The following is a 115,343-nucleotide window of genomic DNA, read 5'->3' as shown; positions in this document are numbered from 1 at the left end:
GTGCGGGCGCCACGATCCGCTTCGGGGCCTGCCTGCCGTTGCGCCATTCACGTCCGGTCCGGATGTTGACGCCCACGGCCTGGCAGGCCGCCTTGTTCGAGTACCCCAGTTCCATGAGTCGGAAGTATTCCGCTCGTTCCCTGTGGAGCTTCCTGTAGCCCCCCATGGGCGAACGCTTCCCGATCTCGAAGTCGCTCATCGCACCCCTCCAGAGGTGGGGTGTTGCAACGACCACTAGAACTCAAGCTCCGTTGCGCGGGGGCTTCTTCGTGCCCGCATGGCGAGACGGTGAGTCTCGGAGCCGATAAGGCGAATCGTCCTCCCGTCAAGAGTCCGTGCGCGGCCGCCTGCGGTCAGGGCCGCGCCTGGCCCCGTGGTCTGCGCGGTAGCACCGCGTCCGGCCATGGCCACACCCGGACGCCCATGGGGCCTTGGCCGCTCCGACCACGGCGCGGCACGCTGTCCTCGCCCTCTTTACCTTTGACGCAAGGATTTTTCGTCATGCTCTGGAAGAAGTCCGCCGCCGCGGGCCTGGCCTCCGCCGCTCTCGTCGCTCTGATCTCGGCCACCCCAACGCCCGCGGCGGCCGACTCGTGCGTATTCGGTTACAGGAAGGCCCTGTCGGACGGCTCCGTCTCGATCGTCTACGCGATATGCAGCAGTGGCTCTTCCCGGAGAGTCAGCGGCACATTGAGGGGTCCCGGTAGTTTTCGCGGAAAATCCAACGCTAAGCCTCCCTGCCTGCTTGGCTGGTCGCTGACGGTCACCCCCTCACCCCCGACCGGAGGCTCACGTTGGCCACCCAGGTGTTCTCCGAGGCCGAACTGGCCCAACTGCGCGCCTTCCCCGACACCATCAGCTCCCAAGAGCTGATCCGCTACTTCACCCTCCACCCCTCCGACATCGAGTTCATCGAACGCCGCCGCGGTGCCGCGAACCGGCTCGGTGTCGCGGTGCAGTTGTGCGCCCTGCCCTGGCTCGGGTACGTGCCCACCGACCTGGCGGCCGTGCCCGCCCCGGCGCTGGCGCGGCTGTCGGACAAGCTGCGCATCCCGATCGGGGAGTTGCGCGCCTACGGCGCCCGCGAGCAGACCCGCAGCGACCACCTGCGCGAGGTCGCCTCCCACCTGAAGTGGCGATCGATGAAGGAGCCCGAGGCCAAGGAGCTGGAGACCTACCTTTTGGCCCGCGCGATGGAGCACGACTCGCCCAGTGCGCTGTTCCGGGCCGCGTGCGCGCACCTGCGCAGCGCGTGCGTGATCCGGCCCGGGCCGGTGTGGCTGCTGGAGCGGGTGGTGGCCGCCCGCGAGGCCGCCAAGGCCGAGACCTACCACCGCATCGAGCCGCTGCTCACCCAGGTGTTGCGCCTGGACCTGGACCACTTGCTGCGGGTGGACCCCGCGTTGGGGTCGACCCGGTTGCACTGGCTCTCCCACGGCGCCACGCAGGCCTCCCCGAACGCGGTCAACGCCGAGGTCGCCAAGCTGGAGTACCTGAGGTCGCTGGACGCCCACGCCCTGGACGTGTCGGTGCTGCCCACCGAGCGGCGCCGCCACCTGGCCACGATCGGGCGCCGCTCCACAGCCCAGGGGCTGGAGCGGCGGGACCCGGAGGTGCGCTACCCGATCCTGCTGACCCTGCTCTCGCAGGGGGCGGTGGAGGTGCTGGACGAGGTGGTGCAGCTCTTCGACCAGGTGGTCTCCTCCACCGAGTCCAGGGCGCGGGTGAAGATGACCGCCCGGCTGGCCGAGCGCGGCCGGGCCGCGGAGGACCGGCTGGTACTGCTGGAGGAGATCCTGCCCGTGTTGGCCGACGACGGGGTGCCCGCCGAGCAGGTCGGGGTGCTGTTGCGCGAGCGCATCGGTATGGAGCGCCTGCGGGCTGCGCACGGGATCAAGCAGGAGCGGTTGCCGCGCGATAACGGCCACCTGGCCGCGCTCAAGGAGTCCTACGCCTACCTGCGCGGGTGCGTGCCGGGCGTGCTCAAGGCGGTGCGCTTCGACGGCAACGAGCAGGCCCGCGACCTCCTCCAGGGTCTGGAGGTGCTGCGCGAGCTCAACGAGACCGGTAAGCGCAAGGTGCCCGAGGACGCGCCGGACTCCTTTGTGCCCACCCGGTGGCGCGGCTACCTGAACCAGGCCGCGCAGGACAAGGACAACGCGGCCTACCGGCGGTACTGGGAGCTGTCGGCCATCGTGGCCTTGCGGGACGGGTTGCGGTCGGGGGACGTGCACGTGCCCGCCTCGCGCCGCTATGCCGACCCGGCCTCCTACCTGATGCCCAAGGCGGCCTGGGTGGACAAGCGCACCGAGTTCTGCGCCGAGACCGGCACCCCGCGGGACGCGGGCGAGGCGCTCGCCCAGGCCGATGACGAGCTGCACACCGCACTGGGAGCCCTGGAGTTGGTGCTGGACCGCGGCGAGGGGCCCGCCCGGTTGGCCGATGACGGGCGCCTGGTCGTGCCCAAGCTGGAGGCCGACGACATCCCCGCCGAGGCCGAGTCGTTGCGCACCGACCTGGCGGGGATGCTGCCGCGCCTGCCGTTGGCCGCGCTGTTGATCGAGGTGGACCGGCGCACCGGGCTGAGCGAGCACCTGGTGCACGCCGGCGGTAAGCAGGCGCGCGGCCCCCAGGTGCGCCGCAACCTGCTCGCCGTCGTGCTCGCGCACGGGCTGAACATGGGGCTGACCGCCATGTCCGAGGCCACCGGCATCTCCTACGACGAACTGGCGTGGACGGCCGAGTGGTACCTGCGGGAAGAGACCCTGCGCGCGGCCATCGCCGCAGTCGTCAACTACCACCACCGGCTGCCGATGACGCGGGTGTGGGGCGCGGGCACCCTGTCCTCCTCCGATGGCCAGCGCTTCCCCATGCAGGGCAAGTCGCTGACCGCCCGCCACCTGTCGCGGTACTTCGTGGACGCGGGCATCTCCCAGTACACGCACGTGTCCGACCAGCACTCGACCTACGGCACCAAGGTCATCGTGCCCACGCACCGCGAGGCCCACTACGTCCTCGACGAGATCCTGGGCAACCAGACCGATCTGCCTATCACCGAGCACGCTACGGACACGCACGGGGTGACGCTGGTCAACTTCGCGCTGTTCGACCTGGTCGGGCTCACCCTGTCGCCGCGCATCCGCGACCTGGGCCGCATCGTGCTGCACCGGCTCGGGCCGCGGGGCGACTACACGCACCGCTACCCCATGGCCGGGCCGTTGCTGACTGGGCACATCAACACCGACCTGATCACCACCCACTGGGACGACATGCTCCGCCTGGCCGCGTCGTTCAAGTACGGGCACTCCACCGCCTCGCTGCTGGTGGGCAAGCTCTCGGCCAGCTCGCGGCAGAACGCCCTGGCCGCCGCTCTCAAGGAGTGGGGGGCGCTGCGCCGCACGATCTATGCCTGCCGGTACCTGACCGACGAGCAGTACCAGCGCCGGATCGCCCGCCAGCTCAACAAGGGCGAGAGCCTGCACGGGCTGCGCCGCGACCTGCACCACGTCGGCGGCGGGGCGATGCGCCGGCGCCACCACGAGCAGCAGAGCGAGCAGGCCTTGTGCCTGACCCTGCTGACCAACGCGATCATCTGCTGGACCACGGAGTACTTCGGCCTGGCGGTGGCCGAGCTGCGCGCGTCGGGCCGCTATGTGGACGACGCGGTGCTGGCGCACATCTCCCCGGCCCGCTCGGAGGGGGTCAACCTCATCGGGGAGATCTCCATCGACGTCGACAAGGAACTATCCAAGCTGGACGCGGCGGGGTACCGGCCGCTGCGCCGCCTTGAGGGAAGGAACGAGGCCCTGTGAGGCTCGCCCGGCTGAGGAACAAGACCACTCTGCACGTCACCGGGGACGGCATCCGCACCGGGTGCGGGGTCCTCATCCCCGACACGGCCACTCTGACCCATCCCACCGACGAGTGGTACCTGCACACCAACTGCTACAACTGTGCCTACCGGCTCTGGCCCGAACACGGCCCGGCCGACTACCTCTGCCCGCACAACGGCAAGGACTTCCCGCCCCGCCGCAAGTGCGCACACGGCTTCGACCCGCAGGGCTGCTCGGTCTGCACACCGCCCAAGCCGACGAACTGGCCGTGCCCCAACGGGTGCATCGACCCGGTCGACCACATCCCCGGCGGCAGAGGCGGCTACGTATGGGCGACCGCGTGCACCGTCTTCCCGCCCTCGCGCCCGCTGACCGACCAGGACGAGTGCGTCGGCGCGTGCGAACCCTACGACCAGGTGATGAAACGCGCCAACCCGAAGTTGCGCCTGGACATGTCCGACAGCACCGAGGCGACCTGCTACCACTGCGGCCGCGACACCCGCTTCCCCCGGGACGGCTGGTGACCTGTGACCGCCCACCGCATCGAAAGGACACCGCGCTCATGACCCGCACCTGGGGCACCCCGCCCGAACCCACCGCCGAGGACCACCCCGAGATGGTCGCCGCGCAGGACGCCCGAACCGGCGTGCGCCGCTGCCGCACCGGGTGCATCGCCATCGAGGATGCCCGCGGCATCAGCTCCGACGTCGACTCGCACTCCTTCATCTGCCACGGGTGCGGCGGCGCGGTGTGCATCGGCTGCCGCACCACCCCCGTGGTCAGCGGGATGCTGTTCTGCACCCCGTGCGGCAACGCCCAGGCCGCCATGAGCGCCCAGGCGTTCCCCGAACTGGTCGACGACGACTACACCGAGCCCTCCGAGGAGCCGATGACCGCCGGGCAGATGCGCGCCCTGCTCGCCGGGGTGGGCGACGACGTGCCGCTGCGCGCCCTGGCCGGTCCGCACCTGAAGCACGGCATGCGCGAGTGGGACATCGTGGCCGCCCGCCACATCCTCCAGGGCAAGGCACCCCGGGGCCCGGTGGTGCACTTCGCCCTCTACCTCGAAGAGGTGGTCGAGGGGGAGTGATCCGGGCCCGGCCCGGTTGCGACTAATGCCTGTTAGTCGCAACAAAACTTGCCCGAGTTGCCACTAACACGCGACAATCCGGGGTAGAGTGCCCTCACGGAGTTGCGACTAACAAGGAGCCCGCGTGAACCCCCGTCCGCTGCCCCACCTGCTCACCGCGGCCGCCCTCGTGCTGGAGGAGGCCGGGCAACTCCCGCCGCTGATCGTGGCCATGACGCCTGGCGCCGGCCTCAGGCCGCCGGTGACCCTCAGCCCGGCCACGAACCTGCCCGCCGAGGAGCAGCACGCCCTGGTGCACGCCATCGCCCGCGCTCACCGATGGTCGGCCCAGCCGCTCTCGCTCGCCGACGGATGGAGCACCAAGGGGGCCGTGGGCGGGATCCGCGTCGAGGTGATGTCCGCCCCCGGGCCCAGCGCCGACGGGAAGGTGCTGCGCCACCCCGACGCCTCCACCGCGGCGCACGCCGCGCTCCTGCGTGGCCTTCTCGACTGGGCGCAGGCGCTCGGCGACGGCGTGCGGGAGCTGGACGTGATGGAGGAGGCCGAGGGCGGCGCCGGCCTGTGGGCGCTGGTGCGGGTGAAGGAGTCCGTCCTGGAGTCGGTGCTGGCCGAGCACGCGGTGATGAGGGTCCCGGCCCCGCACGGGTGGTCCGGCTACCGGGCCGAAGGCGTGCTCCCCACCGGCCACCGGCTGATGATCAGCATCTGAACCGCCACCACACGCCCCGCCCCGGAGAAAGAGAGGCCGACGTGTTCAACGAGACCGTCGCCGTGGACCGCAACCACCTCACCGCCCTGCTGGGCACCCTCGCCCGCACCGCCCCCACCCCGCCGCCCCTGCCGGCCGCCCTTCAAGAGCTGGCCAACGCCCTGCACGGCCAGGACCCCGACGGGACCACCTGGCTGGTGCCGGCCGAGGCGCTGTGGACGGCCCTGCACTACGCCAACGCCCTGGACACCTATGACCTGGACGAGACCGACTCCGCCTCCTACACCCACCCCGCGCTGCGGGCCGAGGAGCACGTGCAGCGCCAGCTCCTGGCCCAGGCGCCGCGCACCGACGCCGCCATGGAGGCCCTGGCCGAGGCCGAGCTTGTCCTGCTCCAGGCCGAGCGTGAGCTGCACGCCTCCTACCTGTACGGCAACGCCCACATCACCGAACGGCGGTGCCTGACCTGCGAGGTCACCTACCCCTGCCCGCCCGCGCGCGCCCTGGGCCTGGGCGAGGCACCGTGACCCTGCCCCGCCTGGCCGACGTTCCGCTGACCGCCGCCACCGGCCTGGCCCGCGACGGCTACGCCGCGTGGATCACCACCACCGGCCTGGCCGACCGCTCCAAGGACACCTACACCGAACGGGTGGAGGACTTCCTGACCTGGCTGGCCGCCTCGGGCGATGACCAGCACACCGCCGCCCTGGTCGAGCCACGGGCCCGGGACTGGGCGGTGCGCGACTACCGCCGCCACCTGCTCACCGAACGCAAGACGGCTGAGTCCACCGCCCGGCTGGCCATGGTCGCGATCGAGTCCTTCTACACCTGGCTCGGTTTGGGCGCCCCCCACGCCCCCAAGGTGGTGGCCACCCGGCGGCGCACCGCCCCCCGCGCCCTGGGCGAAGCCGACCAGCGCAAGCTGCTGCGCTCGGCCGAGGCCCGCGGGGCACGCGACCACGCCCTGGTCGCCCTGGCGGTGCACACCGGGCTGCGTGAGGCCGAACTGGCCTGCCTCGACCTCGAGGACGTGGTCGTCACCGCCCGAACGGGCCGCGTCCGCGTCGTGGGCAAAGGCACCCGACAGCGCACCGTTCCGCTCCCGACGCGCACCCGGCCCCTGATCACCGCTTGGCTCCAGGCCCGCGCGAGGATGCCCGGGACCGAGTCCACCAACGCGTTGTTCGTGGCCCGGGGCGGGCGCCGCATCGCCGCCCGCACCATCGATCACGTCATCCGCACTACCGGCCGCCAGACGGGGCTGGAGATCTCCCCGCACACCCTGCGCCACACCTTCGCCACCAACCTGGTCCGGGGCGGGGAGGACCTGGTGGTCGTCGCCGAACTCCTCGGACACTCCCGGGTGGAGACCGTGCGGGTCTACACCCTGCCCACCGAGGAACAGGTCCAGGCCGCGGTGGACGCCGCCACCGTCGACTACTGACCGGCGGCGGTGTGTCGGCCGGAATCAGTCGTCGTCGGTGTCCTCGTCCTCGCGCCGGTCGGCCGCCGACTGGGCGCGGGAGTCGAACCCGCTCTGCGCGGTGTCGGACTCCGGGTCACGGGCCGCGGCGGACTGGATCCGCGCGGCCGCGTCCTTGTCCATCTCGGTGTTCTTGCCCATGTCCCTCACCTACCCGCTGACCAGGCCACCTCGGCCGCTAAGCGTTGGATTTTCCGCGAAAACTACCGGGACCCCATTGACCGACGGGAGACAGAACGGCTACAACGCCTGTGCGACGGTCAGGATTTCCGGCGACTCGCACACTACGAACCTGCACTACAAGACGGGGACCAGTACGCCGGTCGAGACTGGGTGGTGGCCAGGGACCAAGGTTTACGTGTCGATCAGCAACTGTTAGGAAGCTCAGCTAGGAGCCCTCCGCTGAGGACGACCAGGCGCCGGTGCCCTGCCTGGTCATCAACCACACTTCTTACGTGTTCGCCTGGGGCTACGCCAATGACGTGTACCTGGGCCCGGTGCTCCCGAAGCTACGGCGAGGGGCCAAGTAGCCAAGCAGGGGTCACCGATACACCGGTGTATCGGTGACCGGCGCGGCGTGGCCGCTCTGCCCGGGCAGGTTCATCGTCGCAGGTGGGCGGGACCACCAGAGAGACCGAGCCGACCACAGGGGGAGCCGCGATGCGCGCCGCATGGTACGAACGCCGGGGCCCGGCCCGCGAGGTCCTGACCGTTGGACACCTCCCCGACCCCGAACCCGGCCCCGGGGAGGTGCGGATCCGGCCGCGCCTGTCCGGCGTGAACCCCGGGGACGTGAAGAAGCGCTCCGGCTGGCAGGGATCGCCCATGCCCCACCCCCGGGTGATCCCGCACAGCGACGGCGCCGGCGTCATCGACCAGGTCGGGCCCGGGGAGGGTCGTAGGTGACGCCCAGCCGGGTGCGGATCTGCTTGCGGTGCCACTTGGCGGTGCGCCCCGCCCCGTGATCGGGCTCGACATCGTCGTCCAGGCCCAGGCGGCGGCGCACGTGGTCGACCACCTCCTCGGGCACCTTCCCCGCGGCAGGGAAGCGCGCCATCTTCTGGTGGCACTTGAGCGCGACCAGCACCGCGAGCAGCGCCTGGGGGCTGTTGGTGTGCTCGCGCGCCCACTCGATCTCGTCAGGTTCAGGGGTGAAGGACACGTGCAGCATCCGCGCGGAGGTCAGCTTCGCGAACCGGGGGTAGGCCGTGCGCTCGATGGAGGTCACCGGCAGCCCTCTTCGACCAGGGGGTGGTGAACGCGCACACCGTAGCCGGGCACCGGGCGGGGCCGCAGCGGGTTCACCGAACCGCAACCAGGTCACCGGCTCTGATCAGTGGAGATCCGCGCCGTTGCCCCTTTCCGGCTTACCTCGCCCCCCAGCTTGTCCGGGTTGCGGCCGAAGGCGACGATCTCCTGGCGCCCGACGCCTCGTGTGAGGAGATGTTCGATGGTCAAGCGGCCGAGGTGTCCGGTGGCCCCGGTGACGGCGATGGTCACTTGATCACGACCAGTCCGCCGGTCCAGCCGATCTTCTCGGTCACGGCCAGGGACATTTGCAGGTAGCCGAGGGCTTCGAGCTCGCGGGCGCGCGCCAGCGGGCCGGTGTCCACGGCATGCACACCGCCCGCAACGATCGCCGTGGTCAGGGCCGTTTTGGCGTCGGCGTCGTCACCGGCGACCAGGACGGTGGTGGTCGTTGCGCCGACGGTCTTGGTGGCGAGCGTCGCGGCGAAGTTCGTGTTGAAGGCCTTCACGACCTTTGACTCCGGGAGCTTGGCGGCGAGGTCTGCCGCACCGCTGCCCGCGGCGAACTCGACCGGGGTGAAGGTCGCGAAGTCGACCGTGTTGGTGATGTCGACGACGGTCTTGCCCGCGAGGTGCGTGCGGTGCTTCTCCGCGATCTCGGGCAGTGCCGTGTAGGGGACCGCGAGGACGACGATGTCACCGGCGAACGACGTGGGCTCATCGGAGTGCGCGACGGATTCCACGGTGGCGCCGCCGTCGGCGAAGACGCCGGCGATCGCCGTTCCCATGTTTCCGGTACCGAGGATGCTGATGCTGGTCATGGCGATCCTTAGCTCTAGCTGGTGATCGGGGTGCGGGCGTTGTCAGCGCTTGATCGCGCCGAGGCCGAAGAACACGGCGGCGGCGACGACGACGTGCATGAGGGCGAGTGCGGCGAAGCCGAGCGCGGCGAAGCCGCCGGCCGCCGTCATCGCGATGGTGGCGATGGCGAGGACGGCCCCCGCCCATCGGCCGACGGTGAGCAGCCGCGGCCACCGGCGTGCCAGCAGGGCCGTGACGCCCATGCCGACGAGCATAGGCGCGATGGTCATGAGCAGGACGTTCGCCACTCCGACCGGTGCGGGCATGGTGGAGTTGTCGTAGCTGGCGCCGGCGGCCGCGAACGCGAAGAAGATCGCGAGGTTCACGGCGGTGGCGGCGAGGATCGCGATGGCGATCGGTCGGACGGAGCGGGGCCGTTGCGTGGCGGTCACTTCGGGGGCGGTGGTGTGAGGCATGATCTCTTCCCATGGTCGTTTTGTTTCCGTGGAAAGTAAGTATGCCTGGCGATTTGTTTCCGTGTCAAGTAACATGGAGGCATGAGCCAGAACCGGGACCAGCAGCCGAGATGGCTGGATCAGGAACAGTCGAAGGCGTGGATCGAGCTCGCCGGGATGATGGTCGCGCTCCCGAGCGCCCTGGACGCACAGCTCCAGCGCGATGCCGGCATCAGCCACGTCGAGTACCAGGTTCTGTCCTGGCTCTCGATGTCTCCTGAGCGCACGGCCCGGATGAGCCAGATCGCTGACATGGCCCATGTCAGGCTTTCGCACCTCTCGCGCATCGCGGCTCGGCTCGAAGGCCGCGGATGGATTCGGCGGAGGCCGGACCCCGAGGACGGCCGGGCCACCCTCGCCGTCCTGACCGACGACGGCTGGGACAAGGTCGTCGCCACTGCTCCCGGCCATGTCGAGGAAGTGCGGCGTCTGGTGTTCGACAACTTGTCGGCGGCCCAGGTGCGCCAACTCCAGCAGATCGGCCATCGTGTGATGGAGGCCGTTCAACCGGGCCGCTGTCCTCGGCTCCCTCCGGGCACTGCCGACGGGAACTGAGAACCGGTACCGTCCCGCCGGACGCGACGGCCTTCGGGGATCGATCGGTGCGGGGCTGAGCCGCTGATCCGGACTCTGACCGGGCGGGATCCGGGCCAGTCCGTCGGGGCCGCAGTGGAGCCACTGCAACTGCTGGGATGTGCCGTCCAGGCGGATGTCGGCGGGGCTCCACCACGACCAGGCCACGGCCACGCTCGGCACGCTCACCACGAGCTCGGCGCTCGGGCGCATCACCGAGCCCTCCAGTATCGCGGCCAGGTCCTCGGTGTAGCCGCCGATCGGTGCCTCGAACACCATGAGCCCGCTCGGGGCGGGCAGGCGCGCCGGGTCGAAGGGCTCGGTCGGCGGCGAGGAGGCCGCGGCCAGGTACAGGGCGGCCTCACCCAGGCGGCGCTCTTCCAGGCGCATGAGCAGCGGGGCGGCGATCGCACCCACAGAGTGCGGCTCCTCGGGCAGCACGGGGAACACGGTGGCCCGGCCGCTGTTGATCGCCCCGGCCAGCCCGATCATGGCCTCGGATGCGCGGTGTGCCGGTGGGCCTGCACGCCGGTACACCGGTGTATCGGTGGACCGACCCACCGGCGCGCGCGTGATGCTTCCGTGACCTTCGGGCCGTTCTACCGCTAAATCCTGTCGCGATCCTCCTCGCCCCGGTTCTGTCGCAACCTTCGTTGTAGGCGCCGATAAGGTTCACTTATCGGGGGTCAGGTTTAGGAAACCGAGCCCCTTTCGAGGGTCGCCAGAGGCGCGGGGGAACCTCCGGCCGGACGCCCGCGCTACCTAAACGGCACCCCCCGGGTGCGAGGGGCGGCGGGCCCGGATCCGGCGTTGCCTAAACCGCACGGGCGAGTTCCGCGAATCGCTTACCTAAAAAGCACGTGTGGTTTAGGATGGAGGTGGACGCCCTTCCCGACCCGAGAGGACCCGCCGCCGTGATCGTCCGGACCCGCACCGCCCGCCACCCCCGCCGCTGTGATGGCTGCCCCACCCCCATCCGCGCCGGGGAGCGCTACCAGGTGACCACCATCCCGCCCCGTGGACACGACCTCCTGCGCTTCGACACCTGGGTGCGCCTGTCCTCCCACGAGGGCGACTGCCCCGACCCGGCCACCACCGGGGCGGCCTGATGCCGCGCGGGAAGGGCCTGCCCCTGGACCCGACCCGGCTGCGCGCCGCCCGGACTGCCGCCGGGCTGAGCCAACGCCAGGTGGCCGAGGCCCTGGGCACCACCCGCCAGCAGGTCATCCGCTACGAGGGCGGCCAGGAGCGCCCCGAGGTCAAGCGGTTGGCCGCGCTGGCCCGCGCGATCGGCGTGAGCGTCGGCGACCTGGTGGTCGAGGGCGCCCTGCCCGCCGGGCTGGCCGGTCTGCGGGTCGGGGCCGGGCTCACCCTGGCCGCGGCCGCCACGGCGGTGCGCGCCCAGCTCCCGGCCGGGGCGGGTATCGCGTGCTCACGGCCGGTCCTCGCAGACGCCGAGAGGGGCGTCCTGCCGCCGACGTGGGAGCCGACCCCGGCGGCCGGGGCGGTGCGGGGCGCGCTCGGAGCGGCCTACGACGTCGACGCCGTTGCGGTCGCGACCGCGTGGGAGAGCACGTTCGGCGCGGCGGCCGCCACCGCCGACCAGACGCCGGAACAGTCCGGTTCCATAAACGGCACCTCCGGTGAGGGGTTTTCCGAAACCGCACCCCCCGGCCCGGCTCTGGCCCGCGCCACCGGGAAGTGGAAGCCCTTGTCGGCGTGGCTGTGGGAGCGCCTGGTCCAGGTCGCGGCCGCCGGGTCGGCCGGAGCCGACGACGACTGGGTCGGCGGCGCCCGCTGGCAGGAACACTTGGCCAGGCGGGAACGCCCCCGGGGCACTACGGGCCGCGGCTACGTCGACGACGACACCGCCGGGCGGTACTGGCTCACCGAGGCCGGGCGCGCGCACATCCTGGCCCACCGCGAGGACTACGCCGAGCGCTACCCCACGGTGCGCCAGCCCCGCGCGGTGCGCGAGATGACCGAGACCACCCTGCTGCGGGTCGAGGACCCCGACGCCTACACCGCCCGCACCGTGTGGGGCACCGCCCGGGTGGCCTCCCAGCGCTGGACCATTCGCGCCCGGGTACGGGTGCTGGCCGGGGGGATCATCGACGCCGCCGCCCACGGCAGGGAGGGACACGTCCCCTCGGTGCGCTGGATGCGCGACGACGCCACCGGCGGCGTGCGTCCGCCCCGGGTCGACGAAGTCCTCGAGGTGAAGGAGTGGACCAGCCCGTGGCGGTCCATGCCCGACGCGGCCCCCCTCCTACCCGGCGTCCGCCCCGCGCCCCCGGCCGGGGCCGAGGAGCTGCCCTTCGCCAATGAGGGCCAGGAGGTGGAGCACCTGCTCGACCCGACCGCGGCCCAGGAGCAGGCCGAGGCCGACCAGGCCCGGGGGGTGGCGGTGCTGGTCTCCGGCGACCCCGCCGCGGAGCGCCCGCACCTGGCGGTCCACGTCGACGGAGAGCACGTCGGCCACCTGGAGGACCTGCGCGCGTGGAACGGTGCGCCCGGGTGGGCGTTCTACTCCCGGCTCACCGAGCGGGAACGGCGGTCGATGACCGCGGCCGAGATCGGCGGGCGCCCGCCCGAGGCGACCACCACGGTGACCGACATCGCGGCCGCGGTGCGCGAGCTGCTGCCCCAGGCCCTGGAGCACCCGGTGCACATCACCTCCCTGCACGGGTACCACACCGGCCTGGTGGGCATGTACCCCCAGTCCATGGAACGGTGGGAGCTCTACCGGGGCCGGGCGGCGGGCCGCGAGGACGTCTACGCCCGCGGCCGCTGCTGGGGCTGGCTCCAACCCGCCGCCGGCGGCGGGCGCACCGCGCACACCACGGCCGGGCCGGTCCCCGGCGGGCCCTGGCCCACCCGGGAGGAGGCCGCGCTGGCGCTGTGGGCGCACCTGACCGCGCCGCTGCCCCCACCCCGGCTCGGAGAGCGGGCCCGCACCACGCGGCGGATCCGCCCCCGGCGCGACACCCGACCGCTGTGCCCCTACACCCCCGCAGAGCTGGCCCGGGTGCGCCTGATCCGTGACAGGCCCGAGGACGAGCACAGCCCCTACCGGGCCGAGTCCCCCACCGACCACCGTGTGCTGGGCTACGTGTGGCGCAAGGACGCCCGCCGCTGGTCTTATGCCCCGGCCGACCCCGACACCGGGCGGGCGGCCGAGCACCCATCGGTGCTCACCACCCCCACCCGGGCCAAGGCCCTGGAGGCGCTGTTGGCCCAACCCGGGCCGCTGTGGGGGGACCCGGACAGCGCCATCGTGCACTGAGAGCCGCGTCCGGAAGCGGTCTTCCGAGCCGCCCTGGAAGGAACCGGATCGGGAAGACCGCTTCCGAAGCCACCGCCACCGCGCACCGAACTGAACACCGCTTCCGCACCCAGAACCCGGAGAGGGAACGGGCTTTGCGCAGTTCACAGCAAGGCCGGTATGCGCGTGTACCGGCGTACCGGTACACGCGCATACGCGTATGCCGCCTTCCAGATGTGCCGGTACGCCGGGATACTGGTGCGCCATGAGCAAGAAACAGATCATCACCGTCGCCTCCTGGAAGGGCGGCGTCGGCAAGACCACGCTGGCCTACGAGGTCGCCTACCAACTCGACGCGGTCCTGGTGGACCTGGACTGGGACCGGGGCAGTTCCACCCGCGCCTGGGGGTACCGCACCGAGCGGCGTATGCGCTCGCCGCTGCTGTCGGCCCTGGAGACCGGCAAGACCCCCAAGTGGATCCCGGGCGGGGAGTCCAAGCCCGACCTGCTGCCCGGACACGAGGACTTCGCCCTGGCCCAGCCCGAGGCCGAGACCATGGCGGACCTGCTGGAGAAGTGGGCTGCGGAGTGGGACCGCGACCTGGTCATCGACACCCACCCCGGCGGATCGACCCCCTCCACTCTGGGAGCGATGGCGGCCGCCGACCGCGTCCTGGTCCCGGCCCTGTTCGAGGAAAAGCCCATGGAGGCCCTAGAGGGGATGCTGGAGCAGGTCCCCGACTACCCGCTGCTGATCATCCCCAACCAGATCTCGGGGGTGCCCAAGGCGCGCTACATCCAGTGGCTGGAGCGCATCACCAGCCAGGCCGGGGTCAAGGTGGGCCCGATCGTGCACGAGTACTCCTGGTTGGAGACCCGCACCCTGCGCAGGGCCGTCTCCTCCCAACCGGTCGCCATGCGGGCTGAGCCCTTCGTGGAGGAGATCGGTCGCGTGGCGGAGGCCGCCCTCTGATGGACGGCCTGAACGACTTGCGGACCGAGGCCGCCAAGAAACGGCGCGGTACCAACCGCAGGAGCGAGATCACCCCGCCCCCACGCCACCCGCGCTCTGAAAGCCCTGATCAGCAGGAAGGGGCACACCCGCAGGCCGGTACGTCGGCATCCAGGCATACCGGCGTACCGGTACACCCGGATGCCGGTACGCCGGTACCCGGACAGACCGGCGTGCCCGCATCCGGGCACACGGACACGTCCCCTGCGGCTCCGCAGCAGCCGAAGGCGAAGAAGCCCGCGGCCAAGGCCGAGGAGAAGCGGACGCGGCCGCCCTCGATCGAGGCCTACCTCAACGAGGACCTGGTCGACTGGCTCTGGCAGGTGCGCGCGGCCGGAGTGGTCCAGCGCAAGGACAACGTCACGTCCGCAGTGGTGCGTCTGGCCCTGGAGGAGCTGCGTCAGCGCAGGACCCCCAAGCAGATCATCGACGCCCTGGAGGAGGCCCCCGAGCCCGCGCCGACGAAGGGGCGCCGGGGCCGCCGCCGGTAGACTGGCATACACGTGTACCGGTACGCCAGTACACTCGTATGCGCGTATGCCGGTGTACCCGTGCCTGGTGAACAGCGAAAAGGCTCCCCGACCAGTGTGGTCGGGGAGCCTTCGCAGTGTTCAGACCAGGTCGTCGCCGTGGTCCTGGAGGGTGGGTAGCGGTCCGGCCTGCCAGAGGTCACCGGGGTGGCGGTGCAGCGCCACGTCGGCGCCGCCCGCTCGGCGGTCGCCCCAGGAGGAGCGCCCGCCGGCCTTTTGGCGGCCACCCGACACCAGGCGGCCGGGGCAACCCCCCGTGGTGACCGGAGGAGCGCGGGGGTCGCGGCCAGACCGCCGACGAGACCCCGCTCGTTCCTCGCGGGGGTCCGTCAGGCGGTCGGCCAGCTCCCGGCCGCACGCACCACAGTGGTCTGCCGCACGACCGGCGGGGCGGTGCAGGACGTGCGGCAGGTACCCAGGTATGGTCACTCCGTTCCCATACCGATCGGGCGGTGCTGGAGGAGGTGATCCCCGGGTGGCCAGAGCAACCGTGATTCGCGAAGCCGAGCAGGCCGAGTACCGGCTGCGTCAGGAGTGCTCCGAGGACCACGCCCGCCAGCGCGACGCACAGGTCGCCTACCGGCTCGGTCCGGACGGGCCGCGCCCGATCGAGCGCATCGGCCGCGGGTGGACGTCCTTCGACCGCACGCCCGGGGCGCCCCTGGGGCCGGACGAACTCGATGAGGTCCGGGCCGTCATGGACGGGCGCGACCCGCGCACGGGTGAGCGCCTGGTGGTGCGCAAGACCCGGGTCGCCCCCGCGGGCAAGCTCCCGGCGTTGCCGCTGCTGGAGGAGATGGCACGCCGCAAGCTCGTGCCCGCGCCGGACACGTGGGCGCGCAAGCGGGCGCGCCGCTTGATCAAGATGACCCGCGCCGACACCGCACACACCGCCGCCTACCGCGATCTCGTGCGGGTCGCGTCCTCGGTCGGCCTGCGGCTGAAGGACGTGCCCGGGTACGGCGTGGCCCAGCTGGCCTACGCCAAGCAGCACGCCGACGACCGCGAGGTGATCGGCGCCCGGGGGTGGGACCTGCGACTGGACACCGGCAAGGACGTCGGGGCGCTCTGGGCTCTGGGCACCCCGCAGGTGTCCCGCGAGATCGAGGAGGCCGTTCTGGCGGCGGCCCGGGAGACCGTCGCCGAAGTGGAGAAGTGGGTGGCCCGGGGCCAGCGCGGCCAGCACGGCGACGGCAAGGTCGCCCGCCGGGTCGACACCAGCGGCCTGATCGGCACGCTCACCCTGCACACCACCGCCCGGCCCGTCGACGGCATCGTGGACCCCCACCTGCACGTCCACGTGATGCTCCCCAACCTCGGATTGGGCACCGACGGCCAGTGGGGCGGCGTGGCGGCGGGCGGCCGCGAGCTCTTCGAGGCGGTCCCGGCCGCCGGCGCTTTGATGCGCGCCCGCACCCGGGCGCACCTGACCGCCCGTCTCGGGGTGCGCTGGCGCGAGACCACCCCGGGCCAGTGGGTCATAGTCGGCGTCCCCCAGCAGGTACGCGACCTCTACTCGCGCCGCAGGGACCAGGCCCTCGCGGGCGCGGGCAAGAAGTCCACCGCGGCGCAGCGCCGACTCGCGGCGAAGCGGTCGGCGGCAGCCAAGGCCAGCAAGAAGGCGGGGGACCCCCGGGTCGAGTGGGTGCAGCGCGCCCGGTCGGCCGGTCTCATGCCCGAGGCGATCGTGGCGGCCGCCGTGCGCCGCCCCGAACCGGCGCCGGAACCGGACCCCAGCGCGGCCACCGACCGGGCCATCGCCCGGTTGGCCACCCGCTACCCGACCCGAGCCGTCTCCCACGCGGCGGTCATGTCGGCGGCCGCGGACGCCGCCCCGGCCGGGATGACCGCCACCGAACAGGCCGCCGTAGCCGACGCGGTGGCCAGGCGGATGCGCCCCACCGGCGCGGCCGGGGGCGCCCACCTGAAGCACTCCCAGCACTACCGGGCGCCCGTGGTGGCCATGGCCGACGCCCGCGCCGGGCGCGGCCCCGCCGCCGTGGCCACCGCGCCGAAGGTCGCCGACCTCCAGGCGCGGCGGGAGGCGGCGCTCCGGAGGGCGGCGCAGGCCCGCGCCGAAGCGGAGCAGCTGAAAGACGCGGCCGCCCGGCCGACGACCGCCTGGAGGCGCGGCATGACCCGGGCCAGCGCCCGGACCGAGGTGGCCAGGCTGACCGGCGTGGCCACCGAAGCGGTGACCGAGGCGTCCCGACTCGGTGGCCACGCCCGCCGCCTTCAGGAGCGGGCGGTGGCCATGGACGTGGCCACCGCCACCGCACAGGACAAAGCCCGCCAGGCGGTGAAGGAAGCGCAGGCACTCGCGGCCGCACGCCAGGCGGCCCGCACGTCCATGACCCGGCCCCGGCCCCGGCAGCCGCGCATCCCAGGGGATGTGGTGTCCAGGAGTAGCGCGGCGCCTGAGCGGTTCGAGGGCAGCCGTGAGACTGCGGCCCCCGAACGCGAGTGATTCTCTCTCGACAAATTGTGTCCGCTGCCCTACACTTTTTATGTAGGGCAGCGGACACAAGGGAGGTCGGATGGGAAACCGAACCGTCGAGGCGGCCACCGTCAAGTACCTGCCATCAGACCAGGTGCGCGACACCCTGGGCAGGCAGCTGGCGTGGGTGCGTGACACCAGCGGCATCCTCATCATCACCGACGCAGGCATCCCGGACGGCGCCCTGGTGCCGCCGAACCTCCTCACCGAGGCAGGGTTGGCTCCGGTCCGAGAGCAAGGGGTTCGCGAGGCACGTCCCCGGTGGGGGGCGACCCGCGCTGACGCTACCGACGAGGGCCCCCAAGGCCTGACGCACCACAAGGCGCTCATGGCGGTACTGGTAGACCAGTCCACCCTCGCCGCCCTCACCCGCGGCATGCCGGTGCTGGCGTTCAAGGAACTTGAACTGACTGGCATAGCTCTGGCTGACGGTGAACCTATCGCGCCCGGAGAATACGCGGCACACGACGGAAAGACCCTGCGCATCTACGCCCCCCCACAAGAGGAGACAACCGTGGACAACACCACCCTGAACGACCCGGAAACCCCCGAGGTAGTGATCTTCGAGGCCCTCCGGGAGACCGCCACCCGCGCCGCAGCCGCATATATGCGGGCGGCTGAAACCGCCACCACTCCTGAGGCCAAGGAGGATGCGAAGCAGCAGATGAAGCGAGTCTGGAGGATCAAGAGCAATCACGACCTGGGCCGCAGCGAGATGATCGATTTGATTCAGCAGCTCCAGGGAGAGATCGACCAGCTGCGGGAGACCTGAGCGATGCCAGCCCCCTACGAAGTGAAATTTCCGAGACTCCAGGAGATCTTCGACGAGTACATCAAGGACCTGGTGTTCGGGGACGTCGATCCGGTGCCCCCCGGAGGTAAGCCGGTCGTAGTGCTCCTAGGAGGGCAGACCGGAGCGGGCAAGTCGAGTGCTTTTCGCGGAATCATGGACCGCCATGGTGGGAATCTCGCTGAAATTAAGCCGGATGAATTTCGCCTTTTTCATCCAGATTTAGACGAGATCATGCGGGATGATCCGCATGCGATGCTGGAACATACCGCGCAGGCGATGTACGCATGGTCCGACATGGCCCGCAACTACGCTCATGCCAAAGGCTATGGGCTGGTCATCGAGAACACCTACAGTCGGCCTGAGTACCTGATCAAATACGCGAATGAGTTGTCTAAACCGGTTGATGTCACCAGAGAAGATGGGACCACGGTCCAGGTGCATCGTGGTTTTGAGGTCGAGTCCGTAGTCGTGGCCACCCCCTCTGACCGCAGTTGCTTGGACTTGGTCGGTCGATACCTGAGCCAACCGCCCGAGGAGGCCCGGTGGTCCGATGCCGAGTTCCATGATTTCTCATTCGAGCAATTGCCACATTCGGTAGAGATATTGGAGAGTTGCACTGATGTAGATCGAATCATTGTCACCGACCGGGATGGAGTTATCCACTACAATAACGTGCGAGAACCTGACGGCCAGTGGGAACACAAATCACAGGCAAGCCAGGTATTACGGGAGGTCCGTGGTGACGGTCGTGTACCCTTCAGTCAAGTTGATGCGCAGATGTGGCTGTCTCAGTATTGGCAGCACTCTGAACAGCTCATCAAGCGCGGAGAACTGAACGATGTCACCGCCCCCACTATGTTGGCGTTGCATGAACGTGCCGATCGTGTAGCCCAAGTCGCTTACACGGAAGAACCACACGAATTAACGAAGCACACGCATTGGCAAAAGGTGCAGAGGGCGGTGTTCATGGCGGGGGAACGCGGTGTGCCAAACACCGAGCTACCTGGCACACCTGAGACGTTCCTGAACGCCACTCCCAAGGAGCAGAAGCAATTTATGGAGGCGATGCGGGGCAGCACACGTTCTGAATCGGCCTTCACAGATGCGGTCGAAGCGGTGCAACGCGCGCAACGCGGGTTGGCCTCACCGGGTGCAGATGTGTCCCCGCCATCGCGCACAGACCATGCCTGGCGTGATCAGGGGCGTGAGGACGGTTTGGAACGGTGACGGCGTGACCGGATACGGCCACCGAAGGCGCCTGTGGTTTTGGTTGACTCAGGGACATGAGTGCCGAGTCCGAGGGTCAGCAAGTGCTGGATTTCACTGCGGTCGAGGAGGGAACGGATGAACGAGCTAGGACGCATCGCAATGGACCACTGGAAAGTGGCGCGGCCGATCAGCTTCCAGCGGATCCCCGAGGACGAGAGGGAGACGTTCTTCGCGGATCTGGGGGAGCAGGCCCAGCGGGAGCTGGAGAGCACGTGGATCTCCCTGGCGGGGGACGACCGGCCCGAGGAGACCATGCAGGACAAGGAGGGACGGCTGGCCATGGCCCGGCTGGCAGCGCGGGAGAAGGTCATGGCGGAGATGATCCTGCTGCCGGAGGACCCGACGGCGTTCTCGCAGGAGGAGCCGACGTGGGAGGACGTGGAGGAGACCAACTCCCCGACGGACTCGTTGGCGGAATGGATGGCGCAGGAGGACCCCGACGGGGAGGGGCCGCAGGACCCGCAGGAGTGGATGGAGTGGTACAGCCGCCGCAACGGCTAGCGGCGCCTCGGTTCCGTCCCTCATCCCAGACCGACCTGGCCCAGTCCGGTGAGCGCCGACGGGTGCGCAACAACCTTGCGGCAATCCGCTTGGTGCGCGCCCTGGAAGCCGAGCAGCGCCCGGCCACGACCGAGGAGCAACAGGTGCTGGCCCGCTGGTCGGGGTGGGGGGCCGTGCCGAAGGTGTTCGACGAACGCTCCAACGACCTGGCGCCTGAACGCGCTGAACTGCTGGAGCTGCTCAGCCCCGAGGAGTACGAGGCGGCCAAGGCCAACACGCTGACGGCCTACTACACCGATGCCGATCTGGTACAGGGAATCTGGACCGGAATGCGCGAGCTGGGGTTCGAGGGCGGCAACGTCCTGGAGCCCGGCTGTGGCAGCGGGAACTTCATCGGGTTCGCTCCCCTCGACACGGCGCTGCCCACGCGCATGGTCGGTGTCGAAATCGACCCCACTAGCGCGGCGATCGCCCGCCACCTGTATCCCGACGCCCAGGTGCTGACCGAATCCTTCGCCGAGACCATCGCCCCCGACGGGGCCTTCGACAGCGTCATCGGCAACGTCCCCTTCGACCGGCACACCCTCTACGACCCCCGGTACAACCCCTCCCAGGAGTCCGTCCACAACCACTTCATCCTCAAGAGCTTGCAGATGACCAAGCCTGGCGGGGTCGTGGCGGTCATCACCAGTCGGTGGACACTGGACTCCGACGAGGACCGGGTGCGCAACCGCATCACATCCATGGCCGACCTGGTGGGCGCCGTACGCCTGCCCGTCAACGCTCACGCGGCGGCCGCGGGCACCCGCACCGTGACCGATGTGCTGTTCCTGCGCCGCCGCGAGGAGGACCGGCCGCCCGCCCCGGTGGACTGGAACCGCCTGATCGAGATCGAGGGTCCCGAGGGCGTGGTGAAGGTCAACGCCTACTTCGTGACTCATCCCGAGCATGTGGTCGGCGACCTGGGGGTGCGCATGGGCCGCTCCGGTCCGGAGCCGACCGTCACCGCTCCCGACGGTGCGACCGTCGCCGAACGCTTCGACGAGGCCGTCCAGTCGATCACTCAACGCGCCCGCGAGCACGGTCTGACCGTGCCCGCCCCGGGCACGGAGTGGAAGCCTCTGGAACTGGTCGGCGCCACGGATGCCGGCCGCAACGGGCTGATGGAGGTCGACGACGGCGACCAGCTCACCCGCATCGTGGACGGGGTGCGCATCGAGATCGACCCGCCGGTGAAGAAGCACGCTCAGGAGCTCTTCTCCCTACTGCGGATCCGCGACTCCTACCTGGAACTGGTGGAGGCCGAACGCACCCTTCCGGTGGGCGATGCGCACGTCGAGGACCTGCGGCGGCGTCTGAACGACCGCTACGACGCCTACGTCGACCGATACGGGCCCATCAACCGGTTCACCTACAAGTCCAACGGCCAGCGCAACTATCCGCGGCTGGGCGGGATACGTGAAGACCTGATGGCCAGCCGGGTCCTGGCCCTGGAGAAGTTCGACCCCACCACCCAGCAGGCCCGCAAGGCCGAGATCTTCCACAAGCGCACCATTGCCCCGGCCGAGCCTCCCGACCGCGCCGAGACCGCGGCTGACGCGCTGGCGATCAGTCTGGACACCTACGCCGAGGTGCGTCTGGAGGAGATCCAACGCCTGATGGGGGTGGACACCCCCGAGCAGGCCCGCGCGGCACTAGGCACGCTGGTCTACACCGAGCCGGTCACCGAGGACCTCATCCCCGCGCCGCAGTACCTGTCGGGGGATGTGCGCACCAAGTTGCGGGCCGCGCAGGTGGCCGCGCGCACCGATGAGCGGTTCGCGCCGAACGTGGAGGCCCTGCGTCAAGTCGTGCCGGTGAATCTCACCCCGGCCGAGATCGAGGCCCGTTTGGGGGCGACATGGATCGATGCCTCCTACGTGCAGCAGTTCGCGCGCGAACTACTGGACGAGCCCGAGTTGAAGGTGCAGAACGGCGGCGGTTCGTACTGGACGGTCAGCGGTGGCAACCCCAAGAGTGTGCTGGCCTCCCACACCTGGGGGACGAAGAAGATGCCCGCCCAGGTCATCTTGCAGAACCTGCTCCAAAACAAGGCCGTCAAGGTCACCCGGACCATCACCGACGAGGATGGGCGTGAGCGCATCGTCCTGAATCAGGACGCCACTGAGGAAGCCCAGGGCAAGGCCGAGGAGATGGCCGAGGAGTTCGCGTCCTGGGCATGGCAGGATCCCGATCGCGCCCGGGAGCTGGCACGGGTCTACAACGACCGGTTCAACTGCCTGTCTTTGTGCTCCTACACCGGTGACCACCTCACCTTCCCGGGGCTGGCCCGGGAGTTTCGGCCCTTCCCGCACCAGCGGGCTGCGGTGGCCCGGGTGCTGAGCGAACAGGCCTCCTTGCTGGCGCACGGGGTCGGCGCGGGCAAGACCGCGGAGATGGTCATCTCCATCATGGAGATGCGTCGACTCGGGCAGAGCAGGAAACCGGCGATGGTGGTGCCCAACCACATGCTGGAGCAGGTCTCCCGCGAGTTCGCCGAGCTGTACCCGCAGGCGAAGATCCTGGTCGCGGACAAGGACATGATGAGCCGCGACTACCGGCAGCAGTTCGCCGACATCGCCGCTTCCGGGGACTGGGACGTCGTCGTCTTCGGACACAACCAGTTCAAGCAGTTGCCGCTGCCCAATGAAGAGCGCCGCGCCTACGAGGACAAGCAGATCGCCGAGTTCGAGGACTGGATTGCCTCCGCTGAGACCGATCCGGATGTGAACCCTCGCACGGTCAAGCAGTTGGAGCGCGCCAAGGTCCAGTTGAAGAACCGGTACCGCAAGCTGTGGGCACAGGTGGACACTGGGTCGGCGACGCTGGCCGACTGCGGGATCGACGCCATCGTCTACGACGAGGCCCACGAGGCCAAGAACGCGATGGTGCGGTCCAACATCCAGGACGCCGCTAAATCCAAACCGTCGTGGCAGGCCGAGGACCTGATGATGAAGGCCGACTACATCCGCCGCCAGGGCGGCAAGTTGGTGTTCGCCACCGCCACGCCGATCGCGAACTCGGTCTCCGAGGCCTACGTCGTCATGCGGTTCTTGCGCCCGGATCTGCTGCACCAGGCCGGGATCTACGACTTCGACCAGTGGGCTTCCACCTTCGGCGAGATCATCAGCGAGTTCGAGATGAAGCCCGAGGGCGGCGGCTACCAGCAAAAGGACCGCTTCGCCCGGTTCATGAACGTGCCGGAGCTGCTGCGAGCCTTTCACACCTTCGCCGACGTCAAGCTTTCCAGCGAGTTGGGGCTGGACCTGCCTGAGGTCGTGCGCCCAGTGGAGCAGGACGGCACTACGGTATGGGCCCAGGGTCGCGAGACGGTGGTGGTGCCTCCATCGGAGGAGCTGCTGGAGTACATGCAGACTCTGGGCGAGCGGGCCGACAAGGTCCGCCAGGGCAAGCCCGAAGAACGGTGGTCGGAGGCCAAGCAGGCCCTGCGCCCGGACAACATGCTGTGGATCTCCGCCGACGGCCGGGCCGCCGCCACGGATCTGCGTCTGGTCAAGGAGCCAGCCGCCCAGGACACCAAGATCATGCACGTGGCCGACAAGGTCGCCCAGATCTGGCGCGAGCACAAGGACGACGTCTACTACGACGAGGACACCGGGGAGGCAGAGGCCCACACCGGGTCGCTCCAGATGGTGTTCTGCGACCTGGGCACCCCCAGCGACGACCCGGACAAGTACGACGCCTACGAGGATCTGCGCGAGCAGCTCGTTTCCCAGGGTGTACCGCGCGAGCAGATCCGTTTCGTGCACGAGGCGACCAACGACAAGGCCAAGGCCGAACTGTTCGCTTCCTGTCGAGATGGCCGCACCCAGGTCGTTGTCGGGTCCACGAAGAAGATGGGCACCGGCACCAACATGCAGCGCCGTGCGGTGGCGTTGCACCATGTCGACTGTCCGTGGCGCCCGGTCGACATCGAGCAGCGCGAGGGGCGCCTCGTGCGCCAGCGCAACGCCAACACGCGGGTGCGGATCCTGTCCTATGTGACCGAAGGGTCCTTCGACGGCTACATGTGGCAGACCGCGCTGAGGAAGCTCCGGTTCATCGAGCAGATCATGCGGGGCCGGCTGGATGTCCGTGAGGTCGAGGACGTCAGCAACACCGCGATGTCCTATGCCGAGATCCAGGCCCTGGCCTCGGGTAACCCGTTGATGCTGGAGCGGGTCGTCAACGAAAAACGCGTCAAGAAGCTCCAGCGCGCCTACCGCAGCCACCACCAGGGCCAGGCGATGTTGCAGCGCACGATCGCGGCGGGCGAGGCGGAGATCGCCAACGCCACCGCGGCGATCGCGGTGTTCGACCGGGCCCTGGAGCAGCGGGTGACCACCAAGGGTGAGGCCTTCCGCATGGTGGTAGGCGAGGTGACCTACGACAAGCGCACCGCGGCCGCCGACGCACTGCGCCAGCATCTGGGCGAACAGGTGCGTGCCGCCCGGGCCGACCCGATGCGTCTGGGGACCCCATTCGAGATCGGCCGACTGGGTGGATTCACCTTGACCGGGACGATCGACCGTGGCCTCAGCGGCGGCCTGGTGACCAGCCTGTATCTGGACGTTCCGACCAACAATGCCTGGAACCACCAGTACGGCATCAGCAACAGCCTGGCCTACACCTTCGGCACCGTGCAGGAGTTGGCCACGTCCACCGGGCACGGTGTCATCGGGAGCCTGGAGAACACGCTGCGCCAGGTGGAGAACCAGCGCGCTGAGGTCTTGGAGGCCATTCCCCGTATCGAGAACGAAGTAGCCCATGCCCGGGCTGGCCTGGGAGCCCCTTTCGCCCGCCAGGCCGAACTGGAAGAGGCGTTGGCCGAGGAAGCGCGGATCCTGTCAGAGATGGGCCTGCCCCCGCGCGAGAGCAGCGTGCTGATCGAGGGGGGAGCGTCGGCAGACGTTGATGTGCTCGGCTCAGCAGTGGACGACGCTGTGGCCGTGGGCGCGATCCGCAGCACCGCCGTCGGCGGAACTAGGACAGCGGCAGAGGAGTCTTCTGCCGAGGCGCCGGCTCCAACGCCGGTACCGCCGCCAGCTCCGGTGCTCGCCTCCAGCGACTGGCGCGACGAACCCGACCCGGAGGAGGTGAAGGACAGCCCTTCTTCTCCCTCGCCCAAGCCCTCTACGAGCCCAGAATCGAAGCCGCCGGTCCCGGCCCCGGCGGCCGAGGTGGTTGAGGCGGAGGAATGGAGGCAGCAGGCGGGGGCCGCCATCGGGCTGTTCAGTCTTCCCCAGCACCGCCGAGCAGAGAACAACCAGCAGTTGCGCGAGCAGATGAACGAGGCCTTCGAAGCGCTGCTGGCCGCCGGTGAGCATGCCATGGTCGCCGACCTGGTGCGTCGGGCCAACCGGGCCGACCCGGAGTTCGTCATTACCCGCGAGACCTATCGCAGTCGCGCTGACGTCAACGACCCCCAGGCCCGGCGGCGCATGCTCGCCGACCAGCCAGTGCTCATCTCCGATGATCTGGCCCCGGGCAGCACCGGGGTGGTCCGTCATATCCGTGGGGAGAACCGTGCGGCCCTGCGCGAGGTCCTGGTCGAGGCCGGGTTCCAGGTCGATGAGGACGCCGACGAGGCGCTGCTGCTCAACGGTGCCCCGGGCCAGCGCCTGTGGGGCTGGTGGAAGGTGATGGAGGAGCTGGAGCGCATCGAGTACCTGGCAGAAGGGGGCTATGCGCGCATCACCGAGGACCAGTGGCAGGAACTCCTGCGCCGAGAGCAGATTTCCCCCTCCGACGTGACGGCCGACCCGGAGCTGGTCGTAGAGGAACCCCCGCAGGAGGAGGTGGGCCCCTCAGAGTCCACCACACCGTTGGAGGCAGGTCCGGAGCCGGGCGAGAACGCTCCCGCGCCCGAGCCGTCGGTACAAGCCTCCGCAGCCCTGGAGACGATCGACGGCACTGCATCGGGAGCGGCCGACGGGTCAGAGGAGCTGCCTCAGGCGCCGGCCGACCCGATGCAGGCCTCCGACGCACCCGATGCCGCGGCGCGTACGGCGCTGCGCCGACTCCAGACCGGCTTCGATCGGCGGTTCCTGGACGAGGAACGAGGCACCCTCCACCACGGCATCGACTACCTGGTGGACGCTGGCATGTCTGACCAGGCTCTCAGCCTGATCAATGACGCCAACCGTGTCGATCCGAGCAGCGCGTGGGGCCGAGAGGAGCAGCGTGGACGGCTGGTCTGGCGTGGAGCCGAGGCCGAGCAGCGCGCCCTGGCCAGCCCTCTCATCCGGATCGAGCATGACGGGGATCGCAACACCGTGGTGCGGGGCACCGATCGGGACGATGCGGAGATGCGTCGGCTGCTGAAGGAGGAGTTGAAGTTCCGCTGGTCCCGACGGTTCCAGATGTGGCATCTGCCCCGGAAGTTGAACGCCGCCGAACAGCGGCGACGGGTGAGCCGCCTGCTGACCCGGTTGGAGGAGATGGGGCGCGACCGCATCGCCGAGTCCCTCTGGGATGAGTTCCAGGAGCGCGAGCGCCAGCGCAAGCAGAACCAGCATGAGGACGTCATTGCGTCGGTGCGTCCCGGTGTGGAGGGACTGGTGTCCCACACCCGGCAGGAGGGCACCTACCGCAACGCCATCGTCTCGATCGACGCGATCCACCAGGGCTTGATCCGCAACGGCCATGTGCAGTTGGGGGATGCTCCCGGCACCGGGGATCCGTTGCCGTTCGCTGAGGAGCGCACCGCCCTGGTCACCGAGGGCCGGGAGGTGACCCGGCAGATCCTGGAGCGGTTCAACGCGATCCTGAGGTCGGAGAACCCTGATCTAAGGGCAGCCTGGACCCTGTACGAGGTGCTGCTGGTGACTGCTCCGCCCATGGACATCCCGGAGCAGCAGTTGGAGCAGACCCGCAAGGTTCTGGAGGACCGCTTCGCCAAGGCCGGGCTCACACTCCCAGTCGCGGCCGAGGCCGAAGCCGAGGCGGAGCACCAGGAACAGCCCGCCGTTCTGGAGGAGCAGGAAAACGCTCCGCAGGCGCCGAGCCCCCAGGAAAGCGTGCCCCAACGCGAGGAGGTCTTCGAGGTGGCGGACGTCGAACCGTCCGAGCCAGCACAGCAGGCGCCCCCCGGCCCTGAGGGGGCTAAAAAGTCTGAGAGGCAGATGTCCCAGGCCCCACCGGACCCAACCGCCCAGGTGCCCGAGGTAGAGCCCTCTGAGGAGCTGTCCGGGTTCCAGGCTGAACCCCCGCAGACCGACAGGGACCCCGAGAAGGCGACCGACGGGGACGGGGTGCTGGCGGAGGCCTCCGGGGAGGGAACAGCGTCGGAACAGCAGGCACTGGCTACCCCGGAGAACGTCAGCAAGGCCGTGGAAGAGGCCCGGCGGATGATCGTGGTGCGCAACATGGAACACGCACGTCAGACCGGGGACTACGGCACTCCGTTGGCGCTCATCAGCAGCCTGAACGAGGCGTTCGCTGCTGAGCATCCATCGGTGTTCGCTGAGCGAGGCCCCTTCGCAGCCGAGGTCGAAGAGATGGCTACAGCAGCGCGTAACCGGATGGCGCAGCTCACCGAAGAGTTCGAGCAGGCCGTGGCCGCTGGCGACCGAACGGCGGCTCAGGACATGATCGCCAAGATGCTCCGGACCGCGCCTACCGAGGAGCTGACCGAGGACGACTACAACAACCTGCACGGCCTATACGCCCAGGTGGACGAGCTTCTTCCTGTACCGGACTGGCCTGTGGCTCCGATGGCGGAGCAGGCGCCAGCACCCCAACCCGCCGACCTCTACGACGACGGCCCGGGGAACCCCTACGCCGAAGCTTCGGAGGTGCCGCACTCGGCTCCGCCGTTGCGAGGCAGCATCAGCCTTGCCGGTGTGGAACCCTACCCCGACCGGAGCGGTGCCGATCGGGCCACGTGGTGGATCTCCCAGAACGGGGTGCAGCGCTGGCAGGCCACCACCACCGCCGCGGAGTTGTCACGCTCCCAGACGCTGCCCCCCGATGACGCGATCGCCTTGGACCGGGCTCTGCACGATGTGGGAGCGCAGAGTCCGATGCGCGGAGGTCCTGCTGCGGCCGCCACCCGCTACGCCGACCTGGCCGGTGCGGCCGGTGCGGTGTTTGAGCGCATCGACGACGACCGTCAGCACCTGGCCCAGGCTGCAATGTTGGCTGCCGAGCACGCCGCCCGGCTGGCCGCCACCCGCGAGTACAACTTGGCCCGCCAGCACGGGGCCCGCCCTGCCCAGTTGGCTCGGCTGGAGGCCCGGCAAGAGGCGCCGCGCTATACCGGGATCGAGGAGGCCATGGCGATGTCGCAGGACATCGCGACCGTCGTCGGCCGGTGGGCACGGACCACAACTGCACGTCAGATGCGTGAGTCCACGGCTCAGGGAGCGGACGTAACCCGGGTACGGCAGATGTGGGAGCAGGTCGCCCAGGGAGGCCTGGCTGGAGGGCCCGGCCCCGCGGCGATGCGGTTCGAGGGGTTTTCCCGTGCGGTGGGGGAGCTGAACATGCGGTTGGAGGCTGAGACGGCACCGTTGAAGCAGTTGGGTGCCTACGCCACACGACACGCCGCCCGGCTGGCCGCCACCCACCAGGCGCTCTCTGCCGCCCGAGAGAGCGCACCCCAGTCCCAGGCTCGGGAGTATCAGATACGGCCCGCACAGCGCCTTTACCGGCCCGAGCAGGACATGGAACTCTGATGTGAGGGGGGTGCCGCCTGCGGCGGCACCCCCCCTTTTTTCCGGCTGGGTCACTCCAGGCTCTGCTGGGCCTTCCGTGTCCGTGCGGTACCTCGCCCGCGGGGCCCAGCCAAGCGGGTAGCGGCGTGCTTGCGCTCCACAGCGTCGCGGGGCGGGCGGGCGTTCATCGTATCGACGCGCATCCGCGTCTCGACCACCTCGGGCTCCAGGCCCTCGCGCAGCATCTCCTCCCGGGTGAGTTCCCGACGTTCCTCGGAGTCGTAGCGAGGCTCTTCCCGTTCCGGTTCCTCGACGTGTTCGGGTTCGGGTGCGTCGTGGTCGCGCTCTTCGGTGATCTCCTCGTGACGAGCGCGGATCTCCTCCAGGTCATGGCGGACTTGCTCAGGGGAGGGGGTGCGTAGGTCGTGGTCGTAGCGGTCCAGGACCTGTTCGTAGATGACCTCGTCGATGCGGGCCGCTTCTGTTTCGTGCTCGCGCCAGGTGACAGCGACCTCGTAGACCTCCGCGATCTGGGCGGGGGTGGCCTTGTCCCACCACTGGTCGTCGTCGGCCACGGCGAGCTTGTCGCGGGCGGCCTTCCACGCGGCCTCATAGCGCGCCTGTGCCTCTGCCCGGCGGGCTGCGGCCTCTTCGCGCAGGCGGAGAATCTCGCGAGCGCGGGCGATGAGGTCGGATAGACGACGGCCGTTCTGTTCAGCCAGGGCCAGAGCCTCACGCAGACTCCGGCCGAGGGCCTCATCGATGCCGTCGGACTCAATCATGAGGTGGCCTCCGTACGGGCGTCGGTGAACAGTCCGGGCGGAGGCGCCTCGTAGGGCAGGGGATCACCAGGTTTGTTGGCTTCCTGACTGGCACCGAAAGGCCCGTCGGGGTCGAACAGGCGCTCCATGTGGTAGTCGGCGTGGTCGCGCCACCAGCTACTCATACCGGTCGCGCCGTCCTGGCGCAGGTGCTCCCAGGACCGCCAGAGGCTGTCCAGACGGGAGACGGCTTCGGCTGAGCGCCACCACTGGGATGCCCAGCGGCGGTGTCCGCGCGGGCCGACCTTGCGCTGGTACATGGGCAGGATGACCTCGCGGACGAACTCGTCGACCGACCCGTAGTACAGCTCGGGCTGCTCCTCCTGGTCGACGCCCTCGGTGTCGTCCTCCTCCTCGTCGTCCCAGCCGTGCGGGTCGGGAACAGGCGTTGGTGCTGCCGGGGCGGGTTCGCCCATCAGGTCGGCCAGGTCCGCCAGGGCGGCTTCGTACTCAGCATCGGCGGTCACGGTGCGACTCCCCCAGGTTCGTGGTCGGCGATGGACTGCTTGATGGCCTGGGCATGGGGTCCGCGCATCCACGGCACGGTCTCCACCAGGGTGGGTGGGGTGCCGGAGGCGAACACGATCGCGCGCCCTCGGGGCAAAGCTCCCAGGTCGGCGACATCCAGCGTGGCCTGGCTGGTGAGCTGGTGGCTGGTAGAGCGCCCTTCCTTGGAGATGTTGGCCGAGATCGACTCGCGGTCGTAGTCGCCAATGAGCTGGGACAGCTCCTGAAGGAAGGCGGTCTCGGAGACGCCGCCGCCGTAGACCTTGATGTTGGAGGCCGACCAGAGCTTGCGCATGCCCTCTTGGCCCCACACCTCCACACCCTGCGACCAGGATTGGAGGATCGTCATCAAGACGATGCCGCGGGAACCGTAGTGCGAGTACAGGTCGGGGAGGCGCTGCCAGCGGCAGACATTGGCGGCCTCGTCCAGGACCCCGAGCAGAGGGGTGCGCAACCGCCCACCGGCCAGGGTGGTGGCCATCTCCTCGGCGGCTTCCACCACGGCCACGGTCAGCGCGGTCACCAGCGGCCCGGCGCTGCCCGCGCCCTCGCGCGAGAGCGAGTACAGGGTGCCAGTGGAGCGCACGAACTCGTGCGGGTCGAAGCGGGGACGTAGGTCCTCGGGGCCCTGGCGGGTGATCCACGCGGCGATGCGCCGGTTGGTCAGGCAGTTGGCCATCTGCATAGCGGTGCCGAAGACACCCGCCCGTTGTTTGTCGGGGGCTTCGATGATGCCCGACAGTCCGTCGGCTTGGAGGGGGAAGCCGTGGTCAGCGAGGATGTGCACGGCGGTGTCGTCGGTGGGCCGGGTCAGCCAGGTGTAGACGCCGGTGATGGGGCGCTGGTCCAGCGCGGCGGCCAGGAAGAGGTTGGCGAGTAGGTTGCGGCCCTCGCCGTCGAAGTAGGCGTCCGAGCGTGCTGAGGCGTCACGGGAGCCGCTGGCGAAGTGTTCGGCGAGTTGGGCGGCCTTGACTTCGTCGGTGACGTAGGAGAGCGGATCCCAGTACCAAGTGGGGTCTTCGAGCGCGACCTGCTGGGGGTCGAACGGCCAGACGGTGCCCTTCTCGGAGCGGGGGCCGCGGGTGGCGTCAACGATGTCGCGCTTGTTGGAGGTGACCAGGACCGCGCCGGGGGCGGCCATGATCGCGGGTACGGCGCGGGATGTGGTCTTTCCGGTGCGCGGTCCCCACACGTCCACGTGCATGTCTTCCCAGGACCCGTAGAGCATCTCCTTGCCCGCGATGGTGCGGCCGATGGGCACGCCGGGGGAGTCAGTGACACCGAGCCGTTGGGCGGTGGCGGTGGCCCCAGCTTCGGTGAGCGTGGTCAGGTCGCGGCCGCGGCCCAGGTGGGTGGCGGAGGCGTCCACGCGGGTGCGCCGGGTGCGCCAGCGCCGGAGCGCCCACGCGGCGGCGAGAGCGAGGCAGACCAGGATGGCGGCCAGGACGGCGAGCGCGACAGTGGCGGCCGTGGTCCAGGTCAGGTGTCCGGTGGCCAGGTAGATCAGGATCGTGAAGGGGTTGGCCGGCGGCGCGGGGGCGTCGGCGAGAGCGGCGGCCAGGTGCAGGGGGATCCAGGTCCCGGCCAGCAGCGCGCCGACCACTCCCAGGCCGGTCCAGATCATGATGGTTTCGGTGCTGAGCGCGCTGGGTCCGCGTTTGCGCCGGTTGGACTGCCCGCTCATCCCACGGTCTCCGTTTCCTCGTGCAGACGGGAGACGCGGGAGGTTTGGTGCCAGAGCTTGTTGGTGTCGTTGATGTTCTTCTCCACCGAGGTCAGGTGCACCTGGACCGGGATGCCCGGGCGGCCGCCGACTTTGACGAGGAACTTGCCGCGGCCGGGGGGTGCGGTTTCGGCTCCGGTAGCCGAGTCCCAGGCGGGCGGGTCCTGCCAGCCGATGAGCATCTGCTGCTCCGCCCGGGAGATGGGGATGGCGGTGTTGAGCATGGGCATCTCCGCCGACGGCAGCCCGCCGCAGATGACCATGCCCGAGCGCTCAACGAACCCACGGGCCTTGGCACGGTCCTCTTCGGCCGTCAGCGACATCAGGTCGCTCATGGTGTGGGAGATCATCGCCATCCCCACTCCCCGCTGGCGATTGAGGCGGGTCAGGGCGTCGACCCGGTCGACCATGCCCTTGCCGGCGCGCAACGCCCGCCACAGCTCATCCAGGATCACGAAGTAGTGCCTTCTGGGCTCCAGCCCCGCGTCGGCCAGGGCGTGGGCGACGTTGACGGTGCCGAATCCGGCTGACCAGCACGCCAGCAGCACAGCGGCCTGTAGGTCGGTTTCGGAGTCGTCGATGGAGCTGACGTCGAAGACGACTGGGCGGTCGCGTCGCATGGGGGTGGTGGTCTGCTGGGAGAACGTCTGACCCAACCGGCCACCGCCCAGCAGGCCGATGAGGCTGGCTTCGAGGCCTTCGGTGATCTCGCGGTAGCGATCCATGGACCCGCGGTCCAACGCAACGTGACGGACCTCCTCAGGGGCCTCCTGGACGACCTTGAGCAGGTCGGCCAGGACGGGCACTCCCTCGTGGCGGTCGTCCAGGACCTTCAGGGCCCGGTCCAGGATGGTCTCCTCCCGGTCCGAGGGAGGGGCCGCGCGCATGATGGTCAGCAGAGCCGAGACCATGGTGTGTCGGCGCCCGTGGGCGTCGGCGAGCACCTGGGCGCGGGCTTTGCCGGTGAGGCGTTCAGCGGCGGCGGTGGCCTCGCCGGGGTCGAGGATGTTGAGATGGCCGCGGCCGCGCCCCAGACTGATGACTTGCCCGCCCAAGGCCTCGATCAGGTCAACGTAGTCGGGTTTGAGGTCGCCCAGGACCAGCGGCTGGACCCCGTATCCGGCCAGGCCCGTGGCCATGCGCCGCACGATGGTGGACTTGCCCAGGCCCGGCTTACCGAGCACGAACGCGCTGGGGTTGGAGATGAGCTTGGCGCGCTGGAACCACGAGATCGGGTCGCAGCACAAGGTGGCGCCGGTGAGCAGGTTACGGCCGATGGGCACTCCGATCATGGGGGTGCCGGTGCCCGCGGCGAAAGGCCACAATCCGCAGACCTGGACGGTGGTGCCACGCCACTCCTCGGCCATCTGCACCATGGTCGAGGAGCCGCCGCCGCGCCCGGGCCACCCGCGCGGCCCGGGCCGACGCACCGTGGGGCCCTTGGTCTTGGGTTGTGTGTTCTCGGGAGCCGAGTCTCGTGCCTGCTTCTTGGGCTTCTTGGCCATCACAGTTGCTCCCTGATCTCGGCGGGCACCCGCAGGTGCTTGGGCAGGACCAGGCCCAGGGGAAGGGCGGAGGCGAACGCCGAATCCTGGGCGCCGTGAACCACTCGCAACCGCAGCCGCGCGGCCGCGGAGAGGTTGTCGATCGCTGCGGTGGCGTCGGCCTTGTCGTCGGCGTCCAGAACGGTGGCGGTGACCACCAGCCCGAAGTTGACCAACCCGGCTCCGGCTGCCTCTTCGGCCGCGGTGGCGCGGGCTTGGCGGGTGGACAAAACATCGCGGGCGGAGGGTTTGGCGCTGGAGGACTGGCGGAACTCGGCGGCGCGCAGGTCAGCTTCCACCAGTCCGGCAGCTCGGGCCGGGTCCAAGGGCCGATACAGCAGGGTGACACGTTTGCGGGCGATATCGCGGTGGGGAGCCAACAGCCGAGCGAGGATGTTCGACTGGACGTTTCCGCGCGGCGCGGAGGTCATCGACCAGGTCACCGATAGAGCACCATCGTGACGGTAGGAGTTCCAGGTGGCCTCGTGGGCAGTGGGGCCCACGTCGGTCCAGTCCATCTGCGGGACCTCACCGGCGGCGTGGGCCTCCTCGATGAGTACGGCGGCCGCCGGGTCGTAGGCGGTGCGGACGACCTCGCACAACTGTTGCGCGGACAGGGGACGCGCGGATCCGGCTCCGGTGGCGGCCAGCCCTTGGGTGAGGCCGGGCATGCGGGCGGCCAGGTCGCGGCCGATCTCCTCGGGCTTGCGCTTCTTGCCACCAGCTCGGGTCGCCGCGGAGAAGGTGATGGCCACGTACGCCTTCACAGTGGAGGATCCGGCCGGGTAGCGCTCGACAGCCTCGTGCAGCATGGCTTTGGCGAACTCGGGAGCGTCGGGGTCGATGTGGGTGTCGACCTCGCGGCGTAGCCGGGTGCCGGTGTCGGGGGCGGTTTCCACGGTCACCGAGGCGGCCTCGATGCCGGGTTCGTCGCCGAGGTTGGCCAGCCAGCGGCCCCATCCCGCGACCCAGATGTCGATCTGTTCGGAGTCGACCAGGGCTGCGCCGTCAGGTTCGGTGCCCACGACCACGGTGTAGTGACCGGTGAAGGGGACGTGGATGAGGGCGAAGGGGCGACCGTAGGAGTCGGTGTGCTCCGACAGGCGCGAGGGAGCGGCCAGGCCAGGGAGTTGGAAGGTGCCCCAGTTGGTGCGCCCGAGCGGCCCGGATCGGTACAGGTGGGCTCCCGAGGAGCGGGCGTTCCACCAGCCGATGCGGTCGGCCATGCGGGAGAGCAGGTTGCGGTCGTGCCGGTCCTTGATCAGCAGGACCAGCAGCACCAACCCCAGGACACCGCCGACGACGACTCCGGCGAACAGGCCGGCGGCCATGACGACCATGACCATGAACATCAGTCCGCCGATGAGCACCACGGTGCCCAGAGAGCCCAGGCCCATCAACCCGGCCGTGGTGGGCTTGCGCCAGTTGCCGTAGGTGCGCGGTCCGCGGGTGGTCTCAGCTGCCATCGGGACCCCTCGTCGCGTCGGTCATCGTTTCATTCGTGTCGTTTTGGAATCCCTCACGGGCATCGTCGAAGCGTTCGGCGACGACCATGGCTGGTGCTGCCGCCCCACCAGCGGCCTCGGCTCCGCCTGCCATCTCCGTGCCGCCGGTGGTCTCCATCGGTGAAGAGCCCGATCCGGAAGGCGTGTCACCGGTGGTCTCCATCGGTGAAGAACCCGATCCGGAAGGCGTGTCACCGTCGGTGCCGCCGGTCGGGTTGGTCGAAGGAGCTGTCTCTTCTTGTTCGGGAGGCTGGGTGCTGTCGCTGTCACCGGACCCGCCACCTCCGGTGGGTCCGGTCTCGGTGGCGCCGGAGGGTGCTTGGGTGGGGGCGCTGGCCGTGCCGGTGGCAGCCTGGTCCTGGCCGAGCTTCATTGCGCCAGAAGCCATCTCACCGCCGACCAGACCAGCGGCTCCGGCCATGGCTCCGCCCACGCCGCCACCGCCCAGGGAGGCTGCCGGGGCGATGAACTTCATCAGCGCGGGCATCGCGACCAGGGAGATGAGCAGCATGGCCACGCCCACCAGCAGGCTGAGCAGGCCGCTGCTGTCCTCGGCGAAGGCGCTGGAGCCCACGAGCTGGAAGGCGGCGGCGTAGATGATCGCGGCCGCAGGCTTGTAGAGGATGAACGCGATGAGCCAGCCCAGGAACTTCTTGAACCAGGTCTTGCCCATCTCGGTGTTGGTGAAGGAGGCCGCGAGCGGGAACACCCCGGCGAGCATGACGAGCATGCCGACGCGGATGAGCATGAGCAGGATCTGCAAGCTCGAAAAGAAGATGACGAACGTGCCAATGAAGATGGCCAGGAACGCGGTGATCCCGCTCTCGTCGGTGATGACGAAGGTGAGCATCTCCATCATCGCCTCACCGAACTCTGCGTCGGTGGACTCCTCGATGATCCAGACCGCGAACCCGTCGGCCGCGCCGACCGCCAGGCCGATGCCGGTGACACCGGCCCCCGCGACCACGACCAGGGTCATCAGGGACCTGACCAGTTCCTTGCCGGGTTCGGCGCGCTGCTCCCAGGCCATGCGTACCGCGCCGACGATGACCGACAGGACCGCGGCCGCCCCCATGTACCACCACAAGTGGCTTTGGAGGAAGGCGACCGGGCGTGCGGAATCCTGGGGTCCGGTGGCGGGCAGCACCCCGGTGACGATGCCCGAGGCACCGGAGATGAGCACCGTGGCGAACAGCACGATACCGAGCTTGGTCATGACGCCAGCGGCCTCACCGCGGCGGGCGTTGAGCGCCAGGACGGCGCCCAGGAAGATCAGGGCCAGGACGCAGATGCCCAGGGAGATCCAGGTGGCGTAGCCGAGCAGCGTCTCCAGGTTGGAGGAGCTGGCGTGGCTACTGCCAGCGGTGGGCGTCTCACCGTTGGCTATTCCGCCCTCGATGCCGGTGGGACTGGTCAGGTCGATGGTGCCGACGTAGATCCAGGAGGTGGCCATGGCACCGACGATGGATCCGACCGCCTCCAGGACGGAGGTGGCGAGTTTGTCCACCGCGTCGCCGACCAACGAGGTGGCCATCTCCGCGCCCATGCAGTCCAGTTGCCAGAAGTGGCAGTTCGCCCCCTCCTCGGCGTTGTTCATCGGTGGCACGCTCAGCCCTCCGCTGACCAGGGGATGTAGCCGGAGGCATCGGGGATTTGAGCGGCCGGGATGATGGAGTCGCCGGTGGGGGCCAGCTCCCGCTTCCAGTCACCGTCTTCCCATTTCATGTCCACGGTGTAGGACATGAAGACGCCGTTGCTCCCCTCCAGCGCGAGGTCGACGCGCGCGTGCTCGGATCCATAGCCCATGAGGTTGAACCCGACGATGGACATGCGCACCCCGCTCGGGTCGGCCGCCGCCCCCTCAGCGTCAACCGCGGCCAGAGCCGCATCTTGACCGGTGCCTTCGGCCACGAGCTCTTCGAGCATCTGCGGCACGAGCTTGGGGTCAGTGCCCAGCGCGGTCATGTTGGCCGAAGCCAGGAGGGCACCGGTGGGGGAGTGGGCGTAGCACTGGCGGAACCCGTCGTCGGCGACCAGGCCAGGGCCTGCGTCGGGGTTCGCCGGGGCGCGCATGGTGCCCACGAACTCCCAGGTGACCTCCTGGGGTGCTGTGTCCAGGGTCGTCTCGTCGCTGCCCTGCAAGCCGCACATGCTCGCTTCGCTGTCGGAAGGCGCAGGTTCTGGGGCGTCCTCCTCGTCGGGTGCGGCTTCGACAATGGCTGCCGGGCCGTCTTCATCCCCCTCGTTGTCGGAGATGAGGTTGGCTCCGATCACCACGATGCCCAGCACCGCGATGAGGCCCACGATGCCCGCCGAGGCGAGAAAGCTCTTCGACGTGAGGGGGTTCTCCGGACGTTCGTCGTCGGACACGACAGGGACCTTTCTGTCCTGTGGTGGTGTACAGCCGAAAAGGGTTAGGCGGTTCCGCCGGAGCCACTGCCGATTAGTGTGCTGACCAGGGAGACGGCGGCGGCGATGATGACCACGGCGGCCAGGATGATGCCGAGCTTGCCCAGGTGCTCACCTCCCTCACCGCGGCGCGCGTTGATCGCCATGGTGGCGGCGCCGACCATCAGAGCGATGACGCAGATGCCGAGGCTGCCCCACCTGATCCACTGCATGATCGTGATGAAGCCCTCGAAGCCGGGCGGGGCGGTGCCAGCTCCGGGGTCGGGGACAGTGCCTCCGGGGACAGACTCGGCCAGGTGTAGGACATGGGCCGTGTCGGAGGTCAGGGGGAGGAGTTCAGCAATCATCGGGGGTTCTTTCCTTGTGGTTACTTCAGGAGGTCGGAGATCTCGGTGATCAGGGCCCGCACTGCTCTGGGGGCCTCGGTGGCTGTGACTGCCTCGCCCCGCCGCCAGGATTCCATCCACGGCACGTGCCAGGTGCGGGGCAATCCACCGCTGACCAGCGACATCAGGTCACGCAGGGGGCGGGGAAGACGTCCGGGCGCGTCGGCGATCAAGACCGCGCCCAGTAGATCCACTCCGGCCTGTCCAGAAGCCCATTCGGTCGCGGCGGCCTGAAGGCACAGCAGGCCGCGGGCGTGGGTGCGCGCGACGAGCACCACTCGCGGCGCTGGCGTGTTGGGGGTGGCCACAACCGGCCATGCGTGCCCGACGGTTCGAGTGCCCTGGATCAGGGCGGCCATGGTGCGTTCCCCGGCTCCACCGTGCACTCCCAACCACCACATCGGTGCTGGTCCGGGCACGGTACGACGTGGAAGTCGCACCGCTGGAGCCGCGATCCCGGGCTGAGGAGCACAGGGCCCGGTGGGATGGGCTACAGGACCCGGGTCGGGAGCAAGCGCAGCCGTAGGGCTCCCCTCACCGGTACTTTCGGTGTCCTTCGAGGTCACCCACGGATTGGTGTGCGCCATCCCTCTCCTCCCAGGTCATCACGTGCCTACGCATCACATCAAAAACGGAAAAAGGCACGACTCCTTCGGTGTCCGAAACCCCGATGCAGTGATACCGAGATCCGGTATCACCGTGCGCCCTGTGTGGTGTCGCCAGCACAGACCACGCGAAGAATACCGACACCAGGATTGATTCCACCACGAGGTTGAGACACCGGCCCGCTTCGAACGACGTACGGACTCCCTAAACTGAGCGCGCTTCGGTCGAAGGGAGGCACGCTGCATGTCCGACTCCAAGGGATTCGGACTCGGGTTCATCGCGATGGGGTGCGCCCCGTTACTGATGTTCGCGGGGTCACTGATGTTCCTGGTCTTGATGACCAGCAGCAGCGACAGCTGCGTTCCCACCCAGGTCGGCGGCAGCGTGGTGATCGACATCGACTCCCTGCCCGAAGGCCCGATCGCTGGATACCACGGGGAGCAGCTCCTCAACGCCGCCTACATCATCAATGCAGGCGCCGCCCTGGGGTTGAGCGAGCGTGATCTGACCATCGGGGTGATGACCGCGATGGGCGAGTCTTCCCTGCGGATCCTGGATCACGGAGATGACGCCGGCCCCGATTCACGCGGCTTGTTCCAGCAGCGGGCCAACGGCGCATGGGGGTCCTATGAGGACCGAATGGACCCCACCATCAGCGCTACCAACTTCTTCAAAGCGCTGATGGAGGTGGAAGGCCGCGACGACATGAAGCGGTCGCTGGTCGCCCACACGGTGCAACGCAACGCCGACCCCTGGCACTACGCCCCGTACGGGAACGCGGCCGACGAGGTCTTTTCCGCACTGGCAGGCATTGAACTACCCGGCGTTCCGGGAAACTATGTGGCCGGTAGCGAGGTGTGCGCCAACGCCCCGGGCGGGGCACCTCAGCTAAACGGCGAGTGTGGCCCCGTGGCGCACGCCAATCTCCAAGCCTCCACCTGCCAGGGGTACGCCGCGATCTCCGCTGAATTCAATATCGACTGGCCGGGCGGTGTGGGATGCTACGCCCCTCGCCCCTGGGAAGATCCTCCTCTGGACCATCCGAAGGGCCTGGCCTGCGACTACATGGTGGCCACCGCAGACACAGGGAAAGTCCCAACCCCCGAAATGCACGCCCAAGCGGTACAGGTAATCAATTGGCTCATTCAGCACCATGAGGTACTCAAAGTCAAATATATCATCTACGATCACCACATTTGGGAGGCAGACGAAAACGAGGTAGGAAGCTGGGAAAGCGTGAAAAGGTTCAGCGAAAGTTTCAATACCGGGAATCTGACCCTGGACCATGTTGATCACATTCACGTGTCCCACTACCTGTAACGGAGATTCATGGACCACAGCAAGATTCCCCACTTCCCGAAAATCACGGCGGACATCACCCAGCCGGAGGCCAGCCAGGTCACGGTCAACGGTGTCGAGCACACGGTGACTGGTACGGGAGTCGACGAGCTCCGCCAGGCCGTCATCGAGCACATCGTCGCCACCGCCACCAAGATCGGGCGGCCGGTGCGCGCCACCACCACCGATTCTCAGGGGACGTGGCCGCTGATCGTCCACCCCGACGGCACGGTCGAGCAGGACACCACCGCCACACTGCCCAAGCCCGCTGTCGCAAAGACGTCGAAGAGGAAGGGTCGGCCGCTCTCTGTCGGGGAGAACGTGCCCGACAGAGAGCGGCCGGCCCCACCAGAGCCGCCCACGGAACCAGCTGTGGTCCTGCACTCCCTGGCCCCGGACTCACCGGATCCCTCACCACCGCATGACTGGGCCGCCGCTCCCCATCCATCGGCAGGGTGGCCCGCCCCGCCGCCACCACAGGTTCCTATGGCACCCGCCCCACCGAGCGCTTCACCACCAGCTCCCCGGCCGGTGGCTCCCACAACGCCGTGGGATCGCGGCGCCGGACAGTCCACCACGCACGCGTCGTGGATGCGTTCAGCACACCTGTGGGAGGAGGCCATCAACGAGAACAACCGAGCACGCGGGTTCTACCGGCCAGTGGGGCTGAGCACCTTCGTCTCGACCGTTGAGCACTCAGATCCTGGTCCGAGGGCACCAAGGGGGCCGGGTTACTGAATCGTTTCGGAGCCGGACCGGGCGGGGCCCTCATGGGACAAGCCGGGGGGCACGTCGGGAAAAGACGGGGTCAGGGCCAAGGGCCCGACCGATTGGACAAGCGTAATCGCCCCCCGGCATGTCCCATCCCGCCTGGTCCAGCACCACCGCAACGATTCCTCCACCCTCACCTTCGCAGGCCGAGCGAAGGCAACAGCGCGCTGGCGAGGACTGGAATGCTGAAGTCGTGAACGACGATGAGGGCATCACACAGGCCTGCGCCGAGCTGGTCGAGACCGTGTCGTCGGCCGGCTGGCCCGCCTGGCCCGCGTGCTCGACCAGGCGCTTCAGACAGCCTTCAAGTGACGGCCCTTGTCGTCCACCCGACGTGGGGGCCTGCGCTCATAGTCGGGGAGGTTGATCTGCGGGGCTTTGCCCTGAAAGCGCCGCACCGCTCGCAGCCACTCTTCAGGATCGCCGGTGGCCGACTTATACGCGGCCGTGGGATTGACCTGGATGGCGCGTCGACTAGTGCGCCACAGCAGACCGATGTCAGTCAGGATCTTGGTGGTGGTGCTGACGGTCTTGACGTTAATGCTGAGTCTCTCGGCGATCTGGGTCCGGGAGAGCGGGACCACGCCACCGTCCTTCATCTCACCGAGGATCAGGTCCAGTACGTCACGCTGAGTAGCCGTCAGGTGCAGGTTCGGCAGCGCGCGCATCAGCTCGCTCGACATGAAAAAGCCGTAGGCTCCGACCCTCTCGGAAACGCTCTCAGGTGTCTCTGGTGCGTTCTCGCTCATCTGCCCCCACCCTTCCGATAACGCATTGTATGTCAGCCGTCGCCAGGGATCTTGGGAAGGTTCAGAGTGGGCAAGTCCTCGTCCAGCTCGTGGAGAACGGCCTCCTGCTCCTCGCTGGTGCCGTAGAAGGCTACGCGCGGGTTGATCCGGTAGGCCCCGTTGCCGACCTTGATGACCAGGCCCCAGCTACGGAACTTCTTGAGGATCCGTGAGGCGTCCGTGCGGCCGAGCCGAGCTCTTTCAGCGAGTTGTCCCTGTGTCATCTCGATCAGACCACCGCGGTTCTGCTTGCCGTTGAGCACCAGCAGCAGGGCGTACTCGGCCCCGGTGAGGCGGAGTCTGCCCAGGTAGTCGGACATGGGCAGGGACATCTGGTAGAACTTGCCGCCCTCGAAGCTGTACCGGGAGCGTTGAGTGCGCGTGACCCGAAGCTCGGCACCAGGATCCAGACTCAGGGTGGTGAAGTTGCGCCCTTCGGCAGGTGAGGCAGGCGGGGGCTTCGAGGTCCCGCGACGTGGTGGGCGCGGTGCGGGTGACTCCTCACCCGGCTGCCTGACTGGCTCGGCCACGTGGTCCTCAATCTCGTTGTGGGTGGTCCTGGTGATACCGATGGGGCACCAGCGTTCGGAAAGTCTATCTATTGGTCCCTGTTGTGTGCGCTGTAACGCACCTTCGTGTCCGACTCCGGCCAGCCTGGCGGCCTGTTCGTACCACACGCAGCGCCACATCGACAAAGAAAGTCCCCTTATTGGCCCCTAAAGTGTGCGCTGTGGCGCACCTTCAGACGGTCACCTCCGGCAGGCCGGCCCAGTCGGCGCTCCGTCGTGAGGTGGACGGACCAGCGGTGTGTGGAATGTAGGGCTGTAGCGCACATCTTGGATGCGGAATGTGCGCTACAGCCCACACTCTGCAAGGCGTTCATGCAGGTCAGCGCTGTTTTTCGCGTGTGCGCCTCTTACAAAGGAGGCGCGTGGTGCCGATCATCGCCCCTACCTGCCGATTCAGTCATCAGCAAAGGGCACCAATCGAGATGGTCGCCAACTGGCGGTACCCGGGTGTCGGCGAGCACGAGGATGTCAGTCGCGTGAGCATGAATGAACTGACCGTGGCCGTGAGCGACCCGGGGTGAGGGTCTGGTGGTACCCGGGGGCTCGCGCCCCCGGGACCCCCCGCGCCGGCCGGGAACCCGGCGCGCATCCGACGTGCGCGACGACAGGTTGCACGCGCCGGAACCCCGTCCGGACAGGTCGGTCGGCTTCCGTTCTGCGGTCTGGTCTGGACCCCAATCTAGCTGTAGCTTTACGCTGTAAAGGTGCCGGATTTATCCGGTTTTGGCCATCGAGGGATGGCAGGTCCCACAGGGCACCCGGTCGAACACGACCTCGTCCCCGGCCTGGCGGACCAGTACCAGGGTGGTGCGGTCGTCCTGCTGGCACCTACCGCAGTAGGGCGGCTCCGGGGCCGGTAGCACCTCCTCCAGCACGCTCTCCAGGCTCGGCCCACCTCCGGTGGGGGGCTCGGTCTCCTGGGGCGCCCTGGTGCTGTCCAGGCTCTCCAGGAACCGGGCCCTCAGCTCCAGGTCCGGGTCCTCCTGCTCGAGGTGAGCCCGCTCCTGTCCGTCCGCAGGAGCCGGAGCCACCGGGGCCTGGGCCCGGTCCTCGCGCTCACAGACCAGGCACACCGGTTTGCCGGGGGTGGACAACTCGGGCACGTACTCGGTGCCGTGCACCCCGCACCGCTTGGGCACGGTCTGCTCGGGCCGTGCGGCCTGGGCGGCCTGCTCGCGCAGGCGGGCCACGGTCTGGAGGTGCTCGGTGAACCGCCGCACGGACCGCATCCGGTCCATCACCACGGCGTAGGGCCGCAGCACCTGCTCAGGGGTCACCTGGTGGAAGACCGACTCGATCTGGGCGCGGGTGAAACCCCGCCTGAGTAGCTCCTGCATGCGGGCCACCACCAGCTCCTGGTCCCGCGCCCCGCGCAGGCACGTGGCCTTGGGGATGTGGCGCCGTACCAGCTCCAGCAGAGCGGGGTCGGGCGCGGCCGGGGCCGCCGCAGGCGCCCCCGGCCGCTGCCCTGACCCCGCCCCAGGACCCTTGTCTCCGTCCGCGCGAGCCCCGCCCCGCGGTGCCGGGGCCCCGCCCTGGGGTTCAGGGGGTGGGGCGGACGGAGAGGGGTGTGTCTGGGGGTGTGTAAGAGGGTGTGTATTTAGGTCTGCAATCTCCACATCCACAGCATGCAATCCACACATCCCCAGCTTGCAATCTCCACACTCGCCCGCCTGTGGATAACCCGGGTTATCCACATCCCCCAGGTCAGAAGGGGTGTGTGGGAATTGCAGGCTCACTGTCGGGTCCTGCCGCACGGCCTCCTGTCGGCTGGTGATGCGAGCCGGATCGCGCCACTCCGAGATCCGCAGCGGCTTGGGGTACATCAGGCCGGCGGGCGGCATCACGCGCAGGGCGTAGGCCGTCGGCTCTCTGGAGATCCCGTAGCGGCGACCCTTGTGGTGGACCAGGCCGTGCTTGGCGATGTAGCGCCCTTCCTCCAGGTCCCGGGTGATCTGGCTGACCCGTGAGGTGGTCATGCCGAACCGGTCGGCGATGGTGTCACGGAACAGCCACTCCCCCGTGGACACCCGGGCGTCAGCGAGGTTGGTGTGGGCGGCGATGAACACGTACACGCCCAGGTGCAGCAGGTCCATCGCCGGATCGAGCGCGGGCCAGGCCAGCACCTGGGCGTAGGGCATCTGCTTGCGCCGTTCGGCCTCGGGCACGGTGCTGTCGGGCCCCTCTTCCCGCAGCCGCGTCGCGATGCGCTTGGGCTTGTGGTACTCCCAGCGGTCGATGGGCCCCTCGTAGAGGAAGCCCTGCGGGGGCACCGGCGCCAGCTGGAAGCGGGGCTTGATGCGCCTGCGGCCACGGGTCTCGGTGCACCCTGGTGGGCACGCGACCGCGGCCTCGGTGTGGCAGGCGGGGCAGTCTCGGAGTTTTTCCACGCTGGGGCCCACGATGAGTGCGTGGGTCTGGGCCAGGCGGGGGACGAGCCCGGGCGGGTTGTTCTTGCGGCCGCCCTTGCGGGTGACGGCCTGCTCGGTCACGCCGAACCGGGCGGCGATGTCGGCCGCGGTGACCGAAGAGGACACCTCTCCCTCGGAGGCGTCCAGGAAGCTGCACAGGAAGGCGTAGGCGCCCAGCGCGCGGGAGTCGACCTGGCGGTTGAACAGCACCCAGGAGGGCACCTGGAAGTGGGGGATGATGATGGGGCGCCCGTCGGGGCCCAGGATGGGGGCTCCGTCATCGCCGACGGGGCGCTGCAAGTGGTATCTCGACACGGAAAGCCTCTCCAGGCCGACCGCGGGGAGGCAGCTCGCTGGACTCATCGTCCCGAATGGGTACGATGAGAGGTGTGTGGGTGAGCTACCTGGTCCCGCATTCGACCAGCTCATCTGAATTTGTGACAAGGCCCGGGCGGCAACCCGGGCCTTCGTCGTTTCTTGGGTTCTACAGCTCTTCCTGCTTGATGCCGACTGACGCTAGCGCAGCGCGTGCGCTCAGGTCAGGGGACACATGGGGACAGCAGTGGCATCTGGGGGCACCGCGGTGCCCCCAGATGCCACTCGCAGCTCAGGGGCGCTTCCGCCACCGTGAAGTCATGCGATTAACCCCGTCAATCTGCAGCCCACTCGTACTCCAGAATCCACTGGAACGTGGGCATGACGTGCTGCGTGACTTCCACGGGCGTGCCGTCCTCGGTGTACGCGATGTGCAGCACGGAGTAGACCGGCTGGTCTTCCCCCAGGCGTAGGAAACCGGCCTCCTCCTCTGTTGGCGGACGAGTACGGATGCGCTCAGTGAAGCGTGTGACGCGGTGCCCAAGCTCCTCCAGACGGGAGTAGGTGCCCCCCGGTCCGGTGTCTTCCTGCGTAATGGGTGTGTCCTTCGCGATGGTCCACGGCACGTAGGACGTAGCGATCTGCACCGGGGTGTCGTCGGCCTTCATGTGCCGGTGCCGGATGGCTGCGACGTCATCCCTGCCGAATCCGAAGATCTCTGCGATCTCCTGGGGCGGGCTCACTGGGCCGAGCTTCACCAGTTCGCTTCGCGGCGTGTGGCCCAAGTTGCGGACCTCCGTCGCGAAAGCACCTCGCGACTGTCCCTGTTCGCGTGCCGTCTTCGTGTACCGCGCTGTGGCGTTACGCACGATCGGCTGGATCTCGTGCACCACTGTGCCGGTCCCCCTCTCGATCCGGACAAGTCCTTCCGCGCGCAGCACCAAGATGGCGCGCTGCACCACCGGCTGAGACACGGCGAACTCCTCCGCCAGCGCCTTCTGTGGCGGCAGGCGGTCACCAGGGCTGTAGCCCTCACTGCCTGCGGAGATGCGATCACGTATCTCCGCAGCGATCTCTCGAAATCGGGTCATGTCGGTGGCTTCTTCCCTTCGTCACAACCCTTTATAGCAACCTGCTTGACATACTATCTCTTGTGAGAGATAGTATCTCTAGTGGGTCGCAAAGAAAACCCCGGCAGAGCACCAGCTCCGTCGCGGCCACTTCTTTGACCAGCGGACACGCGTAGCGAACGGAGGACCGACATGTCGGTGATCACGGAGGTCATGAAGCGCACCGGCGCTACCCGCGCCGACGTGATCCGCGTGGCCCGCGAGGGCGGCACCACCACGGCCGACTGGGACATCGCCGTGGCGATCGAGCAGGCCGGCGGCCGCAAGGCTGCGGACATGATGCTCCAGCCCGAGCGCGTGTGGCGGGCCGAGCACGAGCGCCTCCAGCACGCGCTGTGGGAGGAGACCCGCCCCGAGGACGTCGACTTCCTCCGGGAGAAGGCGTCCGCTGCCGGGATCACCGACATCACCCCGCTGCTCCCCGCGGTCACCGAACCCGCCAACGACGAGCCCTCCGCACCGACCAACCCGCACGCGGTCTACGACCCCGAGGTCCGCATCTACGGCGAGCCCACCGCCCCCGACGCCCCCCAGACGGTGCTGCCAGACCACCCGTCCGAGGAGCCCGAGGACGACACCCCGGCCGCCCGCAGCGACCGCCACCAGGTCCGCGTCTGGGCGGGCATCGCGGGTCTGACCGGCGCCACCAAGGACACCGTCGACCGCCTCGTGCAGCGGTGGGCCACCCCCCACGCCCTGCGCCGGGGCCTGACCGGCCTGCTGCGCCGGGCCGCCGAGCGGGGCTCCGAGCGCCGCCGGGCCCGCGCCCAGTACCTGCTCACCACCTACGACATCGCCGCCTGACCAGCACACAAGAGAGGACCCACGTCCATGCAGCTCACACGCACGATGCCCACCAAGGCCGACGTCCCCGAGATCCGCACCATCGCCGAGACCTACTCCGGCGACATCGCGATCATCAGCGTCACCGCCACCTCCGGCGGGGTCCTGGTCCGCTACGACCGCCGCCTCTACTCCAACAACCCCGCCCCCGCCCTGGACGCGGTCGGCTACACCACCACCTCGATCCGCGAGGGCCTGCTGCTGGTGACCGGGGCCGTCGACCAGCTCGCCCTGCTGGACGCGCAGATCGCCGCGCTGACCGAGCGCCGCGCCGCTCTGGCCGCCGCGACCTGGCGGTGCACGGCGTGCGCCACCTACACCCCCACGGCCCGCGAGATCTGCGACACCTGCGGCTACACCCGCGAGGGCCACGACACCGTTGGGAGCGCCGCCTGATGCTGCACCGCCGATGCCAGGACCGCATCACCGCCCTGGAAGAGGAACTCCGCACCGTCCGCGACCGGATCGCCGACCGCGACCGCGAGAACGCCCGCCTGCGCGACCGGGTCGAGGACGAGAGCCGCGCCCGCTGGGACGCGGCCGGGGAGGCCGTGGTCCGGGGTGAGCAGGTCGAGCGCCTGGAGCGGGAGCTGGAGGCCTACCGACACGCCGAGACCGTCCCCGCCCGCCGCCGGGCGCGGGCTGCCTGGCGCACCCTGTGGCGCTCCCCGTCCACCTACCCCTCGGACCGCGAGTACGAGGCGGGCCAAGCTGCTCGGGCCGCCGCCGCGCAGGCCATCCTCGCGATGCCCCTGAGCATGTTCGCGGGGGAGCTGTCCCTCCGGGGCGGCACCTACTACCTGGACAACACCCCGCTGTACGTGTCCGGCCCCTCCCTTCCCGGCCTGTCCGGCCCGGACCTGACCCGGGTCCTGATGGACCGCTACGGCCTGACCGACGCCGACATCGCCCTGGCGCATCGGGAGGAACGTGAGCAGCGAGTCCGCGAGATCGCCCTGCGCCAGGACCACGACGAGGAGGAGGACGAGGACACGCCCGTCGTCATCTGACCGCCACCGAACAACGCAGTGAGCCCCGCCAGGGATGACGGCCCGGGCGGGGCTCTGCACATCCGATACCGATCCATTGACCTGGAGGAATCACAGATGTACGAGGACGAGCCTACCTACCGCGATCCGCTGGATGCCGTTGAGGAGGCGCTCGCCGTCCAGGCGCACAGCCCGCGGTTCTGGGACGCCGACAACAGCCAGATGGTCGGCGCCGACCCCTACGAGCACCCCTCCTGGGACGTGCACGAGGCGCTGAACGGTGACGACGGGTGGGACGACCCCGCGGTCGCTGTCGAGGTGCGCGAGCAGCTGGCCGACGACGTCCGCCTGCTGCCGTTGGCCGAGACCCCCACCGCCCGGCCGGTGGTGCGCGACGTCGACCAGGTCCTGGCCGACCGGTACCTGACGCCGGAGGAGGAGCTGCACACCGCGCTCCTGGCCCTGGTGTCGGTGGACACCGACGGCTACTGGCCCGCCGCCGACGACTACGGGGAGCGGGGGGCCGCCGCATGATCCGCCGCCTCCTGGCCCGCCTGAACCCGCCCACGCACTGTGGCACCGCGATGAGCTGGGACGTCTTCCGCGCCTCCTGGGTCTGCCACTGCGGAGCCGCCCAGTGAGCACCGTGCTGATCCTCGCCGCCGCCGCGGTGCTGTGCACCATCACCGCCGTGCTCCTGGCCGCCACCGGCCGCGACCTGGTCCTGACCGAACACCCCCTGCCCCAACCCGCCAGCACCGCCCGACGCGCCCCGAGGAGGGCTGACCGATGAAGCTCCTGTGGAAGAAGACCGCCAACCCCGAACCGCCGCCCGAGGCCGTCACCCCGCCGGCCCCGCAGCCCGCCGCCGTGGTGGCGCCGACAGGCGCCGGGATCAACCCGACCACCGCCATCGCCGCCCTGGTCACCCTGGCGTCGGTGGTGTTCACGACCTGGTCGGTCTACGACCTGGCCACCCCGGCCGCCCCGGCCGCGGTCGCCATCGCGGCCGGGGCGGGTGCGGAGCTGGTCTGGCTCTACGTCCTGGCCACCGAGTGGCAGCGGGCCGGGCGCACCGGCCAGCTCAGCCACGGGCTCACCGCGACCGGGTGGGGGCTGGCCACGCTGACCGCCGTGGTGATCGCGGTGCACGGCGCGCTCACCTTCCTGCCGCTGGCGGCCCTGGCCGCACTGCCGCTGGCCGCCAAGGCCGGGTGGCACTGGCAGACCCGGCTGCGCGCGGAGGAGACCCGGACCCGCCTGGAGGCCGAGGCCGCCGCCGCCCGGGCCGCGGCTGAGGCCCAGCGCCAGGCCGAGGAGGAGGCCCGCCGCCGCGAGGAGGAGGACGAGCGCCGCCAGCGGGAGCTGTCGACGGACCTGACCGAGGAGCAGCGGGCCGAGCTGGCCGCTCTGGAGCGCGAGGCCGCCTACGTCAGTGCCAAGACCGAGAAGGAGCTGGCGTTGGAGGCGGCCAGGGCGCACGCCGAGCAGCAGCGGGCCCTGGCTGAGATCCGCCGCCAGGCCGAGCAGCAGATGGCGGTGGATGAGGGCGCCGCCGACATCGAGGTGCAGCGGCTCAAGCTGCGCAACAAGATCCGTCTGGCCGCTCCGGTCTACACCGTGACCGAGCTGCCCGCCGGTGGCCACCACGAGGCCGCCTCGCAGGTGCCCGACGACCTGTCGGGGCTGGACACCCCGCCCTCGACCGGGGGCGTGGGGACCCCGGTGGCGGGGTTCGGCTTCCCGCAGAAGCAGGCTCCGGCCCGGGGTGCCCACCCCGCTGACCAGCGGGTGCCCAGGGTGCCCACCCCCGGTGACACCGGCCTGAGCGAGGGCGAGCGCAACCGCCGCCTGGTGCTGGAGGCCTACCGGCGTCTGAGCGTGGGCGGGAAGGCGCCCTCGATCTCGGCCGTGGCCGAGGCCGCTGGGGTGAGCCGCCGCACGGTCAACCGCCACCTGCCCCCCGAGATGAAGCAGACCCAGTCCTAGTCCTGACCGCCCACCTACCTGGGCACCCCTGGGCACCCCTCCTGACCTGGAGGTGCCCAGGGGTGCCCACCACCCGCTCCGGCGGGTGCGCACACCCACCCCGCCCGCCTGAGCGGGGTGGGTGTGCGCACCGCTCCGGCGCCGCGCGAACCACTGCCGCCCCCGGACGGGGCGAGGTGGCGCCGCGCGAACCGGCCACGGTGCCCGATCGAGTACACCCCCTCACTCGCGAAGGAGGCCTTCATCGACCTGCCCGGACCACGCCCGCGAGCCCCGCCCACCGGCCGGGGCCGAAGCGGGGCCGTCACAGCTTGTCTGTGGCGGCCCTTGACCCCTTATGACCAGGAAGGAGACCCACGTGGCTACCGGCCATCCGTACTACGACCCGACCGGATCCCGACACGGCCTGCCGACCTACCCGTGGGGCTGGGTCGGTGACCCGGACCTGCGCACCAAAGCCCAACTGCGGGCTGAAGGGCTCTCGATTGCGGGCCTGGAGGTGGCCGCGCAGATCATGTGGCGGTCCAACCGCGCGGGCAACCGCAACGGGGTCCGCACCGCAGCCCTGTACCGGCGCTCGCTGGCTCGCCCGGTGCGCCCCCTCACCCCCGCCCAAGAGCGTGCCCTGGCCCGTGCGGAGCTGGCCCGCCACACCTGCCGCGACTGCGGGCGGGTGTGGGAGTTCTGCCTGCCGACCAGCAACGACAGGTGCTGTCCCGACGGGTGCGCCACGTTCGAGGCACCCGAGGCCGACGCTCTGGCGGTGGCCGCGTGAACCACCGCACCCGTATCGAGCCGGTGCCGGTCCCCGAGTGGGTCCTGCACTGGCCCCAGTGCTCTTGCGGGTGGCGCGGCGACATCGTGCGCACTCGCCCGCTCGCCGCCGACCAGGAGGCCGAGCACCTGGCCGAGATCTGCCCCACCACCGAGCAGCCTGCGCTGTTCGACGACCTGGAGGTTTCCGTATGACCCGCCGTGACCCGTCCCGGGCCCCCTCCCTGTGGGGGTCTCCCGCTGCCCCGGACACCCCGGACACCCTCGCTTCTGCGCAGGTCAGCATAGGTGTGCGGGTGTCCGGGGGGACGTCCGGGTCGGACACCCCCGCACCCCGCCGCGAAGCGACTCCGGCGGCCCCCGAACGGGCCCCGGCGCCGCCGTCGAAGAAGGCCGCGTCGACCTCCGCGCAGGTCGCGGTGGTCGATGAGGACACCGCGCCGGTCAAGGTCGGCCCCGGCGTCGGCGAGCGCCTGGGGCGGTGGGCCAAGGACTCCTTCGTTCCGCCCGAGATCTGGAACACCGACCGGCCGTCGCTGTCCAAGCAGTTCGCCTACGCCCGCGAGGGCGCGTGGGGGCCCGAGCAGGGGTGGGCCCGCAAGGCCGCCCTGGTCGCGTTCTTCGCGGTGTCGCTGCCCACCTCGATCGCGGCCTACGCCCTGGAGTGGATCGGGGAGCGACCCACCCGATGGATCACCGCCCTGGTGCTGCTCTCGCTCACTTGGCAGATCCCCTACGCCCCCGAGGTCCTGGGAGTGCTCGTGCGCGTCCCGGCCTGGCCCATCACCGCCACCTGGTCGGCCCTGTCGACCTGGTTCTAGTCATCTGACCTGCACATTTCTCAAAGGAAAGGAGCCCCTGCCATGTGGGGAGCGTTCTCCATCATCGGCGCGATCGCCCTCGGGCTGCTCATCGGCCTGTGGATGAAGAAGAAGTTCAACCGGTTCATGTTGGGCGCGGCCGTGGTGGCCGGGTTCAGCGTGGCCTACCCCATCGCCGAGCTCGGCGGCCCGCTGCTGGCCCGGCTGGACCAGGTCGCCGCGTGGGTCTCGATCAACCTGGTCCTGGCCTCGATCGCCAGCGTGCTGCTCTGGTTCGACTTCCAGGAGAAGGGGATCAAGAAGTTCAACGTCATCGTGGGCTTCCTCGCGCCCACGTTCTTCCTCCTGGCCGCCGGGCCGTTCCTGGTCCCGCTCGATCTGGTCAGCGGTGTCGCCGTGGAAGCCGAGACCGCCCTGTCGCAGATGGGGCGGTGAGCGGACGTGTTCGAGCTGTTCTTCGCCTGGGCCGTCTTCACCGCGGTGCTCGGCAAGTCCGCCGAAGCGGCGATCCACGCCTGGAAGGGCACCGTACCCCCGAGCCACTTGCGGCGCATGGCGCGCATCCGCGAGCGCGAGGCCAAGGCCGCCCGCGCTGACCTCAAGCCCTCGGAGGGGTTTCGCGGGTGGGCGCGCACCGTGTGGGCCGACTCCTGGAACGAGGCGACCGAGCGCCACCGCGAGCGGTGGCCGGACAAGGCCGCCAAGAAGCGCGAGCGGGCCCGGGCCCGGTGGGCGTGGTGGGACCACGTCGAGGAGGAGGCCGGGCGGCGCTGGGAAGAGCGCCGCACGGCCCGCGACGGCTCCGTCGAGGAGCCCGAAGGCGAGAGGGTCGTGCCCGACCCCGAGCCCGCCAAGGAGGGGGCCGGGGCGCGCTACATGGCGTGGGAGACCCCCGAGCGCTACGGCCGCTCCATGGCCTGGGAGGACCTGACCGACAAGGAGCGTCGGCTGTGGCGGTTGGAGAACGACCTCAACCCCGAGAGCCGGATCGACGACTCCGGTGAGCGGGGCCGCCTGCGGGGCGAACGCGACCGGATCCGTCTGGAGCGCAAGCGCCGGTCCACCCCGGAAAAGGCCCCCAAGGGGGGCTCTGGCGTCCCCTCGGACACCCCGGACACCACCCCGAAAACCCCTGGTCAAGTGGTGGATAAGGGTGTCCGGGGGCCCCGGACACCCGGACAGGGGCCGGTGTCCGGGGGCGGGGCCACCATCCCGGCCACCAAGACCGGAACCGACACCGAAGGAGACGACATGGCCGAAGTGATCAACCTGTCCGGGGCCACGAAGTTCACCCGGGCTCTGCACAAGAACTACACCGCTTCCACCGAACTCCTGGAGGAGGTGATGGCCTGGCTGCACTCGCAGAACATCACCAGCGGTGAGCTGCACGACCGCTTCCGGGCGATCCTGCGCACCACCGCCGACACCGCCGACCTGACCGAGAAGGCCCTGGCCACGTGCGAGGACCAGCTCAAGGTCCGCGACGCCATCGAGGCCGCGGGCGGGGTGTCGCTGTCCAAGACCGCCCTGCTCAAGGGCTGACCCGCCTCCCGCAAGAAGAGAAGAAAGGCAGCCCATGGCTTCGCAGCCCGAGTTCACCCTGTTCCGCCTGGAGCAGATGCTGGAGCAGATCAAGGCCGACTCCCGCAAGAACGTCCTGCGCCTGGAGCAGGCGGTCGCCGCGATGAAGGCCGGCGGCGTCGGCGCGACGATCCTGGACGCCTACGACCAGATCCAGGACGCGGTCGGCGCCGTGCGCGACGCCGCCCACGGCGCCAACACCGCGCTGGACTCCCAGCGCGCGATCCGCGACGCCTACGCCGCCGTCCCCGACGCCGGGGACAAGAAGTTCCTCACCGACGAGTAACACCCACCCCACCACCTGTTGCCGGGGCCGCCGCACACCGTGCGGCGGCCCCGGACCGGTTGACCCCCCTCCCCGCCGGGGCGGGAGGTGAGCCGGTCGATGACCGAAAGGAGAACCCCGGCCATGGCCGCCACCACCAAGAAGAAGACGACGTCGAAGACCACCACGCTGAGCAAGGCCCGAAAGGCCGAGCTGGAGAAGAAGCTCCGTGAGGAGCTGTCCGCCGAGCTGGCCAAGGTCGAGCAGACCATCGGCACCCCCGAGCGGATGTGGGACCGCGTCCGCCGCATCGAGGAGGACTCGCTGCGCAACCGGCTCCGGTTGCAGTCCCAGCCCTGGGTCGTGGCCGGAGCCGTGGTGTCCGTGGCGCTGATCCAGCAGGCCGCCGCCTTGGCCGTGCACGAGCTGGTGTGCGCGGCCGGAACCGGTGCCCTGATCGCCGCGACCACGGCGCTGCTGCGCACCCGCACCGAGGGCACCTGGGCTGAGGCCGCGGCGTGGATGCGCGAGCACCCGGTGCGCACCATCGTGATCGCGGCGGCCGCCTGGTGGTGGATCTTCGCATCCATGCTGGTCGGATTCGAGGGGGCCCACCTGCTCGCCACGACCGGCCTGTGGACGTTTCTGGGCCTGTCGGCGCACTGGTGGCGCACTCACCGCATCGGCTACGACCCGATCACCCGCCCCGCCATCGCGGCCGACCAGGTCGCCGAGCACTACGCGGCCCTGTGGGAGGAGCACCTGGCGGGCAAGGCCGGTGACTTCAAGGGCACCACCCTGACCCGCCACCGGCCCACCCAGTACGGGCACGCCTGGGACGTCAAGCTGCGCCCCGGCACGCGGGGCATCGACGCGCTGGCCACCCAGACCGACGTCATCGCCACCGCCCTGGGGATCGCCAAGAAGTACATCTCGCTGTCCGAACACGAGGACGACCCGGACAACCCGTTGCTGGCCACGCTGCGGATCACCACCGACTCGCCCACCAAGCAGGGCGTGGGCATCGACGTGGGCGATGACGGGGTGCCCCGGATCCTGGGCACCCCGGTGTGGGACGCCGAGACCGGGAACATCACCATCGGCCCCTACGCCGACGGCGTGGGCGTGCACACCTGGGGCCTGTACCGGAAGAACTCGCTGTTCGGCGGGTACCTGTTCGGCGCCCAGGGCTCCGGTAAGAGTGAGCTGCTCAACCTGCTGGCGCTCGGGATGCGCCTGACCGGCTACACCACGTTCTGGTACCTGGACGGTCAGGGCGGCACCCAGCGCACGCTGATGGAGGCCGCGGACTGGGACGCTTCCGAGTCCGCGCTCACCCGCCGCCTGGCCCTGGAGGCCGCCGCGATCGTGGTCAAGATCCGCGGCCTGACCAACAAGGAGCGCGGCGACGCCGGGTTCACCCCGACCCCCGAGCGGCCCGGACTGGTGCTGATCCTGGACGAGTCGCACGAGACCATCACCGACTTCGTCCGCGTGCCCGAGCCGACCAAGAAGGAGATCGAGGAAGGCGCCGTCCCCGACCCGGGGTTCGGGTCGTGGACCTCGGTGGACCTGGTCAACATGATCACCCGCATCGGCCGCAAGGTCGGCGTCGCAGTGATCGCCGCGTCCCAGGACACCGGCCTGGCCGCCTTCGGCGGCAACAGCACCGGCCGGGTCATCCGCGGCAACCTGTTCACCGGCAACGTCGGGCTCATGCGCAGCGAGGACGCGATCGGCGCGCAGATCGCGCCCAAGGCCGCCATGAGCCCGACCGAGCTCCCGGCTGGGGGCGGGTACGGGGCCGCGGCCAACGAGACCGGCCAGGACGGTGGGATCACGGTGCGCCGCGCGATGTGGCGGGCCGCGTTCACCGAACACTTCGCGGACCTGATCGCGGCCGCCGGACCGTGCCTGCCCCTGGAGGAGGAGGCCGCCTACTACATCGACCAGCTCCTCGATGGCGCCTACGCCAAACGCCACGAGGCCTCCGCTGAGGACCGGGCCGCGGCCGCCGGTGAAGCGGTCCGCGCCGGAATGGAAGGACTCCTCTCCCCGGCCGAAGTGCTGTTCGGATCCCCCGAGGCGGCCAAGGCCGCCCGGCCCGCCGCCGCCCCGAAGGAGGACATGATGGGCTTCCCCGACCTGGACGAGTTCTTCACCGAGGTCGAGGACCACCTGGCCGAGGCCGCCGACACCGGCGCCGAGCAGGTCCCGCAGATCCTGCTGCGCGCCCGCGACGCCATCGTGGACGCCGCCGACACCCGCATGCACACCAAGACCCTCGCCAAGGCCCTGGACCTGCCCGTCGCCCGCATGCAGGAAGAGCTGCGAAGCGCGGGTGTGGGCCCGCTCCGGAGGGCGTTCACCCGGGGCGGTGAGGAGGCGCGGGGCTACGACTTGGCCGACATCGACGCGGCGATCGCCGCCCACGCCGAAGCCGAAGACGCCTGATCCACCCCGGCACACCCACGGGGCGGAACCGCCTGGTTCCGCCCCTTTCGCAACCCCGAAGGAGCACCCGTGTCCACCACCGTCACTCCGCAGTCCCAGCCGCAGAAGGCGTCCACCGCGCAGGCCGTGGCCCTAACCGAGGCCGCCGCGGCTGACGCCGCCGTCGACCTGGGCAGGACCGACGCCACCAACACCACGCTCGCCACCCTGGCCGGTGTGGTGCTGACCGTGCTGACCGCCGGAGCCGGGCTCACCACCGGCGACGGCGCCTACCCCACCCCGGCACTGGTCGCCATGGGCGGCGCCGCCGCGCTGCTGGCCGCCGTCCTGGTGGTCCTGGCCACCGCGATGTGGCCCCGCCGGGGCGGCACCGGAGGCGTGCCGCACTACGCCACCCTCACCCCCCGCCAACTCACCGAGGAGCTGGCGGCCGATACCCCGGCGCGCTGGCACGCCGAACGGGCCGTGGCCAAGGCGCGGATCGCCGTGCGCAGGCACACCGCGCAACGCCTGGCCGCCGCGCTGCTGGCCGGTGCGGGACTGTTGTTGGCCCTGGCCACGATCCTCACGCTGTCCCTGCGCTGACCGGCCGGTGCCTCTGCCTGCCCCCGCCCGGTGCGGGGCCGGCGGGGGGACCGACCGGTCCACGTCACACGGATCCGTGTGACGGAAAGGCACGCGGCCCACCCCCATCCGCCCACGGACACCGGGGCGGGCCACGCCCACTCCCGAAGGAGTACTTCCAGTATGAGCACGACTCGCAGTACGGCCACGCGGTGCTGCGGCACGAGCATCGGCATCCTCATCGAGGACTCTGAGCAGAGGCTGCTCATGATCACCCGCGGCTGGTGGCCCCAGGGAACAGCGCCCGTGGCGGGCCACGTACGGGACTCGCACGAAAGCGTCGCGGCGGCCCTGGTCGCCGAAGTCGAGGAAGAGGTCGGGCTGACCGTCACCGGCGACCAGTTGCTGTGGGAGGGCCACCTGCCCAACCTGTGCGCGAGCTTGCCGCACCTGCCCACGCCGGGCCACTACTGGCACCTAGCCATCGCCACCGCCGAAGGGCGGGTCGTGGCCGCACCCGGTGAGACCCGGGGCGCGGCCTGGTACACCCGCTCGGAGGTCCGGGCCCTGGCCCGGGCCACTCTGGCCCACTACCGGGCCGGAGGCCGCCCGTCCGACCAGCCCGACGCCAGCTTGGAGGCGGTCTGGTTGCGGTTGCTCTTCGAGGCCGGACGCCTGCCGTGGCTGACCGAGGAGGACCTGGCCCTGGCCGAGAAGGCGTACACCACCCCGCCCGCCGCGTACTGGCTGGGAGAGTGACCCGACGCACCCGAGGTGCGGCGCCTGCTCGCTCTGGCCGACCAGATCAGCCCTTAACCACAAGCAGCGGTGATAAGCGTGCGAGGCGTAGCACCTCCCGGCACACTGCACCGCTGTACAGTTCCGCGTCCGCCTGCCCCGGAGCGGGGCTCTCATGTCCGGATCCGGCCATGCAGGGCTGCGCACGATCCGGACCGAGCACAACATGAACGACTCGTCGGCCTACTCACGGACAAGGTGGCCCGTGGCGGTAAAGAAAATGAAGCTCACCGAGAAGATCGAGAGCAAGCTCGGTGAAGAGGGCATCCAGGAACTCGCGGCGCACCTGTGGGCGCGCGACTGCCAGACCTGTGGGGGATCCCTGGGTGTCGAACCTCCGGCGCTGTACGTGATCGACATGCACACCTACGCGTTCGCCGAACTCAACCACGAGGAATGTCGTGCTCCGGACTGGAACGACAGCGGCCTGCTCACCGGGAAGTCGTCCAGCGACGCCCACCTCAGCCACGAGGCTCTGAGTGTGGTGCTGCCCTTCTCCAGGAACGGAGCCATGGACCTGCGCCCGGCGCTGCTCGTCAATCCCGGCCTCGAATCCGTGATGATCCAGCTCGATGATCAGGACCGCTGGCAGGTCAAGATCGGAAAGCACTTCGAGCACGCTGGATTGCGCCCCGTCGGCCAGATCCCGATGGACAGCCCGGTGAAGGGCGTTACCGCCCACCTGACGCACTTCGAGATCGCGGTGACTCTCCAGGGCCCGCCGTTCTCGACCTACAGCGCTCCCATCGGGGGGCCAAGCGGGCCACAGATCCGCGATGCCCACGCGGACAAGCAAGGGGTTCTGCTGATGGTGTCCCACCTGTTCGACTTCACCACCCCCACCCCCGACCACATCTCCTCCGTGTTCGCCTCGGGCAAGCTCCTCAGCGGCTGGGTGGGCTTCGCCAAGAACGACGACGAGTAGGTCGCGACAGCCCCCGCGCAACCCTCGGCGAATTCCAGCTGTCGTCGCAACACGTGAAGTCAGTTGGTTGCCGCGAGGAGCTTAGCGAGACGCTCGGCTGGGGTGTCCCAGTCGAGCGTCTTGCGTGGGCGGGAGTTGAGCTCGGCGGCGACCGCGTCCAGGTCCTCGCGGGAGTGGACCGACAGGTCCGTGCGCTTGGGGAAGTACTGCCTGAGCAGCCCGTTGGTGTTCTCGTTGGAGCCGCGCTGCCAGGGGCTGGCCGGATCGCAGAAGTAGACCGGGATGTCGGTTGCGGCGCTGAACCTGTGGTGCATGGCCATCTCCGGGCCTTGGTCCCAGGTCAGCGACCGCTTCAGCAACGAGGGCAGCCCACCTAGGGACTCAGTGAGGGCCTGGTGGAAGTGCTCGGACCGGTGCTGGCCGTCGGGCAGGTGGACGAGCATCACGAACCGGCTCGATCGCTCCACCAGCGTGCCGATCGCGGAGTGCTTCTGGTCTCGGCCGCCCACGATCAGGTCGCCCTCCCAGTGGCCGGGGACGGCCCGGTCGGCGGCTTCGGCCGGCCGTTCGCTGATCATCACCATGGGTGCGGAAAACCGCGGCTGGCGTGTGTGGGCCTGGCGGTGGGGGCGGCGTCGGGCCCGCCCCGAACGCAGGGCCCGGGTGAGTTCTCTGCGCAGCTCTCCGCGGCCCTGGACGTAGAGGGCCCGGTAGATCGTCTCGTGGCTCACGCGCATCTCCGCATCGTCGGGGAAGTCCCGACGCATCTGGTGGGCGATCTGCTCGGGGCTCCAGCGCTGTTCCAGCCGGGCCTGAATGTAGTCGCGCAGGCGTGGGCTGCGGGCGATCTTGCCCGGTTGGGATCGGGGGCGGCGGGCCTCGGCGCGTGACTGTGCGACGTGGGGCCCGTAGCGGTAGATCTTCGCTCTGGCGTAGTAGGAGCGGTTGCGGAGCACCTCGCGGCTGATGGTGGAGGGCGCGCGGCCCAGCTCGGCGGCGATGGCACGGATGGATGCCTTGTCCCGCAGCCGGTCGGCGATGTGCATCCGCTCCTGCGGGCGCAGGTAGCGACCGCTGTCTTGTCGTGGCGCCCGCTGCGAGAGTGCGGGCGCCACGATCCGCTTCGGGGCCTGCCTGCCGTTGCGCCATTCACGTCCGGTCCGGATGTTGACGCCCACGGCCTGGCAGGCCGCCTTGTTCGAGTACCCCAGTTCCATGAGTCGGAAGTATTCCGCTCGTTCCCTGTGGAGCTTCCTGTAGCCCCCCATGGGCGAACGCTTCCCGATCTCGAAGTCGCTCATCGCACCCCTCCAGAGGTGGGGTGTTGCAACGACCACTAGAACTCAAGCTCCGTTGCGCGGGGGCGCCGTTATGCTTCTGTGACCTCAGTCGCCGGGCTTGCGGCCGGGGTCCTTCTCCGGCGTCGGCTCGGGGCCGGGTTGAAGGGATACCCGGGCTTTCGACTGCCGATGCCGCCGCTGCCCTTGGGCCGGTGCACGGTCGTCTCCTCTCCGCTGGACGCGGACGCGCCCGCTTCCTTCGAGCACGCGCCGCGGGTGGCGCGAGGGTCTGGTGTATGGCCGGCTCCGGCCACGCCGTGCCCGGGAGTGGACTTGCCTGCGGAGAACTGCACTCCAGTGCAGTTCTCCGGCGTGGGCGTCGTAGCCACCGCGCGGCTGGTCACATCGGGGCGCTGACCCGCGCAGGCGCAAAACCGCGGAGGACCGCACGGGACCTCGCGCACCTGGCCTCAGGAGGACCGGCCGCGAAGGTACTCCCGGGTTACATGTCCTGTTGCCGGGCGTTCGGGCGCACCGGGCCAACACGGCGAGCCCGTCCCCCATCGGCCGCGACAAGCGGATGGAGCTGCTGCGCCGGGCTGCCGAGGACGAGGAGCCGGACCTGTTGGACCGGGTGGTCGTGGTGCTCACGCTGCTGTTCGCCCAACCATTCAGCCGGATCTGTCAGCTCGTCCTTGACGACCTGGTCGAGGAGGACGGGCGGCTCAGCATCCGGTTCGGTGGCCCGCCTGCCCCGGTCCCACAACCGTTCGCCGACCTGCTGCGGGCGTTCGCCGACCGACGGCCGAACCTGACCACAGCGACCAACCCCGGGCGCGCTGGCTCTTCCCCGGGCACCGGGCCGGACAGCCGATGGGCACCAGCACGCTCGCCCACCGGATGCGCAGGAACGGGCTCCCGACCTTCAACGGGCGAACAGCGGCCATGCGCCAGCTCGTGCTCCAGGCTCCGGCACCGGCCGCTGTCCGGATCCTCAGTCACCGCCACGTTCACATCACCGCGCTGGCCGCTGAGGTGGGAAGCCCGTGGCCTCACTACTCCCCCGACGAGTAACTGCATGGGGCGGGAAGAGACGAATACCGACTACTCGATCACCGGCCTCCGCCATATCCGACCCCGACCTGTTGCTCGATGTGGTCGGGGGTGCGTCCAGGCTGGTGGCGGGGGATGCTGGAGCGGTCGCCCATGCCCGCTCGGCCGTGGGTGCGGTAGCGCTCGGCCCAACGTTCGGCGGTGGTGTGGGCCACCTGGAAGCGTTCGGTGGCCTGGCGTAGTCGTCCTGTCGGGGTGGGTGGAGCGTTGCGGTGCACCACGAGGACCTCCTGGACGTCGGTGCAGACTGCGCAATCCACACCGGAACCAGAAGGCCCTCGCCCGTGCCCAGCACCCGTCAGGGTGTTTCACTTGGCACCAACGTGCCGGGACGGCACGTCTAGGCGGGAAAGTCCGCTCCTCGAGAGAGGTTCTCGTGGGCGCGGATGTCGGCGAGGACATTCTCCAGCTCGCCGATGACCGCCTCGTATCCCGAGTTCCCCAGGACGAGCCGATGGGGCGGATCGTTCAGGCCCATCGCCGCCAGGACGGCGCGGACTCCGCGTTCGGGGTCGCCGGGTTGCTTACCGTCCTGGCCCACCATGGCGGCACGGACCTCCTCGACCAACACGCGGTACTCCGGGACAGTCTCCTGTACGGGCTCGTCGGCGAACCCCGAGTATGCCCGGGTGCGGAAGGCCCCCGGTTCCACCGCCAGGACCCTGATACCGAACGGGGCCACCTCGTGGCGCAGGACGTCGGTCATCCCCTCGACGGCGAACTTCGCGGCGGTGTAGAAGCCGAACCCCGGGGTCCCCACCATTCCGGCGACCGAGGACATGTTGACGACCCACCCCGAGCGTCGGGCCCGCATGCCGGGCAGGACGGCACGGGTGACGGACAGGAGGGCGAAGAGGTTCAGCTCGAACGTCCTGCGGACGGCCTCCTCCTTCATGCCCTCGACCGATCCGTACCAGCCGCGTCCGGCGTTGTTGACCAGGACGTCGATGCCGTCGAAGTGGTGCTCGGCCCTGTCGACGGCCTCGCGGACCTGTACGGGATCGGTGACGTCGAGCGGAAGGACCAGAACTCTGTCTCCGTGCGCCGCGGCCCACGGGGCCAGGTCGTCGGGTCTGCGCACCGTGAGCGCGACACGGTCGCCTCGGGCGAGGGCGGCCTCAGCGTAGGCCATGCCGAATCCGCCGGGTGTTCCCCCGGTGATGAACCAGGTCTTCATGGGACTCCTGTTGTGGTGGACGCGGCTCGGGTCACTCACGGCTCGATGACGAGGTGCTGGATGAGTCCGTCCCGGAGGGTGAAGCGGAAGTACAGGTCCACCTCGCCGCCGGGGAAGTCTCCCTCCAGATGCTGTGCGACGGTGTAGCGGTCTTCCCCGGTCTTTTCAGCGGAGATCGGCGTCGTGGTGTACGTGTACTGGTCGACCGCCTTGCCCATCCATGCCGTGACGGCGTCGGTTCCCACGTGGGTGTGGCCGTCGTCGACCACCGTGGCGTCGGCGGTGAAGGGCTCAGATCCCGAGGCACTGTCGGCGGCGCTGCGGGACTCCAGGTAGGCGGAGACTGTGGCGGGGAGCTGGTCGAGGGCGATCGGTCGGTTGTCGGGCATGATGGTCTTCCTTTGTGGGGCGTCGGACATGTCCGTCCTGGTCAGCAGGCAGAGATGTCCCGAGAAGACTTCTACTGCTAGAATAGCAGTTACTTGCTTCGATATTAGCAGTGACCCTGGGGGGCAACCGTGACGAGCCAGATCAGGCGGGAGGACCTCGAGTGCCCGCTGTCGACAGCGATCGACTACGTCGGGGACTGGTGGACGCTGCTGCTCCTGCACGACGCCTTCGACGGCTACACACGGTTCGAGGAGTTCCAGCGCAACCTCGGGATCTCGTCCAGCATGCTCACCGGCAGGCTCAAGCGCCTGGTCGCGGACGGCCTGTTCGAACGCCGCCCCTACCAGACCAGGCCCGTACGCCACGCGTACGTGCTGACCGAACTTGGTGCATCGCTGCGCCCGGTCATCGTCGCCCTGGCGGCCTGGGGCAACGCCCGCCTCTCCTCTGAACAGCGCAGCATGATCCTGGTCGACGCCGTCACCGGAGAGGAGGTCGAGCCCGTCATCGTCGATGCCGCGACCGGCCGCCGACTGGATGACAGCCAGGCCTACGTCTTCTCGGCTGGGCCCGCAGCCAGTCCGGCCATGCGCGCCCGCTACGGGGGCAGACAAGGTAAGGCCACGGAGGCAGACAAGGTGAGCCAGAAAAGGGGAGCGGGGTCGTCCGGCGAAGCCCGGAGTTGCCCCTGACCGCACAGATGAGCAGTTATCGGCGATCAGAATCGGTTGATAACTGGACATAGCACGTGGTGAAAGTAGACCACTCCAGATACCCAGATCGGTCTACCTTCTGACCTGCGGAAACGCCATGAAGGTGTCGGCGAGGCGTCCTTCCGGCGCTTCCTGGCCTCACGTCTGGCCGCGCGTTCCGTCCGGCGTCGTTCGGCTTCCGCGCGGCGTTGCTGCTCTGCCTCCGCGCGCGCCGTGTACTCGGCCGGGATGCCGTCCGGGGCGTCCTCGACCACGGTTCGCTTGCGCGCACACCACCGGATCACCTCGGGGTCGGCGGTGTACAGCTCCCCGTCGACCCACCACAGCCGTTCGCCCTCGTGCGGCCCGGGGGTGGCAACGACCCTCCCCCTCTTCGGCCCGGTGTCGTGGGTGATCCTGCGCAGGGTCGGCGCCGGGTCGCCGACGTTGACGCGCCACTCGGCCAGTTCCTCGACGGTACGGGGCGGTCTCTTGTCCCGCGCGCAGGCGCCGAAGGCGTTCCTGTGCCAGCACGGGGGCAAGGCGTTCCTTCGCCTCGTCGAGTCGCCGCATGACCTCGTCCGTGTGGCTCTCCGGTCCCCGTTGGCGGCGGTTCGGATGAGGTTGGCGTTGAGGTCGAACTCGGTTTCGAGGTGGTCGAGGCGGGCGAGGGCCTTCTCGCGGGCGGCGGCGCGCTGCTTGTCGAGGCGGTCGCGGTGGCCTTCGGCGGTGAGGTGGTGGGTGTCGGGGATGGAGGCGCCTGCTTCGGTTCGGTAGGTCTCGCGGAGGTTGGTGAGTTCGGTCTCGCGGATGGTCTGAACGCGGCCGATGGCCTGGGCGGTGTCGGTGTACTCGCGGTTCATGGGCGGGTTCTCTCTTTCGGGTTGGTGGGGGTCAGGGGTTGGGGTAGTTGCGGGCGTCGCGGGCGGATCCGGTGCCGCGGCGGGTGGAGTCGGCGCGCATGGCGTCGGTGCGGGCGGGCGGTCGGCGGGGACGCCGTTGGGGGCGTCCTCGACGGTGTAGCCGTCGCGGCGGGCGAAGTAGGCGAGGTGGGCGGGGTCGTCGGTGTAGAGGACTCCGTCGACCCATCAGGGGGTGCCTGGTTGGTCGATCCGGTGGGCGCCGTGCACGGTGACCCCGGCGGGGGCGGTTTCCAGGGGCTTCGCCGCGGGGAGGCGTGCGGGCTCCGGTGGCCGGACGTCGACCTCACCGCGGGCACGCTCACCGTGCGCAGGCAGCGGCGGCAACTCGGCTGGGAGGTCGACGAGGCCGACACCAGGACCGAAGACAGTGAGGCGACCATCGCGCTCGACGAGGCCACGGTTGAGGCGTTGAAGGCGCACCGCGCCCGGCAGAACGAGGAACGGCTGGCGTGGGGTGATACATGGGAGGGAGCCGGGCACGTCTTCGCCCAGGAGAACGGGGCGCCGCTCCACCCTGCGACGCTCACCGATGAGTTCCTACGGCTGACCTTCGAGGCGGGGCTGCCCCCGATCCGGCTGCACGGCCTTCGGCACGGAGCGGCGACGATCGCCCCCGCGGCCGGGACGGACATGAAGGTCGTGCAAGCGATGCTCCGGCACTCGTCGGTCACCATCACCTCGGACACGTACACGTCCGTGGTGCCCGAGGTGGCCAAGCGCGCGGCCGAAGCGTCCGCCTCTGTGGTCCCCCGTCGGCGCGCTGTCGGGGGCACTCCCCGCACTCCCGGGCTCCCTACGGGCTCCCAAGACCCAGGAAATGAGAAAGGGCGTTCCTTGCCGAAGAGGAACGCCCAGGTGGGGAGGGGTAGGCCCCCAGGGGCTCGAACCCTGAACCCACGGATTAAAAGTCCGCGTGCGTGCGGGCAGAACGTCCCGTTATGCGAGGGTTCGTTCCGGAGCACCCGGGCGGTGTTGTCCCGACGCGTGCCACCGGAGACCACCCCGTGTCACCCTGTCCCGGAACAGCCGAGCAATCACCGAGGATTTCATCGCTCCAGTGAGGTGCGGATTAAGTCCGTTGGTGACTCGAGGTGGCCTCACAGCAGGCAGTCGCTTAAACGCGTATGTACGATAAGCGAGCTTTGCCGGGCGTGCAACAGGGCGTCTCGCCAATCGGCCAGGCGAGAGGCCCGCCCTGGGTTTGCCCCAGGGCGGACTTGAGGTAGGTCAGGCGGTGTTGTGCACCTGGCTGGCGTGATCAGTGAACTCGAAGATCTGCGCTGCCGCCCAGGGTCCCGAACGGGGGATTGCGTCCTCCTGCTTGCGCAGTTTGCGCCAGGCCGTGGCCCAGAGCCGCACGTCATCTCGGCCGCCACCGCATCCTTCGATGAAGGCTTCCACGATGTAGAGCTTGGGCAAGCGGCCACAGTTGAGTGCGGTGTTGAGCGTTGAGTACGCGACCTTCTGCCCGCAGTTGTCGCTCATCTTCCGGAAGGAGGGTTCACCTGCCCAGATCCGATACTCACGCAGCGCCCCCAAGAATTCCTCGACAGATGAAGCCTGAAGCGGATCGGGACGCTCGTCGTACTCGCCGAAATCTTCGACAGCCTTCCAGGCCGGAACCGCATGCTCAACCACGGGCTGAGGTTCTCGAAGACGTTCCTTCGGCTGATCCACCGTAAGAGAAGGCTTGAGTTCTTCCAAAGGGGAAGAGGAGCGGTGGTTCCTAAGAATCTTTTCGCTATTTCGGAACGAGGCCATCGACCTCTGCTTATGCTTCCTCAATTCGATAAGTACGCCATCCAGGATGATCACCGGCTTCACCGCGCGTTCCGGGACGGACATCGCCTGATACTCGGGCTCACCAAACAGAGCATTGCTATCGAGCGTGCGGCGAACGTAGGGGACGTGCGTCTCCGAGTCGCGCCAGACACGGAGATAGGTCCCATGGCGAGTAGGCATCCCCTCGTAGAGGAGGCCCTCCTTCATCTTGCGGGGGACCAGCTCCTCATCGAAACCCGACAGCTGCATCAGGCACCCTTCCGGGCCCGCACCAAGAGGGACGACAGGTCGGCCGCAACGATCACGACGACGGCAACCAGTCCCAGCGAGCCGAGCAGGCCGTACCCGGAAATAACGAGCACGCAGACCAGGGCGAGAATGAGGAGGAAGAGGAGGGAGCGCCCGGTCAACGAGTGCCCGCGAAAAGAGAAACTGAACATAGGTGTCCTGCCTTTCGAAAATTGCCCTTGACGGAGACCGTCATCGACCCACCTACGGGTGGTTAGTCCGCGTAATGAGCGGGGATCGATTTCACCAAGTTACCGCATTCTTGATGGGTGTGCATCCTCTCCCGCAAGTGTGATGCAGGTCACGACATGGTTTGATTTGGCCCGATGACAGCGCACTGGACGGGCGCTGGATTGACGCGATGTTACCTCCCGTTTTCCAGATTCTTCTTTTGCTGCTCACAGTTAGGAGCTGTTTCGAGGTGTTCAGAAACGTTAATTTCTGTTCATATTGGTTCTGATCTTTTTCGTGGAAGCTTTTCATTGGAAATCCGAGTTAGGATTGCCAACAAGTTCGCGGATGTCAGACGCCATGCGTTGGTTCCTGATTACCGAGCTAGAGAGATCCCCGAAGAGCTTGCCTGTCGTTGCCCTTGACGGAGCTTGGGGAACCAGAGTGTCGACCCTGTGGTGGGGTCGGCTGCGCCGCCAGCGGCCTCTGGTTGCATCGCCTGGGGAGAGCGGATCGCATCGCTCTTCCCAGGCGCGCCTATGTCGTATACGAGATGATCTGTCTCGACCAGATCATGAACTCCCCATGGGAACCGTGCGGGAGCGCTCTGCGTCACCTGCTCTGGCGGCCCTGGCTACTGGCCACACACTCAGGATCAGGCCTGCTGAGATGGGCGGCAACGTGTTTGAATGCCGATATAACCCCCAACGCAGCGGCCCGCGGGAGAGGCACGGGTGGCGCCATACCGTCGCAGTAACACCGCAGGTCACAGGGGTTGCCGATGAGAACGAGGCGGATGCTCACCACGTGAGCGGTACCCGCCCACCCGTACTCGCCAGGCAGGGACCAGTACCTCAAGAAGTTCGTGCTATGCGCGGAAGCGCCCTCGTACGGCAAAATTGGGCTGGCGACCGGGACAAGAGCTAGAGGTGCCTCTGTGGATGACTTGCTGGACAACGCGAACGCGACGGACATCCCCTGGGAAGCACCCTCGGACCTCCCCAAAGCGCTGCATGTCGATACCGTGCTGGTCGGGGACCTACCCGACGCACTCGAGGTCGTCGTCGCCCGCAGCCAGGCCAGGCCCAAAGCCGAGGATCTGCGACGGCTGTGGAGGGCTCGTTGGGGCAAGAGAGCGGCACCTGTGGCCCTCGTAGTCCAGTACGAGTCCGCCCACGGTAACCGGGCTGCGGTCTGCGGCCTGCGCGAGGACGCCGACGTCGTGTTCGACCTCGACGTGGAGCAAGTCGAACGGGTGGGCATCGCCGCCTTCGACTCGCCCACCGTTCCCGAAGGGGAGCGCTTCTTCCAGAAGCTGCTCTCGGACCCGGTAGAGAACCAGATCGCCGGGCTCACGAACACGGGCCTGTTCGCCTCCCACGAACTGCGCGTAGGCGTGCCCCAGCGCCCCGACTGGCAGGACCAGAAGGCTCTGGCCCGGTCTCTGGTGGTGCACCGGGGGTCAGGGCTTCTCAACGCGCTCGAGTACGACGTCTCCCCCTGCCGGTCCGCGGGATTCCTCCTCAGCACGAAGGACGGCCCGCGCCGCGCGGTGGCTGTCCTGGTGGAGGACAGTGAGCACTTCGACCGGCCTTCCTCACGCCTCAACGCCGAGTCCCCGGTGCTGTACGGGCTGAGCATGGCTCAGCAGCAGGAACTTCCCTGGCTGCTGCTCCTGCGCGGTACACAGTTGCGGTTGTACTCGGCCAAACCTCAGGTGGGTGTGGGGCGCAAGGGTCAGACCGAGACCTACGTCGAACTCGACCTCGCCCTGCTGGACGAGGACTCCGCCACTTACCTCCCCCTGCTCTTCCACGCCAATGCCCTGTCCCCGTCGGGCAGCGTCGATGAGATCCTGCAGGCCTCCGCCAACCATGTAGCCGCCCTGGGGGCGCGGCTGCGCGAGCGCATCTACACCGAGGCCGTGCCCGCGCTCGCCGTTGCCGTGGCCTCTCACATGGATGCCGTGAGCGAGGAGGAACTCGAGGAGGCCTACCACCGCACCCTCATCATCCTGTTCCGGCTCCTCTTCGTGGCCTACGCGGAGGACCGCGGCCTCCTGCCCTACCCGGGCAATCCCCGCTACACGCGCAAGGCATTGAAGACACTGGCAAGGGAGTTCGTCGACTCCCCCGGGGAGGAGTTCGACGCCAACGCCACGGACCTGTGGAACGACCTGCTGTCAGTGTGGCGCGCCATCAACGACGGCAACGAGGAGTGGGACGTCCCCGCCTACAACGGCGGCCTGTTCGCCGACGACGAGCGGCACCCCTCTGGCCGGGAGATCGGCCGGATGCAGCTCACCAACGCCGAGATCGGCCCGGCGCTGCGGGCGCTGTTGGTGGACACCTCCGACGACGGGGTGTTCGGCCCGGTCGATTTCCGCAGCCTGTCGGTACGGGAGTTCGGCACGATCTACGAGGGCCTGCTGGAGTCCTCACTGAGCATCGCTCCCACCGATCTGACCCTGGCCAAGGACAAGTCCTATGTCCCGGCCAAGACCAGCCAAAAGGTCGAGGTGCCAGCCGGGCGGGTGTACTTCCACAACGCATCCGGCAAACGCAAGGCCACCGGTTCCTACTTCACCAAGTCCTTCGCGGTCGAGCACCTGTTGGACACCTCGCTGGAACCCGCGCTCACCCAGCACCTGGACCGGCTTCGCGCGCTGATCGACCAGGGCGAGGAGGCCAAGGCCGCCGAGACGTTCTTCGACTTCCGGGTGGCGGACCTGGCGATGGGTTCGGGCCACTTCCTCGTCGCCGCCATCGACCGGATCGAACGCCGGTTGGCCGCCTTCCTCACCGAGCATCGGCTGCCTGCGGTGACCGAGGAGCTGGAGCGGCTCGCCCAGATCGCCCGCGAGGCCCTGGGCGACCAGGCCGAGCGGGTGGAGATCGAGACGTCCATGCTGCTGCGCAGGCAGATCGCCCGGCGCTGCATCTACGGGCTGGACCTGAACATGATGGCGGTGGAGCTGGCCCGCCTGGGTATCTGGATCCACACTTTCGTGCCAGGTCTGCCCATGTCGGCGCTGGACCACGGCCTGGTGGCCGGGAACAGCCTCACCGGGATGGCCACCATCGACCAGGTCTTGGACGTCTTGGACTCCAACCGAACCCCGGGACAGGCCAGCCTCTTCGCCGAACAGATCGAGACCACTCTGGAAAAGGCACGGACCCGGCTGTTGCGGGTCGGCCGGACTGCCGAGGCGACCAAGCAGGAGGTGCACGCGGCCCGGGAGGCGCACGCACAGGCTCTGCAAGAGGCTGAGGAGGTCAAGGCGCTGCTCGATGCGGCCGTGGCGGTTCAAATGGGGGCCGTTCCTCTGCCGATGGACCCGGAGCAGGCCATCGCGAGAGGTAAGAGCGAGAAGGCGCGCGAGGCCGTCACCGCGGTCCGCGCCACGCATTTGCTGTACCAGTTTCCCGAGGTCTTCCTCCGTCCAGCGGGGGGCTTCGATGTGATTCTGGGCAACCCGCCGTGGGAGAAGGTCCGGTGGGAGGCCGCCCCGTACTGGGTGGGCGTCTCTCCTGGTCTGATGGCGCTGACCGACAAGGCGCGTGAGAAGAAGATCGAGGAACTGCGGGCCGAGCGACCCATGGAGGCCGGGCGGGAACAGCAGGAGCGGGAGGAGCGGGAGATCCTCCAGGACCTCTTCAAAAAGGCCTACACACTGCGCGGTGGCACCCACCTGGAACTGGCGCAGCTCATGTTGGAGCGAGCCCTGCGATCCCTGTCCCGCACGGGTCATCTCGGATTGGTACTGCCTCGCCAGAGCATGGTCCTGGCGGGGTGGAAGAAACTGCGCGGCCATCTGGTGGGCTCCCACGACCTGAGCATCGTCCAGGGACGCAACCACGGCGAGTGGATCTTCGAGGAGGTCCATGCCTCCTACGCGGTGGTGCTGCTGTCGGTGGGGCCGCGCAGACAGCGCACTATCGAGGTCGGTGTCGCCCGCAGCCCTGAGGAGGTGGCCGCCGTCGCCGCGGGCCGCAGCATCTCCTTCACCTCCGACGAGCTGGGCACCCTGTCGGACGCGAACGTCGTCCCCTGGTTCAACGAGCCGGAGGACCGTAGGGTCTTCGACATCATGCGGGTCTTCCCCCGGATCTCCTCCGGGCAAGGATGGATCCGCGCTTCTCACGACGCACGCTGGGATTTTCGCGGGAGCGGTCCTGACAAAAGGCTCGTCACGCCCCAGGACGCTCCGGGTGCCTGGAAGGTCCTGATGACCCGGCACGTGGACGCGTTCGCCTTCGACGACGAACCGCACAAGCAGTTTGTCACCGACCTGCGCCCGCTCTCCGAACTCAAGCGCGGTGTGGCCCTCACCGATGAGGCCTTCACCCTGGGGGCGGGCCACCCGCTGCTGATCTTCCGCCACCCCAGCCGCAGCGATGACAGCCGCACCCTCATCGCCACCGCACTGCCCGAAACGGGATACCTGCACAACAAGGGATCCGTGCACGCCGTCATGCACGACATCACCTCGCCCCCCATCGCCCGGCTCGCGCTGGTGGGCCTGGTGAACACACTGACGATGGACTGGTGGGCGCGACGCTTCGTGGACCGGCACGTCACCTCACCCATCATCAACCAGCTCCGGCTCCCGAACTGGGACAGCGACGACATCGACACCGCCGCCGCGATCACCGGTTCCCTGCTCAGCCGTGGCGGCAGTACCCGCCTGGCCGGAGGCATCGACGTCACGGACCAGCACAAGGGCACCGACAGTGTGGAGCTGCTGGCCGAGCTCGAACGCCTCACTCTGCGCGGCTTCGGCCTCCAGCACCACGACCTGGAAGTCATCGCGCAGGACTTCAACACCACCGGGCTGCCGCCCGAACTCCGCACCGCCCTGAACCTCGGCAAGGGAACCTCGCAGTGACCCCCCACAACTACAGACCCGAATTCGCCACCAACGCCCCGGAGAAGGGAGAGACGGTCGCCGGAGCGATCAACACCCTCCTGGGAGGGCTGCGCACCCGGCTGGTACAACCTCCGGACCTGGCCATCGCCACGGCCTACTTCAACCCGGGTGGGTTCTCCCTCCTTGCTGAGGAGCTGGAGCAGGTCGGCCATGTGCGCCTACTGCTGGGGGCCGAACCCGCCCAGGAACAACCCCAGGTCCGGCCGCTCAGCCGCGGCGCGAAAAAGCGCCGGAGGCGGGGTTCCGGCCCCACCCCCGAGGTGCGCCGGGCGTTGGAAGGCCATCAGCGGTCCCTGCACCAGGATCGGGACCTGGTGGGTTTCACCCGTGAGACCGATGCCCGGGAACGGCGCCTGGTCGCCTGGCTGCGCGAACACCCCGGTGTGCAGGTGCGGCGCTACGAGCAGGGGTTCCTGCACGGCAAGGCGTTCCTGGTGGAGACCGACACGACCGGGGTGATCGCCGGGTCCAGCAATTTCACCTACGCCGGTCTGGCCCGCAACAACGAGCTGAACCTGGGCCACTACCAGCCGCACGTGGTCGGACAGGTTCTGGACTGGTTCGACCGGCAGTGGGAAGCCGCCGTCCCCTACGACCTCGCGGCCCTGTACGAGGCGCGGTGGCAGCCGCACCAGCCCTGGCACGTGTTCCTGCGCATGCTGCACGAACTCTACGGTGCTGACCTGGAGGAGGACACCCAAGGCGACTCGCGTCTGGGCCTGACCCGTTTCCAGGCCGACGGCGTGTGGCGGGCCAAGAGGATCCTGCACAGGCGCCGTGGTGTCCTCATCGCCGACGAGGTCGGTCTGGGCAAGACCTTCCTGGCCGGGGAGCTGATCCACGAGGCGGTCTTCGAACGCCGCCAGAAGGTGCTCATCATCGCGCCGGCCACCCTGCGGGACGCGACCTGGCGTCCCTTCCTGCGGGAGCACAACCTCGCCGCGGTCGAGTGCGTGTCCTTCGAGGAGCTCGTCGCCCACATCGAGGACGCCGGTTCCCACAACTCCGCGCTCCAGGACCCCGACCAGTACGCGATGGTCGTGGTCGACGAGGCGCACGCCCTGCGCAACGACAGCACCAAGCGGGCGGCGGCCGTGCGGCGGCTGCTGGCTGGGTCGGTGGCCAAGGATCTGGTGGAGTTGACCGCGACCCCGGTCAACAACAGCCTCGACGACCTGCACAACCTCATCAGCTACTTCGCCACCAACGACGCCGAGTTCGCGGACGTGGGCATCCCCAGCCTGCGCGCCTACTTCAACCGGGCCTCGGCGCTGCACCCCGACGACCTGTCCCCCGAGCACCTCTTCGACGTTCTGGACGAGGTGGCCGTCCGCCGCACCCGGCGCTTCGTCAAGAATCACTACGTGGGCGACAAGGTGGTCATCAACGGCAGGGAGCGGGAGATCAGCTTCCCGACCTGCCGTGTGCAGCGCATCGACTACAACCTGGACAAGTTGCTCCCCGGGATCTTCGATGAGCTGGCCACAGCCCTGGGCGCCGACACCCACCAGGACACCGACACCGTCGACGGCACGGCTACGGGGGTCATCCTCGAACGCCTCGGAGCGGTGCTCACCATGGCCCGCTACGTCCCCTCACGGTTCAAGAAGACGGGGGCGGCGGAACAGTACGAGGCCCAGAACGCCGGGTTGTTGCGGTCCAACCTCCTCAAACGCTTCGAGTCCTCGGCACAGGCCTTCGAGAAGACCGTGGGCAAGATGGTCGAGTCCCACGCCCTGTTCCTGGAGGCGCTGGAATCGGGGATGGTACTGACCGGCAAGGCCCTCGGCGATTGGGGGGACTTCGCTGGTGAGGACATTGAGGAGTTCCTGGACTCCGTCGACTCCCAGGAGAACGTCTCCAGTGCCGACGGCTATGACGTCGAGCGTCTGAGGGAAGCGGTCGAGGCCGATCTGGCGCTGCTGCAGCAGTTCCGCACGAAGGTCCAGGCGGTCGACTTCCACAACGACCCGAAGGTCGCCAAGCTCATTGAGCAGCTCGCCACCATCGCCCGGGAGGCCGAGGAGGAGGGCATTGGCGAGGACGACGTCCGCAACAAGCGCAAGGTCCTCATCTTCACCTACTTCTCCGACACCGCCGACTACCTCGATCGGGCCCTCAAACACGCGATCACCGTCAACGAACGCCTGGCCGCTTACCGGGACCGTCTCGTCCTGGTGAAGGGCAGCGACAAGGCCAACCGCAGCGAGGCCATCACCGGGTTTGCCCCCATGACCGCAGGCACGGGCACAGAGGAGGACCGCTACGACGTCATCGTGGCGACCGACACCCTCGCCGAAGGCGTCAACCTCCAGCAAGCCCGTCACATCATCAACTACGATCTGCCATGGAACCCCATGCGCCTGGTCCAGCGCCACGGGCGCATCGACCGCATCGGATCACCCCACACCGAGGTGTTCATGCGGTGCTTCTTCCCCGACGAGGGCCTCGACGCGGTCCTGCGCCTGGAGGAACGTCTTCAGCGCAAACTCAAGCAGGCCGCCGCGTCCATTGGACAGGACACGGTCCTACCCAACGTGGCCGCTGTGGAGCGCGTCATCACCGACACCCGGGACCAGATCGAGCGCCTGCGCCGGGAGGAATCGCTCCTGTTCGCCGACGCGGGGAACTCCTCTCTGTCGGGCGAGGAGTACCGGCGTCAGCTCGCCAACGAGTTCCAGAACCCTCACGTCAAGGACACGGTTCTGGGCTTGCCCTGGGGATCGGGCTCGGGATTCCACCGGCCCGGGGCAGATCCGGGGTTCGTGTTCTGCGCACGCATCGGAGACCACTCCAAGCCGTGGTTGCGCTACGTGCCGATGAACAGGGACCTCACTGTCCAGGTGAACCCCGGTGAGGAAACGGCCGTGGTCATCGACGACGTCCTGTCCTGCCTGGCCCAGGCCACACCGCCGAGCGCGACCGCCGAACCCGTGCTGGACGAGCGGACGTACCAGGCAGCTTTCAACGCCTGGGAGGCAGCGCAGGAGGACATCCTCACCCAGTGGAAGCGGCAGACCGACCCGCTGAATCTGTCCCCGCAGGTGCCCAAAGCCATGCGCGACGCATCGGCTCTCGTCAAAGCCCACGGCTCCTTCCTGGAGAAGCAGGAAGAACTGGCCCAGCGCCTCAATGCTCCCTACGCCCCGCGCATCCAGCGGGAGATCCGGTCGATCCTGGCTGACCAACACACGACCGACAAGGAGAAGGCCCGGGCCCTGCACACGTTCGCCGAGTCCAATGGGCTGACGCCTCCACCGAGGGTGCAACCTCTGCCGCCGGCGGAGAAGGAGGACATCCACCTCGTGTGCTGGATCGCCATCACCCCTTCCGAGTAACGGGGAAGACCGCAGTCTTTCGCTTCCTGGAAAGAGGGGTGTTGGGTCTCCACCGCTCGATGAGACCGGTGGCGGTTACCTGTAGGTGCTCCAGCGTGTGGTGGTGTCGCCGTGCTGCAGGGTGTCGAGTCGGTGGCGCCATTGGGCGCGCAGACCGGGGTTGGTTTTCAGGACCGGTAGGACGCTGGTGACGAGCTTGAGTTCGCGGACCTGGCGTAGGACGGGGAACCCGGGCCAGCTCAGCACGTCATAGCCGTACTCCTCGGCGAGCGGGGTGTGGGGGTCCTGGGCGTAGTCCATGCGGACCTTGCCCACCGCTGCGGGCACCAGGTCCCATTCCCGGGGGCCATGACTGAGACTGTCGAAGTCGCAGATCACCGGGCCGCCAGGGCCGGAGATGAGGTTGCCCAGGAACGGGTCGCCGTGGATCACTCCAGCGGGAAGCTCGAACTCCAGGTCCTGGACCTGGGCCTCTAGTTGGTCGGTGCGCCTGGTGAGGAAGCTCCGGTCTGCGTCGGCCAGTCCTTCGGCGTCCGTGATGCGGCTGCGGATCCGATCGAACGGCTCCCACGACGGCAGGGCGAGATCCGGGGCTGGCAGGGAGTGGAGGTGTTTGAGGATGCGCCCGAGGTCGGTACCGGTCGGTTCGGGGCCGGTGGAGGGCACCAGGTGCCAGAAGGTCGCCGTGGCTCCGTCGGCCTGGACGGGCTGGGAGATGTCCTCAACCAAACGCACTGCGGGGGCGTCATGGTGGGCGAGCCACCGTGCCGCCTGAATGACCACGGGAACGCGTTCGACCACGGTTGCCGAGCCGGCGATACGCACCACCAGCCTCGCGCGTGGGAGGCGGTAGACGGCGTTGTTGGTGAACTTGATCAGCTCGGCGTCATCGGCCGCCCTGGCACCCAGTCCGGCTTCCTCGCACAAAGCGGCGAGGACGTCGTGGACGCGGTCTCTGGTGAGGGCGAACCGGGGGCTGGTGGAGGCGGGGATGGTGCTCATGATGTGCGAAGAGTAGCAATCTCGGCGGCCAGGTCAGCTGTCTCACCCCGGGTTCGGTAGGCCTGGGCGGCCTGCTGCAACGGGGCCAGGCGGTCGATCACGCGCACCGAGCGGACCTGCCGGGCGAGGTCGACGGCTTGGCGACCGATGCGCACTCCCTGATCGGGGTCACCGTTGACGATGTGGGCGGTGGCCAGGGTTGTCAGTTCGAAGGCCCGGCTGCGGCCCATGGCGGGGCTGCGGGCATCCACGGCCCGGTACAGGTGCTCGGTCGTGGCCGTGTACGCGCGGGGAGAGGGCGTGGGAAGCGCGGCGTTGACGACCCCCGACAGGGCGTCCAGGTCGGCTTCGTGGAAGAACCGCACCCAGGGGGTGGCGTCCGAGTCGGCGCGGGCGAAGGCGTCGCGGGCGCGTGCGAGGGAATCCATGGCTCGTTTCCCGTCATCGAGGACCGCGTAGGCCCAGGCGGTGTTGGCGCACATGAGCGCGACGGTGCGCTCACACCCGGAGTCCTGAGCGGCGATCTGCCCCAACTGCAGGAACCGCAGGGACTGGACGGTGTGGCCGCGGTGCAGGTGCAGGCGACCCATGCGATAGAGGACGTTGGCCACCAACGAGGGTTCCTCGATGTACTGGGCCTGTTCCAGTGCCAGGGACAGGTGTTCGGCCGCGACCTTGTAGTGACCGACGTCGAAGCTCGCCCATCCGGCGAGGTTGTGCAGATCGGAGACGGCTCGATGCAGCCGGAGGCCGACCCGGTTCGCGGGTTTGGCCACACGTAGCAGCCGGTGGGCGTAGGCCAGGTGCGCCATGATCGAGTCCAGGCACGCACCGCCTCCGAGCTGGTAGTCGGCGGCTCGCAGAGCCTCGGTGACCGTTTCGACATGGTTCACGTCGGTTCCCGTCACCCGCCGGACGGACAGGGGCGAGTCGGGGAGGTTCGGGCCGCGCCAGCTGCGGGGATCGATCTCCACCGCTCCCATGGTGACCTGGGCCGCGTGCGCCAACAGCTTGGTGCTCTCGACACTCTCCCTTTGGGCGCGGCTTGCTGTCACCTGAGGCGCGGCGAGCCCGTCGAGGAAGCGGCGCAGCTTCACCACATCCTTCAACTCGCGCTTCTTCGATTCGAGTTGGGAGATCATCGACTGGGACAGTCCGGTCAAACGCCCGAGAGCCTCTTGCGACAGGTCGGTGCGCGAACGCAGAGCGCGTACCAGAGCGCCTGCGTCGAGACGTCCGGCGGCCTCTTGTATCTCCGGGCTATCCCAGAAGTCCTTGGGTATACACGGACACCTTTTCTTCGCATTGGCGACAGAAGTTCTCTCCCCGCCGCAATTCTCACATATCGACACCATGGGTTCCTCGGCTCGAGAACTGTTCACCGCCCATAGAACAGGGCCCGTGGCCTGACCACCAGCCCTCGCGAAAAAACATCACCACCGTAATAACGATCATCACCCGTGTTCATAGGTGCCGAAGGCACACCGACCCGAGACTGAGAACTCGTCAACGACCTGGAACTGACGCGCAAGGCACGGTGACCAGGCGAGAGAGGACGGTGATGGGGATGAGGGCCGTTGTAGTGAAACAGGCGGAGACTACGGAGAAGGGCACCGGTACACGAACGGTTTCTCCTCTGCCCAAACGCGCCACCGCACCGGTGGACCGTGCTCCGGTCCTGCTGGCGGACAAGGGCGAGTTCATGGGGCACGCGATCACCGTGCCCGGCGAGCCCTCCTACGCCAGGGTCATGCGCCGCCACCTGAGGACACTGGCGTCCCTCCCCGTCTGGGAGGCCGGCCCGGTCGAGCTGCTCGCCTCGGAGTTGTTCAACAACTGCGTCCACCACACCCGATCGGGTCAGGCCGGAGGCGAGATCACCATCAGCGTGTGCAAGCTGGAGGGTCGCACCCAGGTGCGCGTCACCGATGTCGGCCCTCGGCAGGGGGAGGTCACCGTCCCCTGCCTGCGCCCGTTCGATCCCGAAGCCGAGGGCGGGCGCGGACTGCGCCTGGTCGCGGAGGGCGCGGACCGGTGGGGCACCGTCCACCATGACGACGGACGCACCAGCGTCTGGTTCGAGGTGGACCGGATCGAACGGCGCTCGGACCAGCACGCCGAACACGTCGGCCACGTCCAGCGGTGATCACGATGGCCTGGGATGTCAGCGACGACCACGACCAGTACATGGCCGCCTACCAGCTTCATATGCGCCACCGAGGCCGTTGGCTCGTGATGTGGGCTCCGGGCGCACGGGCCTTCTTCGCTTTCTACCGGGGTTGCGCCCACGTCGTTCCGCTGTCCGAACCCACCAGCCAGGAGTTGCATCGCCAGATCCTGCGTATCGAGACGGCCCTCGCCATGACGGCACCCGCCTACTGGTCCTGCCCGAGCCCCGGATGCTCCTGGACATCCAGCAGGCCCATCCACCACGACTGCCCACGGCCATCGGTATGACTGCCTCCCTCACCGACGCACGCGCCTCCTGCCGCGATCTGCCCGACCCCGACCGTATGTTCGGCGACACCCTCCAACAGCGCCGGGCCCGACACATCTGCGCCCCGTGCCCCATCCGCAGGACATGCCTGGCCGAAGCCCTCGACCTGCGGATCGACATCGGGCTGTGGGGCGGCATGACTGCACGAGAACGCCGTGCGCTGCGCCGCCGCAACCCGCAGGTGAACGACTGGCACACGCACCTGGCCCCGCCCCAACCCACCATCCGCGCATGAGAGGAACCGACCCGATGCCATTCATGAACAGTGATGACGCCCTGGAATCCATGGAGGCCCTCACCCCCGCCGAGGTCGCCACCCTGTTCCGCGTGGACGGTAAAACCGTGGCGCGCTGGGCCAGGGACGGGCGTATCTCCAGCTTCCGTACCCCGGGCGGACACCGCCGTTACCTCAAAAGCGAGGTCACCGCCCTGTGGTCACAGCGCCTTACGCCCGCCCGCTGATCGTGTGCGCGGATTTTCCTCGAACTCCCGCCGCATGCCCGCGCTAGCGACTCCGTGCGCGGAAGCACCGGCGCGGCGGCACAACCCCCGAACCCACCCGTGTCGCCGCGCCCCCTACACCGGCCACTCACCACCTGAGACCACACGACAACGACATCCCAAGGAACGGAGCCCCAGTGTCACATACCCCCCGCAACACCCAGCCCTTCGTGGGAACCCGCGACCGGTTCGGCCCCGAGCTGCGCCAGCGCGACTACGCCCAATCCGTCCTGGCCCAGTACGCCCACACCCGCGGATACGACCGCCTTGAAGTCCCCGCCCTGGAACGCAAGGCGTCCTTCAGCCGCCAGGTCGTCGGCGCCTCGCCCTGGCCCGAGTGGAACCCCAAGGGCGTCTTCGAACTCGACGTCCCCGACTACGGGACCGGCCACACCCACACCCACCAGAACACCCCGGCCGTGCTGATCCCCGAGGGCACGGTCTCCGTCGCCCGCTGGCTGGCCTCGGTCCTGCCCACCCAGACCCTGCCGCTGAAGGTCTTCTACGACCTCCCGTGCTGGCGCAACGAAGCGGTCGACACCCTCTCCCAGGGCAAGGCTCGCGAGTTCCGCCAGTTCGGCGCCGAGATCCTCGGAGTCGCATCCGCCGCGGCCGACGCCGAGATCATCACCTTCATCGACGGGGCCCTGCACGCGCTGGGCGCACCGGAGAACTCGGTCCGCGTCCGGATCAGCGACGTCGGCCTCTTCCGTGCCCTGGCAGAGCACAGCGGCTTCGAGGAAACGACAACGATCGCCGTGAAGGAATGCCTCGACGCTCTGGCCGAATGCCGGGCGGGCAAGGACTCCGACCGGGCCACCGACCTCAGCACCCGCCTGGACGCGTTGCTCGCGAACTGTCCCGCCGAGACGGTGGAACGCTGGCGGGCGATGGCCCACCACGACTCCGGCGACGTCGACTCCCACCTCCTGGCCACACTGGACGACGTGGCTCCGGGACATCTGGGACGCCTCGCGTCGATGGCCCATGCCCTGCGGAAGGCGGGTCTGAACGCGGTGGTGGACCTGGGCGTGGTGCGCAGCCATGAGTACTACACCGGCCTGGCCTTCGAGGTGGACGTCATCCTGCCGGATGCCAGCTTCGTGGAGATCGCCGGCGGTGGTCGCTACGACCACCTCATCGGCCACTTCGCCTGCGACGGCCCCGGAAAGGTTCCGGCGAGCGGCTTCGCCTTCGGAATCGAACGCCTCCTGGCCGTCATGGACGCCTGCGGGACCTTCGCCGACGCGCCCACCCATCAGCGAGCACACCATTTCGGCCCCAGCACCGCTGACCGGCTCCTCATCCCGGAACCGACCGGCGACCCGGTCAGCGACTACCTGCGCGCCCACGCCTCCACCACAGCAAACTCCAACGGCCAGCGCGTGGACCTGTGGGTGGGAGAGGCCACGGACACCGACGCCATCCACCGCTATGCCCAGGCCCGACAGATCCCGGAGACCGCCTCGTGCTGACCACCACACTGCACCGCTTCTCCCCGCCCGTGAACTCCCTGTGGACGCGGACCCTGACCCACTGGACACAGGACCTGCCGCCGCACCTGTCCGGACTGGGGCAGGACTACCTGGCCTACGCCCAGGTCGACTCCCTCCTGCCCCGTCCCGTGCTGGCCCTGGTCGGCGCGGGACACGACCAGGCGGAACTCGCCGACGACCTGACCGAACGGCTCGGCACCGTCGCCCTGGTTCCGCAGGTAGTCAGGGACCTGTTCGCCATCCACGACGACATCATCGACGGCGACACCGAGAAGTTCGGCCGCCCCACCCTGCCCGAGGCCTTTCGGCTCCGCATCGGCTCAGCGGGGAACGGCGCGGCTCTGCTCTGGGGAGACATGCTCCTCTCCCTGACCAGGGATCTGCTGGACGACGCCGACCCACAGCACCGAGCAGCCCTGTGGGACGTGGTTGTGGAGTGCGTCCGCCGGACCCAGCACGGCCAACTCCAGGAGCTGTTGTGGCAGCGGGAACTGGAATCCATCACCACGGACGCGGTCGTGCGCATGTACCGCGACAAGGCGGGTGATTACTGCTACGGCCTTCCCTGGCGCATCGGCCACACCGCCACCGGCGCGGATCCCGACCAACGCGAGGCCGTCGCCCGGATCCTGGAGACCATCGGCGCCGCCTCGCAGATCGTGGACGACCTGGCCACCGGGTGCCCGGAACTGATGAACGCGGGCAAGGACGACGCCGCCGAGATCCGCCATCTGCGCCGAACCCTGCTCCTGGTCGAACTCCACCGGCGCATCCCTGACGATCACCGGCTGCGCCCTGTCATCGAAGGGGAGCACGCCACGGACGAACAGACCGAAGAGATCCGTCTGGCGTTCGTCACGACCGGCGCTGCCCAAGCGGCTGCTCGCACCGCTGCTGAACTGGTGGAACAGGCGCTCCGCGACCTGAGCCGTGCCCAGATCGGCGACGCGGCTCACGCCTACGTCACCGACCTGGCGCACCAGCGAGTACTCCACGGCCTGCGTCCCGTGCTCGCCTGATTCATTCCCCGAAGCGGTAACGCACCCAGGCCAGGGCGGCATCCGCTGCCCTGGCCTGGAACGCGCGCAGTCTCGCCCCACCCGGGCTCGGCGGCGGAGCCTGACGGCAGGCCCGCGTCCAGTACCCGGCCGCCGCGACGGCGAAGGAGTCCACGGCGGAAGCCGGGGCCGAGGCGAACCGCGTCGAACCCGCTGCTTTCTTCTCAGCCGCCTCGGGTGTGTGTCCGGCCATGATCAGGTGCGGCACCAGCTCCACCGCGTCGATCCACGCCGCACCACGGCACGGGTGCGCCCAGTCGACCAACCACACCCGCTCTCGGGCGTCGATGAGCAACTGGTCCGCGCGCACGTCACCGTGTGTGAGTGTGTCCCCGTCTGTGTGGTCGGTCCACTCCTTCTCCAGCGAGGAGAGGCGTTCGAGGTTGTCCAACGCCCAGGGAGTGAGTTCCTGGGGAGGCTGTTCCTTCATGGACGACCACCCGTGTAGGACCGGCGCCAACACCTCACCTGCTGTAGGCGCCGCGATGAGCGGGCACGGGGTGAGGTCATCTGCCAGAGCGTCAAGAGCCGAGATCACCGCCGCCACGTCGCCGGAGCCGGGCGAGAGGTCCACGTGGCGGCCGTGCACGGCGGTGAACACCACCAACCGCCACCCGTTCTCCCTTCCCTCCCAGACGAGGCGGGGAAGGGCCGAGTCCGTAGGAGCCGACGCGGCCACGGCAGCCTCCGCAGCCAGGGTCGCGCACAGAGGGTGGTCCTCCGGCATCGCCTTACAGAACAGGGAGCAGTCGCTGGCGGTCGTCAGCAGAGACGCCACAGCCGGGGTGTATCCCCCGCTCTGGGAGCGCTCGCTGACGATCTCCTCACCAAGGGCTCGGGCGACCTTCTCGCGTGCGGCTGCGGGAAGGTCGCCCCACCGGGGCCGGGATGGGCTCACGGGGACAGCGGACGGGGCGCGGCCTCGTCCAAGGCCTGGGCCACCAGATCGAATCCGGCGGTGGCCAACCGTTTGTACACGCCCTTGCCCTTGCCAGCGACGTGTACGGTCTCCACCACATATCCCTGAGCCCGTAGCCGGTCGGCGTGTTCGGCGATCTGTGTCAGGCCCTGGTCAGAGCGCCAGAGCAGCGCCACACGCCGCTCCCTCTGCTCGAAGGTAGGAGTGAGGACCTCGGCCAAGCGCTCGAAGCCGATACTGAACCCGCAAGCGGGGGTCGGCTGGCCGCCGATCCGCCCGATCATTTCGTCGTATCGGCCGCCACCGGCGATGGAGGAGCCCAGACCGGGCGCGGCCACCTCGAAGATCGACCCGGTGTAGTAGCCCATCCCACGGACCAGGGACAGATCCATCACCAGCCGCGCCTTGGGCACTGTCTCAGGCAGAACCACGGCGGAGGCGATCGTACGTAGCTCCTCCAACGGTTCCCCGTCCATCCCCGAGGGCAGCACCTGGGCGAGCTGGTCGGGTGTGGTCGCTGCCTCGGCCTGGGTGAGAACCTTCGACAGGGCGGTGATCGCGGACTGGGAGTGGCCCGCTTCGGCGAGTTCGCGCTCGATCCCCTCCACGCCGATCTTGTCGAGCTTGTCCACCACGATCAGCGTGTGCGCGTGAGTCTCGTCCGCGAACCCGCACGCGGTCAACAGCCCGGTGAGCAGACGGCGGTGGTTGAGCCGGATCGTGAATTCCTCCAGCCCCACCGCGGCCAGAGCGCGGCTACCCGCGCTGAGCAGTTCGATCTCCGCCAGGAGCGAGGCCTCACCGAGGATGTCGATGTCGCATTGGGTGAACTGCCGATACCTGCCCCGTTGGGGGCGCTCAGCGCGCCACACCGGTCCGATCTGCACCGCGCGGAACGGAGAGGGCAGGTCGGGGGCGTTGGTGGCGTAGAAGCGCGCCAGCGGCACCGTCAGGTCGAACCGCAGACCAGCGTCCGCCAGGGACGCCACGTCAGTGACTTCGTTCAGAGAGATGCCCCGGCGCAGGGTCTTGAAGATCAACTTCTCGTTGTCGCCGCCCTGCCCAGACTCCAGAAACCGCAGGTCCTCCAGCGCGGGGGTCTCGATGGGCCGGTACCCGAACCGGGAGAACTCATGATGGATGGTGGCCTCCAGCCGTTGACGCCGCTCTGCGGCATCGGGCAGGACATCGCGCATACCCCGCACGGGGGACGGGCGTTGGGCCACGATCGCTCTCCTCAGAAATGGTGTGGTCTACGGCGACTGCCGAAGCCCAACCTAACCGGACTCTCGAATGTTTGGTGAAAACTCGCGGATCTGGACGGGCGGAAACTTCATGCCGATGGCCACACGGTTGGGTCGTTCCGTGTGGAGGGGTGATGTTGCCTCGGTTGGGCCCACATCAGCCGACGGTGACGAGCTGGCTCCTTGTCGTCGCTGAGGCACTCCCACGTGACGGTTGAGGAGACATGTCCGGTGGTCGAGGGCTACCGTTCGCCGAGGCGGTCCTCTCCTCCCGAGTCAGCGAGCGCTGGCAGCATGGGCTCGTGAGAGCTGCCGGACGTGTCGGCGTATCCGGCTGTGATCCTCCGGGAAGGCACCCTGCCAGTCGTCTTCCAGAGGGATCCAGGCGGGCGGCTGCCCTGCCTCTCCGCCCAGGCGAAGACTGCGATCGATGATCGCGACGTACGAGAGTCCGAGCGTGGGCGACCAGTCCGAACGATAGGAGCGGACACAGGCGGCAGCTGGTAGAGGGAGCAGGTTTCCTGAGACTCCTGTCTCCTCCAGGAGTTCCCGGGACGCCGCTTCGCGAGGTGTCTCACCAGTCTCGACCTTGCCACCGGGTGGCACCCAGCCCCGACAACGGTGCCGGACGAGAAGGACGTGACTGAAACCCGGGTCGGTAACCCACACTTCTACTGACAAAGGCTTCAAAATGCCCTGACTGGCTTCCTCTAGCCATGTACAAGCGTTGTCGAACTCCCGCTCGGCTCGGCGGACATCGGTCAGGGCAGCGACCAAGGTCCTCTGCTCAAGCGCATCACGAATCACGAAAGACACTCTACGCCGCCCGAACTCCCCCAGGTGGTCTTGCCATGTCATATTCCTGCGCTCATGCCCCAAGGGAAAACCACCCTCAAGAGATCTCTGGCTTGAGGTCGACCACGGTTGAGTTCTGCGGTCGCGCGTGTTCTGAAAAAATTCTTTCCCTCTGGTCATCCTGCTGGTGAGCACGGCCCTGGCATAGCACTCACCGCTTGCTCACTCTGGCGTATGCGCAGGTGAAAGCGGTTTCGCTAGAGGCCTCGCATAGGCCCCGTGGGCTCCTTGCGCGTGCGTCTTTGGTTGATTCTTTACCCTCGCTCCCATGAATTGAGCATCTTCTGAGCAACCCCTGAATGAGCGGTGAAACCGTTGCGAACCCTGCCTGAGAACACCACCATGTTCAATGCGGATGTCATTTCTCGCTCGCATCCGAGGGGGCATCCGTGGCTTTCGCATCTTCACCGCTGACAGTCGTCGAAACCGGCTTCGTTCGCCTGTCACCCACCCACCTGACCCTGCGGGGGACCGACGTCCACCCCTGGCTCCAGGACCGCACCTATTCCCTGTACGAGCTGCGCGGCGTGCTGATGGACGAGGGCACCCCGCACGACGTGCGCGACGCGGTCTGGCGGCACACCATCCGCGCCGCCCGCCTGTCCCAGGACTGGATGGTCGGAGCGCTCGGGCTGTGCCTGCCCGCCCTGCGCTCTGCGGCCGGGCGGGCCTGCCGGGGCCTGACCGCGGACGGGGTGGACACGGTGGAGTCCGCGATCGTGTCCGAGGCGGTCCACCGGGTCCGCACTATCAACCTGAACTACGCCCGGCTGGTCTGGTACCTGACCCGGCCCGCGCACCGCGCCGCGCTCTCGGCGCGCAGGCACGAGCAGGAAGCGCCGGTCCCGACCGGTGACCCGGGACGGCAGGAGGGCCTCGACCCGGGGGTTCAGGCCAGCCCGGACCTGTTGCTGTTGTCCGCGGTGCGGGTGGGCGTCCTCTCGCGGGCGGAGGCGCGGTTGATCGCCCGGACCAGGCTGGAGAACTTTCCCTTGGCCGAGGTCGCGGAGCAGTCCGGGGTGTCCTACAAGACGCTGGCCAAGCGCCGGGAACGCGCGGAAGCCCGGCTGGTGTCAGCGGTGTGTTCGGGTGAGGTGGTCATCGCTGACGCCCTCACCCGCCCCGAAGATCGGCCCGCCTGCGAGCGCACGTCTTTGCGGCTGCTGGCGACCGCACCGGTTCTTGGGAAGTCGTTGTCGCATTCGCCTCTGCCGGTGGCTTCTTAGGGGAGCAAATACGGGCACTGGGCCTGGGTTGGACAACGCCCAGTGCCCGGCGCCCGGTAGGGGCGCAGCACCAAGGGGGGCGGATGACAGCAGTGGCGAAGACGTGCGGGGTCCGGCAGGTGGCGGTGGTCGTGGCGGCGGGTGTGCTCGCCGTGTGCTGGGTGGTGGCGGGCGGCGATGCGGTGTGGGTGTGGGCTGCCGAGGCCACCGCGGAGTCGGCGGAGGAGGAGACCGCCGAGCTGCGCCAGGTCGTGAACCGCATCCGCATGGTCATCATCGCCCTCGCGTCAGCATTGGGGACCCTGTTCCTGACGATCGCGGCGGTGCGGTGGCTGGCCGCCAACGGTGAGGTCGGAGCCATCGACGGCGCCAAACGTGCCCTGACCGGAACGGCGGTCGGATACGGCATCGCGATCCTGGCCACGGTGCTCATGGACATCGTGGAGTGGATCGTCAGCGTGGGCGGGGCCGGCGAGTGAGCCCCGCGCCGTGGGGGCGGGGTCCGGCCAGCCCGGAACCGCCCCCCTCCGACGACCCGCTGCCGCCGCCCACCGACGACCCGCTCCCGGAACCCGAAGACCCCGGGAGCGAACCCGCACCTGAGCCGGAGGAGGTACCGGCCCCGGAACCGGAGATCACCGACGACCCGCTCCCGCCCCCGCAGGACCCACGCGAGGACGAGCCGCCGCTGCGGGAGCAGTCCGAGGCGCCAGTGGAGGTCGACACCGACGAGGACGTCTTCGACTGCGGCCTGGTCGATCCCGGCTGCCACGTCTCGAACTGGTTCGCCGACTTCGTCGTGTCCGGCCTGAACCCGGCCCTGGGGTGGCTGGCGACCAAGGCCTTCCACACCCCGGAGCCGACCGAGGGGATGCAGGCCCTGCACGGCGGCATCCTCACCACCAGCAACACGCTCTTCGTGCTGCTCATCGTGGCGGGCGGGATCGTGGCCATGGGCTACCAGAGTGTGCAGAGCCGTTACTCGGCCGCCGACCTCCTGCCCAGGGCGGTGTTCGCCTTCGTGGCCTCGAACTTCTCGCTGTGGGCGGCCCGGGAGATGATCCGGGCCTCCAACCAGATCTCCGCGGCCATCGGCGCCCAGGGCATCGACGCACGCGAGGCCGCGGAGAACCTGCGCGACCGCATGGAGGTGATCCTGGAGGAGGCGCTGGTCTTCACCATCCTGCTCCTGGTGGTCGTGGTCGTGCTGCTGGTGGTGTGGATGGTCACCGAGGCGGTGCGCATCTGCATGGCTATCGTTTTGACCATCGCCGCGCCGATGCTGCTGATCTTCCACGCCCTGCCGCAGACCAACCGGATCGCTGAGCTGTGGTGGAAGTCCATGGCGGGCCTGTGCGCGATCCCCATCGCCCAGTCGATCGTGTTCATCGCCATGGCCAGGTTGTTCTTCGAGGGGCAGATGACGATCTTCGGATCGCTACGCCAGACCGCCGCGCCGGGGCCGGATCCCGGCCTGGTCCTGGACACCGGGCTCGGAAACGGCCAGACCGTTGTGCTGGCCAGCAGCGTGCTCGCCTCGCCCAGCGACGCCGACGTGGGCGACGCGGGTTGGCTGATGAACATCATGCTGCTCCTGGTCCTGCTGTACGTGCAGATCCGGATCGGCTCCTGGGTGATGAAGCTGGTTTGGCAGCCCAACCCGGGTACCTCGCCCATCGCCGCGATTCTGAAGAACATCGCGTGGATGATGGCGTTTCGCTCGGTCAGCAGCATGCGGTTGCCGTCTGCTCCGGCTTCGTCGCTGAAGTGGCAGTTCTTCTCGCCGCGCACGCCCGGCCGTAAGCTGCCCCGCTACACGCCCAAACCTCCCGCTGGGATGCAGCAGCCGCAGCCGCAGGCGTGGTGGTACCGGCCCTACAACCCTCCCCGCTACCCGGCCGGAGCTGTGCCCGCCGCACCCGGCGCAGCCCTGCCCGGCCCCGGCGGTGCAGGGTATGGCCCCGCTGGTGGGGGCCACGGCCCACCGTGGCCGGGTGGCCCCGCTCCTGGAGGTGGCCCTCTGCCCGGTCCCGGGGGCGGCTACCCCGGGACGGCTGGCGGCCCGCCGTGGCCGGGAGGCCGCGCCCGCGGTCCGCTCGCGCTGACAGGACCGCGCGCCCTGCCGCCGGTCCCGCCAACGCGCCCGGCACCGCCCGCACCCGTGCGCCGCGAACTGGAGGTGGGCCACATGCCCGGATCACCCAGGACCGGCCAGCAGGCACTCTTCCCGCGCCCGGCTCCGCCACCGGGCCGGTCGGCGCCGTCCGCGCCGCCTGAGCGCAGATGGCGCCAGGGGGTCCTGCCGACTCCGCCGCCGGTACGCGTTCCCGGCAGGCGCGCCACCCAACGCCTGGGCCTGCCGGACCCGGCGCCCCGGCCCTCGGCGGGACTGCGCCACCTGCCCGACATGCCGTCCGTGACCTGGGGCAAGCCGCCGCACGTCAAGGGTCAGCGGGCGCTCTTTCCCAACCCCAAGCGCATGTGGAAGCAGTACGGCCTCTTCCCACGCCCCGGCCGCGACACCAAGTGATCTTCGGACGAGGAAGGAAACCGTGTGACCACCGATGAGGCGTCCGCGTGGCGGGGACGTATCCCCGCTGACATCGACCGGCCCGAACCGGTCCTGTTCAACCTGACCGCACGCCAGTGCCTGATCATCACCCCGGTTCTGGCGGGGGCGTGGGGCGCCTACCTGCTCCTGCGGGAGGCGGTACCGCTGTGGCTGTTCGTGATGGCCCTGGCCCCTGTTCTGGGCACGGCCGTCGCCCTCGCCCTGGGGGAGCGCGACGGCCGGGGCTTGGAACAGGTCGCCGCCAGCGCCCTGGCCTGGGCGCGCGCACCCAAGCACCTGGTCCCCGCACCTTCAGGGCACGTCCCGGCACTGCCCCGGTGGGCGCCACGTCTGCGGCGCGGCCCAAGGCTGGCACCGCTGCGGCTTCCGGCCTCAGCCATCTCCCCGGAAGGAGTGGTCGACCTGGACGGCCGGTGCGCGGTCATGATCGCCTGCACCACCCTGCCTTTCCAACTCGCCTCGGGACGTGAACAGGACCAGGTGCTCGCCGCCTTCGCCGGAGTGCTGGACGCCCTGGCCGAACCGGTGCAGATCCTCGTCCAGCGGCGCAGCGCCGACCTGGGCGAGTTCACCGCGATGCTGCGCGACAACGCGGCCCGCCTGCCGCACCCGGCACTGGCCGAGGCCGCCACGGCGCACGCCGACTTCCTGGACGAGCTGACTGCCGCACACGAGCTGTCCCACCAGCAGGTGCTGGTGGTGGTGACCGCGGCCGGTGCCGCCCGAAAGACAGGTCCCGCTCTGCTGCGCAGGGCCGCCGACACCGCGGACCGGCTGGCCGCCCTCGGTATCCGCACCCAGGTCCTGGACGGAGACGAAGCCACACAGGTCCTGCGGGCGTCGATGACCGCCCCGGGCGCAAACCTCACCGACCCCGCGCCGACCAGATGCGAGCTCACAGGCACCGGCGCCACCGACGAACACGAGCACGAGGAGGAGCACTGATGGGTCTTCGCAGTCTCAAAGCGCGATCCGGATCATCCGCACTGGGCGGCCCGGCCATCCATGTCGGGGCGCGCCACCTGCAGGTGGAGGGCGGGGTGTGCCAGACGCTGGCCGTGACCGGGTATCCGCGCGAGGTCACCGCCGGATGGGCCGAGCCGCTGCTCACCTACCCCGGACAGCTCGACATCTCCTTCCACCTGGAACCCGTGCCCGCTCCCACCGCCGCCGCACGGCTGCGCAAACGCCGGACCCGCCTGGAGTCGGCGCACCGCACCAGCTCGTCCCAGGGGCGGGTGGAGGACCCGCACCAGGTGACGGCGGCCATGGACGCCGCCGAGATCGCCGACCGCATCGCCACCGGCCAGGGCCGCCTGTTCCGGGTGGCGGTCTACGTCACCGTGCACGCCCCCGACCTGGAGGTCCTGGAGGCCGAGCTCCAACAGGTGCGTGCGTTGTGCGCGTCCCTGCTGGTCGACGTGGTTCCCACCACGTTCCGGGCTGTGCAGGGGTGGATCTCCACCCTTCCGCTGGGCACCGACGCGCTGGAAACGGGCCGGTCAATGGACACCGACGCCGCCGCGACCCTGCTGCCGTTCACCTCACCCGAGCTGGTCGCTGACCTGGGCGAGACGACCGTGGTCTATGGCACCAACACCCACTCGTCGGGTCTGGTGGCCTGGGACCGGTTCTGCGGCGGCCTGGACAACCACAACTCGGTGGTCCTCGCCCGCTCGGGGGCGGGCAAGTCCTACCTTGCCAAGCTCGAAGTGCTGCGGTCGCTGCTGGTCGGAGTGGAGGTCGCTGTCATCGACCCCGAGGGCGAGTACCTGCGCCTGGCCGAAGCCGTGGGCGGCACGACCATCCGTCTGGGCACTCCGGAAGGCCGGTTGAACCCCTTCGCCCTCCCGCCTGCGGACACGGACGAACAGGGCTTCACGAACCGTGCCCTGTTCCTGCACACCCTCATCACCGCGATGATCGGTGAGCTGTCCCCGACGGAGAAGGCGGTACTGGACCGGGCGATCATCACCGCCTATGCCGAGGCCGGGATCATGCGCGACCCGACCACATGGGAGAGGCCCGCTCCGGTACTCGCCGACCTGGCCGCCGCGTTGGAGGAGTTGGCAACCGACCCCGGTGCGGGAGACGCCACCTGTTGGGCGGCCCAAGAGCTGACGGATCGGTTGGAGCCCTTCGCCCACGGCTCGCACGCCACCCTGTTCGACGGCGCCTCCGCCGCGCGGATCGGTGGTCACTTGACGGTGGTCTCACTGAAGGACCTGCCGGACGAAATCCGGTCAGTCGGGGTGCTGTTGGCGTTGGACGCGATCTGGCGGCACGTCACCGCGAGCGACCCCGCCAGGCCTCGCATGGTCGTGGTCGACGAGGCCTGGCTCTTGCTCCAGGACCCGTCCGCAGCCCGCTACCTCGCCCGGCTCGCTAAAGCCGGACGCAAGCACTGGGCGGGGCTGACCTTGATCACCCAGGACGTCGGGGACGTGCTCGGCACCGAGCTGGGGCGGGTGGTCATCGCCAACGCCGCCACCCAGATCCTGCTCAAGCAGGCCCCGCAGAACCTCGACCGGGTAACCGAGGCGTTCCACCTCTCAGCCGGAGAGACCCATCTGGTCAGCACCGCCCCCAGAGGTTCCGCGCTACTGGTCGCCGGGCACCAGAGGGTCGGCTTCCACCCGATCGCCTCACCGGTGGAACATCGGCTGATCACCTCTGATCCTGCCGAAATCGCGGCTATGAGGGCACAGGAACTGGACGAGGACGAGCCTCGGGGCGACGGCCCTGGCTCTGCCTCCGTCCACGGTGCGGCCGGGGACGAGGAGGTGGCGTGATGGCCGATTTCCTGCTCGGAGGAGGGTTCTTCGTCCTCCTCGGCGTGATCCCGTTGACCGGCGGACTGGTCTGTGCTGCTCTGGTCGGGACTCGCCTGGTCCGCCACCGCTACCTGTCCCGAGATGCCCGGGTGGTGGAGATCCTTCCCCCGCCCGATGCGAGTCTGGAGAACGCCACAGCGTTCTGGAACCACACCTTGGGGCTTCTCAAACCGCGCTGGTCGCGGTGGCTGCTCCAACCCCACCTGGCCTTGGAGGTCGTCGCCTCGGCGGCCGGGGTTCGGTTCCAGGTGTGGGTGCCGGGAGCGGTGCCGCCGGGGACGGTGGAGCGCGCGGTCTCCGCGGCCTGGCCCGGGGCGACCACCTCCACCCGCCACCCGGTTCCCGGCGAGTCGCCGCTGCCAGCGGGGGTCTACACCACCGGAGGTCTTCTCCGGTTGGGCCGTGCTGAGGCGTTCCCGCTGCGGACGAAGTTCGATGACGACCCGGCCCGACCGCTTCTGGGCGCGCTGGAGGACCTGGTCGAAGGCGAGCACGCTCTGGTGCGCGTGACCGCCCGCCCGGCGACGGGGTGGAGGGCAGCGCGTGCACGCCGGGCGGCGGCCCGCCTGCACGGTCATTCCGGAATGGCGACATACCTGGTCGACGCCCTGGACCCCACTACTCACGGCACCACGCGCAGCCGACCGCCGGTTCTTCCCGGGACGAGTGACGACGTGCGGGCGATCCTGGCCAAGGCGTCCTCGCCCCGGTTGGCGTGCGATGCCGCCTACATCCTCACCACCACCCATGGCGGCGAAGCCGCGAAGGAGCGCCTGCGGGGGCGGGCCCACGGGGTGGCCTCGGCGTTCGCGGCGTTCACCTCTGGCACCAACTACCTGGACCGCCGCTTCATGCTCACACCCGACTGGTGGGCGGCGAACCGGTTCCTGGGGTACGGGTTCCTGCTCTCCACCACGGAGCTGGCCGGGATCGCACACCTGCCCACCGACACCACCGTCCCCGGCCTGGTCCGGGCAGGGGCGCGGCCAGCGGCACCGGCTCCGGCGGTTCCGCGCGGGGGCGAGAACACGAGGGTGGTCGGAGACAGCGACGCCGGCACCCGGCGCCCGATCGCCTTGGGCGTGGTGGAAGCGCGCCAGCACACCCACGTCCTCGGCAAGACCGGCTCCGGCAAGAGCACGCTCTTGGCCAACCTCGTCCTCCAGGACGCGGAGGCGGGCAGGGCGGGGCTGGTGATCGATCCGCGCGGGGACCTGGTCACCGACGTCCTGGCCCGCCTGCCCGAGCACGCGGTGGACAAGGTGGTGTTGTTCGATCCCGACGACAACGCGCCGCCGCCGCGGTTGAACCTGCTTCATGGTGGCGACCCTGATTTCACCAGCGACACGGTGGTGGGCATCTTCCGCAGGATCTACGCCGAGTACTGGGGGCCCAGGACCGACGACATTCTGCGGGCGACCACGCTCACCCTGACCCGAGCAGGCGACCCGAGTCTGACTCTGGGTGATGTTCCGCGTTTGCTGGCCGACGACGCGCTTCGGGCCGAGACCCTGGCCAAGGTCGCCGCGCACACCGGTCCGGACGAGGCCCTGGCGGACTTCTGGGGCTGGTACGCCGGACTGACGGTCTCAGCCCGAAGCGCGGTGACGGGGCCGGTGCTCAACAAGCTTCGGACCGCGCTGCTGCGCAAGTGGGTGCGCCAGGTGGTGGCGTCGGGGCCGTCCACGGTGGACCTGCCGACCCTGTTCGACACCGGCCACCTGGTCTTGCTCCGGCTGCCGAAGGGACGCCTGGGTGAGGACACCAGCTCATTGATCGGCTCGTTCGCGTTGGCGGCGACCTGGCAGGCGGTGACCGCCCGTATCCACACCCCCGAGCACCAGCGCAAGGACCTGTGCGCGTACGTGGACGAGTGCCAGAACTTCCTCAACCTCCCCGGGAGCCTGGAGGACATGCTGGCCGAGGCCCGCGGCTACCGGCTCGGACTGACGCTCGCCCACCAGGAGCTGGGCCAGCTCCCCGCCGACCTGCGCAAAGCGGTCTCGGCCAACGCTCGCACGAAGGTGTACTTCTCGGCCTCACCCGACGACGCGGTCAGCCTGCAACAGCACACGTTGCCGGTGCTGGGGGCCTACGACCTGACCCACCTGGGCGCCTACCAAGCGGTTGTACGACCGCTGGTGGGGGCGAAGGAACAGGGGGCCGCGACGGCGCGCACCCGCCCGCTGCCGCCGGGGATCGCGGGACGGGCCACCCAGGCCCGCGTGGCGGCACGGCGTCACGGGGCGGGACTCAGCGCCTCCGGTGCATCGTCGCAAAATCCCGATGAGGGGAGGCTGGATGACTGAACGCGAACACACGCCGCTGTCCTTGATGACACGGCTGACCGCGCGCGACATGGCGATCGTCTCCGACGTCCATGACCACCAGACGCTCACCACACACCAGATCGCCCGGGCGCACTTTCCCGACGCGGACGCACGTCGGGCACGTCGGCGCCTGTTGGTCCTGCTCCGCTACGGGGTGCTGGACCGGTTCCGCAGGCATACTGCGTGGGGCAAACTCCCCGATCACTGGATTCTGGCCGCCACGGGTGCGGAGCTATTGGCCCACCACCGCGAAGTCCAAACAGACGACCTCGGATTCCACCAGGACCAAGCGGTACGCCTGGCGTACTCGATGCGGTTGGGGCACGTGCACGGCCTCGCCGAGAGCTTCGTCCGCTTCGTCGAGGCGGGACGGAGCACAGGAAACCTGGTGCGCTGGTACGGCGAGCGGGAGTGCGCACGCCGGTGGGGAGTCCATATCCGTCCGGACGCCTATGTGCGGTGGAGCGAGGGGGAGAGCGTTCTGCACGCCTTCTTCGAGTACGACACCGGAACCGAATCCCTGTCCACGGTCCGCCGCAAGATGATCGGGTACGCCAACCTGGCACGGCACAGCGAGCTGCCGTCCATCGTGCTGTTCGCGGTCCATTCCGACCAGCGTGCGAGGCACCTGGAAACCAAGCTGGCCGGTGACGTCTCCGACAGGGTCAGGGCCTACCTGACCACCCACGCACAGCTCGCCGAGCAGGGGCCGGATCGCGCGGTATGGCGGCCCGTGGACCCCTCAGGGCCCCAGGATCCGCTGCGGCTGGTGGACATCGCCCGCCGTCACCCCGTTTCTGGGCAGGGCGAGGAATGATCCGTCCCGCGATCGGCGCGGCAGGAGGCTTCCTCTTCGCGCTGCCGGTGTTCATCGGTGCGATGGGGAGCAGTGAGCACCAGGCAGGGATGCCCCACGGAGTGGAGGGGATCCCGGACACGGTGCTCTTCGCCTACGTCCAGGCCGCGATGCGCCTGGAGGAGGAGTATCCGGGGTGTGCGGGGATGACCTGGCCCGTGCTCGCGGGAATCGGGAAGGTCGAGTCAGGCCATGCCGACGGAAGCGAGGTCTCCTCCTCCGGAAGGGTGGATCCGCTGATCCTCGGCCCCCGTCTGGACGGGTCGGGGGCCGGAGGCAACACGACGCCCCACGGGGACTCAGACGAGGGGGCATGGGACGGGGACGACGGGTTCGACCGTGCGGTGGGGCCGATGCAGTTCATTCCCGCCACGTGGGCCTCCCACGGCCTGGACGCGTCCGGTGACGGTGTCGCGGACCCGCACAACGTCTTCGACGCGGCGTGGAGCGCGGCGGTGTACCTGTGCGTCAGCGATCCCGGGGCAGGCGGGGTCGACTTCAACGACGAGGGCGACTTGGAGGAGGCGCTGCTGCGCTACAACCGCTCGGAGTCCTATGTGGAAGAGGTGCGTGAGCACATCAGGCACTACGCCGAACTCTCCGACCAGACCACGCATGTTCCGGTGGGCTCCGGTGCGTCCAGTGCACAGGGCCGGGCGGCAGCCGGGTGGGCGCTGGCCCAGGTCGGCAAGCCTTACCTATGGGGTGGAACGGGGCCGCACGCCTTCGACTGCTCAGGGCTGACGATGCGGGCGTGGGCTGCGGCGGGGGTGTCGATTCCGCGGGTGACCACCGACCAGGTCGCGGCCGGTACCCGTGTGGGCTTGGCGCAGTTACAGCCGGGCGACCTGCTCTTCTACGACACGGGAAGCGGCGCTTCGCCCTCACACGTGACCATGTACGTCGGAGGCGGGCAGATGGTGAACGCGCCCCGGTCGGGGCAGACGATCCGCGTCGAGCCGGTCGACGGCGACTACTACAGCAGCCGGTTCGTGGCGGCCGTCCGACCCGGCTGACCGGCGCTGAAACGCCCGCTCGGGCACGGACGCCCGCCGGATAGGGGTCGGGGCCGCCCCGGCGGGCAGCGCGGGCACGCGGGCCGCTGGGGCGCTGTCACCCGGCGGCCTTTTTTCTGCGCCCATGACTTTTCCGAAGCGAACGGGTTGAAACTTCTCGCGAGTATGGGGAAACATCGCAACCGCCGTTCATATTGGGCGAGCTCCACTATTTCTATTTGTCCGTAGTGTTTCGCATGTCCGAAAAGGGGTTCTTTGCCATACCCGCACATATACCAGGGACTTAGTGGCCCAACCGGGCCTTGACCGGCACAGAAGCCGGTTAGCCGCACCGGAAGGTCGCACCGGGCGGAGTGAGGAAGCGCAGCCGGGCAGGGGCGTACGACCCTGTGAAGCCATTGACACCCGCCCCGCACCGATAAACGGCCCTCGCACGCGAGAAAAACCGAGAAGAAAAAAGGCGCCCCGGGGGTGCTCGAACACCACCCGAGGCGCGATCCCCCACCTGAAGCAGCCAGGAGGAAGATCCATGAGTCATGGTACGGGTCGGCACCGCAGGCGCCGACGAGGATGGGTCAGCAGTGCGCGGTGGGCTGTGGGCGCGGCGCTCGCGGCGATCATCGGAGTGGGATCCGAGCCGCCGCCTTCAGCGCAGCCGGAGGTTCGAAAGCCGCCCCCGCGACGGGAACCCCTGAACCCCGGTCCCTCACGTTCGGAGCGTGAGCCGGAGTGGACCAGGCACTATAACGAGGCGAGGCGTACTCACACGGAACGGACTCAGGCCCTCATCACCGAGGACAGGGAGGAAGCCGCGCCGGACGCCTCGATTGAACTGCCGGAGTTCGGCTGGTGCGTGGACGACGACGGAGCGCGTGCGGTGCGCCCGTACCTGGTCGCGCACGAGTACCGTCAACGAGACCAGCGGCGACGAGCGGCACCCCACGCCCCCCGTCGGGTAAAGCCCGCACCGAGTGTTCCCGCCAGGGCGGCTGCTCCGGGCACCTCTGGTGAGTGGGATGAACTGGCCGGGCTGATACGTCAGTGGGAGGCACAACGGGTGCCCGTGGCCTGAGCTCGGGCCGCGATTTCGGGGCTGTCTCCCTGTGGAGACAGCCCCTGTTCTTTGTCAGCCGTCGTGTTTGCGCAGGTAGGAAGTGCGACATCGAGACCCGGTGGTTCTCTTCACATTTTTCGTCACCGTGTGTATCCGAAGAGCAGTTGTGCTGTGACTCTTCGTGTGGCTAGTGTCACTCTTCGAAAGCGTGGTGTCAGGGCTGCGCCCGGTGAGGAATCGGCGGTGAGGCATGCGCGTGCCTGTGACGGGTTGGGCGGCGGCAACAGCGGTGGCTCTGGTGGGATGCGCGGCATCAGAGAGCGGCCCCGTCAGCGAGTCGACGCGCACGCCTCCCTCTCTGGCAGCACCCGCCAGCCCATCGGCGGAGGAGCTGGCGGTGGAGGCCTATCGCGGGATGATGCGGGCCGTGGTCGACGCGTCCCTCGAAGGGGCCGTCGACCACCCCGATCTGGAGAAGTACGCCCAGGGGCAGGCGCTGCAGCTGACCACGGAGATGTTGGACGGAGCCACCGCTTCGGGGGAGCCCGTACTGCGCCCCGAGGTCGCGGAGTCGGATCTGGAGGGCGACCCGCGGACGGTCGTGGTCGAGGACTGCATGGACAACACCGCATGGGTCCTGGAGGGTCAGCCTCCCCGCGACTCCGCCGGAACGAACACGAGGTTGTACACGGCCACAGTGATCCTGGTCGACGGCCGGTGGAAGGTCGAGGAGCTGTGGTTGGGAGAGCAGGGCGCGTGCTGACACGGACCTGGCAAGGGTTCGCGTGCAGTGTTTGCGCTGGAGTCGCCATGGTGGCGTTCGTCCCTGCGGCCTGGGCGGATACCTCCGGTTTCGACGGTCACATCTCGTGCGCCGATGCCTCCTGCGAGGTGACCGCCCGCGCTCCTGGCCACGCTCCGGCTGTCTCGGGCGCTCCGCTTGGAGAGAGCGGGGCTGTGAGGGGGGCGAGTGCTCCCGCCTGCGCGGTGCCGGATGTGGAGTTCGCGCAGTCCGGACGGGAGGGCCCTCATGAAATGCCGCCGGGCATGGCCCGTTGCGAGGGGGCTGGGAGCACCGGAGGCGAGCCGGTGTTCGACCCCGTGGCGCTGGCAGAGCAGGCGCGGGCGATGATGCGCCTGCCTGAGCCCGACATCGGCACCGCTCCGACTCCGGACAAGCCCCGGTTCGTGAACATCCCCGCGTGGATGTGGGTCGCGGAGGCGGATTGGGGCCCAGTGTCGGCGACGGCGTCGGTGAGTGCGGGGTCGGTGACGGTGGTCGCGTCCCCGGAGCGGGTGGTGTGGGACACCGGAGACGGGCACGAGGTGGTGTGCACCGGGCCTGGCACCGTGTTCTCCCGCGCTGTGTTCCGTGAGGAGGGTTCCCCGGACTGCGGTCACACCTACACCGTTCTGCCTCCGGGCGGGGCTGGTGCGGCGGTGGACCTGACCGCGGTGTGGGAGTGGGGGGTGTCCTGGTCCGCCAGCGACGGCCAGGGCGGGGACCTGGAGCAGTTGACGACGGCGTCGACCGTCGCGGTGCCGGTGAGCGAGATCCACTCGGTGGTCACCCAAGTCCGCTGACGGTACGAGACAGAGGTTGTTGAGGAAGGGGTGGGGATGGTCGCGCTCGCGAAACCTAACCAAAAAGGCCAGAAAAATAGGGAAAACCCTTTGGGAGGCGCAACGGAGTGGGAGTCGGTGCGGTTGGCGGCGGTCTCGCGCCGCCGCTGGAAGTGGGGGCTGCTGGCCGGGGTGCTCATCGCCGCGGGCGGTATCGCCGGAGCATGGGCCGGTCTGGCGTCGGAGGAAACGCGTACGGTCGCGGTGCTCACCGCCGACCTCCCCGCCGGGCATGTGGTCACCGCTGAGGACGTGGTCTCGGTGGAGCTGCATGAGACCGAGGGGCTTCGTCTCCTCACACCCGAGGTGGCGGAGGGAATGGTGCTGACGAAGCCGGTGCCCGGGGGCTCGCCGCTGGTGGCGGGTTCGGTCTCCGACAGCGCGCTGTGGCCGGAGCCGGGCCAAGCCGTGCTCGCGGTGCCCGTCACCACACTCCCCCGGGACATGGCGGCGGGGACGACCGTGGACCTGGTCCCCACCGGGGCCGCGCCGGGGGAAACGGCCGAAGGGGAAGAGCCGACCGGAGAGCCCGGGGTGGTGACGGGGCTGGTCCACCGCGTGGTCTCGGACGGTGAGGAGGGCCTGGGAGGCGGGCGGCAGGTGGTGGAGGTGGTTCTGCCCCGGGACCAGGTGGCGCGTTTCTCACGGGCAGCGGCTGGGGGAGACGTGCAGGTCGTGGTGGTCAACCCCCACGAGGTGGCGGGAGCGAGCACGGAAAGGGAGGCACGAGGATGATCGTGGCGGTGTGTTCACTCAGCGGGGCTCCGGGCGTGACGAGTCTGGCCACCGCGATCGCGGCGTGCTGGCCCTCGACCCCTCTGACCGTGCCCGTGCTGGTGGAGGCCGACACCTCCGGTGGGGACGTGGCCTCCTGGCACGGCATCGACCCCGGCGTGCGGAAGGGGCTGGTGTCGTTGGCCGCCGCCTCGCGCACACCGCTACCGGTGTCCGTGGCCGCTGAGGTCTGGACGGAAGCGGGAGTCGCCGACGCGTCTGCGGCGAGCGCACCGGTGCTAAACCATGCGGTCGAACTGCCCGGCGGTCTACGGGTGGTCGCCGCCCCCGCTGATCCTCTGGAGGCGGGGCGTGCGGTGGCCATGCTCGCCCGCAACCCGGCCCTTCTCCGAACGGGGAGGGCGACCGTGATGGATGTGGGGAGGGCGGTGCCGGGGTCTGCGGGGGCGGCCCTGATCCGTCACGCGGACATCGTCGTGGTCGTCACGGACCCGGGCGATGTGGGGCACGCGAACCGGTTGCGGGTGTGCGCTCCGACCCTGGCCTCGCTGAAGGAGGACGGGACGCGGGTCGGGCTGGTCGTGGCCGGTGCCTGTCCCCACCCTGACCGGGAGATATCCCAGGTGGCCTCGGGACTGCCGGTGTGGGCGCACATCCCGCACGACCCCACGGGGGCGGCTCTGGTGCGCGGCGAACACCGTCCGCCCGGTCGCCGCAGGGACCGGCTGGCCGCGTGGTGGTCCCAGCGCCGTGACCCCGACAGCCTGGAGTGGATGCCGTTGATCAAGGCCGCCAAGTCCCTGGCGGAGCTGTGTGACGACTTCTCCGGTCTGGGCCTGGACAGCAAGATCGAGCGTGCGGTGGAAGCGAGCGTGGCATGACGGCGATCCGTGAGACCCCGTACCTGGCGCCAGCCCAGGACGAGAAGGCACTTCGGGCCACCGCGGTGGCGTTGGCCGGCAAGGTCACAGAACAGCTCATCACCCACTCCGGTGAGACGATGAGCGGCACGCAGATAGGCCAGCTCGTGGACACACTGCTGGATGACCAGGCACGCACCGCCCTGATCCGGGGGACAGCGGCGCTGGCACCAGCGGACGAGCCACGGTTGCGCCAACTGGTCCTGGACCACGTCCTGGGGCTGGGGCCGTTGGAGGAGCTGCTCACCGAACCAGAGGTCCAGAACATCCACGTCATCGGTGCAAGTCCGGTGATCGTGGACTTCGGCGGGGGCCAACGAGAACACCGCCCACCGGTGGTGGACACCGACGCCGACCTCGTCGCCCTGGTGCAGCGGGCCGCTGCCCGCGCCCCCGGCGGGGAGCGCCGCTTCGACATGGCCGCGCCGATCCTGTCCATGGAACTCGAAGACGGTTCCCGGATGTCGGCGGTGATGCCCGGGATAGCGGACCGTCCGACCGTGACGATCCGACGCCACCCCGCCCGCTACCTGCGGTTGGGGGACCTCGCTCGGACGGGAATGGTCGACCAGACCGCACGCGACCTGCTGGTCTCGGCGGTCAGGGCCCGAGTGAACGTGATCATCTCCGGCGCCACGAACGCGGGCAAGACCACCCTGCTCCGCGCGCTGCTGGGCACGGTGGAGGGTGAACGCGTCATCACCATCGAGGATTCGATGGAGCTGGGGCTGCACCGTCACATGGCTGAGGTGGACGTGGTGGCGTTGCAGGGGCGCCCGCCCAACATCGAAGGCGTCGGGGAGGTCACCCTGGCCGAACTGGTCCGGGCCGCGCTGCGGATGTGCCCGGACCGGGTGATCGTCGGGGAGACCCGGGGCCCGGAGACCATCGCGCTGCTGAACGCGATGTCGATGGGCACGGACGGGTCGATGTCCACCATCCACGCCTCATCGAGCCAGCAGGTGTTCGCGAAGCTCGCCGCGTACTGCGCACAGGCGCCCGAGCGGCTCACCGCCTCGGCCACTGCGTCCCTGACGGGGACGGCCGTGCACCTGGTGGTGCACATCGACACCGCCCCGACCGGGGAGCGCGTCGTCACGAGTATCCGTGAGGTCGTGGGGTCGGAGGGTGAGCAGGTCCTCTCCAACGAGCTGTACGTTCGCTCGACAGGCGATCCCGTGGGAACCGTGGTGTGCCCTCCGAGCGGACTGGTCGGCCAGCGCCTGGTCAGGGCCGGTTACGTGGTGCGGAGGTGGGCGTCGTGACGCCGGAGTGGGGCTGGGATATCGGCGGGCTGGTCTTCAGCGGCGCGTTGTGCGGTGCGGGCCTCGCTTGCGCCGCGTACGTGGTGAGCCTCCTTCCCCGTCGCGCGCCGTCCGCCGCTCCAGGTCGGTGGGCGAAAGCCCTGCGCCGACGCGCAACGTGGCTGCGCGCGGCCGGTGCGGTAGGAGCGGGGACCATGGTCGGGGCGGTGACGGGGTGGCCGGTCGGGGTGGTGCTCGCCGCCGCTGCGGGATGGTGGATGCCCGCCCTGCTCAGCCCCGACACCACGACCCGGGCTGAAGCCGACCTGGCCGAGGCGCTGGCTTCCTGGGCCGAACAACTGCGGGACATGATCACCGGGGCCTCCGGGCTGCACCAGGCCGTGACCGCGACCGTTCCCGTCGCCCCGGAGCCGATCCGCGGCCAGGTCGAAGCACTGGACGCCCGGTTGCGCGCCGGGCTACCGATGGGCCAGGCCGCCTCCGAGTTCGCCCACCGTGTCGGCTCCGACCTCGGAGATCTGATCGCGCTCACCCTGACCATGGGAGCTTCCCGCCAGAGCGGGGACGTGGCCGGGGCCCTGTCCCGGCTGGCGGAGGCCGCTCGGGAACGGGCGACCACGGTGGCCAGGGTGTCGGCGTCCCGCGCGAGGGTGCGCTCATCGGTACGGATCATCGCTGCCGCCACCACCTTCATGCTCGTGGGCATGGCGGCGTTCAATCCGTCGTTCCTGGAGCCGGTGGGCACGTTCTCCGGACAGCTCGTCCTCGGAGTGGTCGGAGGGCTGTGGGCGGCCTCGTTCTTCTGGCTGGCCCGCCTGGCGTCGCCGCCCAGGCGACCGCGCCCCTTCACCCCCGTACTCGCGGGTGCCGCTGGGATGAGCGGTGTCGGGTGAGCGCGGTCGTGATGTCCGTGGCAGGGGCCATGATCGGTGCGGGGACGTGCGCCGCCGCTTACGGTCTGCGCCGTCCTTCCCTGAGCGAACGCCTCGCCCCCCAGCCGGTTCCGAGACAGCAGTCCCCTTCGGGCAGCGGTTGGGCGCACCGGGTCGGCCACCGGGCGGGCCACGTCCTGGCCCGCGCGGGCATTCCGGGACAGGGTATGGCCAGGACGCTCGCGGCAGCGGGCACACCGGTGGAGGTCTACCGGGCGGAGAAGGCCGCCGCCACCGGGCTCGGGATTCTCCTGGGAACGGTGGTGGCCACCGCGGGCAGTGCCCTTCTGTCCGGCTCCATGACGCCGTGGCTGCTCGCGGCCCTGGCCGCAGGAGCGTGCTTCCTGGCCCCTGACCTGGCCGCCCGAGGCGCCGCCGCAGAGTGCCGGGCCGAGCTGCGTGCGGCCACGTCGGCGTTGGCGGACCTGGTGGTGATGGGCCTGGCAGCGGGTGCCGGAGCCACAGGCGCGATCACCACCGCCCTTCAGCACGGGGAGGGCCGTGCGCCGGAGCGGATCCGCGCTGCGGTGCACGCCGCGACCCTGAGGCACCAGCCGCCCTGGGAAGGCCTCGAAGCCGTGGCCGAGGAGACCGGGGTGCGAGAACTCGCGGAGCTGGCCGGATCCCTGCGGTTGGGCGGCGCCTCCGGGGCGCGCACCCGCACGTCCCTGACAGCGAAGGCGTCGTCGCTGCGGGCCCGGAGCCTGGCGGAGACCGAGGCCGCAGCGCACGCGGCCACCGAACGCATGACCCTGCCGACGATGGGCCTGGTGGCCGGATTCCTGCTGCTGATCAGCTACATCGCCCTCGTGCACGTGATGGCCGGTTTCTAGACAAGGAGAGGTCCCAGTGAGGGGTTTCCTTCAGCGTTCCCGCAGGCAGGCACGCACATGGCTCACGCCACCACGTTCCGTCATGTCGGACGCGGGGTCGGCGACAACCGACTGGATCCTGATCATCGTGGTGTCCATCACCATCGCCACCGTGGTCGGAGGAATCCTGGTGGGAGAGTTCACCACGGCGGCCGAGTCCATCGACCTGGGTGTCAACCGATGACCGCCTCTGCCAGCGGGCGGAGCGGCCGCTCACCGAAGGCGGGCGGGGACCGGGGTAGCGCCGAGCCGCTCTTCATCCTCCCCCTGGTCTTCGTGATGGTGCTCGGCGTGGTGCAGGCGGGAGTGTGGGCACATGCCCAGCACCGGGCCCAGACCGTCGCTTCGCAGACGCTGGCGGCGGCCCGTGCCTTCGACGGGACCACGGCGTCGGCTTACGCGCGGGCCGAGCAGGCACAGGACCAGTTGGGTGGCGGGATCCTCCACCAGGTGGAGATCGAGGTCGACCGCACCATGGAGTTGGCGCGGGTGCGCGTTCGTGGCCAGGTGGTGAGCCTGCTGCCGGGGGTGAAGGTGCCGGTCTCCTCGGAGATGTCCGGCCCGGTCGAGCGTCTCACGCTATGAACAGCCGTATCCGGCGTTCCTGGTGGCGGCGCGGCGGTGACGCCGGGAGCGCATCGGTGGAACTGGTCCTGGTCGTCCCCGTTCTCGTGCTGGCGTTGCTGTTGATGATGGTGGCGGGTCGCCAGGTCTCGGCCGCCCTGATCACGCAGGACGCGGCCTCGTCCGCTGCTCGGGCGGCTTCGCTGCAACGCGACGTGGTCTCCGCGCACGACCGCGCGCGCCAGACGGCCGAGCGGGAGTTGGCCGACCGGGGTGTGGCCTGCGCTCCCTTCGCCGCTTCGGTGGACGTTTCCCGGTTCGGCGCGGGCGGGGTGGCGAGGGTGGAGGTGACGTGCACGGTCACCGTCATCGATCTGGGCGGGCTCGGCGGACAGCGTGCCTTGCGTGCTACCGCGACCTCTCCGGTCGACCCCTACCGGGGGCAGACGCCATGAGCCGGGCGACCAGGCGGCGTCGACGACGCGGAGACGCAGGGCAGGCGTCGGTGTTCCTCATCATGCTCGTGCCCGTCGTGATGGTCGTGTTCGCGCTGGTGTGGGAAGCCGGGCAGATGCTCGTCGCCAAGGCAGAACTGTTGACGGTCGCGCACACGGCTGCCCGTGCGGGCGCCCATCAGCTGGACACGGCCGCGACCGTTGAGAACGGAGTCCCGGTCCTGGATCGGGAAGGGGCCACTCGGGTCGCTGTCGGCCACCTGCGTTCAGCGGGGAGCGCGGGCGGGGCGGAGGTCGAGGGCGACCAGGTCGTGGTCCTGGCCCGAACCGTCTACACCCCCGCCCTGTTGCCGATCGGACCCAGCGGGATCGAGGCCGAGGCGACCGCGACCGCGCTTCAACCCCCGCCGAGATGACCCTGCACCTAGCCGCACAGTCCGAATCCCGAACCAGGTTCGAAGCGAACGGAGGAAGAGGTATGCCGCGAAGCCCGTGGTCCGTGGCGGGTGAAGCACTGGTGACGGTAGTCCTGTTGCTGGGTCCGCCCTGGGTGGCGACCCGTCTGGAGTGGCCACTGGGAGAGCACACCACGTGGGTATGGCTTGCCCAGTACCTGCGCGGGGGGAGGGTTCCCGACGAGGCCGTCATCGCCTTCTTCGTCGTCGTTCTGTGGGCGGTGTGGGCAGCGCACCTGGTGGTCGTCGTCCTCGACGTCGTCTCCGTGCTGCGCGGGCTCGCACCCAGGGTGGGCCTGGTACGGGTCGTGTGGGCTCTGGTCGCCGGAAGCACCGTTGCGACCACCACCCACACCGCTGCCGTCGCCGCACACGTGGACACGGTGGCCGAAGCACCGATGACACCCGTGGCCGCCCACCCCGAGGAGGCCGCGGAGGCAGGCGGGGAGCAGCCGGAGGAGCACGGGGTGATCGACCGCACGCGTGTCCTGACCGGGTTCGGATTCGACTCGGCCGCCCTCACCCCGACCATGAAGGAGGCACTGGAACCGACCATCGCCATGATCGCCGACTTCGGACTTGCCGAGACGCCAGTAGTGGTCACCGGACACACCGACCCCATCGGCGACCCCCTCTACAACCAGGACCTGTCCGAACGACGCGCCCAAGCGGTCGCGGACTACCTGGCCGAGCACGTGTTCGAGGTCGAGTTCGAAGCCCGGGGCGTGGGATCAGCCCAGCCGCCTTCGGCCACACGGGCGTCGTACGAAGAGCACCGCCGGGTCGAGGTCACCTACGCCCTGCAACGCCCTTCAGCCCCTGTGCCCGAGCCGTCCGTGAAGGCCGAGGCGAAGGAGAATCCTGAGGCTGCCCCCGCTCCGGAGCGGGTGAGGCTGGACGTAGCCACCACGGGCGAGGGCACCGGGCTCGACGTTGTCGCGGTCGGAACCGTTGCCGGGGCAGTCGGTCTGGGTGTGGGGTACGCGGCCGGAAGGCGGCGAAGTCCAGCAGCGCCTCAGAAGCAGAGCACGGACCCCGAGTCGACGACCGGCCCCGACGACCTCGGTACGGCCTCCACCCTCGAGGCCCCCGACTCTGGCCAGGCCGACCTGTTGTATGAGGTTCCAGCAGGTTCCGCCCACGATGTCATCGACGAGGCCGGATACGTGCTCGTCTCCGACACCGCACGGGTGTCCAGCCGAGGAGGGCTCGCGTTCACCGGAGCCCACGCGTCAAGGGTCCTCGCGGCCGTGGTCGCTGAGCATGCCCCGGGGCCGGTCGTGCTGACCAGTACGGCCGCCGCATTCCTGGAAGAGGAAGGCGTGCCGATGCAGGGCCCGCAGGTGGCCTCGGACCTTCGCGGGGTTCAGATCGCGGTGGAAGCGGAACTCTTGGCCCGCGCGCGCCACCTTGACGCGGACGACGAGGGGCCCGAGGGAATCACCACGACCGCCCCGCCTCTCCTGGTGGCGCTGACGGCAGATGACCTCAACGCCGACCGGGGCCTACCGGCGCTGCTGGCCGACACCCCCGGGTTGGTGGCGTGCGTGCTCGGCGGTACCGACCACGCCAAGGTCACGTTGGACTGCGAGAACACCGGTCGGGTCCATGTGGGAGCCTCCGGCGGAGAAGCGACGCACACAGGTCCTCTGCGGCTCTGGACCCGGCCGCGGGGCCAGGACGAGCAACCGGACACGAGCCCCTGCCAGGAGTCCTCCTACACCTCGGAGCCCTCCTCGGAACAGAAAGAGCCGGACCAGTCCGAAGAGGGGCGACCCGAGGAGGACCAGCCGGAGGGAGAACAGCTGGAGGTCCCGGGCTGCTCCGGTGAGAAGGCACGCGCCAGAGTGCGTGTGCGGCTGTTCGCTCCCCAAACAGTGTGCGAGCTCAACGGCCACGATGTCCTTCACGGGACTCGCACGAGCACCTACACCCTGCTCGCTGTCTTGGCGCTCGGCCCCAGGGAGGGCGTCTCCCACCAGGAGGTGACGAACGTTCTCGCGCCTCAGATGTCCGAGACGCAAGCGCGCCGGTTCAGGTCCAACGCGGTCACGACTTTGCGCAGGGCCATGCGCGACGCGTTGGACCTGGGGCCTGAGGCCCCGATTGTCGAGAACGAGAAGGGTCGGTACCGGTTGCAGTGGGAGTTTTTCGACATCGACGTCCGTGAGTTCTGCGGTCTCTACGCTGACGTGAGAACGGCGAGCACGCCAGAGGGAGAGGTCAAGCTACGGAAGATGGCAAGTCTCTATGGAAACGATCTTCTTTCGGACCTCCAGGATGAATGGATCGCGGAGCGCCGCTGGGAACTTCAGGCTGCCGTAGCGGACGTGTACATGCGCTTGCTCGACTACGTTGACGACGAAGAGGAACGCATACGACTGATTGACTGCGCTTTGCGAGTAGACCGACTGAACGAAGCGCTGTACCAGGAAAAAATGAAGCACTACGCCCTACTGGGAAGGAAGGACGCGGTCCACCGGTGCTTCCATTCCCTGAAGGATGAGCTCCAACAATCTGGGGCCAAGCCCGGTCCGGACTCGCGTGCCCTCTTCGAGAGCCTCGTTCGCTGACATTCGCAAGTCGGGCACAAGGCGGCTCGCCTGCTGAGGCGGAGGCGAGCGCGGGAGCGCAGAGCCTTGGTGGGCCACACGCGGGCCTGTGACTCCGCCTGTGCCTCCGCCTGTGACTGGGCCATTCCGGGGGCCTGTGACTCCGCCTGTGGGAGGGCCGCTTAGAACGGCCCATGCCTGCGGCGTTATCAGTGCAGGTCAGAGCCCATCTGGGTGGGCCGATGGTCGTCCAGACTTATACCCAGTGGGTAGTCATCTTCACGTAGGGGGCGGCGCGCCCCCTCTCCTGCTCGGCGGGGGCGGCCTACCGGCCGCCCCCGCCCTTCTGCGTACTCCTGTCCTCTCCCTGCCTTCTTCCCCTCCCTCACAGTCCCCGTCCGTCGCTTTGTTTTCCTTACTCCATCAACCATGGAAAGCGCCCCTTTGCGCCCCGGATGATCGCCCAATTCGGCGCCGGGGATGAAAAACATGATCGCCCAGATTGCTCCCGGGCATGCCCTCGCCCCCCCACGCGCGCGTGCGCGGATCCTCTCTAGGGGAGCGCGCCGAAAAGATTCCCCGGAAAACCCGCGACACGAGTTGACAACCCCCCGCCAACCAAGTTCCTATGGGCGTGCTCCCCGGGGCGGAACAACGGTTCCGGAGCGGGCGGGAAAAATTTCCCGCGACACGAGTTGACAAACCCGCGTCACCCAAGCTCACCTTGGGTTCCGCCCCGAAACGGGCGCCGTTTCCGGGGTGGGCGGAAAAAGGTTCGCGACGCGAGTTGACAAACACCGGTCAACCAAGTGAACCTCGGACCGCAAACGACAAACACCCGAGAATTCAAGGGGGTTGAGGAATGCGCACCACGCGCGCAATGGCGGTAATCGCCGGGCGGGTATTCGCCCGGCCGAGGCCGCCCACGCAGGCCGGCCTCGCCAATAGGGCGCGTGCCCATCGGGCGCGACAGGTGGCCGGTGACTACGAGGCGGCGATCACCCGAGAGCTGGCCGCACGGGGACGGGCGATGCACCTGCACCGCACCGAGGGCGAGAGCCCCGAGTCCCAGAGGGCGGCGGACGACCACGCCCTGGCGGTTCGGTACCGAGCCGGTCTCGGAGCCCTGTTGTTCCAGCTCCGTGCCCACCGCACGGTTGCGGCCAACTGAAACTGCGCCAATCCCGCTACTACAGCGACAACGGAGGACCTGATGTCTGACCGAACCAAGAGCAGGCAGTGCGCCCCGGTCATGATCTGCCCCGACTGCACCGAGGAGGTGCGCAACACCGCGCCCACCGCCTGGGGCCTGAGCTGGAACAGGCCCGACTACAGCCACCAGGACGGGTCGGAGCTGTGCCCCGACTACAGCACCAGCCCCAACGACCCGGAGGTGCGCAGGCCCCTGCAGCCGGTCGTGTTCGTGTCCCTGGCGGTCCTCAGCCCGGCCTGATGCGGCCGACCCGAAGGAGGCAACCTTCGAGTCGGCCCCACCGCAACACCCGCGCCCACCGGACAGGTGTGGAGCCAAAACGGCTGGGCGCGGGCCCAACACCACCAACGAAGTGGAGTGTGCTGTGAGCACGAGTATGCCCTACGGAGCACGGCGGGTCATCGTCACCCGCGAGAACATCGAGGACCTGCGCGTTCACGGGAGGGGTGCGTGCCTGACCTGGCACGAGGACACCCACCAGGTGCAGGCGGTCGGCCCACGCGCCGCGACCGACCCCAGGCGGATGATCATCATCGGCTACCAGGGGCTGGGCGAGGTGTCCGAGCACCACGCCGAGAACGGGGACGAAGTCACCGACGAGGACCTCGCCCGGGACCTGACCGACATCGCCAGCGACTGGCGGGCCGAATGGCCCGAGATCCGCGCGATGAACCTCCAGGTACACGCCCTGCGCCGCGCTCTGACAGAGGCGGGTGCCTACCTGGCCAGCGCTCCCACCTTCCAGCTGCCCACCGGCGGGCTGCCCCAGCTGACGGACTACTACACCCTGGCGGGAAGCACCCGCCTGGCACAGGTGACGGTCAGTTTCGGCTTCATCGAACCGACACGGATCACCGCCAGCGACCCGGATGACGACACCCAGCCGATCGCCGACCTGACCCTGGGCACCGGCGGCACGCTCACCCACCTCGCGACCAGCCGCCTGATCGCCTCCACGGTGACCTGCGCCCTGAACCAGGACCGCTAGCGCCTACCCGGGGCCGCCCCGTCACCGGGGCGGGGCGGCCCCACCACCCGATACCTCTGCGCCGAGCGCTGTGTTCGGCGCGCCCACAGAAAGGGACTTCACGTGTTCAAGGACGTGCCCAACGTGACGATCGCTGACTGGTTCGCCTCCGCTGAAATCACCTCGCGCATGCTGCGCACCCTGGACAGGATCGGCCCCGGCGGGGTGATCATCGCCGACCTGTGCCAGCGCGACTACTACGTCACCCACTCGCGCACCCTCGACCCCGCCAGCCAGACCTCCTTCATCGTGTACGGCTACCACGACCTGGCGTTCGACCTGCGGGTGTACACCCGCGAGCACGGGGACCGGGCTTGGGAGGAGCTGGTTCCCGATGTTGACTGCGCAGTCTGGGAGTGCATGGACGAGACCATCAAGGACGTCACCGGAACCGGGTTCGTCGTCACCCGGATGCGCCAGGCCATGCAGCGCCACGGGTTCGATCTGACCGGCGCCCCGCACTACTACGACCGGTACGCCAGCCCCGGTGACTACGCCAGCCCCGTGACTCGGATGGTGCAGGACTTCTACACGGACCGAAACCACCCGACCATCACGGTCACCGTCAAGAGCCCGACCGACGAGAAGACCGGGGAGTTGTCCCTGATCACGATCAGCGACGGCGACCGGCACGTCACCGGCTGGCCCACGAGCATGCGCACCCAGTTCGGGACGGGCCCCAACGCGCACCGGACACGCGAGGCCATCGAGGCCCACCTGCGCCGCACCCGCCCCTAACCGCCACCTCACCGGGCCGCCCTGTCACGGGGGCGGGGCGGCCCCACCCACACCACCGCTCTACGAAGGGATTCATCTGCCATGACTACGACCACCTCGGCTCCGCGCCGATCCGCTACCCGTACCCGCGACCTCGTCCTGGCCGTCCTGGCCGAGGCCACTGAACCCGTCACCGTCACCGAGCTGGCCGAGCGGGCGGGGGTGGGTAAGTCCACCCTGGGCAAGCACCTGCCCGCCCTGGAGAAGGACGGTTTGGCGGTGCGCACTCCGGGCGGACGCGACGGGCGTCGCCGTCTGCCCGACACCTGGCAGGCCAACGCCTCCACCGTCCCGAACACGAACACCGGGGAGGAAACCTCGGCCCAGGCGGGAGAGCAGGCTGAGGAGGAGGCCTGCAAGGTGGACGTTCCCGCCCCGGTGACACAGGAGGCCTCTCCGGAGGCGGACTCCGGGCAGGCCACGGTGGGCGAGGCGACCGCGACCGAGGACCAGAGTTCGCCCATCACGGATGTTCCGGTGCCGCCCGCTTCGCCTCGGCCGGACTCCGCCGTTCGGGGCACGGCCACGGCGACCGCCACCCGCGTCGGGGTCACTGCTGCGGAGGGTCTCAACCCGGTCAGCGGGAGTACACGACTCGCGCCGGGCGAGCTGAAGCTGATGGTCAAGGCCATCTTGGACGCGGACCCGGGTGAGGAGTTCACCGCGACCGAGATCAGCCACCTGCTCCAGGGCCGCTCCATCGGGGCCATCCAGAACAACCTCGCCCGCCTGGCCAAGGAGGAGCGGGCGGTGCAGACCTGTGACAAGCCCCGCCGCTACCGCTCGGCCAAGCACCCCGCCTGACCCGCCACCTGGGGGTGCGGGCACCTGAACAGCCCGCACCCCCACCTTCTACATACCCTAGGGGAGTATCGATGTTCGACGTTGCCTGGACCGTGTTCGACCGCGGATGCCTGGAGTGGGAGCACGCCCTGACCCTGACCGGGCTGTGCGTGAGCGCGACCCTGATCGGGATCGTCAACCGCACCAGCCGCCTGCTGAAGATCTACTACGTGCGCGGCCAGTGGCCCGGCATGGTCCACCACGACGAGCGAGGCCCGGGAACCATCTGCGGACCGTGCGGCCACCACCTGGCCACTCACGACCGCGCCACGGGCCGGTGCTGCTACGGCACCCCGCTGGACCACCTCGCGATGATCATCGCCCTGCCCATGCCCCTGCTCGTGCGGGACATGCTGCAGCAGGCGGGCTGCCCCTGCCGCCTGAAGGGCAAGCGCACCTGACCCACACCACGCCAACCGGGTGAAGGCCCGGGACCCGCACCAGCTCCGCGCTGGTGCGGGTCCCGGGCCTTCAGCATTCTCCGACTTCTTCCCCGGGGTTTTTCGAGGCCGGTGTCGCATCCGCTATAGGGGCGTCTTCTTAGGGGTTCATCAGGGCGAGAACAACGAAGGGGGCTCCTGATGACCCACATCCACGACGACACCACCCGGATGGGCAGGCCGCCGCTGGCGGTCTGGCTGTGCGCGCCGACCGCGCACCAGCCACCTCCCCCGGGCGGGGACCTGGTGCCGGTGCCGCGCCGGTTGGCCCGCCGTTTGGTGGCCGAGTACACCCGCCCCGGCACGGTGGTCGCGGACCTGACCGGCACCAGCCTGGTCGCCGAACAGGCCGCAGCCGCGGGGCGCTCCTACGAGGTGGCCTCGCCCACCTTCCCGCACCGGCCGGCGTACGGGGAGCGGGAGGTGGCCTGGGCCGATCTGACGGCCTTGACGGTCAGCGCCGAGGTCGATGAGGCACGGCAGAGGTGCGAGCGGCGGCTGCGGGCACGGATGCTGTTCGCCGCGACCATCACCCGCCCCGGCGGGATCATCGCCGCCATCACCGCCGTGGGACACGCCCCGCACGGCGAGGTGGTCGACCCGGCCCCAGGGCTGGTGCGGGCCGCCTCCTGCGCGGGCCTGGTCTACCTACAGCACGTCATCGCGATCACCGCGCCGATCTGCGAAGCCGGACTCGGCGCCACCATCCCCGTCCAGGGTGAGGGCTTCGACCCCGACGAGGAAGAGACGGAGCCGGGATTGCCGGCCTCGGTGGCTGATGCGGCTGCCTCCATCACCTCACCCGCACACCTGAACGTCAGTGTCTTTCGGGTTTCGAAGAAGGGCCGCGCCGTGACCGCGGACGCCCCTGGGGAGGTGGGCGCATGAGTCAGCACAACCACCAGGAGGGGTCGTTCGACGACGCGCACCCGCACGAGCACCCCGCCCAGCCCGCCAATCAGCCGCGCGGTGCGGGGTGGTCGGTGTGGCTGACCGGCCAGCAGCAGGCCCGCCAACAGCGCGGCACCCGCTACTCGCGCCTGTCGGTGGAGCACCCGGCCAAGATGCTCCCGGCCATCGCCCGCCACGCCATTCGCACCTACACCCGTCCCGGCGACCTGGTTCTGGACCCCATGTGTGGCATCGGCACCAGCCTGGTCGAAGCCGTCCACCTCGGACGCAACGCCATCGGAGCGGAGCTGGAACCCAAATGGGCCAGCATCGCGAGGTTGAACCTCGAAGCAGCTGCAGCTCGTGGCGCTGTTGGCCAGGGCCGGGTGCACACCGGCGAAGCCGCCCGCACCCTGGCCGGTCTGACCGATGACGCCCTGGCCGGGAAGGTGCGGCTGGTGCTGACCTCACCCCCGTACGGATCCATGACCCACGGACAGGTCCGCTCCCGGAGGGACGGCGCCGAGGCGGTGGAGAAGCACGCCCACGTCTACTCCCGCGACCGCGACCGGCGCGCGGACAACCTCGCCTACCAGCGCCCACACGTGCTGGCCACCTCCTTCACCCGGATCATGGCCACCTGCAAGCCCTTGCTGGCCCCGGGCGGGGTGGTCGTGGTGACCACCCGCCCCTACCGCAAAGACGGACGCCTGGTCGACTTTCCCGGCCAGGTGGCCGACGCCGCACGGCGGGCTGGGTTGGTGCAGGTCGATCGGTGCGCGGCGCTGTTGTGCGCCCTCAAGGAGGGGGAGGTGGTTTCGCGGACCTCGTTCTTCCAGCTCATCGAGACCAAACGGCTGCGCAGGGTGGGACTGCCGGTGCACGTGATCCAGCACGAGGACGCGCTGGTGTTCACCAATCCCGCCCCGGTCGCGACAGAGGGGAGCGCTGCGGCATGAGGGCGCCCAATCCCAACCCGGCTGCCGTTGCCACCGCTCGCTGTGAAAGGACACCTGGCCCTGTGGGCTTCTCTGACACCGCATCCGCGGACCTGCGCAGGCGCATCATCGACGACATCCGCGCCCTGGCTGACTTCCTGGAGCTGAACCCCGAATTGCCGGTGGGTCCGCATACCCGGGTGGAGGTCGTCTACTTCCCGCACACCGACACCGACGACGAAGCCTTCGACGAGGTGGCCGACGTCGCCGCCCTGCTGGGCCGCATCCCGGCGTGGGAGGGCGAGCACTACGTGGTCGAACACGCCCGCGGGGCGGGACGGTACCGGGCGGTGGCCATCCCCGAACACACCCGGGCCGCCTACCGGGCCTGGCTGGCCTACACCGGGCACGTGCGCCCCGACTGACCAGGCACTGAGCCCGAACAGGGCTGGTAACCGGCTGGGCGGTGTGGGGCGCCACGGCGGCCCGCACCGCCCAACCCCGCCCCGGGGTACCCCAACGGCGTCTGCGGCCCGCAGCGTGGCCCACGGCGCCCCACGGGCGGCGAGCCCTGGCCCAGCCCCGTCGGCAAAAGGCCTGGTGAGGTGGATACGAGGTAGAGGAAAAAACCGTTGGCCCATGTCATGAATCCGCTTGACCACCTCTACGAGGTCGAGCGTGGATGCGTGGTGCCCCGCACCATGCGGGGTCGCGCACCGCATTCGCGCACGTCAACACCGGGGAGGAGGTGGACAAGGTGGACGTGAAACCTCCAGTCACGCTGGGCGAGGTCAGCTCCTTGCCGCTGATATTGGACCCGGTCACCGCCGGGCGGCTGCTCGGGATGAGCCGCTCCAGCACCTACCGTCACCTCCAGGCAGGCACGTTCCCCGTGCCCGCCCGCCGGGTGGGGCGGTCCTGGCAGATCCCGACTGCGGGAATCCTTGCCCACCTTGGGATCGACCTCACCACCCTGTCGGGGTGCTGCGGATGCGGTGCGCGCCATGACGAACACCAGGAGGCCAACCATGGCCGTGCGTGAAGGATCCACGTTCAAACGCTGCGGGTGCCGCGACCAGGCAACCCACAAACTCCTCGGAGCCAAGTGCCCACTCCTGCGCCGCCGCAACGGGGCCTGGAGTTCCACCCACGGGCGGTGGGGCTACCAGATCGAACTGCCGCCCACCAGCCAGGGGCGCCGCCGCCAGGTGCGCAAGGCCGGGCTGGAAACCCAGGACGAGGCCCTGCAGGAGCTGGCCCACATCAAAGCCCTTCTAGAAGCCGCCGGGCAGGACGAGCACCAGCTTGTCCAGGTCGCCGACCTGATCCAGTCCACGTTCAAAAAGCACGAACCCCTACCTGCGCCCGACACCATCAAGCGGTACCTGAACCAGGGCATGGACGTACGCGCCGAGGCCCCCACCGTCGCCGCGTGGCTGGAGGAGTGGCTCGAGCACAAACCCGACCTGGCCCACAGCACCCGCGCTTCCTACGCCGGACACATCCGCAACCACCTCACCCCCCACCTGGGGCACCTGCGCCTGGACCGGTTGCAGTCCCGGCACATCGAGGCGATGTTCGACGCCATCGAGGACAAGAACGTGCGCCTGCTGGAGTGCCGCGAGTCCGCCGACCCCCGGGTGCGCGCCAGCGTCACGAGGCAGCGGGTGACGTCTTTGTCCACCAAGCACCGCATCCGCGCGACCCTGCGCAGTGCCCTGACCGACGCGGTGCGCAGCCCGGAGCTGCCCACGGTGACCTACAACGCTGCCTCCCACGCCCGGCTACCGTCCTGCCCCCGCAAGAAGCCCCTGGTGTGGACCGCAGACCGGGTCGCCCAGTGGGAGAAGGACGGCACCATCCCCGGGGAGGTGATGATCTGGACACCCGAGCAGACCAACCGCTTCCTGACCCACGCCCGCAAGTACGAGTGGCTCTACCCGATCTTCCACCTCATCGCCTTCAAGGGGCTACGGCGCGGTGAGGCGGTCGGGCTTCCCTGGACGAACGTGCGGTTGACCGACGGGCAGATCGACATCAACACCCAGGTAGTCCAGGTCGGATGGGTGACCACCACCTGCACCCCCAAGAGCGACGCCGGAGAGCGCAGCATCACCCTGGACCAGGCCACCACGCGCGTGCTCAAGCGGTGGCGGCGCCGCACCCTGGAGGCCAAACTCGCCGCAGGAGGCAACTGGACCGACAGCGGGCTGGTGTTCGTCCAAACGGACGGTCAGGGGTGGCACCCGGCGCAGATCACCGACTGGTTCACACGCATCGCACGCGCGGCCGGTTTGCCGCCGATCGGGCTGCACGGGTTGCGCCACGGGGCGGCGTCCACCGCGCTGGCGGCGGGGGTGGACGTCAAGGTGGTCTCCGCCGAGCTGGGGCACTCCACCACCCACTTCACCCAGGACACCTACCAGTCCGTGTTCCCCGACGTCGCCAAGGCTGCGGCTGAGGCCACCGCCGCCATGTTCACCACACCCATCACACGCCCGGCCAGCACAAACTGACCCCGGGCTCTAGCAACAGGGCCGTGAACGTTCCGGTTCACGGCCCTTCCTTTCGTCCGTCTGGGCCTATAAGGGGTGGGCCTCCCGTATTGGTCGGCACCAGAGGAGCACGCTCTTCTGCGCCGATCAGAAGTTGAGGGTGCTCTCAGACGCCGCACGAGAGCCGTTGGGGTTCAAGCGCGCAGCTGTGCGCTTAGGTTCGTCCTGGGTACACCGCTCTTATGGACGAAGAAAATTCCATCTCTGATGCCCAAGTCGCCGAGGATGAGGCGTGGTTGCATGCCTTGCCTTCGGGAGAGCGGGCTCTAGTGGAGATGCTGCTCCAGCGGCTGTACGAAGCCGAAAACGATAGCGTCCACCGCCCTCGTTAACGGTCGCGGTTCCTCAAGAATTCGAGCGTGTGTCGAGTGGACAGGGTGTCGGGATGGTCCGCGCCCAACACCCGCACCTGCGCCTGCAGCAACGCCTCGAACCCCGCCACCGCACCCGCCACATCACCTGAATGGCCACGCCAGAACGCCAGGTTGCTCCGCGTGATCAAGGTGTCGGGATGATCCGCGCCGAGTCTTTGAATTGCTGTCTTCGTCATGTCCTTCCAGTAACCGATGGCCTGTGCCACCGCTCCTGACTCACCCAGGCTGGCACCTGCACGAAACAGCACTGGGTGAGCATCCGGTTCCCACAACCAGTCCTCGGCATGCGAGACCAAAACAGTGGTGTTGGAGCGCAACCGTTGCCCATGCACCGTGGCGTGCACCGTGTTCGACCACTCCTGGGCCAATGCGTTCGCGGCGACGATAGCCAACGCAGGATCGGGCCTCAGGTTGGGGTCATCGCGGGTAGCGCGCTGCACCAGACGGTGGACGGTCACCACGAAGCCGCCCCTCGAGGGATCGGTCGATGGCTCGTCGGTCTCCACAGTGATCAGGTGCAGACGCCGCAACACGTCCACAGCGTCGACCACGTCCTCAGCCGTGGGTGGAGCATTCAGGAGCGAGCATTCTCGCGAGGTGGAGGCACGGCCGAGGCTGAAGAGCACACATGGAGCAGAATCGAGGCAAGCCAGGCGCCCGAAATGCGCCTCACATAGCCTCTGAACTGGGATTTTACGGGTAGGCCCCCAGGGGCTCGAACCCTGAA

Annotated in this window: 110 protein-coding genes, 1 tRNA gene and 1 pseudogene (2 of these 112 running past the window's edge); 78 read left to right on the top strand and 34 right to left on the bottom strand. The window is 69.1% G+C overall.

Annotated features, from left to right (window positions below; translation table 11 throughout):
* A protein-coding gene (locus tag FYW95_RS06270; protein WP_370462436.1) for an IS30 family transposase crosses the window boundary here: on the bottom strand, positions 1-115 show its 5' portion. It extends 1,043 nt beyond the left edge of the window; 115 of the gene's 1,158 nt are visible here — the first part of the coding sequence; it begins with the start codon at positions 113-115; its stop codon lies beyond the left edge, outside the window.
* 679 nt (positions 116-794) lie between these two features.
* Between FYW95_RS06270 and FYW95_RS06265 the strand changes: the two genes are divergently transcribed.
* From FYW95_RS06265 to FYW95_RS06240, 6 genes are all read left to right on the top strand, one after another.
* Positions 795-3,812 (top strand): Tn3 family transposase, encoded by a 3,018-nt coding sequence (locus FYW95_RS06265; protein WP_160050134.1) that lies wholly within the window; start codon positions 795-797, stop codon positions 3,810-3,812.
* Complete coding sequence (locus FYW95_RS06260) at positions 3,809-4,357, top strand: hypothetical protein (RefSeq protein ID WP_160050133.1); 549 nt, start codon at positions 3,809-3,811, stop codon at positions 4,355-4,357. The genes FYW95_RS06265 and FYW95_RS06260 overlap by 4 nt, the downstream gene beginning before the upstream one ends.
* A 38-nt stretch (positions 4,358-4,395) precedes the next feature.
* Positions 4,396-4,923, top strand: a complete 528-nt coding sequence (locus FYW95_RS06255; protein WP_160050132.1) for a hypothetical protein — start codon at positions 4,396-4,398, stop codon at positions 4,921-4,923.
* Between the two features lie 124 nt (positions 4,924-5,047).
* Positions 5,048-5,632 carry a hypothetical protein gene (locus FYW95_RS28035; protein ID WP_236572101.1) on the top strand — a complete coding sequence of 195 codons (585 nt, stop codon included), beginning with the start codon at positions 5,048-5,050 and terminating at the stop codon, positions 5,630-5,632.
* A 41-nt stretch (positions 5,633-5,673) separates the two neighbouring features.
* Positions 5,674-6,159 (top strand): hypothetical protein, encoded by a 486-nt coding sequence (locus FYW95_RS06245; RefSeq protein ID WP_160050131.1) that lies wholly within the window; start codon positions 5,674-5,676, stop codon positions 6,157-6,159.
* Entirely contained in the window at positions 6,156-7,076 is a 921-nt protein-coding gene (locus FYW95_RS06240; protein ID WP_160050130.1) for a tyrosine-type recombinase/integrase, read from the top strand. The genes FYW95_RS06245 and FYW95_RS06240 overlap by 4 nt, the downstream gene beginning before the upstream one ends.
* A 24-nt stretch (positions 7,077-7,100) precedes the next feature.
* On the opposite strand, the gene FYW95_RS27585 is transcribed toward FYW95_RS06240, so the two are convergent.
* Entirely contained in the window at positions 7,101-7,256 is a 156-nt protein-coding gene (locus FYW95_RS27585; protein WP_201294727.1) for a hypothetical protein, read from the bottom strand.
* 519 nt (positions 7,257-7,775) lie between these two features.
* Here FYW95_RS27585 and FYW95_RS06235 point away from each other — a divergent pair.
* Positions 7,776-8,021, top strand: coding sequence for an alcohol dehydrogenase catalytic domain-containing protein (locus tag FYW95_RS06235; protein WP_201294726.1), 246 nt, complete (start codon positions 7,776-7,778; stop codon positions 8,019-8,021).
* Here FYW95_RS06235 and FYW95_RS06230 read toward each other — a convergent pair.
* From FYW95_RS06230 to FYW95_RS28835, 4 genes are all read right to left on the bottom strand, one after another.
* Complete coding sequence (locus FYW95_RS06230; RefSeq protein WP_236572100.1) at positions 7,984-8,343, bottom strand: DUF4158 domain-containing protein; 360 nt, start codon at positions 8,341-8,343, stop codon at positions 7,984-7,986. The two genes, FYW95_RS06235 and FYW95_RS06230, sit on opposite strands and share 38 nt — an antisense overlap.
* Positions 8,344-8,435: 92 nt before the next feature.
* Positions 8,436-8,615: an SDR family oxidoreductase gene (locus FYW95_RS06225; RefSeq protein ID WP_160050129.1), complete on the bottom strand. Its 180-nt coding sequence runs from the start codon at positions 8,613-8,615 to the stop codon at positions 8,436-8,438.
* On the bottom strand, positions 8,612-9,184 hold the full coding sequence (locus FYW95_RS06220) for an NADPH-dependent F420 reductase (RefSeq protein WP_160050128.1): 573 nt from the start codon (positions 9,182-9,184) through the stop codon (positions 8,612-8,614). Before FYW95_RS06220 ends, FYW95_RS06225 begins: the two co-directional genes overlap by 4 nt.
* Positions 9,185-9,226: 42 nt before the next feature.
* A complete protein-coding gene (locus tag FYW95_RS28835) occupies positions 9,227-9,640 on the bottom strand; it encodes a DUF6069 family protein (protein WP_160050127.1) in 414 nt (137 codons plus the stop codon).
* An 81-nt stretch (positions 9,641-9,721) separates the two neighbouring features.
* Here FYW95_RS28835 and FYW95_RS28830 point away from each other — a divergent pair, with 81 nt between their 5' ends.
* From FYW95_RS28830 to FYW95_RS06190, 6 genes are all read left to right on the top strand, one after another.
* A complete protein-coding gene (locus tag FYW95_RS28830) occupies positions 9,722-10,234 on the top strand; it encodes a MarR family winged helix-turn-helix transcriptional regulator (RefSeq protein ID WP_160050126.1) in 513 nt (170 codons plus the stop codon).
* A 139-nt stretch (positions 10,235-10,373) separates the two neighbouring features.
* A complete protein-coding gene (locus FYW95_RS28825) occupies positions 10,374-10,505 on the top strand; it encodes a hypothetical protein (RefSeq protein WP_370463004.1) in 132 nt (43 codons plus the stop codon).
* Between the two features lie 661 nt (positions 10,506-11,166).
* Positions 11,167-11,361 carry a hypothetical protein gene (locus tag FYW95_RS06205; protein WP_160050125.1) on the top strand — a complete coding sequence of 65 codons (195 nt, stop codon included), beginning with the start codon at positions 11,167-11,169 and terminating at the stop codon, positions 11,359-11,361.
* Positions 11,361-13,538 (top strand): helix-turn-helix domain-containing protein, encoded by a 2,178-nt coding sequence (locus FYW95_RS06200; protein ID WP_160050124.1) that lies wholly within the window; start codon positions 11,361-11,363, stop codon positions 13,536-13,538. The genes FYW95_RS06205 and FYW95_RS06200 overlap by 1 nt, the downstream gene beginning before the upstream one ends.
* A 244-nt stretch (positions 13,539-13,782) precedes the next feature.
* Complete coding sequence (locus FYW95_RS06195) at positions 13,783-14,490, top strand: ParA family protein (protein ID WP_160050123.1); 708 nt, start codon at positions 13,783-13,785, stop codon at positions 14,488-14,490.
* 212 nt (positions 14,491-14,702) lie between these two features.
* A complete protein-coding gene (locus FYW95_RS06190) occupies positions 14,703-15,020 on the top strand; it encodes a hypothetical protein (protein WP_160050122.1) in 318 nt (105 codons plus the stop codon).
* 120 nt (positions 15,021-15,140) lie between these two features.
* Here the strand turns inward: FYW95_RS06190 and FYW95_RS06185 are convergent, their stop codons facing one another.
* Positions 15,141-15,293, bottom strand: a complete 153-nt coding sequence (locus FYW95_RS06185) for a hypothetical protein (RefSeq protein ID WP_160050121.1) — start codon at positions 15,291-15,293, stop codon at positions 15,141-15,143.
* Positions 15,294-15,534: 241 nt separating this feature from the next.
* Here FYW95_RS06185 and mobF point away from each other — a divergent pair, with 241 nt between their 5' ends.
* From mobF to FYW95_RS06160, 5 genes are all read left to right on the top strand, one after another.
* A complete protein-coding gene (gene mobF, locus FYW95_RS06180; protein WP_160050120.1) occupies positions 15,535-17,526 on the top strand; it encodes a MobF family relaxase in 1,992 nt (663 codons plus the stop codon).
* A 70-nt stretch (positions 17,527-17,596) separates the two neighbouring features.
* A complete protein-coding gene (locus tag FYW95_RS06175) occupies positions 17,597-18,328 on the top strand; it encodes a hypothetical protein (protein WP_160050119.1) in 732 nt (243 codons plus the stop codon).
* A 3-nt stretch (positions 18,329-18,331) separates the two neighbouring features.
* Positions 18,332-19,576, top strand: a complete 1,245-nt coding sequence (locus FYW95_RS06170; protein WP_160050118.1) for a zeta toxin family protein — start codon at positions 18,332-18,334, stop codon at positions 19,574-19,576.
* Positions 19,577-19,717: 141 nt separating this feature from the next.
* Entirely contained in the window at positions 19,718-20,119 is a 402-nt protein-coding gene (locus tag FYW95_RS06165; protein WP_160050117.1) for a hypothetical protein, read from the top strand.
* 62 nt (positions 20,120-20,181) lie between these two features.
* Positions 20,182-28,836: an SNF2-related protein gene (locus FYW95_RS06160; protein ID WP_160050116.1), complete on the top strand. Its 8,655-nt coding sequence runs from the start codon at positions 20,182-20,184 to the stop codon at positions 28,834-28,836.
* 50 nt (positions 28,837-28,886) lie between these two features.
* Here FYW95_RS06160 and FYW95_RS06155 read toward each other — a convergent pair whose 3' ends face one another.
* Genes FYW95_RS06155 through FYW95_RS06115 form a run of 9 tightly spaced genes read right to left on the bottom strand, consistent with a single transcriptional unit; the run spans position 28,887 to position 38,111 of the window.
* On the bottom strand, positions 28,887-29,597 hold the full coding sequence (locus FYW95_RS06155; RefSeq protein WP_160050115.1) for a hypothetical protein: 711 nt from the start codon (positions 29,595-29,597) through the stop codon (positions 28,887-28,889).
* Positions 29,594-30,103, bottom strand: a complete 510-nt coding sequence (locus tag FYW95_RS06150; protein ID WP_236572095.1) for a DUF4913 domain-containing protein — start codon at positions 30,101-30,103, stop codon at positions 29,594-29,596. Before FYW95_RS06150 ends, FYW95_RS06155 begins: the two co-directional genes overlap by 4 nt.
* Positions 30,100-31,827: a type IV secretory system conjugative DNA transfer family protein gene (locus tag FYW95_RS06145; protein WP_160050114.1), complete on the bottom strand. Its 1,728-nt coding sequence runs from the start codon at positions 31,825-31,827 to the stop codon at positions 30,100-30,102. Before FYW95_RS06145 ends, FYW95_RS06150 begins: the two co-directional genes overlap by 4 nt.
* On the bottom strand, positions 31,824-33,371 hold the full coding sequence (locus tag FYW95_RS06140; protein WP_236572094.1) for an ATP/GTP-binding protein: 1,548 nt from the start codon (positions 33,369-33,371) through the stop codon (positions 31,824-31,826). Before FYW95_RS06140 ends, FYW95_RS06145 begins: the two co-directional genes overlap by 4 nt.
* Positions 33,371-34,876: an SCO6880 family protein gene (locus FYW95_RS06135; protein WP_236572086.1), complete on the bottom strand. Its 1,506-nt coding sequence runs from the start codon at positions 34,874-34,876 to the stop codon at positions 33,371-33,373. The genes FYW95_RS06140 and FYW95_RS06135 overlap by 1 nt, the downstream gene beginning before the upstream one ends.
* On the bottom strand, positions 34,866-36,512 hold the full coding sequence (locus tag FYW95_RS06130; protein WP_160050113.1) for a TrbL/VirB6 family protein: 1,647 nt from the start codon (positions 36,510-36,512) through the stop codon (positions 34,866-34,868). The genes FYW95_RS06135 and FYW95_RS06130 overlap by 11 nt, the downstream gene beginning before the upstream one ends.
* An 11-nt stretch (positions 36,513-36,523) precedes the next feature.
* Positions 36,524-37,285 (bottom strand): DUF8175 domain-containg protein, encoded by a 762-nt coding sequence (locus FYW95_RS06125; protein ID WP_160050112.1) that lies wholly within the window; start codon positions 37,283-37,285, stop codon positions 36,524-36,526.
* Between the two features lie 44 nt (positions 37,286-37,329).
* A complete protein-coding gene (locus FYW95_RS06120; RefSeq protein WP_236572084.1) occupies positions 37,330-37,671 on the bottom strand; it encodes a hypothetical protein in 342 nt (113 codons plus the stop codon).
* A gap of 20 nt (positions 37,672-37,691) precedes the next feature.
* Positions 37,692-38,111 (bottom strand): DUF6668 family protein, encoded by a 420-nt coding sequence (locus tag FYW95_RS06115; RefSeq protein WP_370463240.1) that lies wholly within the window; start codon positions 38,109-38,111, stop codon positions 37,692-37,694.
* Between the two features lie 448 nt (positions 38,112-38,559).
* On the opposite strand from FYW95_RS06115, the gene FYW95_RS06110 reads away from it, so the two are divergent.
* Complete coding sequence (locus tag FYW95_RS06110) at positions 38,560-39,636, top strand: VldE C-terminal domain-containing protein (RefSeq protein WP_160050111.1); 1,077 nt, start codon at positions 38,560-38,562, stop codon at positions 39,634-39,636.
* Between the two features lie 9 nt (positions 39,637-39,645).
* Positions 39,646-40,392, top strand: a complete 747-nt coding sequence (locus FYW95_RS06105) for a hypothetical protein (RefSeq protein ID WP_160050110.1) — start codon at positions 39,646-39,648, stop codon at positions 40,390-40,392.
* Positions 40,393-40,718: 326 nt separating this feature from the next.
* On the opposite strand, the gene FYW95_RS06100 is transcribed toward FYW95_RS06105, so the two are convergent.
* Together FYW95_RS06100 and FYW95_RS06095 are read right to left on the bottom strand one after the other, a co-directional pair.
* The gene (locus FYW95_RS06100) at positions 40,719-41,174 is read right to left on the bottom strand and encodes a replication/maintenance protein RepL (protein WP_160050109.1); all 456 of its coding nucleotides are present in this window, start codon (positions 41,172-41,174) and stop codon (positions 40,719-40,721) included.
* 32 nt (positions 41,175-41,206) lie between these two features.
* The gene (locus tag FYW95_RS06095) at positions 41,207-41,545 is read right to left on the bottom strand and encodes a MarR family transcriptional regulator (protein ID WP_160050108.1); all 339 of its coding nucleotides are present in this window, start codon (positions 41,543-41,545) and stop codon (positions 41,207-41,209) included.
* 602 nt (positions 41,546-42,147) lie between these two features.
* On the opposite strand from FYW95_RS06095, the gene FYW95_RS06090 reads away from it, so the two are divergent.
* Positions 42,148-42,303, top strand: a complete 156-nt coding sequence (locus FYW95_RS06090; RefSeq protein WP_160050107.1) for a hypothetical protein — start codon at positions 42,148-42,150, stop codon at positions 42,301-42,303.
* Positions 42,304-42,495: 192 nt separating this feature from the next.
* On the opposite strand, the gene FYW95_RS06085 is transcribed toward FYW95_RS06090, so the two are convergent.
* Together FYW95_RS06085 and FYW95_RS06080 are read right to left on the bottom strand one after the other, a co-directional pair.
* Positions 42,496-44,508, bottom strand: a complete 2,013-nt coding sequence (locus FYW95_RS06085; protein WP_160050106.1) for a hypothetical protein — start codon at positions 44,506-44,508, stop codon at positions 42,496-42,498.
* A gap of 335 nt (positions 44,509-44,843) precedes the next feature.
* Positions 44,844-45,599 (bottom strand): GntR family transcriptional regulator, encoded by a 756-nt coding sequence (locus FYW95_RS06080; protein WP_160050105.1) that lies wholly within the window; start codon positions 45,597-45,599, stop codon positions 44,844-44,846.
* Between the two features lie 171 nt (positions 45,600-45,770).
* Between FYW95_RS06080 and FYW95_RS06075 the strand changes: the two genes are divergently transcribed.
* The 16 genes from FYW95_RS06075 to FYW95_RS06005 all read left to right on the top strand — a co-directional run bounded on the left by FYW95_RS06075 (position 45,771) and on the right by FYW95_RS06005 (position 57,641).
* Positions 45,771-46,442, top strand: a complete 672-nt coding sequence (locus FYW95_RS06075) for a hypothetical protein (protein ID WP_160050104.1) — start codon at positions 45,771-45,773, stop codon at positions 46,440-46,442.
* A gap of 27 nt (positions 46,443-46,469) precedes the next feature.
* The gene (locus tag FYW95_RS06070; protein WP_160050103.1) at positions 46,470-46,877 is read left to right on the top strand and encodes a hypothetical protein; all 408 of its coding nucleotides are present in this window, start codon (positions 46,470-46,472) and stop codon (positions 46,875-46,877) included.
* On the top strand, positions 46,877-47,491 hold the full coding sequence (locus FYW95_RS06065) for a hypothetical protein (protein ID WP_160050102.1): 615 nt from the start codon (positions 46,877-46,879) through the stop codon (positions 47,489-47,491). Before FYW95_RS06070 ends, FYW95_RS06065 begins: the two co-directional genes overlap by 1 nt.
* Before the next feature lie 96 nt (positions 47,492-47,587).
* Positions 47,588-48,004 (top strand): hypothetical protein, encoded by a 417-nt coding sequence (locus tag FYW95_RS06060; RefSeq protein ID WP_160050101.1) that lies wholly within the window; start codon positions 47,588-47,590, stop codon positions 48,002-48,004.
* A 103-nt stretch (positions 48,005-48,107) separates the two neighbouring features.
* The gene (locus FYW95_RS27580) at positions 48,108-48,263 is read left to right on the top strand and encodes a hypothetical protein (protein WP_201294725.1); all 156 of its coding nucleotides are present in this window, start codon (positions 48,108-48,110) and stop codon (positions 48,261-48,263) included.
* Positions 48,260-49,459 (top strand): ATP synthase subunit B family protein, encoded by a 1,200-nt coding sequence (locus tag FYW95_RS27575; protein ID WP_201294724.1) that lies wholly within the window; start codon positions 48,260-48,262, stop codon positions 49,457-49,459. The genes FYW95_RS27580 and FYW95_RS27575 overlap by 4 nt, the downstream gene beginning before the upstream one ends.
* Before the next feature lie 358 nt (positions 49,460-49,817).
* A complete protein-coding gene (locus tag FYW95_RS06050) occupies positions 49,818-50,234 on the top strand; it encodes an RRQRL motif-containing zinc-binding protein (protein ID WP_201294723.1) in 417 nt (138 codons plus the stop codon).
* The gene (locus tag FYW95_RS06045; RefSeq protein ID WP_160050100.1) at positions 50,231-50,428 is read left to right on the top strand and encodes a hypothetical protein; all 198 of its coding nucleotides are present in this window, start codon (positions 50,231-50,233) and stop codon (positions 50,426-50,428) included. The genes FYW95_RS06050 and FYW95_RS06045 overlap by 4 nt, the downstream gene beginning before the upstream one ends.
* A gap of 101 nt (positions 50,429-50,529) precedes the next feature.
* The gene (locus FYW95_RS06040) at positions 50,530-51,054 is read left to right on the top strand and encodes a hypothetical protein (protein ID WP_160050099.1); all 525 of its coding nucleotides are present in this window, start codon (positions 50,530-50,532) and stop codon (positions 51,052-51,054) included.
* A 42-nt stretch (positions 51,055-51,096) separates the two neighbouring features.
* The gene (locus FYW95_RS06035) at positions 51,097-51,489 is read left to right on the top strand and encodes a hypothetical protein (RefSeq protein ID WP_160050098.1); all 393 of its coding nucleotides are present in this window, start codon (positions 51,097-51,099) and stop codon (positions 51,487-51,489) included.
* A 6-nt stretch (positions 51,490-51,495) separates the two neighbouring features.
* Positions 51,496-52,596 (top strand): hypothetical protein, encoded by a 1,101-nt coding sequence (locus FYW95_RS06030; RefSeq protein ID WP_160050097.1) that lies wholly within the window; start codon positions 51,496-51,498, stop codon positions 52,594-52,596.
* A 34-nt stretch (positions 52,597-52,630) separates the two neighbouring features.
* Positions 52,631-52,921, top strand: a complete 291-nt coding sequence (locus FYW95_RS06025) for a hypothetical protein (protein ID WP_160050096.1) — start codon at positions 52,631-52,633, stop codon at positions 52,919-52,921.
* A 99-nt stretch (positions 52,922-53,020) separates the two neighbouring features.
* Entirely contained in the window at positions 53,021-55,354 is a 2,334-nt protein-coding gene (locus FYW95_RS06020; RefSeq protein ID WP_160050095.1) for a hypothetical protein, read from the top strand.
* A 69-nt stretch (positions 55,355-55,423) separates the two neighbouring features.
* On the top strand, positions 55,424-55,939 hold the full coding sequence (locus FYW95_RS06015) for a Pycsar system effector family protein (RefSeq protein WP_160050094.1): 516 nt from the start codon (positions 55,424-55,426) through the stop codon (positions 55,937-55,939).
* A 162-nt stretch (positions 55,940-56,101) separates the two neighbouring features.
* Entirely contained in the window at positions 56,102-56,677 is a 576-nt protein-coding gene (locus FYW95_RS06010; protein WP_160050093.1) for an NUDIX hydrolase, read from the top strand.
* 244 nt (positions 56,678-56,921) lie between these two features.
* The gene (locus FYW95_RS06005) at positions 56,922-57,641 is read left to right on the top strand and encodes a hypothetical protein (RefSeq protein WP_160050092.1); all 720 of its coding nucleotides are present in this window, start codon (positions 56,922-56,924) and stop codon (positions 57,639-57,641) included.
* Positions 57,642-57,700: 59 nt separating this feature from the next.
* On the opposite strand, the gene FYW95_RS06000 is transcribed toward FYW95_RS06005, so the two are convergent.
* Complete coding sequence (locus FYW95_RS06000) at positions 57,701-58,858, bottom strand: IS30 family transposase (protein WP_370462436.1); 1,158 nt, start codon at positions 58,856-58,858, stop codon at positions 57,701-57,703.
* Between the two features lie 936 nt (positions 58,859-59,794).
* Here FYW95_RS06000 and FYW95_RS05995 point away from each other — a divergent pair.
* Positions 59,795-59,995, top strand: a complete 201-nt coding sequence (locus tag FYW95_RS05995; protein WP_159944892.1) for a hypothetical protein — start codon at positions 59,795-59,797, stop codon at positions 59,993-59,995.
* A gap of 65 nt (positions 59,996-60,060) precedes the next feature.
* On the opposite strand, the pseudogene FYW95_RS27570 reads toward FYW95_RS05995, so the two are convergent.
* From FYW95_RS27570 to FYW95_RS05980, 3 genes and pseudogenes are all read right to left on the bottom strand, one after another.
* Positions 60,061-60,255: pseudogene (locus FYW95_RS27570) on the bottom strand (leucine zipper domain-containing protein); the annotation flags it as partial.
* Positions 60,256-60,374: 119 nt separating this feature from the next.
* A complete protein-coding gene (locus FYW95_RS05985) occupies positions 60,375-61,211 on the bottom strand; it encodes an SDR family NAD(P)-dependent oxidoreductase (RefSeq protein WP_159944893.1) in 837 nt (278 codons plus the stop codon).
* Positions 61,212-61,246: 35 nt separating this feature from the next.
* On the bottom strand, positions 61,247-61,600 hold the full coding sequence (locus FYW95_RS05980) for a nuclear transport factor 2 family protein (RefSeq protein WP_159944894.1): 354 nt from the start codon (positions 61,598-61,600) through the stop codon (positions 61,247-61,249).
* 129 nt (positions 61,601-61,729) lie between these two features.
* On the opposite strand from FYW95_RS05980, the gene FYW95_RS05975 reads away from it, so the two are divergent.
* Positions 61,730-62,293, top strand: a complete 564-nt coding sequence (locus FYW95_RS05975; RefSeq protein WP_201294722.1) for a winged helix-turn-helix transcriptional regulator — start codon at positions 61,730-61,732, stop codon at positions 62,291-62,293.
* Between the two features lie 26 nt (positions 62,294-62,319).
* Here FYW95_RS05975 and FYW95_RS05970 read toward each other — a convergent pair whose 3' ends face one another.
* Positions 62,320-63,156, bottom strand: a complete 837-nt coding sequence (locus FYW95_RS05970) for a hypothetical protein (protein WP_159944895.1) — start codon at positions 63,154-63,156, stop codon at positions 62,320-62,322.
* Positions 63,157-63,180: 24 nt separating this feature from the next.
* Between FYW95_RS05970 and FYW95_RS28820 the strand changes: the two genes are divergently transcribed.
* Positions 63,181-64,437: a site-specific integrase gene (locus FYW95_RS28820; protein WP_370463239.1), complete on the top strand. Its 1,257-nt coding sequence runs from the start codon at positions 63,181-63,183 to the stop codon at positions 64,435-64,437.
* Between the two features lie 6 nt (positions 64,438-64,443).
* Here FYW95_RS28820 and FYW95_RS05960 read toward each other — a convergent pair whose 3' ends face one another.
* Entirely contained in the window at positions 64,444-65,247 is an 804-nt protein-coding gene (locus FYW95_RS05960) for a hypothetical protein (protein ID WP_160050090.1), read from the bottom strand.
* Entirely contained in the window at positions 65,247-65,438 is a 192-nt protein-coding gene (locus FYW95_RS05955) for a hypothetical protein (protein ID WP_160050089.1), read from the bottom strand. The genes FYW95_RS05960 and FYW95_RS05955 overlap by 1 nt, the downstream gene beginning before the upstream one ends.
* Before the next feature lie 1,163 nt (positions 65,439-66,601).
* Between FYW95_RS05955 and FYW95_RS05950 the strand changes: the two genes are divergently transcribed.
* A complete protein-coding gene (locus tag FYW95_RS05950) occupies positions 66,602-70,345 on the top strand; it encodes an Eco57I restriction-modification methylase domain-containing protein (RefSeq protein WP_160050088.1) in 3,744 nt (1,247 codons plus the stop codon).
* A complete protein-coding gene (locus tag FYW95_RS05945) occupies positions 70,342-73,725 on the top strand; it encodes a helicase-related protein (RefSeq protein WP_201294721.1) in 3,384 nt (1,127 codons plus the stop codon). The genes FYW95_RS05950 and FYW95_RS05945 overlap by 4 nt, the downstream gene beginning before the upstream one ends.
* A gap of 75 nt (positions 73,726-73,800) precedes the next feature.
* Here the strand turns inward: FYW95_RS05945 and FYW95_RS05940 are convergent, their stop codons facing one another.
* Positions 73,801-74,727: a phosphotransferase enzyme family protein gene (locus FYW95_RS05940; protein ID WP_160050087.1), complete on the bottom strand. Its 927-nt coding sequence runs from the start codon at positions 74,725-74,727 to the stop codon at positions 73,801-73,803.
* A complete protein-coding gene (locus FYW95_RS05935) occupies positions 74,724-76,082 on the bottom strand; it encodes a helix-turn-helix domain-containing protein (protein ID WP_160050086.1) in 1,359 nt (452 codons plus the stop codon). The genes FYW95_RS05940 and FYW95_RS05935 overlap by 4 nt, the downstream gene beginning before the upstream one ends.
* A 305-nt stretch (positions 76,083-76,387) precedes the next feature.
* Here FYW95_RS05935 and FYW95_RS05930 point away from each other — a divergent pair, with 305 nt between their 5' ends.
* The 5 genes from FYW95_RS05930 to FYW95_RS05910 all read left to right on the top strand — a co-directional run bounded on the left by FYW95_RS05930 (position 76,388) and on the right by FYW95_RS05910 (position 80,240).
* On the top strand, positions 76,388-76,873 hold the full coding sequence (locus FYW95_RS05930; protein WP_236572082.1) for an ATP-binding protein: 486 nt from the start codon (positions 76,388-76,390) through the stop codon (positions 76,871-76,873).
* 253 nt (positions 76,874-77,126) lie between these two features.
* A complete protein-coding gene (locus FYW95_RS05925; RefSeq protein ID WP_236572081.1) occupies positions 77,127-77,459 on the top strand; it encodes a WhiB family transcriptional regulator in 333 nt (110 codons plus the stop codon).
* A 14-nt stretch (positions 77,460-77,473) separates the two neighbouring features.
* Entirely contained in the window at positions 77,474-77,686 is a 213-nt protein-coding gene (locus FYW95_RS05920; protein ID WP_370463238.1) for a BldC family transcriptional regulator, read from the top strand.
* Between the two features lie 176 nt (positions 77,687-77,862).
* Positions 77,863-79,200, top strand: coding sequence for an ATP phosphoribosyltransferase regulatory subunit (locus FYW95_RS05915; RefSeq protein WP_160050083.1), 1,338 nt, complete (start codon positions 77,863-77,865; stop codon positions 79,198-79,200).
* The gene (locus FYW95_RS05910; protein WP_160050082.1) at positions 79,194-80,240 is read left to right on the top strand and encodes a polyprenyl synthetase family protein; all 1,047 of its coding nucleotides are present in this window, start codon (positions 79,194-79,196) and stop codon (positions 80,238-80,240) included. The genes FYW95_RS05915 and FYW95_RS05910 overlap by 7 nt, the downstream gene beginning before the upstream one ends.
* 1 nt (position 80,241) lies before the next feature.
* On the opposite strand, the gene FYW95_RS05905 is transcribed toward FYW95_RS05910, so the two are convergent.
* From FYW95_RS05905 to FYW95_RS05895, 3 genes are all read right to left on the bottom strand, one after another.
* Entirely contained in the window at positions 80,242-81,177 is a 936-nt protein-coding gene (locus FYW95_RS05905) for a phosphotransferase family protein (RefSeq protein WP_160050081.1), read from the bottom strand.
* Positions 81,174-82,424, bottom strand: a complete 1,251-nt coding sequence (gene hisS, locus FYW95_RS05900) for a histidine--tRNA ligase (RefSeq protein WP_160050080.1) — start codon at positions 82,422-82,424, stop codon at positions 81,174-81,176. The genes FYW95_RS05905 and hisS overlap by 4 nt, the downstream gene beginning before the upstream one ends.
* Positions 82,425-82,718: 294 nt before the next feature.
* Positions 82,719-83,300 carry an NUDIX domain-containing protein gene (locus tag FYW95_RS05895; RefSeq protein WP_201294732.1) on the bottom strand — a complete coding sequence of 194 codons (582 nt, stop codon included), beginning with the start codon at positions 83,298-83,300 and terminating at the stop codon, positions 82,719-82,721.
* Between the two features lie 386 nt (positions 83,301-83,686).
* Here FYW95_RS05895 and FYW95_RS05890 point away from each other — a divergent pair, with 386 nt between their 5' ends.
* From FYW95_RS05890 to FYW95_RS05740, 31 genes are all read left to right on the top strand, one after another.
* A complete protein-coding gene (locus tag FYW95_RS05890; RefSeq protein ID WP_201294720.1) occupies positions 83,687-84,523 on the top strand; it encodes a sigma-70 family RNA polymerase sigma factor in 837 nt (278 codons plus the stop codon).
* 83 nt (positions 84,524-84,606) lie between these two features.
* On the top strand, positions 84,607-85,002 hold the full coding sequence (locus FYW95_RS05885; RefSeq protein ID WP_236572080.1) for a hypothetical protein: 396 nt from the start codon (positions 84,607-84,609) through the stop codon (positions 85,000-85,002).
* Positions 84,999-87,053: a hypothetical protein gene (locus FYW95_RS05880; protein ID WP_160050079.1), complete on the top strand. Its 2,055-nt coding sequence runs from the start codon at positions 84,999-85,001 to the stop codon at positions 87,051-87,053. Before FYW95_RS05885 ends, FYW95_RS05880 begins: the two co-directional genes overlap by 4 nt.
* 24 nt (positions 87,054-87,077) lie before the next feature.
* Positions 87,078-88,040: a PrgI family protein gene (locus FYW95_RS05875; protein ID WP_160050078.1), complete on the top strand. Its 963-nt coding sequence runs from the start codon at positions 87,078-87,080 to the stop codon at positions 88,038-88,040.
* Positions 88,040-89,887: a VirB4 family type IV secretion system protein gene (locus tag FYW95_RS05870; RefSeq protein ID WP_160050077.1), complete on the top strand. Its 1,848-nt coding sequence runs from the start codon at positions 88,040-88,042 to the stop codon at positions 89,885-89,887. Before FYW95_RS05875 ends, FYW95_RS05870 begins: the two co-directional genes overlap by 1 nt.
* A complete protein-coding gene (locus FYW95_RS05865; protein ID WP_160050076.1) occupies positions 89,887-92,238 on the top strand; it encodes a type IV secretory system conjugative DNA transfer family protein in 2,352 nt (783 codons plus the stop codon). Before FYW95_RS05870 ends, FYW95_RS05865 begins: the two co-directional genes overlap by 1 nt.
* Positions 92,231-93,076 (top strand): replication-relaxation family protein, encoded by an 846-nt coding sequence (locus FYW95_RS05860; RefSeq protein ID WP_160050075.1) that lies wholly within the window; start codon positions 92,231-92,233, stop codon positions 93,074-93,076. Before FYW95_RS05865 ends, FYW95_RS05860 begins: the two co-directional genes overlap by 8 nt.
* Positions 93,073-94,131: a C40 family peptidase gene (locus tag FYW95_RS05855; protein ID WP_160050074.1), complete on the top strand. Its 1,059-nt coding sequence runs from the start codon at positions 93,073-93,075 to the stop codon at positions 94,129-94,131. Before FYW95_RS05860 ends, FYW95_RS05855 begins: the two co-directional genes overlap by 4 nt.
* Before the next feature lie 1,451 nt (positions 94,132-95,582).
* On the top strand, positions 95,583-95,948 hold the full coding sequence (locus FYW95_RS05850; protein ID WP_160050073.1) for a hypothetical protein: 366 nt from the start codon (positions 95,583-95,585) through the stop codon (positions 95,946-95,948).
* Positions 95,949-96,232: 284 nt separating this feature from the next.
* Complete coding sequence (locus FYW95_RS05845; protein WP_160050072.1) at positions 96,233-96,769, top strand: hypothetical protein; 537 nt, start codon at positions 96,233-96,235, stop codon at positions 96,767-96,769.
* Positions 96,770-96,859: 90 nt separating this feature from the next.
* A complete protein-coding gene (locus FYW95_RS05840) occupies positions 96,860-97,543 on the top strand; it encodes an SAF domain-containing protein (protein WP_236572079.1) in 684 nt (227 codons plus the stop codon).
* Positions 97,544-97,545: 2 nt separating this feature from the next.
* A complete protein-coding gene (locus tag FYW95_RS05835) occupies positions 97,546-98,424 on the top strand; it encodes a CpaE/TadZ family protein (protein ID WP_160050070.1) in 879 nt (292 codons plus the stop codon).
* A complete protein-coding gene (locus FYW95_RS05830) occupies positions 98,421-99,728 on the top strand; it encodes a TadA family conjugal transfer-associated ATPase (protein ID WP_160050069.1) in 1,308 nt (435 codons plus the stop codon). Before FYW95_RS05835 ends, FYW95_RS05830 begins: the two co-directional genes overlap by 4 nt.
* A gap of 194 nt (positions 99,729-99,922) precedes the next feature.
* Entirely contained in the window at positions 99,923-100,621 is a 699-nt protein-coding gene (locus tag FYW95_RS05825) for a type II secretion system F family protein (protein WP_236572073.1), read from the top strand.
* A gap of 206 nt (positions 100,622-100,827) precedes the next feature.
* Complete coding sequence (locus tag FYW95_RS05820) at positions 100,828-101,493, top strand: type II secretion system F family protein (RefSeq protein ID WP_201294719.1); 666 nt, start codon at positions 100,828-100,830, stop codon at positions 101,491-101,493.
* An 82-nt stretch (positions 101,494-101,575) separates the two neighbouring features.
* Positions 101,576-101,716, top strand: a complete 141-nt coding sequence (locus FYW95_RS05815) for a hypothetical protein (protein ID WP_160050067.1) — start codon at positions 101,576-101,578, stop codon at positions 101,714-101,716.
* Positions 101,713-102,117, top strand: a complete 405-nt coding sequence (locus FYW95_RS05810; RefSeq protein WP_236572070.1) for a TadE family protein — start codon at positions 101,713-101,715, stop codon at positions 102,115-102,117. Before FYW95_RS05815 ends, FYW95_RS05810 begins: the two co-directional genes overlap by 4 nt.
* Positions 102,114-102,551 carry a TadE/TadG family type IV pilus assembly protein gene (locus FYW95_RS05805; protein ID WP_236572068.1) on the top strand — a complete coding sequence of 146 codons (438 nt, stop codon included), beginning with the start codon at positions 102,114-102,116 and terminating at the stop codon, positions 102,549-102,551. The genes FYW95_RS05810 and FYW95_RS05805 overlap by 4 nt, the downstream gene beginning before the upstream one ends.
* A complete protein-coding gene (locus FYW95_RS05800; protein WP_160050066.1) occupies positions 102,548-102,967 on the top strand; it encodes a pilus assembly protein TadG-related protein in 420 nt (139 codons plus the stop codon). Before FYW95_RS05805 ends, FYW95_RS05800 begins: the two co-directional genes overlap by 4 nt.
* 101 nt (positions 102,968-103,068) lie before the next feature.
* Entirely contained in the window at positions 103,069-105,579 is a 2,511-nt protein-coding gene (locus tag FYW95_RS05795; protein WP_160050065.1) for an OmpA family protein, read from the top strand.
* 952 nt (positions 105,580-106,531) lie between these two features.
* Positions 106,532-106,729 (top strand): hypothetical protein, encoded by a 198-nt coding sequence (locus FYW95_RS05790; RefSeq protein ID WP_160050064.1) that lies wholly within the window; start codon positions 106,532-106,534, stop codon positions 106,727-106,729.
* A 42-nt stretch (positions 106,730-106,771) separates the two neighbouring features.
* Positions 106,772-107,011 (top strand): hypothetical protein, encoded by a 240-nt coding sequence (locus FYW95_RS05785; RefSeq protein WP_160050063.1) that lies wholly within the window; start codon positions 106,772-106,774, stop codon positions 107,009-107,011.
* 124 nt (positions 107,012-107,135) lie between these two features.
* Positions 107,136-107,759 carry a hypothetical protein gene (locus FYW95_RS05780; RefSeq protein WP_236572065.1) on the top strand — a complete coding sequence of 208 codons (624 nt, stop codon included), beginning with the start codon at positions 107,136-107,138 and terminating at the stop codon, positions 107,757-107,759.
* A gap of 123 nt (positions 107,760-107,882) precedes the next feature.
* Positions 107,883-108,536: a hypothetical protein gene (locus FYW95_RS05775; RefSeq protein ID WP_236572064.1), complete on the top strand. Its 654-nt coding sequence runs from the start codon at positions 107,883-107,885 to the stop codon at positions 108,534-108,536.
* Positions 108,537-108,617: 81 nt separating this feature from the next.
* Positions 108,618-109,379 (top strand): MarR family transcriptional regulator, encoded by a 762-nt coding sequence (locus FYW95_RS05770; protein WP_160050061.1) that lies wholly within the window; start codon positions 108,618-108,620, stop codon positions 109,377-109,379.
* Between the two features lie 71 nt (positions 109,380-109,450).
* Positions 109,451-109,819 (top strand): hypothetical protein, encoded by a 369-nt coding sequence (locus tag FYW95_RS05765; protein WP_160050060.1) that lies wholly within the window; start codon positions 109,451-109,453, stop codon positions 109,817-109,819.
* Between the two features lie 180 nt (positions 109,820-109,999).
* On the top strand, positions 110,000-110,746 hold the full coding sequence (locus tag FYW95_RS05760) for a hypothetical protein (RefSeq protein ID WP_160050059.1): 747 nt from the start codon (positions 110,000-110,002) through the stop codon (positions 110,744-110,746).
* Positions 110,743-111,708: a TRM11 family SAM-dependent methyltransferase gene (locus FYW95_RS05755; RefSeq protein WP_160050058.1), complete on the top strand. Its 966-nt coding sequence runs from the start codon at positions 110,743-110,745 to the stop codon at positions 111,706-111,708. Before FYW95_RS05760 ends, FYW95_RS05755 begins: the two co-directional genes overlap by 4 nt.
* A 62-nt stretch (positions 111,709-111,770) precedes the next feature.
* A complete protein-coding gene (locus FYW95_RS05750) occupies positions 111,771-112,112 on the top strand; it encodes a hypothetical protein (protein WP_201294717.1) in 342 nt (113 codons plus the stop codon).
* 323 nt (positions 112,113-112,435) lie between these two features.
* The gene (locus FYW95_RS05745; RefSeq protein ID WP_236572062.1) at positions 112,436-112,729 is read left to right on the top strand and encodes a helix-turn-helix transcriptional regulator; all 294 of its coding nucleotides are present in this window, start codon (positions 112,436-112,438) and stop codon (positions 112,727-112,729) included.
* Entirely contained in the window at positions 112,716-114,203 is a 1,488-nt protein-coding gene (locus tag FYW95_RS05740; protein ID WP_160050057.1) for a tyrosine-type recombinase/integrase, read from the top strand. The genes FYW95_RS05745 and FYW95_RS05740 overlap by 14 nt, the downstream gene beginning before the upstream one ends.
* A 367-nt stretch (positions 114,204-114,570) precedes the next feature.
* Here FYW95_RS05740 and FYW95_RS05735 read toward each other — a convergent pair whose 3' ends face one another.
* Both FYW95_RS05735 and FYW95_RS05730 read right to left on the bottom strand, forming a co-directional pair.
* Entirely contained in the window at positions 114,571-115,167 is a 597-nt protein-coding gene (locus FYW95_RS05735; protein ID WP_160050056.1) for a tetratricopeptide repeat protein, read from the bottom strand.
* A gap of 149 nt (positions 115,168-115,316) precedes the next feature.
* Positions 115,317-115,343 (bottom strand) — tRNA-Lys (locus FYW95_RS05730); it runs 46 nt beyond the window's last position.

The organism is Nocardiopsis sp. FR4, from assembly GCF_009830945.1.
In the GTDB taxonomy this organism is placed as follows: domain Bacteria; phylum Actinomycetota; class Actinomycetes; order Streptosporangiales; family Streptosporangiaceae; genus Nocardiopsis.
The sequence above is the reverse complement of the archived record's forward strand: the minus strand, read 5'-3'. Positions and strand labels throughout refer to the sequence as shown.

Bases quoted from the DNA above. Each gene is read 5' to 3' on its own strand.
- FYW95_RS06255 (WP_160050132.1), top strand. From the start codon at position 4,396: ATGACCCGCACCTGGGGCACCCCGCCCGAACCCACCGCCGAGGACCAC.
- FYW95_RS27585 (WP_201294727.1), bottom strand. From the start codon at position 7,256: ATGGGCAAGAACACCGAGATGGACAAGGACGCGGCCGCGCGGATCCAG.
- FYW95_RS06235 (WP_201294726.1), top strand. From the start codon at position 7,776: ATGCGCGCCGCATGGTACGAACGCCGGGGCCCGGCCCGCGAGGTCCTG.
- FYW95_RS06220 (WP_160050128.1), bottom strand. From the start codon at position 9,184: ATGACCAGCATCAGCATCCTCGGTACCGGAAACATGGGAACGGCGATC.
- FYW95_RS28835 (WP_160050127.1), bottom strand. From the start codon at position 9,640: ATGCCTCACACCACCGCCCCCGAAGTGACCGCCACGCAACGGCCCCGC.
- FYW95_RS28830 (WP_160050126.1), top strand. From the start codon at position 9,722: ATGAGCCAGAACCGGGACCAGCAGCCGAGATGGCTGGATCAGGAACAG.
- FYW95_RS06200 (WP_160050124.1), top strand. From the start codon at position 11,361: ATGCCGCGCGGGAAGGGCCTGCCCCTGGACCCGACCCGGCTGCGCGCC.
- FYW95_RS06195 (WP_160050123.1), top strand. From the start codon at position 13,783: ATGAGCAAGAAACAGATCATCACCGTCGCCTCCTGGAAGGGCGGCGTC.
- FYW95_RS06175 (WP_160050119.1), top strand. From the start codon at position 17,597: ATGGGAAACCGAACCGTCGAGGCGGCCACCGTCAAGTACCTGCCATCA.
- FYW95_RS06170 (WP_160050118.1), top strand. From the start codon at position 18,332: ATGCCAGCCCCCTACGAAGTGAAATTTCCGAGACTCCAGGAGATCTTC.
- FYW95_RS06165 (WP_160050117.1), top strand. From the start codon at position 19,718: ATGGACCACTGGAAAGTGGCGCGGCCGATCAGCTTCCAGCGGATCCCC.
- FYW95_RS06155 (WP_160050115.1), bottom strand. From the start codon at position 29,597: ATGATTGAGTCCGACGGCATCGATGAGGCCCTCGGCCGGAGTCTGCGT.
- FYW95_RS06145 (WP_160050114.1), bottom strand. From the start codon at position 31,827: ATGAGCGGGCAGTCCAACCGGCGCAAACGCGGACCCAGCGCGCTCAGC.
- FYW95_RS06140 (WP_236572094.1), bottom strand. From the start codon at position 33,371: ATGGCCAAGAAGCCCAAGAAGCAGGCACGAGACTCGGCTCCCGAGAAC.
- FYW95_RS06135 (WP_236572086.1), bottom strand. From the start codon at position 34,876: ATGGCAGCTGAGACCACCCGCGGACCGCGCACCTACGGCAACTGGCGC.
- FYW95_RS06130 (WP_160050113.1), bottom strand. From the start codon at position 36,512: ATGAACAACGCCGAGGAGGGGGCGAACTGCCACTTCTGGCAACTGGAC.
- FYW95_RS06120 (WP_236572084.1), bottom strand. From the start codon at position 37,671: ATGATTGCTGAACTCCTCCCCCTGACCTCCGACACGGCCCATGTCCTA.
- FYW95_RS06115 (WP_370463240.1), bottom strand. From the start codon at position 38,111: ATGTGGTGGTTGGGAGTGCACGGTGGAGCCGGGGAACGCACCATGGCC.
- FYW95_RS06110 (WP_160050111.1), top strand. From the start codon at position 38,560: ATGTCCGACTCCAAGGGATTCGGACTCGGGTTCATCGCGATGGGGTGC.
- FYW95_RS06105 (WP_160050110.1), top strand. From the start codon at position 39,646: ATGGACCACAGCAAGATTCCCCACTTCCCGAAAATCACGGCGGACATC.
- FYW95_RS06100 (WP_160050109.1), bottom strand. From the start codon at position 41,174: ATGAGCGAGAACGCACCAGAGACACCTGAGAGCGTTTCCGAGAGGGTC.
- FYW95_RS06095 (WP_160050108.1), bottom strand. From the start codon at position 41,545: ATGTCCCTGCCCATGTCCGACTACCTGGGCAGACTCCGCCTCACCGGG.
- FYW95_RS06080 (WP_160050105.1), bottom strand. From the start codon at position 45,599: ATGACCCGATTTCGAGAGATCGCTGCGGAGATACGTGATCGCATCTCC.
- FYW95_RS06075 (WP_160050104.1), top strand. From the start codon at position 45,771: ATGTCGGTGATCACGGAGGTCATGAAGCGCACCGGCGCTACCCGCGCC.
- FYW95_RS06070 (WP_160050103.1), top strand. From the start codon at position 46,470: ATGCAGCTCACACGCACGATGCCCACCAAGGCCGACGTCCCCGAGATC.
- FYW95_RS06065 (WP_160050102.1), top strand. From the start codon at position 46,877: ATGCTGCACCGCCGATGCCAGGACCGCATCACCGCCCTGGAAGAGGAA.
- FYW95_RS06060 (WP_160050101.1), top strand. From the start codon at position 47,588: ATGTACGAGGACGAGCCTACCTACCGCGATCCGCTGGATGCCGTTGAG.
- FYW95_RS27575 (WP_201294724.1), top strand. From the start codon at position 48,260: ATGAAGCTCCTGTGGAAGAAGACCGCCAACCCCGAACCGCCGCCCGAG.
- FYW95_RS06035 (WP_160050098.1), top strand. From the start codon at position 51,097: ATGTGGGGAGCGTTCTCCATCATCGGCGCGATCGCCCTCGGGCTGCTC.
- FYW95_RS06025 (WP_160050096.1), top strand. From the start codon at position 52,631: ATGGCTTCGCAGCCCGAGTTCACCCTGTTCCGCCTGGAGCAGATGCTG.
- FYW95_RS06020 (WP_160050095.1), top strand. From the start codon at position 53,021: ATGACCGAAAGGAGAACCCCGGCCATGGCCGCCACCACCAAGAAGAAG.
- FYW95_RS06010 (WP_160050093.1), top strand. From the start codon at position 56,102: ATGAGCACGACTCGCAGTACGGCCACGCGGTGCTGCGGCACGAGCATC.
- FYW95_RS06000 (WP_370462436.1), bottom strand. From the start codon at position 58,858: ATGGAACTGGGGTACTCGAACAAGGCGGCCTGCCAGGCCGTGGGCGTC.
- FYW95_RS05995 (WP_159944892.1), top strand. From the start codon at position 59,795: ATGGGCACCAGCACGCTCGCCCACCGGATGCGCAGGAACGGGCTCCCG.
- FYW95_RS05985 (WP_159944893.1), bottom strand. From the start codon at position 61,211: ATGAAGACCTGGTTCATCACCGGGGGAACACCCGGCGGATTCGGCATG.
- FYW95_RS05980 (WP_159944894.1), bottom strand. From the start codon at position 61,600: ATGCCCGACAACCGACCGATCGCCCTCGACCAGCTCCCCGCCACAGTC.
- FYW95_RS05970 (WP_159944895.1), bottom strand. From the start codon at position 63,156: ATGAACCGCGAGTACACCGACACCGCCCAGGCCATCGGCCGCGTTCAG.
- FYW95_RS05960 (WP_160050090.1), bottom strand. From the start codon at position 65,247: ATGCAGCTGTCGGGTTTCGATGAGGAGCTGGTCCCCCGCAAGATGAAG.
- FYW95_RS05955 (WP_160050089.1), bottom strand. From the start codon at position 65,438: ATGTTCAGTTTCTCTTTTCGCGGGCACTCGTTGACCGGGCGCTCCCTC.
- FYW95_RS05940 (WP_160050087.1), bottom strand. From the start codon at position 74,727: ATGAGCACCATCCCCGCCTCCACCAGCCCCCGGTTCGCCCTCACCAGA.
- FYW95_RS05935 (WP_160050086.1), bottom strand. From the start codon at position 76,082: ATGGTGTCGATATGTGAGAATTGCGGCGGGGAGAGAACTTCTGTCGCC.
- FYW95_RS05925 (WP_236572081.1), top strand. From the start codon at position 77,127: ATGCTCCTGGACATCCAGCAGGCCCATCCACCACGACTGCCCACGGCC.
- FYW95_RS05920 (WP_370463238.1), top strand. From the start codon at position 77,474: ATGCCATTCATGAACAGTGATGACGCCCTGGAATCCATGGAGGCCCTC.
- FYW95_RS05895 (WP_201294732.1), bottom strand. From the start codon at position 83,300: ATGACATGGCAAGACCACCTGGGGGAGTTCGGGCGGCGTAGAGTGTCT.
- FYW95_RS05885 (WP_236572080.1), top strand. From the start codon at position 84,607: ATGACAGCAGTGGCGAAGACGTGCGGGGTCCGGCAGGTGGCGGTGGTC.
- FYW95_RS05870 (WP_160050077.1), top strand. From the start codon at position 88,040: ATGGGTCTTCGCAGTCTCAAAGCGCGATCCGGATCATCCGCACTGGGC.
- FYW95_RS05865 (WP_160050076.1), top strand. From the start codon at position 89,887: ATGGCCGATTTCCTGCTCGGAGGAGGGTTCTTCGTCCTCCTCGGCGTG.
- FYW95_RS05860 (WP_160050075.1), top strand. From the start codon at position 92,231: ATGACTGAACGCGAACACACGCCGCTGTCCTTGATGACACGGCTGACC.
- FYW95_RS05855 (WP_160050074.1), top strand. From the start codon at position 93,073: ATGATCCGTCCCGCGATCGGCGCGGCAGGAGGCTTCCTCTTCGCGCTG.
- FYW95_RS05845 (WP_160050072.1), top strand. From the start codon at position 96,233: ATGGCCCGTTGCGAGGGGGCTGGGAGCACCGGAGGCGAGCCGGTGTTC.
- FYW95_RS05830 (WP_160050069.1), top strand. From the start codon at position 98,421: ATGACGGCGATCCGTGAGACCCCGTACCTGGCGCCAGCCCAGGACGAG.
- FYW95_RS05825 (WP_236572073.1), top strand. From the start codon at position 99,923: ATGGTCGGGGCGGTGACGGGGTGGCCGGTCGGGGTGGTGCTCGCCGCC.
- FYW95_RS05820 (WP_201294719.1), top strand. From the start codon at position 100,828: ATGGCCAGGACGCTCGCGGCAGCGGGCACACCGGTGGAGGTCTACCGG.
- FYW95_RS05815 (WP_160050067.1), top strand. From the start codon at position 101,576: ATGTCGGACGCGGGGTCGGCGACAACCGACTGGATCCTGATCATCGTG.
- FYW95_RS05810 (WP_236572070.1), top strand. From the start codon at position 101,713: ATGACCGCCTCTGCCAGCGGGCGGAGCGGCCGCTCACCGAAGGCGGGC.
- FYW95_RS05805 (WP_236572068.1), top strand. From the start codon at position 102,114: ATGAACAGCCGTATCCGGCGTTCCTGGTGGCGGCGCGGCGGTGACGCC.
- FYW95_RS05800 (WP_160050066.1), top strand. From the start codon at position 102,548: ATGAGCCGGGCGACCAGGCGGCGTCGACGACGCGGAGACGCAGGGCAG.
- FYW95_RS05785 (WP_160050063.1), top strand. From the start codon at position 106,772: ATGTCTGACCGAACCAAGAGCAGGCAGTGCGCCCCGGTCATGATCTGC.
- FYW95_RS05770 (WP_160050061.1), top strand. From the start codon at position 108,618: ATGACTACGACCACCTCGGCTCCGCGCCGATCCGCTACCCGTACCCGC.
- FYW95_RS05765 (WP_160050060.1), top strand. From the start codon at position 109,451: ATGTTCGACGTTGCCTGGACCGTGTTCGACCGCGGATGCCTGGAGTGG.
- FYW95_RS05760 (WP_160050059.1), top strand. From the start codon at position 110,000: ATGACCCACATCCACGACGACACCACCCGGATGGGCAGGCCGCCGCTG.
- FYW95_RS05755 (WP_160050058.1), top strand. From the start codon at position 110,743: ATGAGTCAGCACAACCACCAGGAGGGGTCGTTCGACGACGCGCACCCG.
- FYW95_RS05740 (WP_160050057.1), top strand. From the start codon at position 112,716: ATGGCCGTGCGTGAAGGATCCACGTTCAAACGCTGCGGGTGCCGCGAC.